Annotated in this window: 118 protein-coding genes and 1 tRNA gene; 52 read left to right on the top strand and 67 right to left on the bottom strand. The window is 68.0% G+C overall.

The genetic code is table 11. The annotated features are described in order from the left end of the window. Positions 1-732 (bottom strand): DUF222 domain-containing protein (locus tag G1H11_RS15230; RefSeq protein WP_163819455.1); only part of this gene is annotated, 732 nt, incomplete at its 3' end. 227 nt (positions 733-959) lie between these two features. Between G1H11_RS15230 and G1H11_RS15235 the strand changes: the two genes are divergently transcribed. Then, positions 960-1,370: a VOC family protein gene (locus tag G1H11_RS15235; RefSeq protein WP_163819456.1), complete on the top strand. Its 411-nt coding sequence runs from the start codon at positions 960-962 to the stop codon at positions 1,368-1,370. A gap of 29 nt (positions 1,371-1,399) precedes the next feature. Continuing rightward, complete coding sequence (locus G1H11_RS15240; protein WP_163819457.1) at positions 1,400-1,891, top strand: adenosine deaminase family protein; 492 nt, start codon at positions 1,400-1,402, stop codon at positions 1,889-1,891. A 75-nt stretch (positions 1,892-1,966) separates the two neighbouring features. On the opposite strand, the gene G1H11_RS15245 is transcribed toward G1H11_RS15240, so the two are convergent. Beyond that, positions 1,967-2,392: a hypothetical protein gene (locus tag G1H11_RS15245; protein ID WP_163819458.1), complete on the bottom strand. Its 426-nt coding sequence runs from the start codon at positions 2,390-2,392 to the stop codon at positions 1,967-1,969. A 209-nt stretch (positions 2,393-2,601) separates the two neighbouring features. On the opposite strand from G1H11_RS15245, the gene G1H11_RS15250 reads away from it, so the two are divergent. Continuing rightward, entirely contained in the window at positions 2,602-3,189 is a 588-nt protein-coding gene (locus G1H11_RS15250) for a TIGR03086 family metal-binding protein (protein ID WP_163819459.1), read from the top strand. Positions 3,190-3,274: 85 nt separating this feature from the next. On the opposite strand, the gene G1H11_RS15255 is transcribed toward G1H11_RS15250, so the two are convergent. From G1H11_RS15255 to G1H11_RS15285, 7 genes are all read right to left on the bottom strand, one after another. Continuing rightward, complete coding sequence (locus G1H11_RS15255) at positions 3,275-3,616, bottom strand: VOC family protein (RefSeq protein ID WP_163819460.1); 342 nt, start codon at positions 3,614-3,616, stop codon at positions 3,275-3,277. Continuing rightward, on the bottom strand, positions 3,613-4,158 hold the full coding sequence (locus G1H11_RS15260; RefSeq protein WP_163819461.1) for a dihydrofolate reductase family protein: 546 nt from the start codon (positions 4,156-4,158) through the stop codon (positions 3,613-3,615). Before G1H11_RS15260 ends, G1H11_RS15255 begins: the two co-directional genes overlap by 4 nt. A 131-nt stretch (positions 4,159-4,289) precedes the next feature. After that, positions 4,290-4,772 (bottom strand): hypothetical protein, encoded by a 483-nt coding sequence (locus G1H11_RS15265; protein WP_163819462.1) that lies wholly within the window; start codon positions 4,770-4,772, stop codon positions 4,290-4,292. After that, positions 4,769-7,153 carry a molybdopterin-dependent oxidoreductase gene (locus tag G1H11_RS15270; RefSeq protein WP_163819463.1) on the bottom strand — a complete coding sequence of 795 codons (2,385 nt, stop codon included), beginning with the start codon at positions 7,151-7,153 and terminating at the stop codon, positions 4,769-4,771. Before G1H11_RS15270 ends, G1H11_RS15265 begins: the two co-directional genes overlap by 4 nt. 184 nt (positions 7,154-7,337) lie before the next feature. After that, positions 7,338-8,210, bottom strand: a complete 873-nt coding sequence (locus tag G1H11_RS15275; RefSeq protein ID WP_163819464.1) for an alpha/beta fold hydrolase — start codon at positions 8,208-8,210, stop codon at positions 7,338-7,340. Between the two features lie 144 nt (positions 8,211-8,354). After that, positions 8,355-8,924 carry a hypothetical protein gene (locus G1H11_RS15280; RefSeq protein ID WP_163819465.1) on the bottom strand — a complete coding sequence of 190 codons (570 nt, stop codon included), beginning with the start codon at positions 8,922-8,924 and terminating at the stop codon, positions 8,355-8,357. A gap of 157 nt (positions 8,925-9,081) precedes the next feature. After that, a complete protein-coding gene (locus G1H11_RS15285) occupies positions 9,082-9,564 on the bottom strand; it encodes a hypothetical protein (protein WP_163819466.1) in 483 nt (160 codons plus the stop codon). A gap of 225 nt (positions 9,565-9,789) precedes the next feature. On the opposite strand from G1H11_RS15285, the gene G1H11_RS15290 reads away from it, so the two are divergent. Continuing rightward, complete coding sequence (locus G1H11_RS15290; protein ID WP_163819467.1) at positions 9,790-10,227, top strand: DUF4383 domain-containing protein; 438 nt, start codon at positions 9,790-9,792, stop codon at positions 10,225-10,227. A gap of 151 nt (positions 10,228-10,378) precedes the next feature. Here G1H11_RS15290 and G1H11_RS15295 read toward each other — a convergent pair whose 3' ends face one another. Further along, positions 10,379-11,104, bottom strand: coding sequence for an aspartate/glutamate racemase family protein (locus G1H11_RS15295; RefSeq protein ID WP_163819468.1), 726 nt, complete (start codon positions 11,102-11,104; stop codon positions 10,379-10,381). Positions 11,105-11,267: 163 nt separating this feature from the next. Here G1H11_RS15295 and G1H11_RS15300 point away from each other — a divergent pair, with 163 nt between their 5' ends. Continuing rightward, positions 11,268-11,696 (top strand): pyridoxamine 5'-phosphate oxidase family protein, encoded by a 429-nt coding sequence (locus G1H11_RS15300; RefSeq protein ID WP_163819699.1) that lies wholly within the window; start codon positions 11,268-11,270, stop codon positions 11,694-11,696. Here the strand turns inward: G1H11_RS15300 and G1H11_RS15305 are convergent. Continuing rightward, positions 11,643-12,533, bottom strand: a complete 891-nt coding sequence (locus G1H11_RS15305) for an MmyB family transcriptional regulator (protein WP_163819469.1) — start codon at positions 12,531-12,533, stop codon at positions 11,643-11,645. The genes G1H11_RS15300 and G1H11_RS15305 overlap by 54 nt on opposite strands. A gap of 76 nt (positions 12,534-12,609) precedes the next feature. On the opposite strand from G1H11_RS15305, the gene ilvD reads away from it, so the two are divergent. Together ilvD and G1H11_RS27100 are read left to right on the top strand one after the other, a co-directional pair. After that, positions 12,610-14,514, top strand: coding sequence for a dihydroxy-acid dehydratase (gene ilvD / locus G1H11_RS15310; RefSeq protein WP_163819470.1), 1,905 nt, complete (start codon positions 12,610-12,612; stop codon positions 14,512-14,514). Next, positions 14,507-15,325, top strand: a complete 819-nt coding sequence (locus tag G1H11_RS27100; protein ID WP_216843779.1) for a TrmH family RNA methyltransferase — start codon at positions 14,507-14,509, stop codon at positions 15,323-15,325. Before ilvD ends, G1H11_RS27100 begins: the two co-directional genes overlap by 8 nt. 39 nt (positions 15,326-15,364) lie before the next feature. Here G1H11_RS27100 and G1H11_RS15320 read toward each other — a convergent pair whose 3' ends face one another. Together G1H11_RS15320 and G1H11_RS15325 are read right to left on the bottom strand one after the other, a co-directional pair. Beyond that, complete coding sequence (locus G1H11_RS15320; RefSeq protein ID WP_163819471.1) at positions 15,365-15,643, bottom strand: DUF6343 family protein; 279 nt, start codon at positions 15,641-15,643, stop codon at positions 15,365-15,367. A gap of 167 nt (positions 15,644-15,810) precedes the next feature. Beyond that, positions 15,811-16,401: a hypothetical protein gene (locus tag G1H11_RS15325; RefSeq protein ID WP_163819472.1), complete on the bottom strand. Its 591-nt coding sequence runs from the start codon at positions 16,399-16,401 to the stop codon at positions 15,811-15,813. Positions 16,402-16,490: 89 nt separating this feature from the next. Here G1H11_RS15325 and G1H11_RS15330 point away from each other — a divergent pair, with 89 nt between their 5' ends. Beyond that, on the top strand, positions 16,491-17,075 hold the full coding sequence (locus G1H11_RS15330; protein WP_163819473.1) for a TetR/AcrR family transcriptional regulator: 585 nt from the start codon (positions 16,491-16,493) through the stop codon (positions 17,073-17,075). Positions 17,076-17,269: 194 nt separating this feature from the next. Here G1H11_RS15330 and G1H11_RS15335 read toward each other — a convergent pair whose 3' ends face one another. From G1H11_RS15335 to G1H11_RS15365, 7 genes are all read right to left on the bottom strand, one after another. Next, a complete protein-coding gene (locus G1H11_RS15335) occupies positions 17,270-17,635 on the bottom strand; it encodes an MmcQ/YjbR family DNA-binding protein (RefSeq protein WP_163819701.1) in 366 nt (121 codons plus the stop codon). Between the two features lie 130 nt (positions 17,636-17,765). Further along, positions 17,766-18,929, bottom strand: coding sequence for a hypothetical protein (locus tag G1H11_RS15340; RefSeq protein ID WP_163819474.1), 1,164 nt, complete (start codon positions 18,927-18,929; stop codon positions 17,766-17,768). Further along, positions 18,926-19,579, bottom strand: a complete 654-nt coding sequence (locus G1H11_RS15345) for a hypothetical protein (RefSeq protein ID WP_163819475.1) — start codon at positions 19,577-19,579, stop codon at positions 18,926-18,928. The genes G1H11_RS15340 and G1H11_RS15345 overlap by 4 nt, the downstream gene beginning before the upstream one ends. Then, positions 19,576-20,928: a hypothetical protein gene (locus G1H11_RS15350; RefSeq protein WP_163819476.1), complete on the bottom strand. Its 1,353-nt coding sequence runs from the start codon at positions 20,926-20,928 to the stop codon at positions 19,576-19,578. The genes G1H11_RS15345 and G1H11_RS15350 overlap by 4 nt, the downstream gene beginning before the upstream one ends. Before the next feature lie 252 nt (positions 20,929-21,180). Beyond that, positions 21,181-21,696 (bottom strand): metallophosphoesterase family protein, encoded by a 516-nt coding sequence (locus G1H11_RS15355; RefSeq protein ID WP_163819477.1) that lies wholly within the window; start codon positions 21,694-21,696, stop codon positions 21,181-21,183. Positions 21,697-21,737: 41 nt separating this feature from the next. After that, entirely contained in the window at positions 21,738-22,196 is a 459-nt protein-coding gene (locus G1H11_RS15360; protein WP_216843791.1) for a four-helix bundle copper-binding protein, read from the bottom strand. Between the two features lie 199 nt (positions 22,197-22,395). Further along, entirely contained in the window at positions 22,396-23,496 is a 1,101-nt protein-coding gene (locus G1H11_RS15365) for a phosphotransferase (protein WP_163819478.1), read from the bottom strand. 116 nt (positions 23,497-23,612) lie between these two features. On the opposite strand from G1H11_RS15365, the gene G1H11_RS15370 reads away from it, so the two are divergent. From G1H11_RS15370 to G1H11_RS15385, 4 genes are all read left to right on the top strand, one after another. Continuing rightward, positions 23,613-23,954, top strand: coding sequence for a DUF2200 domain-containing protein (locus tag G1H11_RS15370; protein WP_163819479.1), 342 nt, complete (start codon positions 23,613-23,615; stop codon positions 23,952-23,954). 222 nt (positions 23,955-24,176) lie between these two features. Next, positions 24,177-24,683, top strand: coding sequence for a 2Fe-2S iron-sulfur cluster-binding protein (locus tag G1H11_RS15375; RefSeq protein WP_163819480.1), 507 nt, complete (start codon positions 24,177-24,179; stop codon positions 24,681-24,683). Continuing rightward, on the top strand, positions 24,680-25,687 hold the full coding sequence (locus G1H11_RS27105; RefSeq protein ID WP_163819481.1) for an FAD binding domain-containing protein: 1,008 nt from the start codon (positions 24,680-24,682) through the stop codon (positions 25,685-25,687). Before G1H11_RS15375 ends, G1H11_RS27105 begins: the two co-directional genes overlap by 4 nt. Beyond that, positions 25,684-27,759, top strand: coding sequence for a xanthine dehydrogenase family protein molybdopterin-binding subunit (locus G1H11_RS15385; RefSeq protein WP_163819482.1), 2,076 nt, complete (start codon positions 25,684-25,686; stop codon positions 27,757-27,759). Before G1H11_RS27105 ends, G1H11_RS15385 begins: the two co-directional genes overlap by 4 nt. A 10-nt stretch (positions 27,760-27,769) precedes the next feature. Here G1H11_RS15385 and G1H11_RS15390 read toward each other — a convergent pair whose 3' ends face one another. Beyond that, on the bottom strand, positions 27,770-29,593 hold the full coding sequence (locus G1H11_RS15390; RefSeq protein ID WP_163819483.1) for an ABC transporter ATP-binding protein: 1,824 nt from the start codon (positions 29,591-29,593) through the stop codon (positions 27,770-27,772). Positions 29,594-29,720: 127 nt separating this feature from the next. On the opposite strand from G1H11_RS15390, the gene G1H11_RS15395 reads away from it, so the two are divergent. Together G1H11_RS15395 and leuE are read left to right on the top strand one after the other, a co-directional pair. After that, positions 29,721-30,302: a TetR family transcriptional regulator gene (locus tag G1H11_RS15395; protein WP_163819484.1), complete on the top strand. Its 582-nt coding sequence runs from the start codon at positions 29,721-29,723 to the stop codon at positions 30,300-30,302. A 112-nt stretch (positions 30,303-30,414) separates the two neighbouring features. After that, positions 30,415-31,095 carry a leucine efflux protein LeuE gene (gene leuE, locus G1H11_RS15400; protein ID WP_163819485.1) on the top strand — a complete coding sequence of 227 codons (681 nt, stop codon included), beginning with the start codon at positions 30,415-30,417 and terminating at the stop codon, positions 31,093-31,095. A 107-nt stretch (positions 31,096-31,202) separates the two neighbouring features. Here the strand turns inward: leuE and G1H11_RS15405 are convergent, their stop codons facing one another. Together G1H11_RS15405 and G1H11_RS15410 are read right to left on the bottom strand one after the other, a co-directional pair. Beyond that, a complete protein-coding gene (locus G1H11_RS15405; RefSeq protein WP_163819486.1) occupies positions 31,203-31,991 on the bottom strand; it encodes an MBL fold metallo-hydrolase in 789 nt (262 codons plus the stop codon). A gap of 95 nt (positions 31,992-32,086) precedes the next feature. Further along, a complete protein-coding gene (locus G1H11_RS15410) occupies positions 32,087-32,887 on the bottom strand; it encodes a DeoR/GlpR family DNA-binding transcription regulator (protein ID WP_163819487.1) in 801 nt (266 codons plus the stop codon). 118 nt (positions 32,888-33,005) lie between these two features. Between G1H11_RS15410 and otnK the strand changes: the two genes are divergently transcribed. From otnK to G1H11_RS15425, 3 genes are all read left to right on the top strand, one after another. Then, on the top strand, positions 33,006-34,256 hold the full coding sequence (gene otnK, locus G1H11_RS15415) for a 3-oxo-tetronate kinase (protein ID WP_163819488.1): 1,251 nt from the start codon (positions 33,006-33,008) through the stop codon (positions 34,254-34,256). Between the two features lie 26 nt (positions 34,257-34,282). Continuing rightward, entirely contained in the window at positions 34,283-34,927 is a 645-nt protein-coding gene (locus G1H11_RS15420) for a class II aldolase/adducin family protein (protein WP_163819703.1), read from the top strand. 69 nt (positions 34,928-34,996) lie between these two features. Continuing rightward, positions 34,997-35,599 carry a DUF998 domain-containing protein gene (locus G1H11_RS15425; RefSeq protein WP_163819489.1) on the top strand — a complete coding sequence of 201 codons (603 nt, stop codon included), beginning with the start codon at positions 34,997-34,999 and terminating at the stop codon, positions 35,597-35,599. On the opposite strand, the gene G1H11_RS15430 is transcribed toward G1H11_RS15425, so the two are convergent. Then, complete coding sequence (locus G1H11_RS15430) at positions 35,582-36,052, bottom strand: DUF3054 domain-containing protein (protein ID WP_216843796.1); 471 nt, start codon at positions 36,050-36,052, stop codon at positions 35,582-35,584. The genes G1H11_RS15425 and G1H11_RS15430 overlap by 18 nt on opposite strands. 130 nt (positions 36,053-36,182) lie before the next feature. Next, positions 36,183-36,422 (bottom strand): hypothetical protein, encoded by a 240-nt coding sequence (locus G1H11_RS15435; RefSeq protein WP_163819454.1) that lies wholly within the window; start codon positions 36,420-36,422, stop codon positions 36,183-36,185. Positions 36,423-36,687: 265 nt separating this feature from the next. On the opposite strand from G1H11_RS15435, the gene G1H11_RS15440 reads away from it, so the two are divergent. The 6 genes from G1H11_RS15440 (at position 36,688) to G1H11_RS15465 (ending at position 39,703) form a co-directional block, all read left to right on the top strand. Beyond that, positions 36,688-37,083 carry a DUF1801 domain-containing protein gene (locus G1H11_RS15440; RefSeq protein ID WP_163819490.1) on the top strand — a complete coding sequence of 132 codons (396 nt, stop codon included), beginning with the start codon at positions 36,688-36,690 and terminating at the stop codon, positions 37,081-37,083. 114 nt (positions 37,084-37,197) lie between these two features. Further along, entirely contained in the window at positions 37,198-37,668 is a 471-nt protein-coding gene (locus tag G1H11_RS15445; RefSeq protein ID WP_163819491.1) for a DUF4385 domain-containing protein, read from the top strand. 71 nt (positions 37,669-37,739) lie between these two features. Next, positions 37,740-38,177, top strand: coding sequence for a nitroreductase family deazaflavin-dependent oxidoreductase (locus G1H11_RS15450; protein WP_163819492.1), 438 nt, complete (start codon positions 37,740-37,742; stop codon positions 38,175-38,177). A gap of 72 nt (positions 38,178-38,249) precedes the next feature. Then, the gene (gene cmtR / locus G1H11_RS15455; protein WP_163819493.1) at positions 38,250-38,609 is read left to right on the top strand and encodes a Cd(II)/Pb(II)-sensing metalloregulatory transcriptional regulator CmtR; all 360 of its coding nucleotides are present in this window, start codon (positions 38,250-38,252) and stop codon (positions 38,607-38,609) included. Further along, positions 38,606-39,316 (top strand): cation diffusion facilitator family transporter, encoded by a 711-nt coding sequence (locus G1H11_RS15460; protein ID WP_343074867.1) that lies wholly within the window; start codon positions 38,606-38,608, stop codon positions 39,314-39,316. Before cmtR ends, G1H11_RS15460 begins: the two co-directional genes overlap by 4 nt. A gap of 132 nt (positions 39,317-39,448) precedes the next feature. Beyond that, positions 39,449-39,703: a helix-turn-helix domain-containing protein gene (locus G1H11_RS15465; protein ID WP_163819494.1), complete on the top strand. Its 255-nt coding sequence runs from the start codon at positions 39,449-39,451 to the stop codon at positions 39,701-39,703. Between the two features lie 18 nt (positions 39,704-39,721). Here G1H11_RS15465 and G1H11_RS15470 read toward each other — a convergent pair whose 3' ends face one another. Continuing rightward, entirely contained in the window at positions 39,722-40,990 is a 1,269-nt protein-coding gene (locus tag G1H11_RS15470; protein WP_163819495.1) for a hypothetical protein, read from the bottom strand. A 98-nt stretch (positions 40,991-41,088) separates the two neighbouring features. Next, positions 41,089-42,201: a sugar phosphate nucleotidyltransferase gene (locus G1H11_RS15475; RefSeq protein WP_163819496.1), complete on the bottom strand. Its 1,113-nt coding sequence runs from the start codon at positions 42,199-42,201 to the stop codon at positions 41,089-41,091. 181 nt (positions 42,202-42,382) lie between these two features. On the opposite strand from G1H11_RS15475, the gene G1H11_RS15480 reads away from it, so the two are divergent. Then, positions 42,383-43,798, top strand: coding sequence for an ArsR/SmtB family transcription factor (locus G1H11_RS15480; RefSeq protein ID WP_163819497.1), 1,416 nt, complete (start codon positions 42,383-42,385; stop codon positions 43,796-43,798). Positions 43,799-43,918: 120 nt separating this feature from the next. On the opposite strand, the gene G1H11_RS15485 is transcribed toward G1H11_RS15480, so the two are convergent. Beyond that, complete coding sequence (locus G1H11_RS15485) at positions 43,919-44,899, bottom strand: AraC family transcriptional regulator (RefSeq protein ID WP_163819498.1); 981 nt, start codon at positions 44,897-44,899, stop codon at positions 43,919-43,921. Positions 44,900-45,088: 189 nt separating this feature from the next. On the opposite strand from G1H11_RS15485, the gene G1H11_RS15490 reads away from it, so the two are divergent. Next, positions 45,089-46,489, top strand: a complete 1,401-nt coding sequence (locus G1H11_RS15490) for a tryptophanase (RefSeq protein ID WP_216843797.1) — start codon at positions 45,089-45,091, stop codon at positions 46,487-46,489. Here G1H11_RS15490 and G1H11_RS15495 read toward each other — a convergent pair. Continuing rightward, positions 46,461-46,772 (bottom strand): helix-turn-helix domain-containing protein, encoded by a 312-nt coding sequence (locus G1H11_RS15495; RefSeq protein ID WP_163819499.1) that lies wholly within the window; start codon positions 46,770-46,772, stop codon positions 46,461-46,463. The genes G1H11_RS15490 and G1H11_RS15495 overlap by 29 nt on opposite strands. A gap of 245 nt (positions 46,773-47,017) precedes the next feature. Between G1H11_RS15495 and tsrT the strand changes: the two genes are divergently transcribed. Continuing rightward, positions 47,018-48,688 carry a tryptophan 2-C-methyltransferase gene (gene tsrT, locus G1H11_RS15500; protein WP_163819500.1) on the top strand — a complete coding sequence of 557 codons (1,671 nt, stop codon included), beginning with the start codon at positions 47,018-47,020 and terminating at the stop codon, positions 48,686-48,688. A 63-nt stretch (positions 48,689-48,751) separates the two neighbouring features. Beyond that, positions 48,752-50,800, top strand: coding sequence for a M3 family metallopeptidase (locus tag G1H11_RS15505; RefSeq protein WP_163819501.1), 2,049 nt, complete (start codon positions 48,752-48,754; stop codon positions 50,798-50,800). Positions 50,801-50,861: 61 nt separating this feature from the next. Here G1H11_RS15505 and G1H11_RS15510 read toward each other — a convergent pair whose 3' ends face one another. Beyond that, positions 50,862-51,425, bottom strand: a complete 564-nt coding sequence (locus tag G1H11_RS15510) for a TetR/AcrR family transcriptional regulator (RefSeq protein ID WP_163819502.1) — start codon at positions 51,423-51,425, stop codon at positions 50,862-50,864. Positions 51,426-51,475: 50 nt separating this feature from the next. Here G1H11_RS15510 and G1H11_RS15515 point away from each other — a divergent pair, with 50 nt between their 5' ends. Further along, positions 51,476-51,919, top strand: a complete 444-nt coding sequence (locus G1H11_RS15515; RefSeq protein ID WP_163819503.1) for an SRPBCC family protein — start codon at positions 51,476-51,478, stop codon at positions 51,917-51,919. A gap of 12 nt (positions 51,920-51,931) precedes the next feature. On the opposite strand, the gene G1H11_RS25860 is transcribed toward G1H11_RS15515, so the two are convergent. After that, the gene (locus G1H11_RS25860; protein ID WP_216843799.1) at positions 51,932-52,390 is read right to left on the bottom strand and encodes a MarR family winged helix-turn-helix transcriptional regulator; all 459 of its coding nucleotides are present in this window, start codon (positions 52,388-52,390) and stop codon (positions 51,932-51,934) included. Positions 52,391-52,480: 90 nt separating this feature from the next. Between G1H11_RS25860 and G1H11_RS15525 the strand changes: the two genes are divergently transcribed. From G1H11_RS15525 to G1H11_RS15545, 5 genes are all read left to right on the top strand, one after another. Then, positions 52,481-53,611, top strand: coding sequence for a substrate-binding domain-containing protein (locus tag G1H11_RS15525; RefSeq protein ID WP_163819504.1), 1,131 nt, complete (start codon positions 52,481-52,483; stop codon positions 53,609-53,611). Between the two features lie 142 nt (positions 53,612-53,753). Next, complete coding sequence (locus tag G1H11_RS15530; protein ID WP_163819505.1) at positions 53,754-54,029, top strand: FmdB family zinc ribbon protein; 276 nt, start codon at positions 53,754-53,756, stop codon at positions 54,027-54,029. 4 nt (positions 54,030-54,033) lie between these two features. Then, a complete protein-coding gene (locus G1H11_RS15535) occupies positions 54,034-54,663 on the top strand; it encodes an AmiS/UreI family transporter (protein WP_163819506.1) in 630 nt (209 codons plus the stop codon). 92 nt (positions 54,664-54,755) lie between these two features. Next, positions 54,756-56,003, top strand: coding sequence for a formamidase (fmdA, locus tag G1H11_RS15540; RefSeq protein WP_163819507.1), 1,248 nt, complete (start codon positions 54,756-54,758; stop codon positions 56,001-56,003). 103 nt (positions 56,004-56,106) lie between these two features. Further along, the gene (locus G1H11_RS15545; protein ID WP_163819508.1) at positions 56,107-56,955 is read left to right on the top strand and encodes a serine hydrolase domain-containing protein; all 849 of its coding nucleotides are present in this window, start codon (positions 56,107-56,109) and stop codon (positions 56,953-56,955) included. A 16-nt stretch (positions 56,956-56,971) separates the two neighbouring features. Here the strand turns inward: G1H11_RS15545 and G1H11_RS15550 are convergent, their stop codons facing one another. After that, positions 56,972-57,715 carry a GntR family transcriptional regulator gene (locus tag G1H11_RS15550; RefSeq protein WP_163819509.1) on the bottom strand — a complete coding sequence of 248 codons (744 nt, stop codon included), beginning with the start codon at positions 57,713-57,715 and terminating at the stop codon, positions 56,972-56,974. Positions 57,716-57,953: 238 nt separating this feature from the next. Between G1H11_RS15550 and G1H11_RS15555 the strand changes: the two genes are divergently transcribed. The 8 genes from G1H11_RS15555 to G1H11_RS15590 all read left to right on the top strand — a co-directional run bounded on the left by G1H11_RS15555 (position 57,954) and on the right by G1H11_RS15590 (position 66,347). After that, positions 57,954-59,369, top strand: coding sequence for an extracellular solute-binding protein (locus tag G1H11_RS15555; protein ID WP_163819510.1), 1,416 nt, complete (start codon positions 57,954-57,956; stop codon positions 59,367-59,369). A 67-nt stretch (positions 59,370-59,436) separates the two neighbouring features. Then, on the top strand, positions 59,437-60,471 hold the full coding sequence (locus tag G1H11_RS15560) for a carbohydrate ABC transporter permease (protein WP_216843800.1): 1,035 nt from the start codon (positions 59,437-59,439) through the stop codon (positions 60,469-60,471). Beyond that, positions 60,468-61,334 carry a carbohydrate ABC transporter permease gene (locus G1H11_RS27110; RefSeq protein WP_216843801.1) on the top strand — a complete coding sequence of 289 codons (867 nt, stop codon included), beginning with the start codon at positions 60,468-60,470 and terminating at the stop codon, positions 61,332-61,334. Before G1H11_RS15560 ends, G1H11_RS27110 begins: the two co-directional genes overlap by 4 nt. Beyond that, entirely contained in the window at positions 61,331-62,440 is a 1,110-nt protein-coding gene (locus G1H11_RS15570) for an ABC transporter ATP-binding protein (protein ID WP_163819511.1), read from the top strand. Before G1H11_RS27110 ends, G1H11_RS15570 begins: the two co-directional genes overlap by 4 nt. 43 nt (positions 62,441-62,483) lie before the next feature. Continuing rightward, positions 62,484-63,245, top strand: coding sequence for an HAD family hydrolase (locus G1H11_RS15575; RefSeq protein WP_163819512.1), 762 nt, complete (start codon positions 62,484-62,486; stop codon positions 63,243-63,245). Next, complete coding sequence (locus G1H11_RS15580; RefSeq protein WP_216843802.1) at positions 63,242-64,471, top strand: CehA/McbA family metallohydrolase; 1,230 nt, start codon at positions 63,242-63,244, stop codon at positions 64,469-64,471. Before G1H11_RS15575 ends, G1H11_RS15580 begins: the two co-directional genes overlap by 4 nt. Before the next feature lie 75 nt (positions 64,472-64,546). Continuing rightward, a complete protein-coding gene (gene add, locus G1H11_RS15585) occupies positions 64,547-65,614 on the top strand; it encodes an adenosine deaminase (RefSeq protein ID WP_163819513.1) in 1,068 nt (355 codons plus the stop codon). Then, the gene (locus G1H11_RS15590) at positions 65,592-66,347 is read left to right on the top strand and encodes a GntR family transcriptional regulator (RefSeq protein WP_163819514.1); all 756 of its coding nucleotides are present in this window, start codon (positions 65,592-65,594) and stop codon (positions 66,345-66,347) included. The genes add and G1H11_RS15590 overlap by 23 nt, the downstream gene beginning before the upstream one ends. 106 nt (positions 66,348-66,453) lie before the next feature. Here G1H11_RS15590 and G1H11_RS15595 read toward each other — a convergent pair whose 3' ends face one another. Continuing rightward, entirely contained in the window at positions 66,454-66,723 is a 270-nt protein-coding gene (locus tag G1H11_RS15595) for a DUF5808 domain-containing protein (protein ID WP_163819515.1), read from the bottom strand. Positions 66,724-66,915: 192 nt separating this feature from the next. Here G1H11_RS15595 and G1H11_RS25275 point away from each other — a divergent pair, with 192 nt between their 5' ends. Further along, a complete protein-coding gene (locus G1H11_RS25275; RefSeq protein ID WP_216843803.1) occupies positions 66,916-67,134 on the top strand; it encodes a methyltransferase domain-containing protein in 219 nt (72 codons plus the stop codon). Between the two features lie 55 nt (positions 67,135-67,189). Here the strand turns inward: G1H11_RS25275 and G1H11_RS15605 are convergent, their stop codons facing one another. From G1H11_RS15605 to G1H11_RS15615, 3 genes are all read right to left on the bottom strand, one after another. Then, positions 67,190-68,212: a phosphotransferase gene (locus G1H11_RS15605; RefSeq protein ID WP_163819516.1), complete on the bottom strand. Its 1,023-nt coding sequence runs from the start codon at positions 68,210-68,212 to the stop codon at positions 67,190-67,192. Between the two features lie 150 nt (positions 68,213-68,362). Further along, entirely contained in the window at positions 68,363-69,334 is a 972-nt protein-coding gene (locus G1H11_RS15610) for a zinc-binding dehydrogenase (protein WP_163819517.1), read from the bottom strand. Between the two features lie 59 nt (positions 69,335-69,393). Beyond that, positions 69,394-69,651, bottom strand: a complete 258-nt coding sequence (locus G1H11_RS15615; protein ID WP_163819518.1) for a type B 50S ribosomal protein L31 — start codon at positions 69,649-69,651, stop codon at positions 69,394-69,396. A gap of 174 nt (positions 69,652-69,825) precedes the next feature. Between G1H11_RS15615 and G1H11_RS15620 the strand changes: the two genes are divergently transcribed. Beyond that, the gene (locus G1H11_RS15620; RefSeq protein ID WP_163819519.1) at positions 69,826-70,173 is read left to right on the top strand and encodes a PPOX class F420-dependent oxidoreductase; all 348 of its coding nucleotides are present in this window, start codon (positions 69,826-69,828) and stop codon (positions 70,171-70,173) included. A 66-nt stretch (positions 70,174-70,239) separates the two neighbouring features. Here G1H11_RS15620 and G1H11_RS15625 read toward each other — a convergent pair whose 3' ends face one another. From G1H11_RS15625 to G1H11_RS15650, 6 genes are read right to left on the bottom strand one after another with little or no spacing between them, the layout of a single operon-like run. Further along, positions 70,240-70,920: a hypothetical protein gene (locus G1H11_RS15625; protein ID WP_163819520.1), complete on the bottom strand. Its 681-nt coding sequence runs from the start codon at positions 70,918-70,920 to the stop codon at positions 70,240-70,242. Then, positions 70,917-72,224 (bottom strand): hypothetical protein, encoded by a 1,308-nt coding sequence (locus tag G1H11_RS15630; RefSeq protein ID WP_163819521.1) that lies wholly within the window; start codon positions 72,222-72,224, stop codon positions 70,917-70,919. The genes G1H11_RS15625 and G1H11_RS15630 overlap by 4 nt, the downstream gene beginning before the upstream one ends. Next, complete coding sequence (locus tag G1H11_RS15635; protein ID WP_163819522.1) at positions 72,221-73,561, bottom strand: hypothetical protein; 1,341 nt, start codon at positions 73,559-73,561, stop codon at positions 72,221-72,223. Before G1H11_RS15635 ends, G1H11_RS15630 begins: the two co-directional genes overlap by 4 nt. Before the next feature lie 8 nt (positions 73,562-73,569). After that, positions 73,570-74,340, bottom strand: coding sequence for an ABC transporter ATP-binding protein (locus G1H11_RS15640; protein ID WP_163819523.1), 771 nt, complete (start codon positions 74,338-74,340; stop codon positions 73,570-73,572). Positions 74,341-74,356: 16 nt separating this feature from the next. Beyond that, positions 74,357-75,190, bottom strand: coding sequence for a zf-HC2 domain-containing protein (locus G1H11_RS15645; RefSeq protein ID WP_163819524.1), 834 nt, complete (start codon positions 75,188-75,190; stop codon positions 74,357-74,359). Further along, positions 75,187-75,723: a sigma-70 family RNA polymerase sigma factor gene (locus tag G1H11_RS15650; RefSeq protein WP_163819525.1), complete on the bottom strand. Its 537-nt coding sequence runs from the start codon at positions 75,721-75,723 to the stop codon at positions 75,187-75,189. Before G1H11_RS15650 ends, G1H11_RS15645 begins: the two co-directional genes overlap by 4 nt. Positions 75,724-76,057: 334 nt before the next feature. Here G1H11_RS15650 and G1H11_RS15655 point away from each other — a divergent pair, with 334 nt between their 5' ends. From G1H11_RS15655 to G1H11_RS15675, 5 genes are all read left to right on the top strand, one after another. Continuing rightward, on the top strand, positions 76,058-77,041 hold the full coding sequence (locus tag G1H11_RS15655) for a sigma-70 family RNA polymerase sigma factor (protein ID WP_163819526.1): 984 nt from the start codon (positions 76,058-76,060) through the stop codon (positions 77,039-77,041). Between the two features lie 178 nt (positions 77,042-77,219). Then, complete coding sequence (locus G1H11_RS15660; RefSeq protein WP_163819527.1) at positions 77,220-78,260, top strand: LacI family DNA-binding transcriptional regulator; 1,041 nt, start codon at positions 77,220-77,222, stop codon at positions 78,258-78,260. Between the two features lie 92 nt (positions 78,261-78,352). After that, the gene (locus tag G1H11_RS15665) at positions 78,353-79,540 is read left to right on the top strand and encodes a Gfo/Idh/MocA family protein (protein WP_174257690.1); all 1,188 of its coding nucleotides are present in this window, start codon (positions 78,353-78,355) and stop codon (positions 79,538-79,540) included. 109 nt (positions 79,541-79,649) lie between these two features. After that, positions 79,650-80,804, top strand: a complete 1,155-nt coding sequence (locus tag G1H11_RS15670; RefSeq protein WP_163819528.1) for a dihydrodipicolinate synthase family protein — start codon at positions 79,650-79,652, stop codon at positions 80,802-80,804. Continuing rightward, positions 80,804-81,619, top strand: a complete 816-nt coding sequence (locus G1H11_RS15675) for a sugar phosphate isomerase/epimerase family protein (protein ID WP_163819529.1) — start codon at positions 80,804-80,806, stop codon at positions 81,617-81,619. The genes G1H11_RS15670 and G1H11_RS15675 overlap by 1 nt, the downstream gene beginning before the upstream one ends. Positions 81,620-81,874: 255 nt before the next feature. Here G1H11_RS15675 and G1H11_RS15680 read toward each other — a convergent pair whose 3' ends face one another. The 8 genes from G1H11_RS15680 to G1H11_RS15715 all read right to left on the bottom strand — a co-directional run bounded on the left by G1H11_RS15680 (position 81,875) and on the right by G1H11_RS15715 (position 91,383). Further along, complete coding sequence (locus G1H11_RS15680) at positions 81,875-82,888, bottom strand: Gfo/Idh/MocA family oxidoreductase (RefSeq protein WP_163819530.1); 1,014 nt, start codon at positions 82,886-82,888, stop codon at positions 81,875-81,877. A gap of 73 nt (positions 82,889-82,961) precedes the next feature. Continuing rightward, the gene (locus G1H11_RS15685) at positions 82,962-83,876 is read right to left on the bottom strand and encodes a sugar phosphate isomerase/epimerase family protein (RefSeq protein ID WP_163819531.1); all 915 of its coding nucleotides are present in this window, start codon (positions 83,874-83,876) and stop codon (positions 82,962-82,964) included. Between the two features lie 94 nt (positions 83,877-83,970). Beyond that, the gene (locus tag G1H11_RS15690) at positions 83,971-85,503 is read right to left on the bottom strand and encodes a CoA-acylating methylmalonate-semialdehyde dehydrogenase (protein ID WP_174257691.1); all 1,533 of its coding nucleotides are present in this window, start codon (positions 85,501-85,503) and stop codon (positions 83,971-83,973) included. A gap of 52 nt (positions 85,504-85,555) precedes the next feature. Further along, positions 85,556-87,436 (bottom strand): 3D-(3,5/4)-trihydroxycyclohexane-1,2-dione acylhydrolase (decyclizing), encoded by a 1,881-nt coding sequence (gene iolD, locus G1H11_RS15695; RefSeq protein ID WP_163819532.1) that lies wholly within the window; start codon positions 87,434-87,436, stop codon positions 85,556-85,558. A 91-nt stretch (positions 87,437-87,527) separates the two neighbouring features. Then, the gene (gene iolB / locus G1H11_RS15700; protein ID WP_163819533.1) at positions 87,528-88,451 is read right to left on the bottom strand and encodes a 5-deoxy-glucuronate isomerase; all 924 of its coding nucleotides are present in this window, start codon (positions 88,449-88,451) and stop codon (positions 87,528-87,530) included. Positions 88,452-88,533: 82 nt separating this feature from the next. Then, entirely contained in the window at positions 88,534-89,421 is an 888-nt protein-coding gene (locus tag G1H11_RS15705; RefSeq protein ID WP_163819534.1) for a Cgl0159 family (beta/alpha)8-fold protein, read from the bottom strand. Next, a complete protein-coding gene (gene iolC, locus G1H11_RS15710; protein WP_163819535.1) occupies positions 89,411-90,385 on the bottom strand; it encodes a 5-dehydro-2-deoxygluconokinase in 975 nt (324 codons plus the stop codon). The genes G1H11_RS15705 and iolC overlap by 11 nt, the downstream gene beginning before the upstream one ends. After that, on the bottom strand, positions 90,382-91,383 hold the full coding sequence (locus tag G1H11_RS15715) for a Gfo/Idh/MocA family oxidoreductase (RefSeq protein WP_163819536.1): 1,002 nt from the start codon (positions 91,381-91,383) through the stop codon (positions 90,382-90,384). Before G1H11_RS15715 ends, iolC begins: the two co-directional genes overlap by 4 nt. A gap of 287 nt (positions 91,384-91,670) precedes the next feature. Here G1H11_RS15715 and G1H11_RS15720 point away from each other — a divergent pair. Together G1H11_RS15720 and G1H11_RS15725 are read left to right on the top strand one after the other, a co-directional pair. Beyond that, positions 91,671-91,743 (top strand) — tRNA-Asn (locus tag G1H11_RS15720). Between the two features lie 260 nt (positions 91,744-92,003). Further along, positions 92,004-92,228: a hypothetical protein gene (locus tag G1H11_RS15725; protein WP_163819537.1), complete on the top strand. Its 225-nt coding sequence runs from the start codon at positions 92,004-92,006 to the stop codon at positions 92,226-92,228. A gap of 66 nt (positions 92,229-92,294) precedes the next feature. Here the strand turns inward: G1H11_RS15725 and G1H11_RS15730 are convergent, their stop codons facing one another. From G1H11_RS15730 to G1H11_RS15785, 12 genes are all read right to left on the bottom strand, one after another. Then, complete coding sequence (locus G1H11_RS15730) at positions 92,295-92,450, bottom strand: hypothetical protein (RefSeq protein WP_163819538.1); 156 nt, start codon at positions 92,448-92,450, stop codon at positions 92,295-92,297. Between the two features lie 209 nt (positions 92,451-92,659). Further along, complete coding sequence (locus G1H11_RS15735; RefSeq protein WP_163819539.1) at positions 92,660-92,992, bottom strand: DUF5615 family PIN-like protein; 333 nt, start codon at positions 92,990-92,992, stop codon at positions 92,660-92,662. Then, positions 92,989-93,462 carry a hypothetical protein gene (locus G1H11_RS15740; RefSeq protein ID WP_216843804.1) on the bottom strand — a complete coding sequence of 158 codons (474 nt, stop codon included), beginning with the start codon at positions 93,460-93,462 and terminating at the stop codon, positions 92,989-92,991. The genes G1H11_RS15735 and G1H11_RS15740 overlap by 4 nt, the downstream gene beginning before the upstream one ends. 124 nt (positions 93,463-93,586) lie before the next feature. Next, a complete protein-coding gene (locus G1H11_RS15745; protein WP_163819540.1) occupies positions 93,587-93,850 on the bottom strand; it encodes a type 2 periplasmic-binding domain-containing protein in 264 nt (87 codons plus the stop codon). 145 nt (positions 93,851-93,995) lie between these two features. Next, a complete protein-coding gene (locus G1H11_RS15750) occupies positions 93,996-95,342 on the bottom strand; it encodes a hypothetical protein (RefSeq protein WP_163819541.1) in 1,347 nt (448 codons plus the stop codon). A gap of 41 nt (positions 95,343-95,383) precedes the next feature. After that, positions 95,384-96,835, bottom strand: coding sequence for an aldehyde dehydrogenase family protein (locus tag G1H11_RS15755; RefSeq protein WP_163819542.1), 1,452 nt, complete (start codon positions 96,833-96,835; stop codon positions 95,384-95,386). Continuing rightward, positions 96,832-97,596, bottom strand: a complete 765-nt coding sequence (locus tag G1H11_RS15760) for an IclR family transcriptional regulator (protein ID WP_163819543.1) — start codon at positions 97,594-97,596, stop codon at positions 96,832-96,834. Before G1H11_RS15760 ends, G1H11_RS15755 begins: the two co-directional genes overlap by 4 nt. After that, complete coding sequence (locus G1H11_RS15765; protein ID WP_163819544.1) at positions 97,593-98,630, bottom strand: Gfo/Idh/MocA family protein; 1,038 nt, start codon at positions 98,628-98,630, stop codon at positions 97,593-97,595. Before G1H11_RS15765 ends, G1H11_RS15760 begins: the two co-directional genes overlap by 4 nt. Further along, the gene (locus tag G1H11_RS15770; protein ID WP_163819545.1) at positions 98,627-99,607 is read right to left on the bottom strand and encodes an ABC transporter ATP-binding protein; all 981 of its coding nucleotides are present in this window, start codon (positions 99,605-99,607) and stop codon (positions 98,627-98,629) included. Before G1H11_RS15770 ends, G1H11_RS15765 begins: the two co-directional genes overlap by 4 nt. Beyond that, complete coding sequence (locus G1H11_RS15775; protein ID WP_163819546.1) at positions 99,604-101,541, bottom strand: dipeptide/oligopeptide/nickel ABC transporter permease/ATP-binding protein; 1,938 nt, start codon at positions 101,539-101,541, stop codon at positions 99,604-99,606. The genes G1H11_RS15770 and G1H11_RS15775 overlap by 4 nt, the downstream gene beginning before the upstream one ends. After that, a complete protein-coding gene (locus tag G1H11_RS15780) occupies positions 101,542-102,471 on the bottom strand; it encodes an ABC transporter permease (RefSeq protein ID WP_163819547.1) in 930 nt (309 codons plus the stop codon). A gap of 2 nt (positions 102,472-102,473) precedes the next feature. Further along, entirely contained in the window at positions 102,474-104,045 is a 1,572-nt protein-coding gene (locus G1H11_RS15785; RefSeq protein ID WP_246211473.1) for an ABC transporter substrate-binding protein, read from the bottom strand. A gap of 273 nt (positions 104,046-104,318) precedes the next feature. On the opposite strand from G1H11_RS15785, the gene G1H11_RS15790 reads away from it, so the two are divergent. Continuing rightward, entirely contained in the window at positions 104,319-106,082 is a 1,764-nt protein-coding gene (locus G1H11_RS15790) for an FG-GAP-like repeat-containing protein (protein ID WP_163819549.1), read from the top strand. Between the two features lie 153 nt (positions 106,083-106,235). Beyond that, positions 106,236-107,015: a creatininase family protein gene (locus G1H11_RS15795; RefSeq protein ID WP_163819550.1), complete on the top strand. Its 780-nt coding sequence runs from the start codon at positions 106,236-106,238 to the stop codon at positions 107,013-107,015. A 44-nt stretch (positions 107,016-107,059) separates the two neighbouring features. Here G1H11_RS15795 and G1H11_RS15800 read toward each other — a convergent pair whose 3' ends face one another. The 5 genes from G1H11_RS15800 to G1H11_RS15820 form a co-directional block, all read right to left on the bottom strand. Continuing rightward, positions 107,060-108,100, bottom strand: coding sequence for an SGNH/GDSL hydrolase family protein (locus G1H11_RS15800; RefSeq protein ID WP_163819551.1), 1,041 nt, complete (start codon positions 108,098-108,100; stop codon positions 107,060-107,062). Then, complete coding sequence (locus G1H11_RS15805) at positions 108,088-109,080, bottom strand: Gfo/Idh/MocA family protein (protein ID WP_163819552.1); 993 nt, start codon at positions 109,078-109,080, stop codon at positions 108,088-108,090. The genes G1H11_RS15800 and G1H11_RS15805 overlap by 13 nt, the downstream gene beginning before the upstream one ends. After that, the gene (locus G1H11_RS15810) at positions 109,077-110,108 is read right to left on the bottom strand and encodes a Gfo/Idh/MocA family protein (protein ID WP_216843805.1); all 1,032 of its coding nucleotides are present in this window, start codon (positions 110,106-110,108) and stop codon (positions 109,077-109,079) included. The genes G1H11_RS15805 and G1H11_RS15810 overlap by 4 nt, the downstream gene beginning before the upstream one ends. Before the next feature lie 159 nt (positions 110,109-110,267). Then, positions 110,268-111,122 (bottom strand): polysaccharide lyase family protein, encoded by an 855-nt coding sequence (locus G1H11_RS15815; RefSeq protein WP_216843806.1) that lies wholly within the window; start codon positions 111,120-111,122, stop codon positions 110,268-110,270. Positions 111,123-111,132: 10 nt separating this feature from the next. After that, positions 111,133-112,686, bottom strand: coding sequence for an alkaline phosphatase D family protein (locus G1H11_RS15820; RefSeq protein ID WP_163819555.1), 1,554 nt, complete (start codon positions 112,684-112,686; stop codon positions 111,133-111,135). Between the last annotated feature and the right edge of the window lie 52 nt (positions 112,687-112,738).

Raw genomic sequence — 112,738 nt, forward strand, 5'->3', positions numbered from 1 at the left:
CAGCGGGTCCAGCGCGGTGCGCACGATCGCCGCATCTTCTGCGCCCAACAAGCCGGAGACCCGCACCGTGCCGTCGCCGAGGTCGGCGAACCGTAGCCGCCGCTTGCGCTGCGCGCGCTCCTCCCGGTCTTCCAAGCTCTCGCAGGACAGGACATGCAGCAGGTGATCGGCCAGCTTCTGCAACGTGGCTGGGTCATGCTCACGAGCGAACGCGGCCAGATCTTCCTCGGCCCGCGCGGCGTCATCGTCTCCGAGGTCGGGCGGTAGCTGACGCATCGTCTTCGAGATCACCTGGGCGTGGTCCAGCGAGATCTCTCCCTGAAGCATGCCATTTCTGGTAGCCGGCATGCTGCGTCCGCGGCCCGTGCTGCGCAGGTTGACGTTGTAGTCATCCGCCGCCTCAGGCGGGGTAAGCCGGTGTGCCAGATCCACCATGCTCTTGGCCGTTCCGGGGCGCAGATTCAGGATGTCCCGCAGCCACGCCGCCGTGGAGGAAGCCCCGAGCCGGCGGCCAAGGTCCCGGCCGTCGGCCTCCGCCAGTATCCGTACGAAGAACTCCACCTGCCGCGCAGCCAGGCCGTGCGCACGGGCCAGCACGTCAGGAAGTTCGTCATCATGAATCGAGGCAGCGTCCACATCCAGGCTCTTGTCGAACACGGATTCGGCAGCCGAGAGCACGCTGAGGACCGGGTGTACCCCGCCGCTAAGCCTGCTCTCGTCGTGTTCGAACATTCCACCACAATAGGCGCACCCACTGACAAACAGGCTTAAATAAAGGACAGTTGATCGAACATATCATCACGATTTTGTAACGTCATTAGGCCCGGGTAAGCGCTGACGCCGAGGCGGAGGAAACGCGGTGATCACCCAGGAAGTGATCCGGTCCACCCATTGCCACGCACACCCACCAGGTGTAGGCCAATACAGACCAGTGGCCACATCACCGCAGGGGGCGCGTCATGGCATCCAAACTCAACCCCTACCTCAACTTCCCAGGCAACGCGCGGGAGGCCATGGAGTACTACAGGAGCGTGTTCGGCGGTGACCTGACGTTGAACACGTACGGCGAGCTCGGGGCCCCAGACACGCCCAACGCCGACAACATCATGCATGGCTCGCTCGAGACGCCAGACGGCTTCGTTCTGATGGGCGCCGACATTCCGCCCGGCACCGAGCACACCCCCGGCAACAGCATCATCATCAGTCTGAGCGGGGACGACGACGATCTGCGCGATTACTGGGAGCGGCTCTCCAGCGAAGGCACCGTGACCGTTCCCTTCGAGAAGCAGATGTGGGGCGACGAGTTCGGCCAGTGCACCGACAAGTTCGGCATCAACTGGATGGTCGACATCGGCCAGCCCCAGACTTGATCATCGCGGAGTCACCGCCGAGCACCCTGATGGAGTCTCTGCCCTACAAGGACTGGATCCTGGGCGTAGGCCTCGACTCCGATGAACGCGGCAACCCGCCGTCGAAGTTCGCCGCCGTTTTCGCCCGGGCGCGCCATGAGGGCTTTCTTCTGACCATGCACTGCGACATCGACCAGGAGAACATCCACGAGCACATCCGGCAGGTTCGAGCTGCTCCCATCCTTGACCGCGGTCTCGGGCTCACCTCCTGCCCGGTGTCCAACGCATGGGTGACGGACAGCATGAAGGCCCAGCAGATCGTCCAGCTCCTCGACGCCGGCGTGAAAGTCTGCGTGAACTCCGACGATCCTGCCTACTTCGGCGCCTACGTCACCGAGAACCTGCAGCGTCTCGCCGATGAAGCGGAGCTGTCGCGCGAACAGGTGATCCAGCTGGCCCGGAACTCGTTCGACATCTCGTGGCTCCCGGAGAACCTGCGCGCCACCTACGTCGCCGAGATCGACGACGTCGCCACTGGTTGACCAGCCGCGATCACCAAGTGGGTGCGGACACGCGCGTACGGTGTCGGCGGCGATGAGCCTGCCCGCGTTCACCGGTTACGGGCCAGGCCGGGCGTCGCCACGAAGGCGGATCGATCTCCACACAGTCATCACCCAGACGATCAGGCCGACGACGCAGATCGCGCCGACCACGGTGATGATCAGCCAGTCGGACCCGCCATCCGCGGGGTAGATGCCGCGCTTGTTGCCCGTGTCGACGGCCAGGACCTGATCGCCTGGCTCCAGCCGGCCGCCCGTCACGAGTGCGACGTCCCGGAGCACCGGTGAACCGTCATCAGGAGCGAAGTCACCATGGGGAACCGGATGCCCACGGCCGCCGCGCACCACCTCGACGACGGTGAAGACCCCTTCCGTGCCTGACCCGAACTTCGCCTCGTAGGCCGGCCCGACCTCTCGGACCACGAGGAACAGCAAGAGGGCGGCCAACACGGGCGTGCCTAGCCACCACATCCACTTCAACATGTGGGCCGATCATAGCCATTCTTCAACGGTGGGGATTTCGTTCCCAGCGTTGGACGACGTCGCGCGCCAGAGCACACACAATCTTCCAATGCTGCTCCACAATCGTCCACTGTTGAGCGGGCAGGCATGACCTTCTGCGATGTCCGATGAATTCCTCGTGCCGAGCCAGTCAACCTCACTAAACCGCCCCGCGCTTGGAGGGAACACTCATGCTCGATCTGGAACCCGCGATTCGTGAGATGGCGAGCCTCGTGACGGAGACTCGCGACGACCAGCTGTCCGGACCGACCCCGTGCGTCGGAGTGACGCTGGGTGATCTGATCGACCACGTCGACGGCTTGGCCCTCGCCTTCACCCTCGCCGCGACCAAGACGACCCCGGTAGGCGGCAGCCAGCCGCCGTCCCCAGATGCGTCGCGCCTGGGTCCGGATTGGCGTATCCGGATCCCCGAGCGCCTCGGCGCCCTTGCCCAGGTATGGAAGGACGTCGAGTCGTGGACGGGGATGACAGTGGTCGGCGGAGTCCAGCTTCCCGGAGACGTCGCCGGCGTCGTGGCGCTGGATGAGCTCGTCGTCCACGGCTGGGACATGGCTGTCTCCAGCGGGCAGGCGTTCACCTGCGACCCGGATCTCCTCCAGGCGACGTACGAGTTCGTTCAGTCGTCAGTGGCACAGAATCCCGAGGGCAGTCCCGGACTGTTCGGGCCGCCGGTGCCGGTGCCGGACGATGCGCCGCTCCTCGATCGGCTGATCGGCCTCACCGGTCGCGACCCCGCTTGGCGGCCCGCGTCACGGTGAGGCGCGCGGCCGCCGCCGAGCCTTCAACCAGACGGCGGGAGCGTCGACCTCCGGCGGCGGGTGCCGTCGCTCTGCCGGGGGTCGCCTACTGTGGAGCCCCGCCGTACCCGATCTCGTTGCCGTCGGGGTCGCGATACGTCAACTTGCGCACACCGTTGGAGTAGGTCTCCCGCAGCGCCGGCTCGATCCCGCGGGCGGTGATCCCGGCGACGATTTCGTCGAGATCGTCGACGAAGACCGTGTGCATGGCGTGCCCGGCGTGTTCGGGTTTCACTTCGATGAACACGTAACGGTGCTCGGCGAGTTCCCAGACGGCCTCGACGTCGTTCGGGACGAACGCGGGTGGTGTTCCGAGAAGTTGCTCGTACCACTGAGCCGCTGTCGCGTAGTCACTGACTGGAATGCCAGCGAACAGATCTACAGTCATCGGATCACCCGGTACCAGATGTTCACCGCGTGCGGGACGTGCGAAACGCTTCGCCGCTCCAGCTTGACGGCGCTCCCGCCCGGATGGTCGAACAGGCGGACACCGTCGCCGAGCATGACGGGCGCGACGCACACCAGGACCTCGTCGAGCACCCCGGCCTCGTGGCACTGCCGGGCGATGCTGGCGCCGAGAATGTTGACGTACTTGTCACCGGCCGCCGCCTTGGCCGCGGAGACCGCCGAGCCGAGGTCCTCCATGAAGGTGACACCCGGAACCGGCGCGGCCGGAGGACGGTGGGTCACGACGAACTGGGGACCGCTCCAGCCGCCACCGAACGGCTCGCCCTCCTTCTCCTGGTCGCCCTGGTGCGGATCGTCGCCACCGAAGGTCCGGTTGCCGACGAGCAGTGCGCCGATGTCGCCGATCAGCTCGTCGATGGTGGGGTTGGGTCCCAGATGCTCGGTGAGCCACGACATGTCACCGCCCGGTCCCGCGATGAATCCGTCCAGGGACATCGTGGCCGAATACAGCATCGTGCCCATGAGCTACCTCCGCGTCGTCGATAAGCCTGACCCTAGAGAGACTCCGACAGGCCTGAGAACTCATCGGTCGGCTAACTGGCAGGTAACGCGACATCCTGCCGGCTCAGCCGGCGACGCACGCGGATGACGGATCAGCTGGCCATCTCTTGCGGGCTGACCACCTTGATCATGTTGTTGGCCCAGCGGGCTTGCCGCAAGACATCCGGGTGGCACTTCTGCGTCAGTGCGAGTAACTCGTCGTCCTTGGCTCCTTGCGCCGTCTGGCCGAGGATCTCCCAGTCGACCGAAAGCCCGACCAGGTCCAGATGCAACTTGCGCAGATCACGCAGGAGCAGCAGGCCGGATTCCGGCCGGTGCCCGAGAAGCTCCGCGGTCCTCTCCCGCACCACACGCAACGGCCGAGACCTGCCCGTGGTGTCCCGGAGATTGATGCCCAGCCGGTCACCCTGCTCGGCCAGCAAACGGATGTGCCGGTGCGACCACCCGGCCATGTCGCGGGTGACGTGGTACACCTCGTGGTCGCTCTTGTGCCGCTCCCCGATCACCAGCAGCTTCCTGGCGGCGATGCGTTCCGCATGGTGGAGGACGCGCAGCAACATGTGGATCTTGTTCACGACACAGCCTCCTCTTCGCGGGTACGCCCATCGACGACGGCGGCCTCCACCCGGCGGATGCGGGCTGCCGCCATCTTGAACAGCGGCTGCTTCGAGACTGGATCCCAGTCGGTAGAGGTCAGCTCGTTCGCCGCCCGACCATGGCCGTCAGGCCCGGAACCGGACTCGGTGTCCCAGTAGCCGTAGTGGAACGGCAGAAAGACGACGCCGTCGCGGATCCCGCTGATTCGCAACCGGGCGAACACGCTCATTCTTGGGGTGCCGATTTCGAGCATGTCGCCTTCCGTGAAGCCGCACGCCTGGGCGTCGCCGGCGGACATCTCCACCCACACCTCGGGAGCGGCGTTCTGCAGCTGAGGGGCCCTCGCGGTCTTGGTCCGGGTGTGGAAGTGGTAGATCGTCCGGCCGGTGGTGAGGATGAACGGGAACTCCCGGCTGGTCTGCTCGTGCGGCGGCTGATAGTGCGCGGCCCGGATCAGCGCCCGGCCCTTCGGATTCTGCGCCTGATACTCCACCTTCTCCACCGACGCGCCGGTCAGCAGATCTTTCCCGAACGATTCGCAGTAGTCCGGCGTGGCGAAGAACTCGCCGTTCTCGTAGAGCCGCTCGGTACCCTCGGGATGTTCCTCGTTGCACGGCCACTGGATGCCGCTGCCGCCACGAAGCTTCTGATAGGTCAAGCCGGTGTAGTCGCACGGCCGCCCGGCGCTGCAGCGCTTCCATGCCTCGAACGCCGACTCCGGATTCGACCACGACACCAGTGGCATGCCGTCCTTGTCGCGGAAATCCATCCGGCGGGCAAAGTCGAGAAAAATGTCGAGGTCAGCGCGGGCTTCACCGGGCGGATCCACGGCCTTCTCGGACAGGTGCACCGTGCGGTCCGCGTTGGTGAACGTCCCGGTCTTCTCTCCCCAAGTCGCCGCAGGAAGGACGACGTCGGCGAGCTGCGCGGTCTCGGTCAGGAACAGATCCTGCACGACGACGAACAACCGCCGCTGACGCAGGATCTCCCGGATGCGAGCCAGTTCGGGCAGCGACACCGCCGGGTTGGTCCCGGTGATCCAGAGGAACTGGATCGAGCCCTCCTCGGCGTAGCGCATCATCTGCATGACGTGCGTGGGCGGAGCGTAGTGCGGAATCTGCCTGGTCTCGACATTCCAGACCTCGGCGAGCTCGGCCACGTGTGAATCGTTGGCCCAGTTCCGGAAGCCCGCGAGGTCGCCGTCGGCCCCCGCCTCACGCGTGTTCTGCGCTGTCGGCTGGCCGTTCATCTGCAGGATCCCCGCGCCCGGCTTGCCGAGCATGCCCCGGATGATGTTGATGTTGTTGACCTGCACCGCCGCGGCCGTGGCCTGATTGGATTGGTATATGCCTTGGAGCACCGTGGACAGCAGACGTTCGGCATTGCCGATGATCCTCGCCGCCTCCCGGATCCGTTCGGCCGGCACGTCGCAGATCTCCGCGGCGCGCTCCGGCGGGTACTGCTTGACGGTGGTCCTCAGCTCGTCGAACGCCACCGTGTGCGCGGACACATACTCGTCGTCGTACCACCCGTGCTCGATGATCTCGTGCAGCAACACATTGAGAAGCGCGACGTTGGTTCCAGGTAGCGGCGCGAGATGGACGGTGGCCTCCTTGGCCACCGGTGTGAGCCGCGGGTCCACACACACCAACCGCGGCGGGTTCGGGCCGTGCAGTCGGTCCAGCACCCGCATCCACAACACCGACTGCGTCTCGGCCATGTTGTGGCCGAACAGGGCGATCACGTCCGCATGGTCGACGTCGGTGTAGGAGCCAGGCTGGCCGTCGCAGGCGAACGACTCCTTCAGTGCGGCCGCCGCCGTCGCCGTGCACAGCCGGGTGTTGCCGTCCAGGTGTGAAGTGCCGATGCCGGCCCTCGCGATCACACCCAGCGTGTAGTACTCCTCCAGGAACAGCTGACCCGTGGTGTAGAAGCCGATGCCGCTGGGACCGTGTTTCTCCAGCTGCTCCCTGGCCTTCTCAGTGACCAGCGACATCGCCGTGTCCCAGCTCGCCTCTTCGAACCGGCCGTCGTCCTGCCTGATCAGTGGGCGTGTCAGCCGATCCGGCGACGAGTTCGCCTGCCACCCGTACAAGTCCTTCGGGCCCAGCCGTCCCTTGTTCACGCGGTCCGACGCGCGCCCGCGGACTCCAGCGATCCGGCCGCTCTTGACGGCGATGTCCATCGCGTCGCCGCTGGAATGCAGCAGCGACGCCGTCTGGACCCAGCGATCGACGTCGCCGTCGTCCAAGCCGTCGAGGAAGGTGTCCTGGCGTTCCGGCCACTCGTCTCCGGGGCCGTACGGTGTGCGTTCTCCCCACGGATCGGCGATCCGGTCCGGTGTTGACGTTTCAGCCACGGTTGCTCCCTCCCACGGCAGCGCCAGGCCTATTCACCTGTCGGGGGTCGATCACCGCTCGTTGCGGCGGTCATCATCACCCGGTGCGCTTCTACCCACGCAGAGCAACATCATTCGACGGCACACACGGGTACGCCACCGCGGATGCCCGGCAGGCCCAGCGATGGCGTTACCGTGGACGGCCTCAGCGGACTGCGGTGAGCACCTCACGCAAGGCCGCGGCGAAGGCGTCGGGCTGACCGGTCATGCCGTACTCGCCGCCGAGGAATCCGCCGTGGTCGCTCGGGAAGGTCACACATCCGGTCCCGAGACGTTCTGCCACTCCCAGCGCACCACGGTGAGCCATCTCGCCCTCCGACTCCGCGCCGACGGCGAGAACGACACGAGTGGACGCGCCGCGGATGGCCTCGAAGTCGTGCTCGTGATGGGTGGACGTGATGATGTTCTGGCCCACGAGCGGGTCGTTGCGGGATCCGTCGTCCTCCGTGGGCAGCCCGAACACGGCCGGGTCCACGTCGAGCTGGTCGGCGAAGCCCTCCGGTAACGGCCCCTTGTGCCCGACGACGGCGATGAACTGCGCCATCGCCGGACCGAACCCGCGCTTCTGGTACGTCTCGTGGATCTTGCGGCATACGGCCAGCGCCTCCTCGCGATCCGGCAGCGTCTGGGCGGCCGGAGGCTCGTGCGCCACCAGCGTGCGCACCTGCTCCGGGTGCTGGGCCACCAGAACCAGCGCATTGACCGCTCCACCACTGCTGGCGAAGACGTCCACCGGGCCAGCGTCCAGCGCCGAGATGATGCGGTGCAGGTCATCCGCGTGCTCGTCGGGCGTGGACTGCTCCGCATCGTCCGTGCGCACGCTGCGCTCCACTCCGCGGGGATCGTAGGTCACCACGGTGCGGTCGGCGAAATGCCCGGACAGCGTACCGAATCCCGCGGCCCCCATAGGGGACCCCACGAGCAGGAGCACCGGCTCGGTGCTGGACTCGTTGCTCCGTACGTCGTAGTTGAGCACGGCGCCAGGAACGTCCAGGGTGTACGTCTTCGGTTCGGTCATGAGTGTCTCCTCCTCGGGGAGTTCGTCGAAGTCTCACCATGCAGACCCACCGGCCCGGTGAAACTCATCGCCCGAGCCAGAGCCGATCCGTGCGGCCGGCGTTCGTCCACACGGTGTGAGGGCCACGCCCCGAGGGATCACCCGTTACCGGCGGAGTGTGGATGCCTTCTCACCGAGACGTTCCATAAAACCCCGGCGCACCTCACTGGCTCGCTGCTGTTCACCGGCGAACGCGTCGACGACGAGCATCGCGCCCGTCAACGCGGGCACCGCCCACTGAAGCATCGAGAGCTGTCGCTGTGCCTTGGCGATGTCCGGCGACGTCGAGGACTCCGGATCGGCGGCACTGTCCACCGGAACGTCGTCGATCTTCGACACCTTCTTCCCAAGCATTCTGCTGTACGCGGTCGCTCCGAGCGCGGCCATCATCAGCGACGTCTTCGTCGCAGCCATCGTCGCGACGCCCCGCTGCGCACGCATGCGCGGCATGTTCCCAATCAGCAGTCCAGTGCTCCCGGCCAGATGGACGCCGATGGCCGCGGCGTTGAGCGGTGTCCAGCGGTCCCAGCCGGCGTTGATCACATCAGCCGTGTTCTTCGCGTGCCCGGCCTCATGGCCGGCCTGGTTCAGCGCGACCGTGTTCGCCAGCGTTCCGCCGAACCAGGCGGCCAAGCCGACGTCGTTCATCGCGCGCGAAAGCGTGTTTCGAGCCATGACATTTCCCCCTAAATCGGGCCTCCGAGTGAGCGGAGGGGGTACCCCTCGGGCGCGGCCCCAAACCGGTGTCGCTGACATGCCGGCAACTCACGTGAACGACGCCGCCGGCCCGGGTGCCGGCGGGGCGCTCAGGTGTGGCGCTCAGGTGTGGCCCTCAGGCGTGGCGCTCAGTGTTGGGATCGGCTGAGGAGAGCGCCCCGGGATGAGGCTCGTGACCCGGCAGGCCGGCCGTACGGCGACGGCGCTTCAGCTCCGCCTCATGGAGGTGGCGATGGCCGCGTACCAGCTCACGCGCTTGCCGCTCCAATGCGCGGAAGACGTGGTAGTAGGTGTCTTCGTAGTCCTCGATCACCTGGTACGTCCATCGGCCCGGGAGGACGTTTCGCCCCAGCAGCTCAGTCGACAGCTGTTCGGCGACGCCGACATGGCCGGCATCGCGCAGTTTGCTGACGGCTTCCTCCAAGGTGAAGTCCGCGGAGCCTGTGAGCTGGTGAAACGCATACAGGTGTCCCCGTGCCACCTCCACCGTCTCCAGCGCTTCGGTCAGCTTCCCCACCGCGTCCACGGTTGCGCTGTCCAAACCCTCCGCGGCGGTGTCCGGATCCAGATATCCCGAGGCGTCGTGCGTATCTCCCATGATGCTCCGATACCCGGGGCAGAGCGATTGATGCGCAGCGCAAACACCGGTGCGCCGCTGCGGCACAGCGCCCGTCGGGCTGGTAGCGAGCCCTGGTCATGACCACGGCGGCACGCAGGAATGCGGCTACCGCCCATGGGTATTCGTGAGGTTCACGAGCGGGACATGAAGGTCCGGCTCGAGAGGGAGAGGGGTATTCACATGGCTGCACCTGGTGGGAAGAGCATGACCGCAACGCCGATCCAGACCGCCGCCACCGTGTTCGGCGCCGTGTTCCTGCTTGTCGGAATCCTGGGCTTCATTCCAGGCGTCACCACGGACTTCGACACGATGGAGTTCGCCGGCCACGAGTCGGAGGCAATGCTTCTAGGGATATTCCAGGTCTCGGTGCTGCACAACATCGTTCACCTGTTGTTCGGCGTCGCCGGCCTGGCGCTGGCACGATCGTTCTCGGGGGCACGCGCCTTCCTGATCGGCGGCGGGATCGTCTACGCCGTGCTGTGGATCTACGGGCTGATCATCGACCACGACCACGAGGCCAACTTCGTGCCGTTGAACGACGCGGACAACTGGCTGCACTTCGTCTTGGCCGCGGCGATGATCGTTCTGGGTCTGGTGCTGGGCCGCAGGCGGGTCGGCACGCGCGGCACCGCCGCACCGTGACGGCAGACGGCCGCACATCACGTCGTCCTGACGCCTTGGAATCGTCCTGACCCGGTGTAGTCGCGCCAAACCGGGGCCGAGCTCCGTTTGGCGCGACTCCGAGGCGCCAGGACGAACAAAAGGCGTCAGGACGAACAAAGACGCCGGGGTACTACGGTCTGTCTCCGCCTCTCCATGCCGGCAGTTCGCGCCTGCCGACCGCGACCTCGAACGCCGTGTGGGCCAGCAGGCGCGTGGAGTCGAGGGTGGGCAGCGGTGAACTGGCGTCGTCGACCAGCAGCGGGATCTCGGTGCACACCAGGGCGACCGCGTCGCAGCCACGTGCGGCCAGCCCTTTGATGATCTCGACGTAGGTGTCGCGCGCCTCGTCAGTGAAGACGCCGTGCACGAGCTGGCTGAAGATGATGTCGTCGACCACGGCTCGCTCGTCGTCTTCGGGCACGGCCGAGTCGATACCTCGCCGGCGGAACGCGGCGGGATACATGTCGTTGTCCATCGTGTACTTGGTGGCCAGGATGCCGACCTTGCGGCGGCCGTCGCCAGCAGCGCGCTCGGCGACGACGTCGGCGATGTGCAGCCCGGGAAGGGCCAGCGGCTCGCCGGGAGTGCCCAGCGCGATGTGGGCGGTGTTGTCCGGGCAGACGAAGAACTCGGCACCGGCCGCTCGTAGACGCTCGGTGCTGGTGGCCAGCAGGGACCGGATCGGCGGGTAGTCGTCCGCGTCCCAGGCGGGCATGCTGTGCCCCATCGCGATGCAGTCCAAGGTCACGTCCGGATGCATGTGCGGCCCCAGCTCGCGGAATCCGTGCTGACAGAACGTCCGCAGACACAGCGCTGCGCCTTCGATGCTGTGAGCGAGAATCCCGAGATGTCTCATGATGTGTCCCCTTCCGGTGAAGTCGTGACAGCGCGTCCAGCACAGGCCACAGTGTTGCCGGAGACATGTAGTTATGGACTCGACGTTGACATGAACCACAGATGATGTTCGACGATTCTTCCACGACCTCGTACCACCCAAGCGAACGGACGATCACCCGGTGATGGAGAACGAACTGGACGTGGACGCGTTCCTTGCCCGGCCGCTCACGGCCCGCGTGGCAACCAACGGCCCCACTGTTCGGCCCACCTGGTATCTGTGGGATGAACACGCATTCTGGATCCTGACAGGGCCGTGGGCGAAGCTGTTGGCTCATGTCCAGGCTGACCGGTCGATCGCGCTGGTAGTCGACGAATGCGACCTCTCCACCGGCACGGTGGTACAGGTGATCGCGCGGGCCGAAGCCGAGATCGTCGCCTTCGACGTTCCCCGCGGACGCCGCAAGCTCGCCCGTTACCTCGGAGCCGACGAGACGCGGTGGGACGCGCGCTTCCGTGCGTATCTCCATACCGATCCTGCGGAGAATGGAACCGTCTGGTTACGGGCGAAGCCGGCATCCCTCCACGTCAAAGACCTGAGTTATGCCGTCTGATCCCGGCGCGGCGAGCAGCCGCCGCATCCTGGCCGCCGTGTCAGTGTCCCGCAGCGGCACATAGACGACCACGTGCATGTCCGGGACGTCGGACGGGGTGAGCCGGTGGTGCTCGAAGGCAAGCTCGCCCACGTCCGCGTGGTGGAAGCGTCGTTCCCGGGAAGAGAACCTCTCGACCCGGTGCTGCACCCACGCCCGGGCGAACTCCGGGCTCTCGTCGAGCAAGCGGGCGATCAGGGCGGCATGTGCGGCATGGCCGAGCAGCGGCCCGGTCTCGGCCCGGTACTCGGCGAGGAAATGCCGGCTGGTGGCATCCCAGTCGGGCAGCATGCGCCGGACGGACGGGTCGGTGAAGATCAGCAGGAGGAGGTTGCGGTCCTCGGCCGCGACCGTGGCCACGTTCGGGTACAGCGCCTGGTAGGCGAGGTTCCAGCCGGCGATTGCCCAGCCCGGCGAGACGGCGAAGGCCGGCGAGTGGCCCTGGGCGTCGAGCAGCCGCTGGATGTGTGCCGGCACCGCCGCCGGCGTCACCTCGTGCGGCTGGTGTGGCGCGTAGCCCGCGAGGGAGAGCACGTAATCGTGTTCCGCCGCGGACAGGCGCATGGTGCGGGCGACCGAGTTCAGGACCTGCCGTGACGGGTTGATCTTCCTCCCCTGCTCCAGCCACGTGTACCAGGTGACGCTGACACCCGCCCGGTAGGCGATCTCCTCGCGCCGCAGGCCGGTCAGGCGGCTTCGGCCCACCGGCGGAAGATCGAAGCCGGCCCGGACCAGTTCCTGGCGGCGCGTGCGCAGGAATCCGCCGAGCTCCCGGCGGCGTTCCTCGTCCTCACCCACGCGTCAACACTAGTACTGGCAGTACTAGAAGCGACGGCGTCTTCCCAATCTGTGCATCCCGTGACGCAATTGGCCCATGCCTCCACTTCGCTCCCGCACCGTCACGCACGGCCGGAACATGGCCGGCGCCCGCGCCCTCCTGCGCGCGGCGGGTGTCGCCTCTGAGGACCTCGGCAAACCTATCGTCGCCGTGGCGAACAGCTTCGCCGAGTTCGTGCCCGGCCACACGCACCTGCAGCCCGTGGGCCGCATCGTCTCCGCGGCGGTGTCCGCGGCCGGCGGCGTGCCCCGGGAGTTCAACACGATCGCCGTGGACGACGGCATCGCGATGGGACACGGCGGCATGCTCTACTCACTGCCCTCCCGGGACCTGATCGCCGACTCGATCGAGTACATGGTCAACGCGCACTGCGCCGACGCCCTCGTGTGCATCTCCAACTGCGACAAGATCACGCCCGGCATGCTGATGGCCGCACTGCGCCTGAACATCCCCACCGTGTTCGTGTCCGGCGGGCCGATGGAAGGCGGCACCGCCACACTCGTCGACGGGACGGTCCGCACGGGCCTCAATCTCGTCTCGGTGATGGCCGACGTCGCCTCCGACGCGGTCTCCGACGACGAGCTGTCCCGGATCGAGGAGAACGCCTGCCCCACCTGCGGCTCGTGCTCGGGCATGTTCACCGCGAACTCGATGAACTGTCTCACCGAGGCGCTGGGCTTGGCGCTTCCCGGTAACGGCACCACGCTGGCCACGCACACGGCCCGCCGCGACCTCTACGAACGCGCGGGACGCGTCGTCGTCGGACTGGCGCATCGCTACTACGAGCTGGACGACGCCGACGTCCTGCCCCGGGCCATCGCCTCCCGTGCGGCGTTCGAGAACGCGATGTGCCTGGACATCGCCATGGGCGGCTCCACCAACACTGTCCTCCACCTGCTCGCCGCGGCGCACGAAGCCGAGCTGGACTTCACGCTCGATGACATCGACGCACTCTCCCGTCGGGTGCCGTGCCTGTGCAAGGTGGCCCCCAACGGGCGCTACCTCATCGAGGACGTGCACCGTGCCGGCGGCGTTCCCGCGCTGCTGGGCGAGCTGAACCGGGCGGGGCTGCTCGACACCGGCGTGCACAGCATCCACGCCCCTACGCTCGGAGCCTGGCTGGCGGAGTGGGACGTGCGGGGCGGCTCGTGCTCCGCCGAAGCTGTGGAGCTCTTCCACGCTGCTCCCGGATGCGAGCGCTCCGCACAGGCGTTCTCTCAATCCCGGCGCTGGCACGAGCTGGACCTCGACGCCGCATCCGGCTGCATCCGCGACGCCGCGCACGCCTACTCCAGCGACGGCGGCCTCGCGGTCCTGTGCGGCAATCTCGCCGAGGACGGCTGCATCGTCAAGACGGCTGGGGTCGACGCGTCCATCCTCGCGTTCACCGGACCCGCCGTCGTCGTGGAATCCCAGGAGGAAGCGACGGAGGCGATCCTTACCGGCCAGGTCACCGCCGGCGACGTGCTGGTGGTCCGCTACGAGGGCCCCCGAGGCGGCCCGGGGATGCAGGAGATGCTGTACCCCACCGCGTTCCTCAAGGGCCGGGGCCTTGGCGCCGCATGCGCCCTGATCACCGATGGCCGGTTCTCCGGCGGGACCTCCGGGCTGTCCGTCGGTCACGTCTCCCCCGAGGCGGCCGCGGGCGGTGCCATCGCCCTCGTGGAGGACGGCGACCGGATCAGCATCGACATCCCGCGGCGCTCAGTCGAACTCCACGTGCCCGGGGAGCAGCTCCGGTCCAGGCGTGAACGCCTAGAGGCCACCCACGGCTACCGCCCGCGCAAGCGCGAGCGCGCGGTGTCGGCCACGCTCCGTGCCTACGCGGCCATGGCGACGTCCGCCGACCGCGGAGCCGTCCGCGACGTAGAGATGCACACGGATTCCCGGCAGGCGGCGCTGGCGCTTGCTGGCCGTTCGATACCGTCGTCGGGTGCGTAAGCTCACGATCACGTCGCGCAACGCGCGCTTCCAGCAGTGGCAGGCGTTGCTCGGCAATCGCTCGAAGCGGCAGCGCGCCGGCGAGTTCCTCGTCCAGGGTGTCCGGCCCATCACGCTCGCCGTCGAGCACGGCTGGACCGTTCGCGCGCTGGTCCATCCCACGACGGGAACCCGCTCGGCGTGGGCGGAACGCTTGCTGGCCACGCTGGACGCCGAGCAGGTCGCGATGGCGCCTGACCTGCTGAACGAGCTGGCCGAGAAGGCAGACGAGACACCCGAACTGCTCGCGGTGGTCGAGATGCCGCCGGACCGGCTGGACCGCATCCAGGCCGGCGACCACCTGCTCGTCGTCGTCTTCGACCGTCCCACGAGCCCGGGCAACATCGGCACCCTCGTCCGCTCCGCCGACGCCTTCAGCGCGCACGGTGTCGTCGTCACCGGGCACGCCGCCGACATCTACGACCCGAAGGCGGTGCGGGCCAGCACCGGTTCGCTGTTCGCCGTACCCACCATTCGCGCAGGCGGACCGGTCGACCTGCTCAATTGGGCCCGGACCCATGCCGTCCAGGTGATCGGGACCGACGAGGCGGGTTCGGTCGACCTCGACGCCCACGACCTGACAGTGCCCACCATGTTCGTTATCGGCAATGAGACGGTCGGCATGAGCAGGGCGTGGCACGATGCCTGCGACACGATCGTCCGGATTCCCATCGGAGGCGCCGCGAGCTCTCTCAACGCAGCCGCTGCCGCCACCACGGTGCTGTACGAAACCGCCCGTCAGCGGCGCTCCGTCCGCGGCCCGGCGCGGTGATCGGCGGGCGCCTCCCGAGCAGACCCGCCTGGCGCTAGGTCAGCGGGTGTTGCGCCACCTCAGGCCGACCACCACGGCATTCACCGCCGCGACGAGCGCGACCACGGTAAGGAAGAGCGCGCCGGCGAGTTCCGCCGAGCCACCGTCGCCGGCTGCGACGATGAACAAGACGATGACGGCCAGGCCCGCGACCACGAACCCGAAGAGTGCGAACGCCAGGCGGATCCGGTACGGAGATCGTGCGTTCCTCGGCTCGGTGCCGGCCGGCTGCTCGCGGTTGAGCCATCCGGCGCCGTGTGGCTCCTCATGGTGCGACATGACATCGCCTCCTCACGCGGGCTTCTGCCCTTGATGTCCCCGTGCGCCGGACAGTCAAACGTCCGGCGTGCTGGCGCGGGCGTCATCGTTGCCGGCTTACTACCCCTACCGGGGGTGTAACTCGGCAATGATCGCGTCCCGCTGCCCGCGTGCTCGTGACACGGCAGCTAGCCCCGGGCAGCGGCGCTGTCTTTCGAACCGGTGCGGGAGCGGCCGCCTCCGACCGCCGTACTCACCGCCTCGATCACCGCGATCACGCCGAACGCGGATGCCATGAGGTGGAACCAGTTGGTGCTCTCGATCATGGTGATGGGATCGGACCGGTCGATGCCCGGCCGGCTGAACCACCACAGGTCGCCGTCAACGGCGCTGAGCGCGACGAAGATGACGAAGGCCGAGACGTAGGTGATCTCACGCAGCACCAATCCGCGCCACTTGTCGACAGGGCGGCGATCCCACTTGCTGATCAAGAACCTGCCGATGCCGATGGGCGTTGCGAAGTACGCCACAAGGGACAGCTGTATCAGCTCGGCACCACGGAGCGCGGTGTCGACGAACGCGAGAATCAAGGAGACACAACCGAGGACGACGACGAGCCGCATCAGGCGCTCACTCGTCCCGATACGCCGGAGCCCGTAACGGGTCACCAAGGTGGAGACGACGAGGGTCCAATAGGCCACCGTGAAGGCATACAGATGCGGCGCCCGCCGCACCATGTCGATTCCGTACTCCACCAGGCCACCGGTGCTGCCGTCCATGCTCACCACTCCTAGTACACTGTGCTGAGAACTCGAATCTAGCACAGCGTGCCAGTACAGTGTGCTAAGCCGAAGCGAAGAGGCGGGACATGAGTGACCGGCGGGAACAAATCGTCGACGCGGCGGCGCACGTCGCGGCTGAGAACGGGCTCGCGTCGCTGAGTGTCCGCGTGGTCGCCGCCCGGGCGGGCCTCGGCGCCAGCACGCTGCGCCACTATTTCCCGACACAAGCGGATCTCTATCACGCCGTGGTCGGCAGGTTGCTCCACCCGCACCTAGACGACCTGCGCATTCAGGATCGTGACGCCTCGGCCACCGAACGGCTGGCCGAATGCATGGGGCAGTTCCTGCCGCGGAAGGAGGACCACGCCGCGCAGCTGGAGAGCTGGCTGGCCGCATACGCCTTGGCCGTGGGGCCGGAGCGCACGGACAACGGCGCGCACCTCCTCGCGTCCATGGCGCAGCATGCCCGCGAGCGGGTCGACGGCTGGCTGGCCGTCCTCGAATCCGAGGGGTCGCTGCGCGGCACCGACCGTGGCCGCCATGTCACCACGCTTCTCGCCGTGGTCGACGGGCTCTGCCTCGAGCTGGTCACGCCTGGCTCACTCACCACCGTGGAGCTCGCGCACAGCATTCTCGACGAGGTGATCGAGAACGTCGTGGTGGTCAGCTGAGGTCCGTCGCATCATCGGGCCGTCCTGACGCGATCGCATCGTCCTGACGCCCCACAGCCGCGCTTCCCGTGCTCCTCCGGGCCGGTGCCGCGACTCCATGGCGTCAGGACGACAGAAGCGCGCCAGGTGCCTGGCCTACGGCGCACCCGACGATCGCGCTCGGGCACTGCCGGGCTGAAGCGCCCGGGCCGGCCTCAGGCGGGTGGGTTCTCGCTGAGCCATACCTTGGCACGACGAGCGGATGCCCGGCACAACCACGCGTCCTGCACCACTTCCCTCAGCTCCGCCAGGGAGAGTTCGCCGACACGGCCTCCCCGGACGAGCACCGAGGAATGGCCGTCGAAATGCGCGGTGGTGAAGAACGGCGACGCGTCGTCCTGGACCAGGGCCTGCTTGTCCGCCTCGGATGCCACCCACAAGACGATCACATCACGGTAGCGTTCACCCGTCTCGGGATCGACCGCGTCCGGCCGTGGGTTCCGGAAGAAGACGAACGACTTTCCACCCACCTGGTAGACGGGATTCTCGCCATCCCCGTACTCAACGGTGACGTGCGGCATGGCCAGCGCCAGCTCGTGCACGTCCTCGACCCGAGCGGGCCGACTCCCAGCATCGGACACAGCCTCAACCTACGCCACATCGCCGCGCCCGGGTCAAGGCTCCGGGACGCCGGCCGGCGCGACGATACTTTCAGCGGGTGCGCAGGCGGTCGAGCAGGTCCGGGGCCAGGGACCCGTAACCGGTCGACGCCCACGGCTCGACACCGGAATCCATGTAGTGAACGACGGTGCTGCCGTGCGGCAGATCGAGGATGTCGGGTTCTCGACTCTTGCGGACATCACGCCGGCAAGCGGCGCAACAAGGAACCTCACGCGTGCCGGCCGGCGTCGTCCAGACGGCAGTCGTCGTCGCCGTTCCGTGCAGCGGGTTGAAGAAGCACGCCGCCGACGGTTTCCATGGCTTGCCGGCGACCGCAAGGCTCAGGGCGTCCTCGCCACGCCTGGTGAGAACCAGCGCACCGATCGAGTCGGCCGCATCGGTGGAACGGTCCAGGACGGCCGTGCCGGCCTGATAGTGGTCGAGCGCCGCGCGCCATGCCTCGCCGTTCGCACGCTTCCCGATCTGCAGGGTCCTGATCCGCTCCCCCAGCGCGGCGCTCTCCGTCTCGGCGCGTCGTCGCCAGTCGTTGGTCTGCGCCGACGAAATCCGCTGCAGCGCCCGGTCCTTGACCTGCACCTCGCGTCGGTGCGCGCCGCGTGCCCGCAACTTGGGCAACACGGCGGCGAGAAGCACCGCGACTACCAGGACGACACCGCCGCCGATCACCGCCGGCGGCTCCAGTCCGAAGATGCCGCCGGATCCGTCCCCGGCCGGCTCGACCTCGGAGGCCTCGGCGTTCCGCTCGGCAATGTGCTCTTCGTACACCTCGCGCGCGGTGCCACCGGTGAACAGCTCCACGGCTTCGGACAGCTGCAGCCCCAGATCACTCGGGTAGAGATCGCGCGCCACATAGGTTGCCAGCGCGTCGTCGTTGCCGGTTCCGACCCCGTAGCGGGTGACCTCCAGGTTCCACGTTTCGGCTGCACCGACCCTGGAGACGAAGTAGACGCCGTCCTGGGGCAGCTCACGGTGTACCAGGGAAACCAGCTGGTTCGCGGAGACCTCGCTGTTGTAGGTCAACGGCACCGCGAGGACGAATACGGACGGATCCGCGCCGGCGATCGCGACGTTGATCGCTTCCAGGTTCTCGTCACTGATCGCGTCGGCGACCGCAGGATCGATGTGCACGGGTCCATCCGCCAGATCGGCGGCGATCGCCTGCGGATCCGGCTGATAGGCCTCGTCGTCGCTCATCTCTTTCTCCCACCTCCCCTGACGCCCAGCCATCCGAGCGCCATCACCAGCGCCAGGCCCATGCCGGCCAGCACACCGAGAAGCGACGCCGCCGCGATCGTGCCGCCGGTGCCGCCCCAATAGTCGCTGCCGGACGTATCCGCCTCCCGGTACTCCCGCCCGTCGTTATCCGAGATCACGGACAGCAACGTCTCGGCAGGGCTGGCGGCCGGTTCGTCACCGTCACCGTCGAGGCGGGACGGGATCGACAGATAGTCGCCTTCGATCCCGACTTCACGGCTGTCGATCTCGTTCGCGTCCAGCCGCAGGTACAGGCCAGGACGACCCAGCTCAGCCCCGATCTGTGCCAGCGCCTCGCCCTCCAGGTAGTAGCCCGCCTGGGCACTCGGCCGCCACACCACGACGTAGACGCCCGGGTCCGAGGCCGCTGCGGCGGCGTCGACCTGAGCGCGTTCCTCCGCCGTGAGCAGCTCGTCGACCGCTGGCTCGATGTAGACATGCGAATCCCGCAAACCCTCCACCGCTGCCTGCACGCGATCCCCCACCGGGATCGGGTCCGGAACCCCCGGCGTGGTGAGCGCCCACGCGCCGGCCCCGCCGGCCACGGCGGCCGCCACGGTGACCAGCATCCCGGTTCGCCACGTACTCATCGGCGGTTCTCCAGGACGTGCCGCGCCAGATTGTCGACGAGCGCGCCATAACCGGTCCGGGCCCACACCGTGTTGGTCTCCACGTAGGGCCGCCTCCGCCACCGGGTCCTGACTACCATGAACGACCCCTGCTCGCGCCGGCACTGGGGGCACACCGGCGCGTCGATGGTGGATCCGGCGATGCGCACCGTCTCGCGAGCCTCTGGGTGCATCGGGTTGATGAAGCACGGCCGAAACCGCGGGACGTTGGCCTTGCCGATCCGGCGCAGTTCACGCTCGGCTTGAAGGGACAGCACATAGGCGCCCACCGCATCGAGTTCGTCGCGGGTCTCCAGCACCCGCTCAGCAGCGTCCAGCGCCTCCTCCGCAGCGCTCGCCGGCGGCAGTGCCAGCTCGCGGGCGTTGAGGTTCTCGAACCGGCGCCGGGCGCGTTCCCAACGGTTCCGGGCGACGTCCGCGATGTCCGCCGGGATATCGGCGTCGGCCTCCGGCCGCCGGGACGTCGTCTTCCCAGCGCCACCTCGCCCCGTGCCCCGGCCCGCGTGGGTCCTGCTGCCGTCTCGCCCTCCCGAGCCGCCCTGGCGCCGGGTGGTTCGCGACGTCACCGCATGCACGACACCGGTCATGATCGATCCGGCGACGAGGATCGCGATCCCCGTGCCCAAGGTCGCGACCCAGCGCCCGGCCAGCGCATCGGCCCGTTCATAGTGCTCCGTCGGGATGAACGCCCACGGCTGTTCCGCGTACTCGTCGACGACCTCCACCGGCAGTGGCTCACCGGGCTCGGCGGCGGCACGGACGGTCAGCACGGCTTCGAGAAGGGTCGATGCCCGCGGGTACTCTCCAGGACCATTGGCGACGACGTACTGCAGGGCCTCCGCCGTAACTCGCTGATCGACATTTGCCGTTGGACCCCACGCGCCGACATAACGCGGACCGTCGATGAAGTCGACGAAATACAGCCCATCACCGAGTTCGGACCGCAGCAGCGCCGCCGCCTGCTCGCTCACGCCGTCCGTGGCCGCCAGATCCTCAGGGGTGTCGGCTAGAACCACATACACCGGCCCATCGACGTCCGCCGCGAGATCCACGAGGAGATCATGTGCCGCACGTGTATCGCCCATACCCATGGCTGGCTGGATCAGAACCGGGTCGGCGCGAAGGTGCTCGACGATGTCGTCGATGGTCCGGGGGAACGCCTCCTGGGCCGCGGCCGTCGGCGCGACGAGGGCGAGCAGCGCCGATCCGGCGAACGTCACGAAGAGCGCCGTCAGGACGCGTACGCTCAGGCGGCAGCCGTCAGCGACCCGGCGCCGCGACTCGGTCCGGACCGCGATCGCCACTGGCACTGCGACATCATAACCAGGCTCCGTTGTGACTCCGCCGCCCCACGTGCCGCTTTGCCACCTGATCGTCGATGTGTCGCCTGATCGTTTTCCGGGTCAAGATCAGATGCGCATCCTGCGCCTCAATGCGCGAGTTGCGCCATCTGATCACATCTCACGATATGGAACGGTGTGGATCAGGTGGCAAAGTGCCGGGCACGACGCCACATGTGTCATCTGATCAGCCCGCGGCTCTGATCACCGTGTACCCAACCATCACGTCGAACGCGGCGGCAACCGGTGCAGGACCACGTCCTCGAGTCGTCCGTCCACGGCGACCGCCGTCAGATAGGTGCAATGCGGCTGCCGCCGCCGGTCTGTGGGTGAGCCCGGGTTCAGCAGCCGCAAACCGGTGGGAGCGATGGTGTCCCAGGGGATGTGGCTGTGCCCGAACACCAGCACGTCGTCGTCGGGAAACATCCGGGCGCAGCGGGCCTCCCGGCCCGTCGCCGCACCGGTCTCATGGATGACAGCCATCCGGATGCCGCCGACGATCGCGCGCGCGACCTCCGGGAGCCGGGCACGGAACTCAGGCCCGTCGTTGTTGCCGTACACGGCAATCAGCCGCCGGGCACGCGTCTCGATCTCGTCCAGCAGTGCGACGTCGACCCAGTCACCGGCGTGCACCACGACGTCGGCCGCCTCGACCGCCTCCCACACTTGAGCAGGCAGCTGGCGGGCGCGCTGCGGCACATGGGTGTCGGCGATGATCGCCAGGCGTTGCGCCTTCATCCTGTGACCATATGCCGCGGCGCTGCCGGCCAGGAAGCTGCTCAGGTCTGGGGTGCCGCCTGGCTCGGGCGGGACGGCGCATCGCCGGAGGGCTCAAGATCCGGCAGCAACTCGATGAGTATGCGCTCGGTCTCGCGGCAGGCCTCCTCGCACACCCGGCAATGGTCATGGGCGTCCCGATGCTCCCCGCACGAGTCGGCGCACGTCTTCGTGACCTGTGCCGCGGCCTTCACCTGGGCATGAGAGACACGAGCGTCGTACGCGGTCTGCCGGGACAGCACGGCGGCCGTGGCCGCACAGATGTCCGCGCAGTCGAGGTTGTCCCGGATGCAGCGCGTCAGCATGGGCAGCGCTTCCGCACCTTCGGAAAGGCAGGCGTCGGCGCACGCGGTACACGCCTGAGCGCACGCGCCGAGAGCGTCGATGGCCCGGGCTAGCTTGCCGCGATCCAGGTTCATCTCCGCTGGGTAGGTATCGAGCATCTGCTGCGTGTAGGTCACGGCAACCCCCTTCATAGAAGGCGATACGCCCGCGCCCTTACCCAGGTACCGACCGGCCACGCGGGCATATTCGGCTTGACCCGGTGCGCACTCCAGTTCGTAGCTTCATGCCCACGACCACTCGGCACAGCGGTGGAAGACTTCGCGTGCCCAGGGCCACAGAACCTTCCATCGCTAACACAATCATCCACCGTTGCTGTCACGGCGCTGAGCTCTCCAGCTCGTCGAGAATCCGGCACAACGCATCCCACGACCACGACGTGTCGGCCGTCTCCTCCGCCGCGTTCCGGAGCAGAGCCACGAACTCGGCGATGTCGGTCAGCACCCAGGCAAGCTGGTACCGGGCGAGCAGCTCGGCCTGCAACGGCCGGCCGGTCCTGACGGCGTAGCGACGCGAGGCCTGCCCACCTGTGCGGGCGTCAGCCAGCCAGAGGTCACGCTCCGGAGGAGCGAGCAGCGCCGTGTCCCAGTCGATCAGCGCCAGGCCACTAGAGGTGCGAATGAGGTTCCCCGGGTGGGGTTCACCGTGCGTGAGGACCATCCGGTGGGACTGTTGACCACTTGCCGCAACCAGCTCGTCGTGCCGCTGGAGGGCGCGGTGGATATCGCCGGCGTGCCGGGCAAGCAGCCGGCGCAGCGGTCCGCCGTAGGGCCCGCGCCACGGTCCGTCGCTACCCGGCTCGCCGTCGCTACCCGGCTCGCCGTTGCCAGCCTCATCGAGCGCCGCGTCGTCGAGTGCCGCGTCGTCGAGCGCCACCTCGAGCCGATCTCGATCCGGCAGGTCGAACGATTCCGTGCTGATGCGCGTGCCGGCTCCAGGAGGTACCGGCACCGCGTGCAGGGAATACAGCATGTCGGTCAGCTCGATGCCGTCGGCCGGGCTGAGCTCGTCGTGGAAATCACCGGAACCACCGGCGACGAACGGGTACAGCGCGAGCGCATAGCCGCCGGTAAGCCTCCGCACAAGTTCGCCGTCCGACGTGCGCAATGGTGCCACGACAAATCCGCGCCCGGCGTCGCGCGCCGTCACGGCCAGACGGAGTGCTGCACTGAGGCGAGCGAACGCAGCGTCAGCTCCGGCGTCAGCACCGGCCTCCACGTCGACGCCGACGCCGGCCTCGTTGCCCGGGAGCGCATCGACCGAGGCGAACCACCGGTTCCCGTCCACGTCTGCCAGAACCCAATGGTGGCTGCCATATCCCACGCTCACGTACGACGCCATGACCGCCGGGATCTTCCACCCTGCGCAGGCTGCCGCAGCGACGTCATGGTCACTGAGCTCAGGCGGACGGCTCTGCACATCCGCGACCCTACGAAGACGTCCCGTCCGGCGCATCCCGATTTCCCGGCCTCATCGACCGACCTGCATGTTGGCCAATCCGACTCTGATCGACGCGGAGCACTATGCTCGGCGGTATGAGCCGGATCTTCACCACGAGCTTCGCGTCGGTGTATCCGCACTACGTGACCAAGGTGGAAAAGAAGGGACGCACGAAGGCCGAGCTGGATCAGGTGATCGAGTGGCTGACCGGTTTCGACGAGTCGGCGTTGGCAGCGCATCTGGCCGCGGGCACCACCTTTGAGGACTTCTTCGCCGACGCACGACTCAATCCGCACGCCTCGTCGATCACTGGCGTGGTGTGCGGAGTGCGCGTCGAAGACATCGATGATCCGTTGATGCAGAAGATTCGCTACCTGGACAAGCTGGTCGACGAACTGGCCCGGGGCAAGGCAATGGTCAAAATCTTGCGGGCGTGACATGTCAGCGGCAGCGCGAAGCCAGACACTGTGATGTGCTTGTCGCCGTTCCGAAACAGACGCAGCGCGAACTGAACACGGGCACCGCCAATGGCGTGGATCAGAGGCACAACACGGAGCACGGCCGCCCGCTGCGTCGTCCAATCGTCGTGTCTAGCGCGGATTGACGAAACCGCTGAGTGGGTACGTGCGCGAGCAGAACGTCCGGAGCCGGAGGTGCCCATGGAAGTCCCGATCACGATACGCGTGGACGGTGCGGAGCGGTCGATGACCATCGATACCCGCACCACCCTGCTCGACGCGATGCGCGACCGGCTGTCCATCATGTCCCCGAAGAAGGGCTGTGACCACGGTCAGTGTGGTTCCTGCACCGTGCTGCTCGACGGCCGGCGGGTGGTCAGCTGCCTGGCACTCGCCGTGGCACACGACGGCGCGGAGATCACCACCGCGGCGGGCCTGGCCGACGGCGCGGAGCTGCACCCCGTACAGCAGGCGTTCGTCGACCGGGACGGCTTCCAGTGCGGCTACTGCACGCCCGGGCAGATCTGCTCTGCCGTCGGCATGCTCGAGGAGGCCAAGGCCGGCCACCCCAGTCACGTCACCGACGACCTCACCGGCCCGATCGATCTGGACGACGCGGAACTTCGCGAGCGGATGAGCGGCAACCTGTGCCGGTGCGGGGCCTACGTCAACATCGTGGCCGCGCTGCGGGAGGGGACGGCGTCGTGATTCCGTTCGATTACCGCCGCGCTCAGGATCCCGCTGACGCCGTCACGGCGGTCGCCGAACGGCCTGGCGCGGCGTTCCTGGCCGGAGGCACCAACCTGGTCGATCACCTCAAGCTCGGCGTCACCGCGCCCGACCTCCTGGTGGACGTCTCGCGCCTCCCGCTCGACGGGGTGGAGAGCCTTCCCGGCGGAGGACTGCGGATTGGCGCCGCCGTACGCAACAGCGACCTGGCCGCACATCCCGTCGTCCGCGAGCGCTATCCGATGCTCTCCCGGGCGCTGCTGTCCGGCGCCTCGGGTCAGCTGCGCAACGCCGCCACGACGGCTGGCAACCTCCTGCAGCGCACCCGGTGTGTGTACTTCCAGGACGTCACCACTCCCTGCAACAAGCGGGATCCGGGATCGGGCTGCTCGGCGATCGGCGGCTATACCCGGTACCACGCCATCCTCGGCGCGTCGGAGCACTGTATCGCCGTGCACCCCTCCGACATGGCCGTGGCGATGCGCGCCCTCGACGCCGACGTGATCGTCCTCTCGCAGGATGGAGAACGACGAGTCCCACTGGCCGATCTTCACCGGCTTCCGGGCGACGCGCCGCACCGGGACACCGTCCTGGACCACGCCGATCTGATCACCGCCGTGGAACTGCCCGCGCTGCCCATGGCGCGCCGGTCCACGTATCGCAAGGTCCGCGACCGCGCGTCGTACGCCTTCGCGCTCGTCTCGGTCGCGGCGGCACTTGAGCTCGACGACGGCATGGTCGGGGACGTCCGGCTGGCGCTCGGCGGCGTCGCGCACAAGCCCTGGAGGGCGAGCACCGCGGAAGAACATCTCCGGGGCGCGCCCGCCACGGTCGAGACGTTCCGCCGTGCGGCCGACGCCGAACTGGCCGCCGCCCAGCCGCAGCCGGGCAACGAGTTCAAGGTGCGCATGGCGCGCAACACGATCGTCGCGGTGCTCCGGGAACTCGCCGGAGCCCACGGTATGGGTGGTGAGCATCGATGACGCTGCAGGCCAACGCCATGGGTACGCCTACCCGGCGGCTCGACGGCGCACCGAAGGTGACCGGGACCGCCCCCTACGCCTACGAGCAGCCGGTGAAGAATCCGGTCTACGTGCACGCGGTCCAATCCGGCGTGGCCCGCGGCACGATTCGCTCGATCGAGACCGTCGCGGCGGAGGCGGTGGACGGCGTCGTCGCCGTGCTGACGCACCGGAACGCGACCCGCCTGGCGGATGTCGGCGACGACGAGCTGGCCGTCCTCCAGTCGGACTCCGTGGCTTTCCGCGGCCAGCTGATCGCCGCCGTGCTGGCCGAGACGCCGGAGGCGGCCCGGCATGCGGCGCGCCTGATCCAGGTGACGTACGACGACGAGCCGGCCGACACCGAACTGCGCGCCGACCGGGAAGATCTGCATGCGCCCGAGGGCGAGGACCCGCCGGACGACCGCTCCCGCGACGAATTCGCCGCCGCGTTCTCCAGCGCCGACGTCCGGGTCGATCAGACCTACACGACGCCGATGCTGCACAACAATCCGATGGAACCGCATACCACGGTCGCCGTCTGGGATGAGGAGTCCGAGGTCCGGCTTACCATGTTCGACTCCACGCAGGGTGTGCACGTGGTGCGCTCGACGCTCGCTCCCCTGTTCGGGCTGCGGCCGGAACAGATGCGCGTCGTCGCGCCCCACGTGGGCGGCGGGTTCGGCTCGAAGGGGATGCCACACGCGCACAACGTGCTGGCCGGTCTCGCCGCCAGGGCGGTCCCTGGCCGGCCGGTGAAGTACGCGGTGCCGCGGCAGCAGATGTACGCGCTCACCGGCCACCGCTCCCCCACCATCCAGCGGATCCGCCTGGGCGCGGAGCGGGACGGCCGGCTCGCGGCCATCTCGCACGATTCGGTGGAGCACTCGTCCACGGTCAAGGAGTTCGCCGAGGAGTGCGGCAAGCCCACCCGGTCGCTGTACGCGGGCGCGCACCGCCTGATCACCCAGCGCCTGGCGACCCTCGACGTTCCCGTCCCCTCGTGGATGCGCGCGCCGGGTGAATGCCCAGGCGCCTTCGCGCTCGAGGTGGCGATGGACGAACTCGCCGAGGCGTGCGGCGTCGACCCGATCGATCTGCGCATCGTCAACGACCCCGAGCTGGATCCGAAGACCGGGCACCCGTGGTCCAGCCGCCGTCTGGTGGAGTGCCTGCAAGAGGGTGCCGAGCGCTTCGGCTGGGCGGCTCGTGACCCCGAGCCCGGCCGGCGGCAGACGGGCGGCACGCTGGTGGGCATGGGGGTCGCCGCTTCGACCTACCCGTGCTTCCGCTCGCCGGGTTCGGTGGCCCGTATCGAGGTCACGGACGACGGCCGCTACAGCGTGCGGATCGGCGCGGTGGACATCGGCACCGGCGCGTGGACGGCTCTGACCCAGATCGCCGCCGACGCGCTCGGATGTGACATGGAGCTGGTGAAACTGGAGATCGGCGACACCGACCTGCCGCACGCCACCGTGGCCGGCGGCTCGTCCGGCCTCACGTCCTGGGGGTCTGCCATCGTGGAGGCCGCCCGCATACTCCGCCACGAGCACGGAGCGTCGCCACGTGTCGGCACCACAGTCGAGGCCGAGACACCGGACAAGCCCCGCGGTGTCGCCGTGCACTCTTTCGGGGCACAGTTCGCCGAGGTGCACGTGGACCCGGACACCGGCGAAATCCGGGTTCCGCGGATGCTCGGCGTGTTCGCGGTGGGTCGCGTCATCAACGCCGCCACCGCGCGATCACAGCTGATCGGCGGGATGACCATGGGGCTGTCGATGGCGCTGCACGAGGTGGGCGTCATGGATCACCGCACCGGACACGTCGTCAACCATGACCTGGCCGAATACCACATCGTCACCAACGCCGACGTCGGCGATGTCGAGGCCACCTGGCTCGACGACGTCGACCCCCAAGCCAACCCCATGGGGTCGAAGGGCATCGGCGAGATCGGCATCGTCGGCGCGCCGGCCGCCGTCGCCAACGCCGTCTACAACGCCACCGGCGTTCGCGTGCGCGACCTGCCGATCACCGCGGACCTCCTGTTGAGGTAGTTCCCGGCCATCAGGCGCCGGCGCGTTCCAGCGGCTGATCCCCGGCTTCCTCGGTGGCGATCCGCAGCGCTGCCACCAGCTCCCGGTAAAGGTCGTCGGTGCGCAGCAACTCGTCGTGAGTGCCGACGGCTCGAACCCGGCCGCCGTCGAGGACGACGATCTGGTCGGCGTCCATGACCGTGGAAAGCCGGTGGGCGATGGTCACGACGGCGCCGCGTTCGGCCTGCCGGCGAATGCCCTCGGCGACGGCGGCCTCCGTGCGGCCGTCGAGCTGCGCCGTGACCTCGTCGAGGAGGAGCAGTTCGGGATCGGCGACGAGCGCACGGGCGAGAGCGAGCCGTTGCCGTTCCCCGCCGGAGAGCGTGGCGCCGGTGATCTCGGTCTGCAGACCAGCAGGAAGCGCCCGCACGCGCTCGTCCATGCGGACGACGGCGAGCGCCCGCCAGAGGTCGTCGTCGGCGGCGTCGGGCGAGGCATATGTGAGGTTCTCGGCCACGGTGCCGGGCACGAGGGGCGTGTCCTGTTCCACGTAGGCGATGCGACCGCGCAGATCACCCAATGTCCACTCGTCGAGCGGGCGCCCGTCGAGGCGGATCTCGCCGTGCTCGGGACGATGAAACTTCAGCAGCAGAGAGAAGATGGTGGTCTTGCCCGCTCCGGAGGGGCCGACTATGGCCGTGTGCCCGTGCCGGGGAATGGTGACCGACACTCCGTCGAGCGCAGGTTCGGCGTCCGGCGCATATCTGAAGCGGACGTCGTCGAGCACCAGTGTCTCGGTAGCGTCTGCGCCGGTCCGGGCGTCCAGCGGACGGCTTGTGACGTCGTCGGCTTCCAGCCCCATCCCGTTGATCTCGGCGATGCGCGCCGCGGCCGCCAGCCCGGACTGAATAGCCGTCATGCTCATGGTCAGCAGCATGACCGGCATCATGAGCTGGAAGGTGTAGAGCAGGAAGGCGATGAGGGCGCTCACCTCCAGTGCGCCCGTGGACACCCGCCAGGCACCGAAACCGAGCACCAGCATGATGGCGAGGTTGATTCCGCCGCCCGTGATGGTCCACGCCACTGCCTCGATCTTCACGGCGCGGATGCCCTTCAGCGAGGACCGCCGGGCGAAGTCGCTGATCCGTTGCGTCTCGCGCTCCTCGGCGCGGCTCGCTTTCACGGTGCGCAGTGCCCGGAGGATGCCTTCCAGCCGGCCACCCATCGACCCGACCTCGGCCTGGGCCTCCTGCTGTGCCTTGGCCAGGCTCGGCATGAGAAGTGCTGCCGCCACGCCGACGATCACGATGACGACGACAGTGGCCACCAGCAGCGGCAGATCGAGCACCGCCATGAGCACCAGTGCGCCCACCAAGCCGACGACACCGTTCACCCCGTTGACGATGCTGGATGTCGTGGCCTCGCGGATCAGCAGGGTGTCCGACGTGACCCGGGCGACCATCTCCCCGCTCGGGCGGCTGGCCAGTTCCGGGATCCGCGCCCCGAGGAGGTGTCTGATCATCCCCGTGCGCGTGGCCAGGATGATCCGCTCCGCCAGCGTGCCCAGCATGATCGCCTGGATCAGCCCGACAACCGTTCCGGCCACCAGCAAGACGGCCAGCACCGTGACCGGCCCTCGAAGGGAGGCGGAGACGGCCAGGCCGTCGAGCACCGACTTCGTGACCATGGGGGTGGCCAGTTCGGCACCGGTGCCCAGGAGCCCAAGGAACACACCGAGAAAGAGCATCGAGCGGTGCGGGCGGGCGTAGGACCAGAGCAGCGCGATCTTGGATCGCATCGGCAGGTCGGGGGTCTCGCCGGCATCCGGCGTACTGGCGGGAATGGCGTAGGACATGGCTGCTCTCTTCGGACTGATGCGACGATCCACGCATGCAACGTGTGATTGGCATAGTGACGCATTGCTGTCTCATTCTCAACCTTAGACGTCTTATACTGCGTCATCCCTGGTAGACTCACGTGCCGTGACGCCGGAACCGCAGGACACTCCCGAGACAGGCGTGCGACAGCGAACCCGCCGAGCCATCGTCGACGCCGCCATTGGCGTCTGGGCCCGCGAGTTCAACGCGTCTCTGAGCGACATCGCCGAGCGCGCCAATGTCAGCAGGAGCACCCTGCACCGCTACTTTCCCGACAGAAAGACACTGGTCGACGCCGCCCTGCGGGCATCCGTGGAGATCCTGACCGAGGAGTCGGAGAAGGCGACCGCTGGCTGCGAGACGGCCGCCGAGGAACTTGAAGCCCTCATGCGCGCCATGATCGATGTCGGTGACGCGATCATCTTCCTGTTCGCGGATCCGGACCGCTTCTCCGACAGTTCACATTGGCGCGAGGATGAGGACGAGGAACTGCCCGTTCTCATACAGCGCGCGCAGGCCGACGGTGCCTTGCGAGCCGACGTCGATCCCTCGTGGATTGTCGGCATCTTCTATTCGATCATCTACGTGGCGGCAGAGTCGATCAACACCGGGCATATGGCCCGCCACCGAGCCGGCGACGTCGCGGTGCAGACGTTCCTGCACGGCCTGGCCGGCACCGGCAACTGACCACGCTCCACCGGCCGGCGCCGTGCGCCGGTGGCCGTGGCCGGCACCTCGTGGGTCGCCCGGTACGAAACTCGTTTCGCCTGGGCAGCCACGGTGTGGCACTCTGCTGATTATGCTCGGCATCACCGATCTGTCCACCTACCTGGTGGGGCTTGCGCTCGTCATCCTCATGCCCGGACCCAACTCGCTCTATGTGCTGTCCGTGGCGGCTCGCCGTGGAACCCGTCCCGGCTATCAGGCCGCGGGCGGTGTGTTCTGCGGCGACACCGTCCTGATGGTGCTCTCCGCCGCCGGTGTGGCGTCGTTGCTGCAAGCCAGCGCGGCGGCGTTCTCCGTCGTGAAGTTCCTCGGCGCCGGGTACCTGACCTGGCTGGCCATCGGGATGCTGCGTGGCGCCTGGTCGGTGTGGCGTCGCCCCTCGGTGCCCGCGCGCGGCTCGGTCGCCGAGGCCTCCGTCGTCACTGCCGGCGACGCGTCCGCTCGCCCTGCAGAGCGTCCCTACCGCCGCGCGCTGGTGGCGAGCCTCCTCAACCCGAAGGCCATCCTGTTCTTCGTGGCGTTCTTCGTGCAGTTCGTCGACCCCACGTACCCCTACCCGGCCTTGTCTTTCCTCGTCCTGGGCGCCTGGGTGCAGCTTTTCAGCCTCACGTACCTGAGCATCCTGATCTTCAGCGGCGCGCGGCTCGCCTCGGCATTCCGCCGGCGACGACGCCTCCAGGCCGGTTCCCTGGCCACCGCGGGCGGCGCGTTCCTCGGCTTCGCGATCAAACTCTCGCTGGCCACCGCATCCTGACCCGACGTAACCCATGCCATGGGTTAGGGTCGTTGAATTCGGATATTTCGGGCGCTGCAGCGACCCTAACCCATGCGAAGGGCTCAGCTGTCGCTCAGCGGTATGAATCACCCTTCGGCAGCGAGCGCAACGTTGGCGGCGTGTTCCTGAAGCAGCCAGCCCTCTGCGCCCACGAGCCGCTGGTCCTCGACAGGCTGCCCCTCCCGAACAGCTGCGATGTACCGGCGATCCGCTGCAATCCGGCGCCCCAGCTCAACCTGGTCGCCCACCGCACCATGGCCGGGGATCACGAGGTCGGCCCGCCCGGAGTCGAGGAGCTCCGCGAAGACGTCCAGTGCGGCGTCGTAATCGTCGAGCGGACGCTCGCCCATACGGTCAGGCAACGGGATCTCTGTATCGGAGAGCATGTCTCCGGCAATGAGCACGTTTGCATCAGAGACAAGCAGGGCGGCATGGCCCGGGGCATGTGCCCGATGCTCGATGACCTCCACCTTCGGCCCTGCCCACGCGATCGTGGTCGCACCCTCCTCGAGTGCCGTAACCCTCGCCATGGCGCTGACGTCCACCCCGGGGACAGAGTTCTGTGCGTGCATGACATTGCCCGCCTGATGCTCGACGGCGGTTCTGGCGCCGAGCGCCGTCGCGTAGCGGGGTGCGTCACCCAGCGAATCTCGCCACAGCATATGGTCCCAATGCGGGTGGGTGGAGAAGCCCACCGTGACGCGACGGCCCATCGTCGCGATCTCCGCCGCGACGACGTCGATCTCATCGGCCGTGACCGCAGGATCCACGATCAGGCATCCACCGTCGCTGCCGAGTACGACGGTGGTGGTCGTGGTGCAGAACGAGTGCGTCGCCACGAGAACGCCGCCGGCCACCGGAACGAGGGCTCCCATGCGACGCGATCCTACAGATCGAGTCACGCCGGCCCAGCCACGCTTCGCATGGGTTACGGTCGCTGAATTCGGATATTTCCGGCGTCCCAGCGACCCTAACCCATGCCAAGGTTTGGAGTGGGGGCGAGCACGAGGTCGACGCCGCGGTCGCGGAGGCCGTGTACGGCAGTGATCGGGAGACCGTCGTCGGTGATCACCCTGGCGAAATCCTCCAGCCAGGCGACCCGGTACAGGCTGAACGTGCCGTACTTCGAGCTCCCAGCAACGAGTACCGACGTCGAAGCGACGGACATGGCCGCTTGCTTGACCGCCACCTTGTCCTCCGAGGGAGTGGTGACACCTCGGGCCAGGTCCCAGGAGCTCGCGCTGACGAACGACACGTCGATACTCACCGCCCGCAAGGTGGCCGCGGCGAGCCGCCCGACGGCGGACCGGTTGCGGTGTTCCACCCGGCCGCCCACGTGGATCAGGTCCACGTCGGTGCCGACCAGCGCGTCGAGCGTGGTGAAGTCGTTGGTCAGCACGGTCAGGCCACGGAACGCCCGCAATAGCGGCGCCACATGGTGCAGCGTGGTGCCGGCGTCGAGGTAGATAGTCATGTCGTCGCGGATCATCTCCGCAACGCAATTGGCCATTGCGGCTTTGTGGGCGCGCTCGGTCACCGATTTGTCGGCACGGCTCGGCTCGGTGCGCACACTGGCAATGCGCGCCCCGCCCGGAACGGAGAACACCCGGCCCTCGCGTTCCAGCGCCGCGATGTCTCGTCGTACCGTCATGTGGGACACGCCGAGCAGCTCGGTCAGCTGATGCACGCTCAGGACGGTCTGCTGCCGGAGCATCGCGACCAGCTGTTCACGCCGCTGGTCGGGGATCAGCGGCGGCTGGGTGGTGGACATCGGTCACCTTCTCGCATCCAAACGCCGAGCGCCCTGGCCCGGCCTGCGCCCTGATCAGACGCTATGCTCTGCTCACACCACCGTCAAGTTTCTTCACATCGATTCACACGAGGTGTCTATGACGCTCGGCGCAGTCGCCGACGACCTGACCGGCGCGATCGATCTCGCCACCAACCTCGCGGGGCGGGGCTTTCGAACCGTCGTCGCCATCGGTGTTCCCGCCGACGAGCCCGAGCCCGGCACCGACGCCATCGTCGCCGCGCTGAAGACCCGCTCCGTCGCCGCCGACGACGCGGTGGCCGAAAGCCTGAACGCCGTCGACGCACTGGCCCGGTTGGGCTGCCGGCGCTACTACGTCAAGTATTGCTCCACGTTCGACTCCACTGCGGAGGGAAACATCGGCCCGGTGAGCGAGGCGATCTGTGACCGGCTGGGAGTGGACTCGGCCGTCGTCGTGCCGTCCTTCCCGGCCGCCGGCCGTACGGTCTACCAGGGCAGACTCTTCGTGCACGACAAATTGCTGCACGAGAGCCACATGAAAGACCACCCGCTGAATCCGATGCGGGAGTCCGACGTCGTCAGCCTGCTCCGGCCGCAGACCAGGCATCCCGTGGGCGCGGTGCGGTACGAGCAGGTGCACGCCGGGCCGGACCGGATCCGCGCGGCACTCGACGCCGAGACCGCTGGCGGCGCCCGCCTGGTGGTGGTCGACGCCGTCACCAACGAGGACCTCGTCGCCATCGCGGCGGCCACCGAGAAGGACGCCGTCGTGACCGGCGGGTCAGGACTGGCCGCGGGCTTCATCGGACCACGCGCGGATGATCCTGACAGTGTCCGCTCCGGTGGCCGGGCCGCACCCCCACGCGCCGTGATCGTGGGCAGTGTCTCCGCCGCCAGCCAGGGCCAGGTCGAGCACGCCCGCGCGCATCTGCCGTTCCGCGAGCTTGACGTCACCGCCGCCAGGGATGATCTCGGCCGGCACGTGGAAGCCCTTGGTCAATGGGCGCAGAAGCAGTGGAACGACGAGCCGGAGCGGCCCGTCCTCATCTCCTCCGGCCAGGTGCGGGGCCACGATCCTGAACTGAGCCGCGTCGTCGAGCACGCCAACGCGGCGCTCGCCGTCGAGCTGGCTCGACGCGGCGCCCGGCAGTTCGTCATCGGCGGCGGCGAGACATCCGGGGCCGTCATCAACGCTCTGGGCATCCGTCAGCTCACGATCGGCCGGGAGCTGGCGCCGGGGGTCGCGTGGGCCTCCGGTACCGCGCCTCGAGGCGGCCCGCCCGGCGAGGTCACGTACGACGTCATCCTCAAGTCCGGCAACTTCGGTGCGCCGGATCTGTTCACCGCGGCGTGGAAGGAACTCGCGTGACGCTCCCCTCCCCTGGCCACACCGAGATGGCTCACACGCCGGCGCCGGAGGCCATCGCCACCGCCGGCCGTCAGCTCGCGGAGTTGGGCCTGAGCCGTGGGTCCGCCGGCAACATCAGCGTGCGCGAGGGGGAGACGATCTACATGTCCCCCACCGGAGCTGTACTGGGAGACCTCGATCCGGGCGACCTCGCCGTGCTCGACGTCGACGGTGCTCACCGTGCCGGTCCGCGGCCGTCCAAGGAGTATCCGCTGCACCGCGCGCTGTACCGGCGTGATCCGGAGATACGCGCCGTCGTGCATCTGCATTCCCGCGACGCCGCCGCGGTCTCGTGCCTGCCGCCGTGGTCGCCCAGAAGCGCGATCCCGCCGATCACGCCGTACTTCGTCATGCGTGTCGGGCAGACTCCCCTCATTCCCTACGCTCCGCCCGGCGATGCGCGGCAGGCCGACGACATCGAAGCCCTTGACTTCCCGTTCCGGGCGGTACTGCTGCAGAACCACGGTCCCGTGACGGCGGGAACGACGATGGCCGGTGCGGTCGACGCGGCGATCGAACTGGAAGAGGCCAGCGCGATTCTGCTCAGCATCGGGGACCGCCGCCCTGTGCTGCTGCCTGCCGAGGCGGTCGACGAGCTGACTCGGGCATACGGGTCCCCCTGGTCGCGCTGAGTCGCGCTGACTCGCGTGCCAGCGGCCTGAGAGAATGCCCGGACGCCCAAATCCGAGGAGACGCCACCGGTGACTACGGTACTGCTGGCGTGCGGGGCCGCCGGTGCGGCGCTGTTCGTCGTGACCTTCCTGGTTGACGGTGCGACGCGTCCCGGCTACCGGCCTGTATACCACCCGGTCAGCGCCCTCGCGCTCGGATCCCGCGGATGGGTCCAAACGGCGAACTTCGTGGTGTCGGGCCTGCTCATCACCGCTGGGGCCGTGGGCACGTGGGACGCCACCCGCTCGTGGCTCGGCCCGCTGGCGCTCGCTGTCTTCTCCGTCTCGCTGATCGCGTCCGGGGTGTTTCGTATGGACCCGATGCGCGGCTACCCAGCCGGGACGCCAATGGGCACACCCGAGGACACCAGCCGACCACACGCACTGCACGACGCGTTCGGTGCCGCCGTCTTCACCGCCCTTCCGGCTGCGGCCCTCGTGTTCGCTTTTGCCCTACCCGGCCCGGGATGGACGATCTACTCCCTGGCCACCGGCATCGCCTGCCTTGTCCTGCTGTTCGCCTTCAGCGCCGCCTGGGAACGCGACGAGCCGCGTACGGGGCTGATCCAGCGCGCCACCATCATCGTGGGCTGGAGCTGGGTGGCGCTGCTCTGCCTACACCTGTCCGGCTGACCCGGCGGACTGCAGGTAGAAGGCGATCGCCCGCCAGCCCACGAGTAACAACGCCAAGGTGGCTGCCGCGACGACGACGAACGCCGGGTCGGTGCCCTGACCTGACACGGCGCGCAACAGCATCCCGCCGACCACCGAGGCAAGCCAGATGCCGACGCCGGAGCGCAGAGGGCGCAGCGGACTGGTCCACGCTCGCGTGATGAGCCAGCCGACGGCAGCGCCGGCCAGGAAAGGCCAGGCAGTCGTCGCCAGTCCGAGCCCGTAATCCCCCAGCACCCCTCGCTCGTGAGTGCGCCGTCCGAGCGCCGCGAAGGCACCGATCAGCGCGGCATCGGCGACGACAGCGACAATCACCGCGCGCGGGTCCCACATGCGCGTGGCGTCGGACGAAGGCTCTCGCGGCGGGCGCGATTCCGGCGTCCGGCCTCCGCGGGCCCGGTACTCGCTACTCATCTCGATCTCCTTGCGCGCTACATCGGTGACCGCTCCCGAGAGGGAACAGACATTGTCCAGGCTATTGGTCCGATGATGTCGGTTCGCCTACCCCGGAGCCGGCGTGGGCGGATCCTCGGCGCGAAGCGCCTCACGGATGCCTCTTGCCGGCATAGTCGTAGTAGACCGTCATGCCCAACCACTCGCCGTGCTCGTTCCAATCCGTGTGAAGAACGGCGTCCAGGACTATGAGCGATTTCCTTTTCGGCAACGTGTCGACGGAATCCGCGACTCGGCGCAGCAACGTGGCCAAGTCGTTCTGCCCTTTTCCGGCCGGCAGGCTCTGTGAGAAGTGGAGACACCGGTACTCTCCGACGGGCTTCTTCGGCATCTTCAGTCTCCTTGACCGTGCGCGGTACCGCTCGACGTGATGTCCAGTGTCCAGCGTGAGACGTCCTATGTCACCGTCACGCGAGACACTGGATTGGTGATCGAAAGTCTTACTATCGCGTGGCCGGGACGTTGCCGATTGAACGTGGCACAAGCACGACGACGGTGATGTGATCGGCGGCGTCCCTCAGGAACACGGCAGGCACATGGGGCCCTTGCCTCGGCACGCGCCCAAACAGCCGGGTCCGGAGTTATGGTGGGTCACCATGTCCTATGTTGCCGACCCGCGGGTCGACGCCTACATCCATGCCCTGCCGGAATGGCAGCAAGACATCTGCCGTGAAGTGCGCGAACTGGTCCACTCGGCGGACCCTGAGGTCGCCGAGACCATCAAACGGACCGTCCAGCCGTATTTCGTGCTGCAGGGCAATATCTGCGCCCTTCTGGCAGCCAAGAATCACGTCAACATCTTTCTGTATGACGGCGCCATCGTCCCCGATCCCGAGGGCATCATCACCGGTGGCCACGACAACAAGACTGCCCGCACCGTGGCCGTCAGGCGAGGCGAGACGATTAACGCACCCGCCTTGTTGGCGATGTTCCGCCAGATCATCGCCAACAACCGCGCCGGAGGCTGGCGCGCGCTGAAACGGCAGGGATAGGAATGTCTCGGCACAACGGACGAATGTCCGCCTAGTCTCCCGTCATCCAGGTCAAGGAACGTGGTTTACGGGACACTAGATCACGAACGCACAGCATGGGTACCGTTGTCGAGGATGAACGGCAGCTCGGCAGATTATCGTGCGCATCCGGAGCGCTACCGGGTGGGCCGCGGTGAACAGGGCGTGCTCACCGTAGAGCCCTACAAGAGCGAACTGTTGCCCTTGTGGCAGTTCGCCACCGTCGAGAAGGCGCGCACCAGCAGCGACGCCCTGTACGCACGGTTCGAGCAGTACCTTGCCGACGGTGACTTCGTCGGCGCCGACATGGCCCGCAAATACCTGCAGATGGGCTATACCCGCGCCCGCCGCTATGCGCGGCACCCGGGGGGACGCAAGTACGACGGCCCCGTGCCCCCGGACAAGAAGGGACACAGTGGTGCGCACGGCCGCGCGGAACTGCCCCTCGGCCCCGAGGACGAGGTGAAAGCCGAATCCGCGCGGATCTTCGAACGACGCTGGAAGCAGGCCGAGGCGAACCCAACCTACACCCGGTGGAAGGCCGAGCACCGCAGCCGCTGGGGGTGACCACTCCGACGAGCCGAGCCCCCGTCTCACGCCGCGGGAACAAGCGCGGCACTCGCGCGGGTTGGACGACTATGCCATTGAGTGGAGACTACGAGCCCAGTACCTCGGACTGGGCCCGCAAGCAGGCCGAGTTGTACGAGCGCACGGGAGGTGCGCAGGGTGGAACCCTGCAGGGGCGGCCGGTCATCGTGCTTACGTCGGTCGGGGCCAAGACCGGCAGGCTGCGCAAGACTGCCCTGATGCGGGTGGAGCACGAGGGCGAGTATGCCGTCGTCGCGTCGCTGGGCGGAGCACCCAAGCACCCCGTCTGGTATCACAATCTCGTCGCCAACCCGCACGTCGAACTCCAGGACGGCCCCAACCGCCGGGACTACATAGCCCGCGAGGTGACCGGTGACGAGCGGAACGCCTGGTGGGAGCGCGCCGTCGAGGTCTGGCCCGACTACGCCGCATACCAGGAGAAGACCAGCCGGGTGATTCCCGTCTTCTTCCTCACCCCCACGGACTGACCACCAGCGGCCGGGAGCTACGCCACTCCCGGCCGATCGAATTGATACAGCCAACGCTGTATAGTTCAGCCCATGCTGACCATTGCTTCGCGTCTCGACGCCATGAACCGGCTGGGCCGGGCGCTTGCCGACCCGACGCGGTGCCGGATTCTCCTGGCGCTGCTGGACGGCCCCGGCTATCCAGCTCAGCTGGCCGAGAACCTGCAGTTGACCAGAAGCAACGTCTCCAACCACCTGAGTTGCCTGCGTGGGTGCGGACTGATCGTCGGAACACCCCGCGGCCGGCAGATGCGCTACGAGATCGCCGACGCACACCTGACCCGGGCGATCTCCGAGTTGCTCTCTATGGTGCTGGCCATCGACGCCGGCGAACCCTGCGTCGACGACGCGGACCGCACGCTGCCGCCGAGCCGGGCGGTGGCCACGCCGTGACACCCGCCCCACCCATCGTCAGCCGGCGCACCGCCATCCTGCGCCGGCGGGTACGGCTGATCGTGGCGGCAACCATCACCTACAACGTCATCGAGGCCGTCATCGCCATCGCTGCCGGTACCGCGGCATCGTCGGCCGCTCTGGTGGGGTTTGGCCTCGACTCCACCGTCGAGGTGATCTCCGCCGCCGCGATCGCCTGGCAGTTCTCCGCACGTGACCCCGAGTCCCGGGAGCCGGTCGCCCTGCGGATCGTCGCGTGCTCGTTCTTCGCGCTGGCCGCCTACGTCACGTTCGACGCTGTACGAGCGTTCGCCGGTGTCTCCGAGCCCGAACACAGCAGCGTGGGCATCACTCTCGCCGCCGTCAGCCTCGTGGTCATGCCGGCCCTGTCCTGGATCGAGCGCCGCACCGGACGCGAGCTGGGCTCGGCGAGCGTCGTGGCCGACTCCAAGCAGACGCTGATCTGCGCCTACCTTTCCGGCGTCGTTCTTGCCGGACTCGTGGTGAACTCACTCCTCGGATGGTGGTGGGCCGATCCGATCGCCGCGCTCGCCATCGCCGGCTTCGCCATCCGGGAAGGACTGGAGGCGTGGAAGGGCGACGCATGCTCCGTTCCCGCGAGTGCGCTACTGACCTCCCCAGAAGCCGAAACGGATCGAGCATGCGGTGCCGGCTGCGCAGATGAATGCTGCGCATCGCACTCCTGACGCTGCTCGGTGTCATGTCGCCTCTCCAGGCTGCTCCCGGCACAGCCGGGCCACTCGGCACATCAGCGGTCAATAATGCACGAACGGAGGCAAACCCGCGGTCTTCCGCCCTTCTCGGAGTACGCTAAGTTCATGACGCGGAAACTGCTGACGCTCAAGGAAACCGCCGAGATTCTTAGCGCGTCACACGCTCAGGTCTACGCACTTGTGCGCAGTGGTGATCTCCCCGCCATGAAGATGGGAGGGCGCGGCCAGTGGCGTATCGACCCGGATCGGCTCTCCGAGTACATCGAACGGTCGCATCAGCTCACCGATGCCTGGGTCCGGCAGCATCCGATGTCGCGTGCCACCAGCGACGACACCGGCGCGGAACCGCAGCCACACTGAGAGCCGGGCGGGGCGGCGTCAGAGCCCGTTCAGGTGCTGCCGCCCATCGGCCGGCTCATCGTCGAGACTCGCCCTCAGCGCTGCCATCTCCACGCCCAGCCCCTGCACGGTGCCGAGGATCGAGGCCTCGAAGCGCTGATATGTCCGCACCATGGCCGCCAGCACTTCCCGCTCGTGGTGAAGCCTCGCGTTCTCCAGTCTGAGCTCCTCGGCCGACGCCGCTCGCTCGGACCAGGCGGCCGAAGCCAGGCTCAGCAGGCGCGACGACGCGAGCGTCACATCGGATGCAGGCGTCAGGCCGCCGGTGCCTACTGCCGTGAACTCACGCTGCTCAGGCACGCCCACGGATGTCCCGTCGTCATCCACCGGATGGACGAGCCGGATGCCCGGCCGCACCGGACGGCCCACCAGCTCCGCCGCGCGCGCATCGAGAAACTCGGCGATGTCGGCGACATCCTGCGTTAGCGGCAGCTCGGCGACTCGGTGCCGCTGGGCGAAGCCGAGAATCTGAGCGAGCCGCCTGACCTGACTGTCGTCGATGCGTTCCCGGCTCAGCGTCCGGTGCCGGTGGGAATCCATGGGCGCGTCGAGGTCGACGCCGGGCGAGTATGTGCGCACGGTGCCCGGCGGCACGGCGTGACGGTCGCCGAGCATCTCGGTGAACTCTCGCTCGGCGGCGGCGTCGAGCAGATATATCACCCCGAGGCCGGCGAGTTCCCAGGTGACCCGGCTGGCCCAGGTGTACAGCTCCGCCAACGGCCGCACGGTGTGGCTCGCGACGAGCACGGCGCCGCGCCTCGACTCGTCCGCGAGGTAGTCCATCAGATCAGGCAATCCACTGGGCTGGATCCAGGTGGGCTCCACGGACGCCGGTGTCCTGCCGTCGTAGCACGTCAGTTCACCCATCACGGCCCGCTGAAAGCTCGGCACCGACATGAAGCTCTGGAATCCGTACGGGTTGACGCGGCTCGCCTCGGAAAGTTCGATCTCCGTCCACAACCAGCCAGCGTGACCGGGGTACTCGGCTGCGGTCACCGTGGTGCGCCACATGGTGGTGGTGGTCTGCGGCTGCGGGTGCTCCCGCCGCCAGCGAAAGAGACGCCCGTCGCCGTGTGGTTCATGGAGCACGCTGATGACGTCGTTCTCCTTGAGCAGGTGCTTGCCCGGCTCGAGGGTCGAAGCGTCGATGCCCTTCGCCTCGGTCCAAAGGGTCAGGTGCCTCACGACGGTCTCGACGAGTGGTTCGCCTTCCGCGACGTTGAGGTACGACCGGTATCCGACGCCCATGACCCCACCTCTCGAAGTTTCGTTTACTGATACGATAACTTCATACAGCGCAAGAAGGGATCCCGTCAACCGTTGATGTATTCGGGGCCGCTAGCCGATCACCACTGTCCCCGGGCCTGAGCCAGCTCTGCCGGACGCCCGATGTCCTGCCACTGATCGCGCACCGACCACAATCCGACGGATTCGCCGCGGTCCAGGCACTCGTCGAACAGCTTGGTCACCGGGAACATCTCACCCCTCGGCACCCGGCTGACCAGATCGGGGTCGAGCACGTAGATGCCCGCGTTGACCGGCCAGGATGGCGTCGGTTTCTCTACGATCCGGCGCAAGCGCTCATCCTCGGCCTCGATCACCCCGAACGGGACCTGGTGCTGGTACCGCGTCATAGCGATGGTCGCGATCACGTTCCGATCGCGATGACACCTCAGTAAATCCTGCACGGAGAAGGCGGTCACCAGGTCGCCGTTCATCAGGAGGACTGGAGCTGTCGGACCGTCCCCGAACTCGCCGAGCAGCCCCAGCGCGCCTCCGGTTCCCAGCGGGCGATCCCGGTCCTCCCGCAGGTATTCGATGGTGCAGCCGTACGTGGAGCCATCCCCGAAGTAATCCTCGATCTGGCTGCCCAGATAATTCACCGAGAGAAATATCTGGCGTATTCCCGCGCCCACCAAATGTAAAACTATGCGTTCCAGTATCGGCCGGCCAGCAACTGGCAGCATCGGCTTGGGAATATCATCCGTCAACGGCGCCAGCCGTGTTCCACGGCCACCGGCCATCACCACGGCCCAGTTGTCCAGAGGTTCCGGACCGATTATTTCATTGTCTATGTGGACACCGACAATGCGACCGTCACGGTCCACCACCGGAATCTCAGCCAGTCGAAGGGCGCGCATGACATCCAGTACTTCCGCACGGCCTTGTCCCGGTGTCACGGTCGTCGTCGGACAGCCGGCCAGCTCACGTACCGAACCGTCGAGATCGGTCCCGCTGACCAGCGCACGGCGGATTTCGCGCTCTCCGACCAGGCCCACCAGCCTCCCGTCGCCGTCGATGACGAACACGGTACTGACCTCGTGCCTGTCTATGACCGCCAGACAATCACGGATGCTCGCGTGCAAGGTTACCAGCATGTCCGTAAGGGAAATCTCTTGCCTTGTCATCGACCACTCCCCTGAATTCTCGCCATGCGAATCCAAGCTAACCGGGCCCACTCGGCAATCCCCAGGGGACGCCTTCTATTTTGCTCGACACATAGTTTTCACCCGCCTTCGCCTAATGGACGAACAGCGTCGCGTATCACACACTTCGCCCAGACAATTTCGCCATAGCCTTTGTTCCGGAGGGTCCGCCCCCACCTACCTATTTCTCGGGCGGGCCGGAAGGGGCGGGAACGTGAACACAACCGAAGCCCAGACCATCGGGCAGATTATTCGGCGAACAAGGCTCGAACTCGGCATGAGCCAGTACGTCCTCGCGGACCGGCTCGCGGCTGTCTCGGGCAAGCCGACGATGGGGCGAGACCGGGTGGCCCGATGGGAGCGCGGGAGCCAGGTGCCCCGCAACGAATGGCGGCAGTGGCTCTCGGCGGTGCTGGACGTCCCCACCGACAGGCTCGATCGGGGCGCGGAGGTGGCGAGACGGCAGAACCGCCTCGGCCATGCCCTGGTCACGGGCAGCACCACGGCATCGACCGGGACCGCACGGCGCGCACAAGGCACGCCGGCCCTTCTGCCGGTGTTCCGGTCGCGGGTCCAGGCGGGCATACTGGCGGCCACCTTGCTGAATCCGAGCCGTGCTTTCAGCCTGTCCGAGCTGGCCGAAGAGGCCGGCGGCTCACTCGCCTCGGTGTCGAAGGAGAGCAAGATCCTGGAAGAGGCCGGGATCCTCTACACCCGCTACGAGGGCGCGATCCGGCTGATCCGCGCCGCCACCGACAAGCCGATGCTCAGTCCACTGACGGAGCTGATCCGGGTGACCTATGGCGTTCCGCAGGTGATCGGAGAGGAGTTCGGCAGGGCCGCGGGTGTCGCGCAGATCGCCCTCACGGGCACCTGGGCGGAACGATTCGCGGGCGTGGCAGGTCCCGAGCCGGAGAGCATCCAGGTCCGCCTGATTCCCGTCGCCGACGAACACCCGGACGTTCGCGAGCTTCGCGCCGCCGCGCACCGGGCCGAAGCCCGCTTGCACCGGCCGGTGGTGTTCTCCGTGGCCACGAAGCGCCCGCCCGCTGGCCAAAGGGGCCGGCGCGCGCCGCGTACCGCCACGGCCGCACGGGTACCCCGCCAGCGCAGCCACGGCCCGGTGGTGCATATCGCCCCGCAGTCGACGCCGGACGCGATGCCGCCCACGGCGGAGGCGTGGGCTACCGGAGCCGACGTCATCGCCCGGCTGAACGGAGGCGGCCACCTCGAACTGTTCAGCGGCCCCTCCGCGGACAGCCGGCCACACTTCGAGGTGGCGGCTCACCATCTCGAATCGGCCGAGAGGGTCCTCGCGTCATCGCCGGAATCGGCGTTCGTCCTGATGTACCAGGCAGCACAAGCGATCGGCACCGGCTTGCTGGCGGCGCAGGGCCTGCGCGTCGCCGCCGGAAGCCCCGGGGACGTGCTCGGCCAGGCCGCCGTCGCGCAGTTCGGCCCACAGTTCCGTCAGCTCGAGCTGCTCCGTCAGCGGCACCTGGCCATGACCGACCCGAGCTGGCGTGACAACCGGGTCGCCGACATCGACGTCGACGGAGCCCTTCCGGCGATCCGCGCACTGCTGAAATCGGCGCAGGATCTGACCATCGAACTCAACCTCTTCGCCTGATCCGTCTGAGCTCAGCCGCCTCTGGCCGACGCGTCGTCGCGCAGGCGCGTCCCGGGCGCTGTTCTCTCTCGCGTCGCTTCCGGCTCGTCTCGACACGTCGCGGCCGCGTCATCCTGGCGATCAGTTCTCCAGCGTTTCGGACGGCAACTCGCCGAAGCGCCTCTGGTACTCCGCGGCAAAGCGGCCCGGGTGACCGAGCCCCCACTTCGCTACGACCTGCCCGACCGTGATCGCGTCGCGTTGCGCCGCCCGAAGCTCTTCACGGGCGCGCTGCATCCGCACGGCAGTCAGATAGCGTCTGGGCGACATGCCCAGGTGCTTGGCGAAGCCGTGCTGCAGCGCCCGAACGCTCACGTTGGCCTCCTTGGCGAGCATGTTCACCGTGTGCCGCCACTCGGGGTGATTCTCGATCAGCTCCCGGGCGATACTCACCGCCCGGCTCGGCACCGGGCACAGCGTGGAGTCGTCCAGCAGATCCGAGTAATTGTGGCGCTGAGACAACAGAAGCCCGGTGAGGAGCCCGTTCTCGAGCTCGGTCGCCGCTAGCTGATTGTTGACCAGGCTGTCGTCGGAGCGGTCGAGTTCATGCACCATGTATCGCACACCGTTCGCCCAGCTCAACCCGAATCCTGACCCGACGTCCATCCCCAGGGAGAACCGGACCGGACGCGGAAGCGGGGCACCGAGCAGATCACGCAGGTGTGCCTCAAGCGCAGGCCGTTCTATCCGCAGGATCAGCATTGTGCAATCTCTGGACCAGCGCATGCTCAGGGGCTCGGTGGGCGACACGACCGAGGCGAACCCTGGCTTGGAGTAGATGACCTCATTGCCGCAACTGACCGTGCAATGCCCGGAGAGCGGTATCTGAACGACGAAGAACGAGCCTAACTCTCCCGGCTCGATGAGGACGTCGCCGCCGTACTCCACGTAGTTGGCGGCGACCCGCCCGATCCGGCGGGTGTGCATCCGTGCGTCCAGCGTCTTCGACTTTCCCACCAGATCGAGCCGATGCGGTACGAACACCCTGCCGACGATGTCACGTGCTTCATCGAGATCGGTCGAATGGAAGAGCTCGAAACGCTCAAGTGGCAAGCCCGTCATGACCTTTCCGATCAGAGCGGCGAAGAGAACTAGACAAGGGTAGTCTCCTCCTCACTCAGAGTCACCCCCCGTGACTTACTGTTACCAAGCGGGACCGCGCAACCTTCGCATGCCGCCGTGCCGGGGAGTCCTCCTCAGGTGAACTGGCCCCTGCCCCCGCGTGCATGATCACCAGCACACTTGGGGTTCATGGAGACAGATCGACCGCCCGCGGAGGCACAGCCGGCTCCCCCGTTCATGGAGCCGTTCCGGATCAAGTCAGTGGAACCCATCCCCTTCCCGACCCGAGACCAGCGCCAGGCCACGCTCGCCCATGCCGGATACAACCTGTTCCGAGTGCCGGCAAGGCAGGTCACGATTGACCTGCTCACCGACTCTGGCACGAGCGCAATGTCGGCGGCGCAGTGGTCCGCCCTGATGTCCGGGGATGAATCATACGCCGGAGCGGAGTCGTTCGAAAGGTTCGAGTCGGTGGTGCGTGATCTCACCGGCTACGACGAGGTCCTGCCGGTGCATCAGGGCCGCGCCGCTGAACGCATCCTGCTCGGAGCCGTCCTGCGTCCCGGAGACGTGTCCATCAGCAACACCCATTTCGACACCACCCGGGCCAGCGTGGAGGCGGCCGGTGCGCACGCCGTCGATCTTCCCGTCGACCACGCCACTCCAGTGCCGTTCGGCGGCGACATGGACCTGAACGCGCTGGCGACCCGGCTCCGCGGAGCAGACGGTCCGGACGCGCGCTGCGTGGTTCTGACCATTACCAACAACGCCGGCGGCGGGCAGCCCGTCGGGATGACCAACGTCGAAGCCGTGCGCCGCCTGTGCGACGAGCACGACGTTCTCCTTCTGCTCGATGCTTCCCGCTTCGCGGAGAATGCCTACCTGATCACGCAGCGCGACCCCGACTACGCCCACCACAGTCCGCGAGACATCGCCCGGGTGGTCTTCTCGATGGCTGACGGGTGCTGGGCGAGCCTGAAGAAGGACGGCATCGGCAACATCGGCGGGCTGATCGCACTGCGCGATCCTGATCTGGCCCGGCGCTGCCGCGAACTGCTCGTGGCCACCGAGGGCTTTCCTACCTACGGCGGGCTGGCCGGGCGAGATCTCGACGTTCTGGCGCAGGGGCTCATCGAGGTGACCGATCCCCGCTACCTGCGCTACCGAGCCGAGGCCGCGCACTGGTTCGGCAGTCAACTTGCCCAAGCCGGCCTGCCGATACTCCGGCCCACCGGGTGTCACGCCGTTTATGTCGACGCGGCCGCCCTGCTGCCGCAGCTCGAAGCACACGAGCTCCCCGCCACGTCGCTCGCGAACGAGATCTATCTCGCCGGCGCGATCCGGGTCACGGACCTGGGCACCTTGGTGTTCGGCCGTGCCGATCCCGACACCGGCCACGAGGAGCCCGCGCCTCGCGAGCTGGTGCGCTTCGCCCTCCCCCGGCGTGTCTACACGAAGAGCCACCTGGAATACGTCGTGCAGCACGCCGGCGGGGTGGCCGCCCGCGCTCAACGCCTGCCGGGGTACCGGATCAGCGAGCAGAGCCCGACCCTTCGCCACTTCACCGCCGTGCTGAAGCCGTGGGGGTGAGCCGGGTGACCCGGGCAACCCGCGCGGCCACCTCGACCTCGCGCTGTGGCACGTCGAGCACGCTGCTGAGCCACTCTCGCCAGTACGGACCCGGTATCCGTTTGCCGCGTTCCCACCTCGCGACCTCCTCCCGGGTCAGGGAACTGTTCCCCGACGCATCCGCGAGCTGTTCAGCGATCTTGTGTTGGCTATATCCCAGGCTGCTTCTGACCCGCCGGATCATGATCCCCACCGGCTCGTTCCCTTGCGCCACCTGCGTCGTCCTCCACCGTTCGGTCACCATCAACCTCTCTCCGCCCCACTGAAAGCCTAGGAGTGGAGGCAGGCATGGCTAGTCCGATTCGCGAAGGATGCTGTCCAAATCGCGATGGATCAAAGACGGTGTGCACCGACCGGTTCGTAGCACCTCTCACCTGCGCACACGGCATGTATCGGCCCCTGCCGCAGCCGACCGTGGCGATGCCAGGATCGGCCATACCCCGTGGCGTGGCCATCGGGCTCAGCAGGCGGCACTGACAAGGAGCCAACGTGCGCGGACCACTCGTCACTCTGGTCAACCCGAACCTGGTACATCCACCCATCACGCCCTACGCGCTGGACATCCTCACCACGTCGCTGGAGGCGGTCGGGTTCGACGTCGAGGTGCTCGATCTCTGCCTGATGCGGCACGCCTGGCGCCGCGGCGTGGTCGAGTACTTCACCCGACGGCAGCCCTCCCTGGTGGGCGTGACCTTCCGCAACACCGACACGATCTATCCCCAGGAACAGCGCGTCTTCCTGGATTCGCACCGGGACGTCGTCCGCGAGATACGGCGGCACTCAGCCGCACCCATCGTCGGCGGTGGCGTCGGCTTCTCCTCCATGCCGTTCGCCCTCGTCGACTACCTCGGTATCGACTACGGCGTGAAAGGGCCCGGTGAGACCACACTGGTCGCCCTGGCCGGGGCGCTGGCCGAGGACCGGCCCGTGGACACCGTCGGCGGGCTGATCGTCAACCATGGTGACGGTGTCGTCCGCCAGGTTCCGCACGCCAGCCGGCTGATCGCCCTCGGCCGGGCGTCGCTGGTGAATCGGACCACGCCGTACACCCGCAGGTCCGGCACGCCGAACCTGGTGGACAACCTCGCCTACTACCGCCGCGGCGGCCTCGGCAACATCCTCACCAAGAACGGCTGCGCATTCGCCTGCACCCACTGCGTCGAACCCGACGCGAAGGGCAACCAGTTCGCCCGCAGGGCCGAGACGGCCGTCGTCGACGAGATGGAGTCGCTCACCGCACAAGGCGTGTACCACCTGCACACCACCGACAGCGAGTTCAACCTGAACATCGCCCACAGCAAGGCGATCCTGCGGGAGATCGTCCAGCGCAAGCGGGCCGACGCGTCGTCGTCGCTGCATCGGCTGCGGCTGTGGATCTACATCCAGCCGGCACCGTTCGACGAGGAGTACGCCGCGCTGCTGGCCGAGGCCGGCTGCGCCGGCGTCAACGTGGCGCCGGACCATGTCCGCGACGAGGTCCTGGACGGCTGGAAGGTCACCGGGAAGGGATCGCGGTTCTACACCTTCGACGACGTCCGCACGGTCTGCGAGCTGTCTCACCGGTACGGCATGCTGACCATGGTCGAGGCGTTGCTCGGCATGCCAGGCGAGACGGAGTCGACGATGCGCGCATGCGTGGACGGGCTGATGTCCCTAAACGCGACCGTCGTCGGATTCACCCTGGGCATCCGCGCGTTCCCCTATTCGCCGCTGGGAATCCGCCTCGCGGAGGCGAGCCGCGGCATCCGGCCGGTACGCGGTGTCCAGTCCAACACCGCGGCCGCTGCGATCCTCCTCGCCCCACGAGCTCAATGCGCCAGCGCGGTCGAATACGAGCGGCAGTTCATGTTCGGCCCGGACGGCGGCTTCCGGCCGGTCTACTACTTCTCCCCGGCGCTTCCGGACGGGCCAGCCAGCACGGATCCCGCAGCCCGGTGGATGCGTAGCCTGGAGCTGCTGTGGGAATGGGTGCCGCCGCAGGACCGGCACCGCGTCATGCTTCCCACGGGACCGGGGCTGAGCGCCGAGGACAACAACTACGCCGACAACCCGTTCCTGATACGGCTCACCGAACTCGGGCACAAGGGCGCGTACTGGGCGTACTGGCCGCGGCGCGAGGAGATCATGTCGACGGCGGACACCTCGGCCGGCCGCCGTTGACAACGCTGCGGTAACCATCGCACCGTCACAGCCGTGACGGCCCCGGCCGGCGTCGGATAGGTTTTGCTGATGGTTGACAACCCCCTTCTCATCGCCAGCGACCTGCCGTACCAGCTACCGCGGTTCGAGCAGATCGAGCAGTCGCACTACCGGCCCGCTTTCGACCATTGCATGGCCAAGCATCGTGCGGAGATCGACGCCATCGCGGCCAACCCCGAGCCACCGACGTTCGAGAACACCATCGTCGCCCTGGAACGCAGCGGCCAGCAGCTCATGCGGGTGTTTCTCGTCTTCTTCAACCAGGCCAGCGCCAACACCAATGCCGAGATCCAGGAGCTGCATGGTGAGCTCTCGCCGCAGATAGCGGCACACCAAGACGCCATTCTGCTCAACCCGGAGCTGTTCGCCCGGGTGAGAGCGGTGCACGACGCGAGCCCCGAGCTCGACCCGGAGTCGCGCCGGCTCCTGGACCGCACCTATCTGGAGTTCACCCGAGCCGGTGCCGGTCTCACCGCAGACCAGCAGGCCAGGCTGCGCGAGATCAACGGGGAGCTGTCCGGGCTGTCCACCGCGTTCGGGAATAAGCTTCTCGACGACACCAACGCCACGGCCGTCGTGGTCGACGACGTCGCGGACCTGGATGGGCTATCCGCGGACGCCATTGCCGCCGCGGCTGAGACCGCACGTCAACGGGGGCTGGACGGCAAGTACGTCATCACCCTCGGCCTGCCTAGCAACCAGCCGGTTCTCGCGTCACTGAGCAACCGTGACCTGCGCGAGCGGATCCACCGCGCCTCGATTCAGCGGGGCGCCAACGGCAACGAGCACGACACCGCGGCCACCGTCGCCCGCATCGTCGCCTTGCGGGCCGAACGCGCAGCGCTGTTCGGACACCACAGCCATGCCGCGTACACGCTGGAGGACTCCACCGCCGGCTCACCCGCCGCCGTGCACGAGATGCTCGACAAGCTGGTGCCGGCCGCCGTCGCCAACGCCCAGGCTGAGGCGGAGGCGCTGCAGGAGGCTGTGGGTGGCGAGTTCACCCTGCAAGCGTGGGACTGGGCGTTCTACTCCGAACAGGTGCGCCGCACCAAGTACCAGGTCGACGAGGCGGAACTGCGTCCCTACTTCGAGCTGGAACGCGTGCTGCACGACGGCGTATTCTTCGCCGCCCACCGTCTCTACGGCGTGAACTTCACCGAGCGGCACGACCTCACCGCCTACCATCCGCAGGCGCGGGTCTTCGAGGTCACCGAAGAGGACGGCTCCCCCCTGGGGCTATTCGTCGGCGACTTCTTCGCCCGCGAATCCAAGCGCGGTGGCGCGTGGATGAACTCCTTCGTCGAGCAGTCGTCGCTGCTGGGCACGCAGCCCGTGGTGATCAACAATCTGAACGTCACCCAGCCGCCCGCGGGCGAGCCGGCGCTGATGACCTTCGACGAGGTCAACACCATGTTTCACGAGTTCGGCCACGCCCTGCACGGCTTGTTCTCCGACGTCCGGTACCCGAAATTCTCCGGTACCAGCGTCCGCCGGGACTTCGTCGAGTTTCCGTCCCAGGTCAACGAGATGTGGTCCACCTGGCCGGAGGTCCTGGCCAACTATGCGCGTCACTACCGCACGGGGGAGCAGCTTTCGCCGGAGGTGGTGCAGCGCCTGCTCGACTCACAGATCTGGGGCGAAGGCTTCAAGACCACCGAGTACCTGGCGGCGTCGCTACTGGATCTGGCCTGGCATGAGCTCAGCGCCGACGACGCCGGCACCATCACCGCCGACGACATCCCCGGCTTCGAGACCGCCGCGCTGGAAGCCGCAGGTATCGCCCTCGACACCATCCCGCCGAGGTACCGCACCACGTACTTCGCGCACATCTTCGGCGGCGGCTACAGCGCCGGATACTACTCCTACATCTGGAGCGAGGTCCTCGACGCCGAGACCGTCGAGTGGTTCAAGGAGAACGGCGGGCTGACCCGGGAGAACGGCGAGCACTTCCGCCGTACCCTGCTGTCCCGCGGCGGCAGCGTCCCGGAGATGGACGCGTTCCGCGAGTTCCGCGGCCGCGACCCGCAGATCGAACCCCTGCTGGAACGACGCGGCCTCAACCGCAGCTGACCGATCTCGCCCCATGATCATTGGCGTGTCCCCACACCATGAGGTAGCCGACCGCCAATGATCATGGGGAGGGGGGATCGTAGCGGCTGATGAACAGTTCCATGGCGTCGTCGGCTGCGGCACGGTCTCCGGTGGCCAGCAGGTCGAGCAGCAGGCCCCGGGCCACGGCCAGCCCCAGCCTGGCGTGGACACGGGCATCCTCGACGGTGAAGCCGGCTCGCGCCAGGGACGCGGCAAGGGGCTCTATCCACGGATCGATGAGACCGTCCAGGATGGCCGCGGCTCCAGGATCGCCCTGAACGGCACGGCCGTACATCTCGAAGAACAACCGTTCATGCGGCCACAGGTCGGGATGGGCCAGGCGCCGCCAGAACGCGCGCGCCACCTCGGCCGGTGCGGCGTCGTCGTCGGCCAGTTCGTCGAAGACCGCCCGCTGCTGCGACTCCATCGCCCGGACCACTTCGGTGAGCAGTCCTTCCTTGGAGCCGAAGTGGTAGATGAGCATCCGGTGGCTGGTGCCCAATGCCGACGCGATCTCACGCAGACTGCGCTCCCGGATGCCGTGCTGGGCCACGTATTCGATCGCCGCGACGAGCAGACGGTCACGGGCGACACCCTGCTTCATGTTCCATATGGTACATGTACCATTTGGTACAACTGTCAAGGAGGTCTTCCATGCCCAAACACCACATCGATGTCTCCGTCACCACGCCCGCGCCGGCCGGCGTTGTGTACGGCTTCCTGCGCGACGGCGCAAGCTGGCCACAATGGTCGCCGATCGAGGCGTTCGAGCTGACCAGGAAGAGCGACGACGGCGACGAGGGCGTCGGCGCCGTCCGGGTCTTCCGCACCGGACGGATCCGCAGCCAGGAACGGATCGTCGAGCTGATCCCGGACCGCAGATTTTCCTACGTCCTCGAAAAGGGCCTCGCCATCCGCGGCTACCGCGCCGACGTCGACCTCTCCGAGGGACCGGACGGCACCACTATCCGGTGGCGCTCGTCGTTCGACGCCAAGGTTCCGGGCACCGGTGGACTCTACCGGCGCACCCTGACCCGGTTCATCACGCAGTGCGCCCACGGTCTTGCCGCCCACGCCACCACACCGTCGTCACCCTGAGACAGCGGCGCGCTAGGTGAGCATCCGGCGCAAGGCGTCCGCGAGATCTGCGCGCTCCGGGCCCGGCACCGCTCCCAGCACCCTGGACTCTGCCTCCGCCACCCGCGGGCGCAGTTCGGTCACCAGCGCCCGGCCCCTCGGTGCGAGCTGCACGAGGACTCGACGACGGTCACCCGGGTCGATATTGCGGTGCGCGAGGGCAGCCGTGGTCAGCCGGTCCACCACCCGGGTCAGGGTGGGGCCGGTGACGGAAAGGACGCCGGACAGCTCCGACATGGTCGCGCCGTCATGGCCTCTCAAGTAGGTGAGCACCCGCCACTGGTCGAGCGTGAGGCCCGCTTCTACCAGGACTGAATCGACGGCAGCCGCTAGCCGAGCAGTGACTCGGGCCATCAGCTCGAAACCAGGCTCGAGCACGCCGGTGTCCGCCGGCGGGGCCGGAACAACCACCGCCTCAGTCGCATCCGTCACGTCAGCCCTTCCCATCGGCGTCGTTCTCGACCATAGTAAGTACTTTCAGATGGAACCAATCGTGCCATGGTCCTAACCTTGGGGGCAGCGATGACCACGGCCAAGCCCGAGAACCGGCGTGACCCTCCCCCGCGCCCAAGCCGTCGCCGGACGCCGGGGCATCGCTGCAGCAGCCGTCCTCCGGCGCTGCGAGTCGGGCTCGCCATACCGCTGCAGGGGCCGGCCGGCCTCTTCGGCCCATCCTGTGAGGCCGTCGCCGAACTCGCCGTCGCCACCATGAACACCGCCGGCTCCGTCAGTCCTGAGGTCCAGGTGGAGGTGATCGACGCCGGAGCACCCGGGCACGTCGTGGCCAGACAGGTGGATCGGCTGGTGTCGGCAGGCCGGATCCACGCCCTCACCGGCTGGCACATCTCCGCGGTCCGGGAACACGTCGCCCCCGTGACCGTTGGCCGCATCCCCTACGTCTACACGTCCCTGTACGAAGGCGGCGAGTCCCGCCCCGGTGTGTTCTGCTCGGGCGAGGTACCTGACGGGCAGGTCGCGCCGGCGCTGACGTGGCTACGCGATCAGCTGGGCCTGCGCCGATGGTGCGTTGTCGGCGACGACTATGTCTGGCCACGGGCCTCGGCGCGGCATACCCGAGACTTCGCCCACCAGCTCGGCCTCGACATCACCGCCGAGATCTTCGTCCGGCTCGGCACCCGCGCCTTCGAACCCGTCATCCGCGCCGTGCGCGAGAGCGCGGCCCAAGGCGTCTTGCTCTATCTCGTCGGCCAGGACGCCGTGGAGTTCAACCGGGCGTTCGCCGCGGCGGGACTCGACGACACCATGGTGCGGTTCAGTCCTCTCATGGAGGAGAACATGCTGCTGGCGTCCGGACCGCAGGCCACAGCCAACCTGTACGTCGCCGCGGCCTACTTCCGCAATCTCGCCACCGCGGGCGCCCTTGACCTGGTCGCCGACTACGTGTCGCTGCACGGCCCGGGCGCGCCGGCCCTGAACAACGCCGCGGAGTCCTGCTATGAGGGCATCATGACGCTGGCCACCCTCATGCGCCGCACCGGATGTGCCGATGTGCGGTGCCTGACCGCACATGCGGAGGGCGCCGGGTTCGACGGCCCTCGGGGACCCGTCCAGCTCGTCGGAAACCATCTTCGCCAGCGTGTGCACCTGGCCCGTGCCGACGGCCTCGACTTCGAGGTACTCGGCACGCTCTGACCGGCACCGTAGCGGTGATTCGCGGGCACTGCCCTCAGCCGTGACCCGCGCGTCCTGCGCGTTTCCCCGGCACGCATCCGCCGTCACCCCTTGACTAATATTTTCATTTGAATATATTTCATCTGGAGACAAGGAGGTGCCGATGCCCACGTACACCTACCGATGCCAGCCGTGCCAGGACTTCGACGTCATCACAGCGATGAGCCGGCGGACCGACCACTGGGAGTGCCCCCGCTGTGGTCAGCCCGCTCGCCGGATCATCACCGCGCCGCGCCTGCAGACCACCCCCACGACGGCGCGCCGGATCGCCGACGCCGCTGCGGCCAGCGCGGAAGCGCCACGGGTGATGCGCCGCGACGGCGAGCGTCACGCTCCACCACTGCGCGATCCCCGCCACGCCGCTCTGCCGAGGTGGTGACGCGATGTCCGCCGTGGGGCTCTTCTACGTCGGAGCAGTGCTGTTCATCAACGCTGTGATGCTGCTCGGGCGGATGACGCCGCGGGAGAGCGCCCCGCTGAACCTGTTCGTGGGCGCGCTGCAGGTGATCACCCCCACCATCCTGATCATCACCGCCGACGGGGACCCGGCGCTGATCTTCGCCGCATCCGGCCTCTACTTGTTCGGCTTCACCTATCTCTGGGTCGGCGTCAACGGCGCTACCGGCTGGCCGGGTCGCGGACTGGGCTGGTTCTCCCTGTTCGTCTCGGCCTCTGCCATCGGCTTCGCCGCCGAGGCGTTCCGCGCCGACGATCCGGCCTTCGGCGTCATCTGGCTGCTCTGGTCGGTGCTGTGGTTCCTCTTCTTCCTGGTGCTAGGGCTGGAGCGGGTAGAACTCGGCCCGTTCACCGGAATCGTCGCCGGCGTCGAAGCATTCCTGACGGCCGCGGTGCCGGCCTTCCTCATCCTCACCGGCCGATGGGAGAGCACCACCACGTCGGCCCTGGTCATCGCGGCTATCGGCTTGCTCATGCTGGCCAGTGCCGGACCTCTGGCCCGCCAGTTCGTCGTCGTACCGGCCCAGCCGGCCCAGCCGGCCCAGCCGTCCCCGTGAGCCCTTCACGTCCCGACCACGTCCGCCTCCCCCGACCCGCCCACCGCCTGATCCGTTCAACTCAGACCCGTCCACCGACAAAGGAGCCCACCATGCCCGACGTCGTCTTCAGCATCGACCAGTCCACCCCCATGGCCCAGCAGCGCGTGCCCGGTCACAACCGCTGGCATCCCGACGTGCCTCCGGCCGCCACGGTCAAGCCCGGCGACGTGTTCCGGGTGGAGTGCAAAGAGTGGACCGACGGCCAGATCGGCAACAACGACTCGGCCAACGACGTCCGTGACGTCGATCTGTCCCGGTGTCACATGCTCTCCGGCCCCATCGCCGTGGAAGGCGCCGAACCAGGTGACCTCCTCGTCATCGACATCCTCGACCTGGGCCCGGTGCCCCAGACCCAGGGGCCCAACTGCGGGGAGGGCTGGGGATACTCGGGCATCTTCGCGAAGGTCAACGGCGGCGGCTTCCTGACCGACTACTTCCCCGACGCGTACAAGGCAATTTGGGACTTCCAGGGTCAGCAGTGCACCTCCCGGCATGTCCCCGGAGTGCGTTACACCGGCATCACTCACCCTGGCCTCTTCGGCACCGCTCCTTCGGCCGATCTGCTGGACCGGTGGAACCGGCGGGAGCGTGCGCTGATCGCCACCGATCCGGACCGGGTGCCGCCGCTCGCCTTGCCGCCGCTGGTCGACGGGACGCTGGCCGGGACCGCGTCGGGCGACATCGCCGACGCGATCGCTCGCGACGGAGCCCGCACCGTGCCCGCCCGGGAGAACGGCGGCAACCACGACATCAAGAACTTCACCCGCGGCAGCCGGATCTTCTACCCGGTGTTCGTCGACGACGCCAGGTTCTCCGGGGGTGACCTTCATTTCAGCCAGGGCGACGGGGAGATCAACTTCTGTGGCGCCATCGAGATGGGTGGCTATATCGATTTCCACGTGGACCTCATCAAGGGCGGCATGGAGACCTACGGCATCCACAACAATCCGGTGTTCATGCCGGGGCGGGTCGCGCCGCTGTACTCGGAGTTCCTCACCTTCATCGGCGTCTCCGTCGACCACCGCGACGACACCAACCTGTACATGGACGCCACGCAGGCATACCGCAACGCCTGCCTGAACGCGATCGAGTACCTGAAGAAGTGGGGCTACACCGGCGAGCAGGCCTACCTGATCCTGGGGACGTCGCCGATCGAGGGCAGGATCGGCGGCGTGGTGGACATCCCGAACGCGTGCTGCTCAGTGTTCCTGCCTACCGAGATCTTCGACTTCGACATCCGGCCCGGTGGAGACGGCCCGGTACGCGCCGACCGAGGTCAGGTGGCGGTGACCTCCTGACCGGAAGCGCCGGCTCCCGCCCCGCTCCATGATCATCGATGATTCGTCGCGCTCGGACCCGTCGAATCATCGATGATCATGGGGAGAGCCTAGGGTGGAGCACATGGAGAGTGTGCGGCAGATCGAGCAATGGCCGGTGGAGAATGCGGCGACGGCCGTGGTGGGCAGTTCGGGAGACATCCTCGGCCAGCACGGGGACGTCAACCGAGTGTTCCCCCTCGCGTCGGTCACGAAGCTGCTGACGGCCTACGCGGCGCTGATCGCGGTCGAGGAAGGCGTCGCCGAGCTGGACCACCCGGCCGGCCCGGAAGGCTCTACCATCCGGCACCTGCTCGCGCACACATCAGGGCTCAACCTCAGCGAGCACAGCATCGTGTCACCAGCCGGCAAACGGCGGGTCTACTCGAGCGCCGGCTTCGAGCAGCTCGCCGACGAGCTGGAGAAGCGCTCCGGCATCGCGTTCGCCGCCTACGTCCGGGAGGGTTTGCTCGCGCCCCTCGGGATGGCCGCCACGGTCTTCGAGGGCTCGCCCGGCCACGGAGCGTCGTCGTCGGTGGCGGATCTCGCCACCTTCGCGGCTGAGCTCCAGCAGCCCACGCTGCTTGATCCCAGCACCGTACGGACGGCGACCCAGGTCGCCTTCCCCGGACTGGCCGGCGTGCTGCCCGGCTACGGACGCCAGGAACCCAACGACTGGGGCCTCGGATTCGAGATCCGGGACCAGAAGAAGCCGCACTGGACGGGCTCTGCCAACTCCCCCGTTACGTTCGGCCACTTCGGCCAGACCGGCACCTTCCTCTGGGTCGATCCCGAGGCTGCCTACCAGGTGGGCGAGGCGTCCGGCACCGGCCTGGCCTGCATCATCCTCACCGACCGCGACTTCGGCGACTGGGCCATCGAGGCATGGCCGGCCTACTCCGACGACATCCTCGCCGAGCTCCGCCCCCAATAGCCTGGAGTGCTGCGTCCTACTGGGTGGTCAGCGTGAGCTCGAACGTGTACCGCGACGCCCGGTAGATGTGTGACCCGTACTCGATGGCACGGCCGGCGTCGTCGTAGGCCACCCGGGTCATGGTGAGCAGCGGCGCGCCCGGCTTCTCGTCCAGCAGGCGCGCCTCCGCCGCGCGTGCGGCACGGCCACCGATCGATTGCGTGGCGATCTTCAAGTTCACTCCGGCCGCCCGGATCAGGTCATACAGTCCCTGCCTGGCCAGGGCCTCCTGACTGAGCTTCAGCACGGTGGCGGGGATGTAGTTGCGCATGATCGACAACGGCTCGTCGCCGGTGTAGCGCAGCCGCTCGATCACATAGACCTCGTCGGCCACGCCGATGCCGAGCGCCTCCGCCACCGCCTCGGCCGGATGCTGAACGTCGAAGCCGAGTACCTCGGTGCGCGGCTCACGCCCCGACGCCCGGAGGTCGTCGAACAGGCTCGACAGCTCGACCGGCCGGCGCACCTTCGGCTGCACCACCTGGGTGCCGACTCCGCGCTTGCGCACGAGCAGGCCGCGGTCGACGAGATACTCGATCGCTCTGCGCATGGTCGGCCGGGACAGCCCCAGCTGGTCGGCGAGGAGGATCTCGTTGTCCAGCCGCGTGCCGGGCGGGTAGACGCCGGATTCGATCAGATTCTCCAGGTACTGAGCCACTTGGAAGTACAGCGGCACCGGGCTGGCGCGGTCGACCACCAGTTGCGGAACGCCTTCAGCCATCCGAACCCCTCAACCGTCGCGTGCAGGCAGACATCAGCATGTTAAGACATAACAGACCAGCCTGGGGAGGTGCCGCTCCGGCGCTGCCGACGACACAGCCGCATCAATGGCCCATCACAGTTAGGCCATTGTTATGCGGAGGTCTAGCCAAAGTTAAGAGGTCGTGACATTCTGACAGCCGAACTTCAACAGCAACGCCTCACTCTGATTCGACTTCACAGTGGCCTTTGGAGGACGCATGAGGATTCATCTACGGCGTAGCCATGCTGCGGCACTACTCATCGCCCCGCTGCTCGTCCTCGCCGCATGTGGCGGCGACGACGACGGTTCCGGCGGCGACGGCGACAACGGTCAGGAGGCGCCGGAGCCCTCGGATGAGCCGGTACACCTGACGATTTCTCACAACGCCACCCGGCCGCAGATCGAGGCGGTGTGGATCGAGGACTACGTCATCCCCGAGTTCGAAGCGCTGATGGCCGAGCAGGGCCGGGAGGTGACCGTCGAGCACATCGAGGGCGGCGTCGATGACTACAAGACCCAGCTCGCGCTGGACCTTTCCGTCGGCGAAGGGCCGGACATCACCTCGTTCGACCAGTTCTGGACGGCCGAGTTCGCCGCAGCCGGGCTGATCGAGCCGCTGCGCACGCTCGTCGGCGACCAGGTCGACGAGTGGGAAGGCTGGGAGCAGATCCCGGACGCGGTGGTCGGGTCGCTGGCGGTGGACGACGAGCCCTACGGTCTCCCACTGGGAACCGACGGACGCGTGATCTTCTACCGTACCGACCTGTTCGAGGACGCCGGGCTGCCCACGGACTGGCAGCCGACGTCGTGGGACGAGATCCTCGACGCCGCCCGCACCCTGCAGTCCGAACTCCCTGACATCATCCCCATGCAGCTGAACGCCGGCATCAACATGGAGGAGGCGACCACCCTCCAGGGCTACATCCCGCTCCTGCTCGGAGCCGGGGGCGACCTTCACGTGGACGGCATGTGGCAGGGAGACACCCCCGCCGTGCGGCAGGCCCTCGAGTTCTACGACACGATCTACAGCGAGGGCCTGGCCGACACGGACATGCAGTTGCTGACCGACGGCCGCGACCGCTCCTTCGAGGCATTCTCCCAGGGCAACCTCGGCATGCTGATCGAGGGTGACTACCTCTGGCGCGGCGTGATCAACCCCGAGGGCAACTTCCCGCTCGAGGACCGCGAGGACCTCGTCGGGTGGGCGCTCATCCCGGCGCAGGAACCGGGCGCCGGCATCCGCGGACAGGACTTCGTCTCCGCGTCCGGTGGCACCGGACGGGTGATCAACCCGAACACCGAGCACCCGCACGAAGCGTGGGAGCTGCTGACCTTCATGTCCAGCTACGAGTCCCAGCTCGACTACGTCGAGCGCGAGCCTCGTATCACCGCACGTGAGGACGTCAACGAGGACGGCATCGCCCACGACCCGATGCTGACCTTCGTCGCCGAAGAGGTGCTTCCCCTGACCTGGTACCGACCCGGCTTCGAGGAGTACCCGCAGGTCTCCGAAGCGATCCAGTTCATGGTCGAGAACGTCGTGTCCGGGCGCTCCGACGTCGAATCCGCCGCCCAGGAGTTCCACTCCACCCTGGAAGGCATCGTCGGCCCGGACAACGTCGCGGGCGGGTGAGCCGGCACAATCCGACGATCATGAATCTGCATGTCAGTGATCCGGCCTTCTGCATGAGGTCTCCCTTATGACCAACGACGACGGGCGCCACCGCGACGAGGCGGTGGCGCCCGACAACACCACCGATGATCAACGTCAGGTAGCGCCCACCGGTGAAGGCGCCGTCCAGGCAGCCCCGGCCGATCAAGGCACCGTGACACCTGAACCGGTCAGGGACGACGCCGCTGAGGTAGCGGTGATCAGTAAGCCCGCCGCAATCGGGTTTGTGGCGCCGGCGATCGGCCTGATCGGCCTCTTCATGATGTTCCCGGCTGTCTGGGCGCTGTATCTCGGATTCACCAATTACCGGCTCACCGGCACGGCGGCACGGGAACCAGAGTTCGTCGGCACGGACAACTTCACCCGGGCCTTGGACGATCCGCTGTTCACCAGCTCGCTGTGGGTCACGCTGATCTTCGTCGCGGCATCCGGTGTCCTCGGCCAGATGGGGCTCGGCTTCACCCTCGCGTGGCTGTTCCGGCGCTGGCGCGGGTGGACCCGCCGCACCATCGAAGTGTTGGTGATCATCTCCTGGATCATCCCCGGCTCGGTGGTCGCCTTCCTCTGGCGAGCCTTCCTGGACGGCAGCGACGGCACCCTCAACGCGATGATCCCCGGTGACGTCACCACCGAATGGCTGCTGCGGCAACCCTTGTTGGCGATCATCATCTTCAACATCTGGCGCGGCACAGCGTTCTCCATGCTGCTGTTCGACGCGGCGCTGAACACGATCCCGCCATCTCATCTGGAGACGGCGAAGGTTTCCGGCGCATCCGCGTGGCAGACCCTGCGTGACATCGTTCTGCCGTCCGTGCGCGGGCACATTCTCACCACCGTGCTCCTGGTGAGCATGTGGACGTTCAACCTGTTCACCCCGTTCCTTCTCACCGGAGGTGGCCCGAACTTCCAGACCGAGGTGATGGCCATATACGTCTACCGGGTCGCGTTCGGGCAGGGTCAGCTCGGCTTCGGCTCCGCGGTCTCGGCGATCATGCTGCTGATCAACCTGATCATCGCGCTCGTCTACTTCCGCATGCTGCGCGAGAGGAGGAAGAAGGCGTGAAGGTCACATCTGCGGTCCGGGTCGAGGACAACGATCCCGCGGGCACCATCAAGGCGGTGCTGTCCCGCGTCGGCCTGTACGTCTTCACGGTGTTCATCGGCCTGTTCTTCGCCGTGCCGATGCTCTGGCTGCTCTCCGCCCCGTTTGACGCGTCCCCCGGCCTGGGCGTGTCGTGGCCGTCGTTCACCCTGGACAACTTCCGTGGCGTGTTCGAGAATCCCCGCGCCGTGACGTCGCTGTGGAACTCGCTTTTCCTCTCTGTTGTCTCCACCGTTCTGGTCGTCATCGCGTGCGCGTTCGCCGGCTATGCGCTCTCCCGGGTACGTATACCGGGGCGGAACCTCATCCTCTACAGCCTGATGCTGTTCTCCGCCGTGGTGAGCGGCACAGCGACCATGGTGCCGACATTCCTCCTCATCTACGAGCTCGGTCTCATCAACACGCACACCGGCGTGATTCTGATCCTCACCGGCGGGATGCTGCCGACGGCGCTGTTCATCCTCAAGGACTTCATGGATTCGGTGCCGCGCAGTTATGAGGAGTCCGCGCAGGTGGCCGGCGCGTCGTCGTTCCAGATCCTCAAAGACATCGTGGTGCCCGTGGTCCGGCCAGGTCTGGCGGTGATCGCCGTGTGGGCGCTGGTCAACATCTGGGGTGACTTCCTGACCCCGTTCATCCTGCTGCGCAGTGCGGAGCTCTACCCTGCGGCAGTGGTGATCTACAACTTCTACAACGAGGCCGGCGATCCCAACCTCAGCCTGGTGTCGGCCTTCGCCTTCCTGTACTCGATCCCGGTGGTGCTGATGTACCTGTTCGTGAATGCCCGCTACGGCTTCCGCTTCCACGGAGGAATCAAACGATGACGGCGAGTGTCAAGCTCAACTCCCTCGTCAAGGAGTTCCCCGGCGGGGTTCGCGCCCTCGACGAGATCAACCTGTCCATCGAGGCCGGCGAGTTCTTCGCTTTGCTCGGTCCCTCGGGCTGCGGGAAGACCACCATGCTGCGAACCATTGCGGGCTTGGAGAATGCAACCTCGGGGCAGATACTCATCGACGACCGCGACGTCACCAAGTTGCCATCCGGCAAGCGCAACGTGGCCATGGTGTTCCAGGACTATGCGCTCTACCCGCACATGACCGTGGTGGATAACGTCGCGTACCCGCTCAAGGTCCGCAAGATCGGCAAGGAGGAGCGCCGTAAGACCGCCTCCGAGGCCGCCGGCAATCTGCAGCTCGACAAGCTGCTGGAGCGTCGCCCGGGACAGCTCTCCGGAGGTCAGCAGCAGCGAGTGGCGCTGGCACGAGCGGTCGCGTACCACGCGAGCCTGTTCCTGTTCGACGAGCCGCTGTCCAACCTCGACGCCCGGTTGCGGTTGGAGGCGCGAACCTTCCTCAAACGGCTGCAGAAGGAACTCGGGATCACCACCATTTATGTCACGCACGACCAGTCCGAGGCGCTGGCGCTGGCGGACCGGATCGCGGTGATGGAGGCCGGGCACATCCGTCAGCTGGACACTCCGTCGGTCGTCTACGAGCGCCCGGCGTCGCTGTTCGTGGCGTCGTTCATCGGGTCCACGCCGATGAACCTGGTCTCCGGCGTGATCCGGGATGCTCAAGTGCAGATCGGCGATACCGCGTTCCCGGTGCCGGCGTCAGCGGTCGAGCATGTCAGCGACGGCGAGGACGTTGTCCTGGGTTTCCGCCCAGAGCACACCATCGTCGGTGGTGACGCGGCCGGACCGTCGATCGAGGGCGAGGTCGCCGTGGTGGAGCTGCTCGGCATCGACCACCTGGTGACTGTCGAGCGTGATGCCCTCTCCATCCAGGCGACCACCCGGAACCCGCCGAAGGTGGGCGACCGAGTGCGGTTGGCTCCCGAGGCCGACCACACGCTCCTGTACCGCGCCGGGGACGGCGGGCTGGTCGGCTCTCCCCGGCTGGAAGTCGCGTCGTCGGCCGTCACCTCATGAGCATCAGGGCTGCGGCGGCAGATCGTCGTCGATACCACCCGCGATGATCTTGGGAGCAGGCACGACGCGAGCGGTGTTCTTCGACTCCGGAGGCACCCTGGCCACGCCCACCCACGCGAGCTGGTGGCCGAAGCCCCGCTTCGCGGAGCTGGTGACCGCAGCCGGGCTTTCCACGCCGGCGGACGACGACGCCTCTCGCGCGGCGCTTGCGGCTGGCACCGCGTATCTGGCCGAACGCTGGAGGGTGACGACTCTGGAGGAGGAGCACGGCGTCTATGTCGGGTTCTATGACGTCGTGCTCCGCCGCCTCTACGGCGTTGCCCCGGCCGAACTCCTTCGAGCGCTGGCCGACGCGGCTGTCTACGAGCTGGACCAGGAGCCGTACGCCGACACGATGCTGGTACTCGACGGGCTGGCCGAGGCCGGTGTACGGCTCGGCGTGATCACCAATGCGGGTCCATCGATCGAGCTGCGGCACCGCGACATGGGACTGCGGGACTATTTCGAGCCGTTCGTGATCTCCGCCGTCGTGGGCCACGAGAAGCCTGGTGCCCGGATCTACCAGATCGCCCTCGAACAAGCGTCACTCGCTCCGTCTGATGTGGCCTTCGTCGACGACGTCGCCGAGAACGTGCGGACCGCGCTGGACCTCGGAATGCAGGCGTTCCTCATCGACCGTACCGGCCACGCCGCGGGAGATCAGCCCGGCGGTGGACATTCCCTGCCCACCATGACCGCCCTCGACGAACTCCTCTCCATGATCATTGGAGATCCCGCACAGCCCCGGGTGGCGGATTTTCAATGACCATGGGGAGGCGCGTCACCCGCACTCTGACGCCCGAGGACCGGGCGGTGTCCCCGTACCTGGAGATACCGTTCGAGGTGGCTCCTGGCACACCGTCGATCGAGGTCCGGCTGACGTTCGACCGGGACCGCGGCGTCGTAGACCTCGGTTGCGCAGGCGCGGGGGCGTTCCGAGGCTGGTCCGGAGGGGCTCGGTCACGCTTCGTGATCGGCGCCGACGCCGCCACGCCCGGATACCTGCCCGGCGAGCTGGAGCCGGGCCGCTGGGCCGTGGTGCTGGGCCTGCACCGGATCCCGGCCGACGGCCTGGACGTCGTCGTCGAGATCGACACGCCCGCATCCGGACCAGCGGAGATCGAGCCTCCTCCCCCGCCGCGCCCGCAGCGCCGGCCCCGCCGCCGGCTACCGTCGGATGCCGGCTTCACCTGGGTGGCAGGCGACTTCCACGCGCACACCGTACACTCCGACGGCACGCTGGGCCGGGCACAGCTTGCCGCCCTGGCGGTCGAGGAAGGTCTCGACGTCCTGGCCGTCACGGACCACAACACGGTCAGCCACCACGCCGGGCTGGGCGCGATCGGTGACCAGTACGGCGTCACACTGGTGCCCGGGCAGGAGGTGACCACCGATCGCGGCCACGCGAACGCGTTCGGCGCCGTCCGCTGGGTGGACTTCCGCCAGCACCCTGACGCATGGGTGTCTCAGGTGGCCGACGACGGTGGCCTGCTGTCGGTCAACCACCCCCTGGCCGCCGACTGCGCCTGGCACCATCAGCTGGAGGCGCCGCCACCGCTGGCCGAGATCTGGCACTGGAGCTGGCTCGACCGGCGCTGGTCCGGGCCGCTGGCCTGGTGGAACGCCTGGGGGTGGGAGACCATCCCGGTGGGCGGCAGCGACTTCCACAGCCCGGAGCAGGGCCGCTCGCTGGCGGAACCCCTGACTTGGGTGGCGATCGAGCGTCACTCCCCCGACGACGGCCCGGTGCCGTTCGAGGCGGTGATCGACGCCCTGCGCCTTGGACGCACGGCGGTGGCCGCGGGTTACGACGCCCCTGTTCTGCTTCGGGTGGACGACGAGTTCGTGGCGGTCGGGGCCGACGGAACCGCCCTCATCGACGCCGAGGGCCGCCGCCGCCCGGTCCACGGCGACCTGGTGCGATTCCCCGCCGCGCCGGGACCACACCGGCTCGAGGCACCGGACGCGGCCGTCGTCGCAATCAGCCCGTAGCGACCCGACCCCCATCCCGGCGGCACAAGGCGAGCGCGGTGGCCCGAACGTGAAGTTGTATGGTAGACAATACATGTGACCGGACCTGAGAACGCCGCCATCGTTCCCTGGCTGAAAGACCTGCCGAAGGTGGAGCTGCACGTCCACCTCGAAGGCTCGCTACGTCCCACCACCCTGTTCAGGCTCGCCGAACGCAACGGCGTGGACGTCGGCGCGTCGACCCCGGACGAACTGAACGGCCTCTACCAGTTCAACGACTTCGAGGACTTCGCCAAGCTGTTCTTCACCGGCCTCGCCGTGCTGCGGTCCGCGGAGGACTTCGCCGACGCGACGGTGTCACTCGCCGCCGAGCTGGCCGCGCAGAACGTCCCCTACGCCGAGGTGACCTCCACGCCGCTCACGCATCAGCGCCGCGGCGTGGCACTCGAGGAGTACCGGGACGGCCTCAACGAGGGCCGGCGGCGTGCCCGGGCCGACTACGGCGTCGATCTCGCGTGGGTCTGCGACATCGCCCGTGAAACCGAGGACCCGGAGTCCGAGGCAACCATCGGTTACCTGCTGGATTCCACCGCGCCGGACGGCGTCGTCGGTCTCGGGCTGGGCGGTATCGAGGCCGGCTTCCCGCCCGAGCTGTTCGCCTCGTCGTTCGCCCGGGCGAAAGCCAGCGGACTTGCCTCGCTCCCCCATGCCGGGGAGACGGTCGGACCTGAGAGCATCTGGGGCGCGCTGGGGTCGCTGAACGCGGACCGGATCGGCCACGGCGTTCATTCGCTGGCAGACCCTGACCTCATCGCACATCTCGCGGCCGAGCGGATCCCCCTCGAAGTGGCGCCCTCGTCCAACGTCGCGTTGAAGATCAGCGACAGCCTGGAGGCGCATCCGCTCGGCGAGCTCGCCGCGGCGGGCGTCGTCGTCACCATCAACACCGACGACCCCGCCTACTTCCAGACCACGCTGACCGACGAGCTCCTGGCCGCGCACCGCTTCCACGGGTTCACCAGGACGAAGCTGGTCGCCGCCCAACTCGCGGCGCTGAACGCGTCCTACGCCGCAACGGCCACCAAGCTGCGGGTCCGGGCGGAACTGCAACGGCTTCTTCCGGGAGGGGCGGAGGACCAGCGTGGCCAGACCACCCGGACCTGACCGGCCGCTGTACACGCGGATCGCGGCGTCGCTGAAGAGCCGGATCCTGGCCGGATCGCTCGCCCCCGGTCAGCGTCTGCCCGGGGAGGAACATCTCGCCCGCACCATGGGCGTCAGCCGCAGCACTGTCCGCCAGGCCATCGCGGTACTGCGCGAGACCGGATACGTGACCAGTCAGCGCGGGTCCGGCACGTATGTCGCCGCACAGCCGCCCATCGAGCCGCTGTCGCCGCGGTCCGGTCCCGTCTACACCGGGTTCCTCGACGATCTCGACGACGAGGCCACCGAGGTCGACGAGCGCGGGCGCACCCAGGACAGGATTCCCGCCGACCTCGCCATCGCCTCTGACCTGCGCATACCGGTAGGCACGGAGGTGGTGCGCTACCGAGCCGTCCGCGCCCGCGCGGGCATCGTCTACGGTTACGCCACGGACATCGTCCCACTGACGGTGGCCGCGATGATCACGCCGGACATCCTGGAGGGCAGCCCGACCATCGTGGACGCGCTCGCCAACGCCGGCCACCAGGTGGCGGAGAGCCTCCAGCGGGTCGAACCGACCCTCGTGGACGAGGCGACCGCGAGACTCTGCGGTGTGCGGCCCGGCTCCGCTGCGCTGGCCCTCACCGGTGTGGCGTACGACGACGACCGTCGCCCGATCGATAGCTACACGCTGACCATCGTCCAGGGCTACCCGATCGGCCTGCACCTGACCCGGGCCAACCAGCCCGATTGAGCCGCGAAGATACCCGCACCATCCGGCGTACCGACATCGTCCGGGTGATCACCCCGACAATGTCGGTACTCTCCCTGCGGTCCGGCGTCAGCCAGCCCGGCGACGTTCAGGCGACGCCCGCCTTGCGGGCAAGCCGTCCGACGTTCACCGTCCAGCCGACGCCGAACACGTGCGGCTTGACGATGGCGTCGTCGTCAGGCGCCCACATCCGCTCCCGGAGCCGGTCCGTAGTGGGAGGGCGGAAATCGTAGGGCACCACTCCGCCGAGCTTGCCCTGCCAGGTGCGCTCCTCCGCGGGTTTACGCAGTTCCGAGGCCACGGCTGCGCCGACCGCGGCCACCGCTCCGAGCCCGATGATTGTGCTGCTCTTCTTCATGCCCGCACTGTAGGTCGCGGCCCCGCACCGCTGCCAGCACAATCGGTGAACCGGCCGTGCGCTCTTGCGGCTCGGCTCTCCGCGGCTGCCTGGTGGTACCGACATTGTCGGAGTGATCACCCGGACGATGTCGGTACGCTCATGCCTGTCCGGCCGACGCCGAGCGCGCCGTCTCCGCAGGACGACCTTCCCATGCTGCCACCCACGCTGCAGGGCAAAGACGTGATCGAGCTTGGCTGCGGCACCGCCTACGTGTCCGCATGGATGGCACGTCGAGGCGCCCGGCCGGTGGGTCTGGACAACTCGGCCGAGCAGCTGGCCACCACTGCGCAAGACCTGATCGATGGAGGATTTCACCGTCATCACTGGAGAATCGTGCGTGCCCAGACCCACAGAACCATCCATCGCTGAGAACACGATCTTCCACCGTTGCACGGCACGCTGCGCAGCAGCCTTGTGACCGCGCTCAGCCAGCCAATTTCTCCGGCCACCGCAGTGCGACGGCCAGCTGTCGCGGCACGTCCCTGATCAGCTCTGGAACGAGCCTTCGGCTCAATGCCACCTCATCGACGGCCGCCGAACGAGTGCCGATGGCCCGCTCGACGTTGAACGCCAGCCAGTCAAGCCTAGTGGACATCGCCGGGCCGAGATCCGCCGGATGAATCTCCTCGGCCGCTCCCCCGGCACATCGATACGCGCGCACCACCTCACGAGCCACGTCGAGGTGCCGCCAACCAGCAAGCGAGAGCGCCACGTCGGCCAGTTCCCGCCGTGGAACCAGTGGCATCGCCACGTCCCAGTCACAGAGCACCGGGCCGTCGGGCGCGAGCACGATGTTCTTCTGGTCGATGTCGCCGTGACACATGACCTCGGGCTCGTCCGTGCTGCCCGCTTCCTGGGCCAGCTCGGCGATTCGGCCGGCGTGTGGCCGGAGCTCCCAGAGATCTGCCGCCCACGCTGCGTGGGCGGCGCGCGCTTTTGAGACGAGTTCCGGCCACTGGTCAGCGGTGTCCGTGTTGAATATCGGAAAGATCGTCCGGTCGCTCGTCGTGACCTGCAGGCCGTGTACCGTGGCCAGCGTCGCACCTGCCCATGCCGCTACCTCGGATCCCACCGGCTCAGGCGGCAGTGCCGACCCGTCCATCCACCGGTGCACCCGCACCGGGATGGGATCCGTACCGGCTACCGACTCCACCCAGGCGACGCATCCGCCGTCTGCCGGGTTGGGCACCGGTTCCGGCATCCGTATCCCGGCCAGGTGAGCACGGGCCTCAAGCGTCCAGGCAGCGTCGAGCCATTCCAGCCACCGCGCCACGTTCCATGGGTTTCGCAGGTGCTTCACCGCGTACACACCAACGCTCGTGGTCAGCCGGTACACCCGGTTGGACCAGGCGCCTGCCACGGGCGTCATCGCCACGACTCGCCCTGGAACTCCGAACGCAGCCAAGACCGCGTCTGGATCCGGCTTGTCCTCGGTAGTGCCAACCACGCGCGCACTCTACCGAGGCCGACGCCAATCCTGCGTCCTGACGCGATTCCTGCGTCCTGACGCCCTCCAGCCGCGCCAAAAGCCGCTTCGAGGCCGGGAAGCGCGACTGAAACGCGCCAGGACGACACAAAGGCGTCAGGTTGGCTCCGGTCACGGCCGCAGGATCACCTTGCCCGTCGTCTTCCGGCTCTCCAGCGCCGCGTGCGCTTCCGCGGCCGCCGCCAGTGGGAACGCCTGGATCGTCGGCACGAGCTCACCCTTGGCCGCGCCCTCGAGTGCTCGTCGTTCCACCTCGGCGAAGCGGTCGGCGTGACTCAGGAGGTGCCCGAGCGCGTCGACGACCGTGAGACCACGGGACTTCTGCAGCTCCGAGTCGAGGTCGGGCTCTTCCCGGGAGGACTGACCGATGCTGACGAAGCGCCCGCCATCGGCGAGCAGAGAGAACGCCGCATCCGCCTTGTCACCGCCAACTCCATCGAGCACGACGGTGACCCGGCGCCCGCCGAGGGCGTCGAGGACAGTGTCGACCCAGTCCGATCGGTTGTAATCGACAGCGACGTCGGCCCCCAAGCCGCGGACGGCGGCGACCTTGTCCGGACCCCCGGCTGCGCCGACCACCGTCGCCCCGACGCTCAGCACGTGCCGGACCACCAGCTGGCCGACTCCTCCAGCGGCGGACGTCACGAGGACCACATCGTCGGCACCGACGTCAGCGAGGTCCAGTAAGCCGAGCGTGGTGGCCCCGGTGCGGACCATAGCCACCGCAACGTCGAACTCCACGCCCTCCGGAATCGGCTGCACTGCGGCGACGTCGGCGACCGCCAGCTCCACGTAGCCACCTGGCTGTCCGAGCGCGGTCACGACGCGACGCCCGATCCATGACTCGGCGGCCCCGGCGCCTACACCGTCCACGACCCCGGCCACCTCCGATCCGAACACTGATGGCAGCTGCGGAAGAGGCGGGCCGATCGGCAGGCCGGCTCGCATCGCGGTCTCGATGTAGTGCACGCCGGACACCTTCACCGCGATGCGCAGCTGGCCGTCGGCAGGTTGGGGATCGGGTACGGTCTCGTAGCTGAGATTGCCGGCCGGTCCGAACTCGCGCAGGACTACTGCTCGCATGGAATTCTCCTCGATTGGGGAAGGACGGCTCCAGTCAAGTACCTCAACCTTTATTCAGGTCAAGCGACGCTCTCTCCCCCGGCGAACCGGCGGCGGAACTTCTCCACCTGCCCGGCGGAGTCCAGGATCCGCGACGTCCTCGTGTAGAACGGGTGACTCGCCGATGAGATCTCGACGTCGACCACGGGATAGGTCTGACCGTCGTCCCACACGACCGTCTCGTCCGACGTCGCGGTCGAGCGGGTCAGGAATGCCATGTCGGCGCCACGGTCCCGGAAGACCACAGGACGGTAGTCGGGATGGATGATGTTCTTCATAGAACGCTCCTCGTCATGGTCGAACGTCACCCTACTTATAACGAGTATCGTTCGCGTCTATTCCCATAGCCCGCCACCCGCGTATGAACACGAGCACCCTGCGATCAGCATGCGGGCCTCGTGTCGGGTAACCTCCCACGCCACACGCGTTACCCCCGGCCGAGGAGGAACCCGATGAGCGCATTCAGTGACGCCGAGCTGAGCTACCTGCGATCCGAACGACGCCTCGCCCGCCTGGCGACGGTGGGCCCGGACGGCACTCCGCATGTCACTCCAGTCGGGTGGTCCTACAACGCCGACCTGGACACGATCGACGTCGGGGGACGCGACTTCGCCAACACGAAGAAGTTCCGGGACGTGAGCCGCACGGGGCGCGCCGCCATCGTGATCGACGACGTCCTGCCGCCCTGGCAGCCCCGCGCGGTGTCCGTCCGGGGCCGCGCCGAGGCCATTGCCGAGCCGGGGCCGCTGATCCGCCTCTACCCCGACGAGGTCCGCTCCTGGGGCCTGGAGACCGGCTGAGCACGTCGGTGCCGGCCACTCGCCGGCGGCACGCGTGCGACGGCACCGGTCACCCGCCAGGCTTCGTCACTCGTCGGCGTCCCGGGCCGGCCGGGCGCCCTTCATCACGTAGAGCGCGGTTCCGCCAACGAAGAGCGCCACCACCACAAGCACAGCGAGATCAGCGCCCCATTGCTGCAATGGCCACGTCCACCAGGCCGCCTCCGTAAGGATCGGCTTGGGTGCCGCGAGGTAGACGACCGCCGCGTAGGCGAACGACGGAACCCAGGCCAGCCGCGACCCGAGAACCGGAGCGGACGCGGCGACCAGCCCAACGAAGCCGAGCGTGTTCCGCGCCAGCTCGAACGCTCCGTACTCACGCGGCTCCCATAGCCCGATGAGAACCAAGGCACAGCCGATAAGAAGGGTCATGCCGAGGATGTGGCCCAGCCGGCGGACTCTCCACCGCACCGCGGTCGATCGCTCCAGCTCCTCGTCCTGCCCGCCGAGGCCCGCCGACGCCAGCACCACGGCCAGCAATGGCGCGCCCGCGACGACGGGGACCCGGGAGTCGGCGCCCGTCGACCACTCGCGATGCACCAGCCAGTCGGCGCACCACCACGCCGCGAGCGCCACAGCGACGATGCCCAGCACGGCGAGCGGAATCCCGCGAGCCCGGGCGTGCAGCCACGCCGGCGCGACGCGATGGGCGAACGACCGGGCACGTTGGTCGCGTCGCGGATCAAGGGGTGTCACGACGGACGTCATCGCAGCTCCTCGGCAAGTGTCGCCAGCACGGACTCGTCACAGGTCTCCGCGGCGGCGAGGAACCGGCCCATCCAGTTCTTCTGATCTTTCGCGGGCATAGCCATCAGGGCGTCGAGATACCGCTGCGAGTCGGGCTCCAGCCAGGCGTCTGCCTGGATGCCCCACGCTGTGGCCACCTCGAACAGGCTCCAATGCTGTTCGGTCACCGCACCGGCACACGTCGTCGCCGGCCACCAGTCGATCACCTCCCACCCGTGCGGTGAACGCGCGCCGGAGCCCGCGTATCCGCCGCTCAGCGTCGCGCCACTGGTCAGGGTCAGCCGCACGCTCGCCTCGTCCTCCGCATCCCAGTGGTCAATCTGCGCAGTTTCGTCCACAGCCCGGTCCGGTGCGCCCGGTATCCCCTCCCAGTGAGCCAGTGCACCGCGTGCGAGTGGAGCGACGTCGTCGAGAAGAAACGAGTTCAGCCGCGTCAGGCAGACTTCCGGCGACCCGTCTTCGGTGCACACCAGCTCCACCGCGGCCCGGTCAACCTCCCACTGGGGTGAACTCGACGCCAGCCACGCCGCCGCGCCCACCGCGATGCCGGCGGGCACCACGATCAGCCACCGCTGGGCCGTCACGATCAGCATGATCGCTGTCCCGGCCACCGCCGAGAACCAGACGAACTGCGCCAGACTGACCGCCGCGTCGATGGTGTAACCGGGAGCGTCGTAGGGAGACAGAACCGGGGCCAGCCATCTGGTCACTCCCGGCCCAGCACCGTCGACCACACCGACCATCGGCAGATACACGGCGACCGCCACCACCGGGGCGACCAAGCGTGACGGAATCAACCTGCCGAGAAGGGCGCCCAGCGCGGACAACGCAGCCAAACCCGGAAAGGCGACCACGATCATCCACACCCATCCGCCGCCACCGTAGGAGGCCACCGGAGCGACCAATGCGGCGCAGGCGCCCACGACCACCAGCATGGCGACCGACGAACCCAGCGTCACCGAGGCCCAGCCGACCACGAACGGCTGCCATCCCGGTCGCGACGTGGAGCCGATCTGGTCAGATGTCCGGCGTCGGCGCTCACGTCCCGCCTGCCACGCCGCCGCGGCAGCGACCAGCGCGCCCAGCGCCATCAGGCTCAGCCGCACGGACGCGGCCAGTGGCGTCCACCGTCCGGACCAGCCGGCCCAGTCGCCGGCGAACGCGCCCATGATCAGGAATCCGGCCAGCAGAACGCCTGCGGCGGCGACCGGTGCGGCGCCTCGCAGCAGCTCCGTCCGGAGCACCCGCCGTGTCGTCCGGTTCACCGCAGCTCCTCCATCAATGCGTCGAAGGCAGCCGGCTCGCAGGTGTGTGCCGCCGCGAGGTATCGCCCCAGCCAGTCCTTCTGCTCCGCTTCCGGCCGCGACAGCAGCACCTGAAACGGTGCTGTCTCCCCGTCCTCGACGACGACTCCGAGCGGAGTCGTCTCCCCGATGGTCCAATAGTGGGCGGCCTCCGCGGCCCAGATCATCGACGTGTGCGCGGGCTCTGCGGTGACGTCCCCCGCGTAGGGACGACAGTTCCGGTACACGAGGTCTGCGGCGGCTTGAGCGAAGACGGTCTCGATCCGTTCACCGTGCTCGGACTCCTCGGACCATTCGCCGTTCCAGCTCATCAGATGCGCGACCTCGAGCACCGCGGTCCGCTCCGGCGCCAGGGCCGCGTCGTCGATCGAGACCCGGTCCACGGCCCGGACGAAGCCGCCGTCGACGCCGTCCCACCGGGCAAGCTGTTCGCGCACGGGTTCTTCCGCCGCGTCGAGCAGGAAGGCGTTGACCCGTGCCAGGCACACTTCGAGACCGCCTTCGTCGGTGCAGACCGGCGCCATTGCGGTGTGATCCACCCGCCAGCGGCCCTCGTCGTCGGTGGCGACCAGCGGCACCGCGGCCGTCACCGCCACCAGAGCCGGTATCGCGGCGAGCCAGCGGTGACGCGCCGCGGCGAGAAGAACGAGCGCGGCCGCTAGGCCCGCGAGCCAGAGCGCCTGCGACACGTGAACCCACCCCGGCAGATAACGAGTGCCGTCCGTGGCGCCGCTGAAGGAAGGGGTCAGCCACGTGAGGCGGTCGCTGTAGGTACCGATTCCGAGAAGAACGTAGGCGCCGATACCCGCCAGCGGCGCGACCAGGCGACCGGGAACCAGCCGGCCCACCGCGGTGCCGAGCGCGCTCGCAGCCGCCAGTGCCAGTGCGCCGACCGCGAGCCCCCACCACCAGCCACGGCCCGAGTAGGTAGCGATCGGTGCCACCAGCGCCACGCCGGCCAGCCAGGCGAGCACGAGCCCCAGCACGGCGGCCAGGGTCACGCCGGCCCAGCCGAGGGCCACATGCTGCCAGGACGGCCGGGGTGTGGTGCCCAGCAGCTCATCCGTCCGCCGGCGCCGATCCCGCCCGGCCTGCCAGGCTGCGGCCGCTACGGCCAACGGCACCAGGACGATCATGATCACCCGCGCGTATTCCATGAGCGGGCCCCACCGCCCGGCCCATCGCTCCGAGTCGTTGAACAGGGTGGCGATGCCCGCGCCGGTGATCGCCAGGATCGCCACCGGAGCCACGCCGCGCACCAGGTCGGTGCGGAACGCTCGCCTGGTGGTGCGATCCATCGGTGCGCTCACCCTTGTCTGGCCGCACGCAGGACTGTCGTGTAGCCACGCTCGATCGGGGAGTCGCCACCCACCGAGTCGTCGGCGGCGGCCGCCAGCTCTTCCGGTGTGCCGCGGAACACCGACCGACCGCCATTGACGAGGGTGACATCCGTGCAGGCCGCTGTTACGTCCTCCACCAGGTGGGTGGCGACCAGCACGCACGCGTCGACGCCGATGGCTCGCAACAGCTCCCGGAACTCGACCCGCTGCTCCGGGTCCAGGCCCGCCGTCGGCTCGTCGAACAGGAGGATGTCCGGATCGTTGACGATGGCCTGCGCGATCCCCGCCCGCCGCAGCATGCCGCCGGACAGCTTCTTCAGCTTGTCGTCGGCGCGGTCGAGCAGCCCCACCCGTTCGATGGCGCGGTCGACGGCCGTCGGCACCCGGTCCGCGGGCACCTCCTTGAGCCAGGCGAAGTACTCCACGAACTCGCGAACGGTGAACCGCGGGTAATAGCCGAAGTGCTGCGGCAGGTAGCCGAGCCGGCGGCGAACCCGCCGGAGCTGCCGGTGGTCCCGTAGGTCGTGATCGAGCAGGGACACCGTGCCCGAGGTCGGCTTCGCCACGGTGGCCAGCAGACGCATCAGGGTGGTCTTGCCGGCTCCGTTCGGACCGAGCAGGCCGTGTACACCGGTGTCGAGGGTGAGGTCCAGACCGTCCAGGGCGGTCCGTTTGCCGAACCGGACGACGAGATCCCTGACCTCGACGTGGGTGCCGATCACGGTGGGCGTGCTCATCGTGGTTGTGCTCCTATCAGTGGCGAGTGGTCAAGATGATGTGGTCGAACGCGTCGCGTCGTACGGTGACGACGAGGGCCGCGACGACGGCCAGGACAAGCCAGACGGGCGCGAACTCGACGGTGAGCAGGCTCGGAATGGCGTCAGCCGGGGCGTCGAGGGTGGCGACCGTCACGGCCACCGCCCACCCGCCGCCGACCGCCGCCGCCGCACGCCCGACCCCGAGCAGGGAGCCGAATGCCAGTGTCAGCATCACCAGCGCCAGGCTGGCGAGCAGCCACGGCACGGGCGAGCCGTAGCCGCTGAACAAGCCGGCCGCGACAGCGATCACGCTGCTGGCTGCGAGCACCGTCACGGAACGCATCAGTAGCAGGCGCAGCCCGCCGCCCGGGGTCGACGCGATCACCTCGTGTGCGTCGTCCAGCCCGGAGCCGTAGGAGGCGGCGACGCCGAGGATCGGAACGAGCGGGGCCACCATGCCCAGCAGCGGCAGCTCGCCCCCGCCGGTCATCGGGGTGATCGCGCCGACCCCCGCGGCAAGGGCGAGGACGGCGAGGCTGGCGGTCAGCCAGGCCCACCGTGCCGCCGGGCCGGCGGTGACGAGCACCACCAGCTCCCGCCACACGGTGCCCCGGCGCACCCGTCCTTGCGCTGGGAGATCGGCGGCGACGGCCGACCAGCGACTGTCCACGTCGGCCATCAGCGCGGGGACGTGACTGGCCTCGGCCGCGAGTTCGGCTCGGCACTGCTCGCAGGAGGAGAGGTGTGCCTCGACCGACCAGGCGTCGGCGTCGGCGATCCGGCCGTGCACGTAGGCACGGACCGTGTCCGCGGGGACGTGCCAGGTCATGCCAGCGCCTCCTTCAGCGCGAGCCGCGCACGGCGGGAGCGAGACTTCACGGTTCCTTCCGGGATATGGAGCAGGACGGCCGCTTCGCGGACGGACAGCCCGTCCAGGACAGTGGCCTGCAGGACGGCCCGGAGTTCCGGCGAGAGCCGGTCCAGAGCGACGGCGAGTTCGGCGCCGAACGACGACGCCAGCGCCTCGTCCTCTGCCGACGGCGCGCGGACCAGCTCCTCGTAGGGCTCCCCCGCGGCCTCCACCCGGACGGCCCGCCGGCGGTGCGCGTCGATCAGCCGGCGGGTGGCGATGGACCACAGCCAGCCGCCAGCCTGCTCCGATCCCGCGTACGACCCGGCAGCACGCCACACCGCGAGGAACGTCTCCTGCAGGACGTCGGCCGCCAGTTCAGCATCGCCACAGCGTCGTCGTAGCCGGATGAGCAGCCACGGCGCATTGCGCCGGTAGTACTCCTCGTAGGCCGCGCGATCGCCGCGTCCGGCAGCCCGGAGCAGCTCGTCGTCGGAATCTCCGTCTTTCACGTCAGATAGAGACGCAGGGTTGGGCGCTACGGTTCACCGAAATACAAGCGCGTGTGGAATAGCCATCGCAGTTGCGATGTTGTAACCTTCGCTGTCTCATACTCACTGACGGTATGGGTACCGTGGCCGCTGCGCCGCGGTTTTCAAGCAGCGACCGCGGTGTGATTCGCGGGACCCAGATCACGCCAAACGGTTCAACCGGACGCTACCAAACCTTTTCTCAGGGACTTCTCAGCTAGTGCGGAATCTCTGGGGGCCTTCGCACGTTGTGAACGTATGTTCGTCGGGCCAACTGGGTACCGTCCCGAAATACGACGACAGGAAGGGAGGAGCCATGACAGTGAACACCGAAACCGACGTCACCCGTCGTGGTCCACGCGCCGGCTCCGAGGGGGAACCTGACCTGGTCGGGCGATACCTCGCCCAGATCGGCAAAACGCCTCTGCTGAGCGCAGAGGAAGAGGTGGATCTAGCAAAGCGCATCGAGGCTGGAGTGTACGCCGCGGAACTGCTGCGCGCCGACGAGGCCGGAGAAGGCACTCGCAAGCTCACCGCACGGAACCGGCGAGAGCTGCGCGCCATCGCCAACGACGGTGAACTCGCCAAAGACCATATGATCCGAGCCAACCTCCGGTTGGTTGTGTCGGTGGCCCGAAAGCTGTCCAATCGGGGGCTGCCCTTTCTCGACGTCATCCAGGAAGGCAATCTGGGTCTGATGCGCGCGGTCGAGAAGTTCGACTACGCCAAGGGCTTCAAGTTCTCCACGTACGCCACCTGGTGGATCCGCCAGTCCATCCAGCGCGGCCTCGCCGAGCAGACGCGTACCGTGCGTCTCCCGGTCCACGTGGCCGAGACCGTGGCCAAGATGCACCGTATCGGCCGCGACCTGCAGCGGCTGCTCGGCCGCGACGCCACGGTCGAAGAGATCGCCGAAGAGGCCGGGCTGCCGGTCGAGCGCATCATCGAGCTGCGCCGGGTCTCCCGGGATCCGCTGAGCCTCGACACCCCCATCGGTGAGGACGGCGACACGTCGGTCGGCGAGATCATCGAGGACGACGACGTCGTCCGTGCCGAAGACATCGCCGAGCACCACGCGCTCGTCGAATCGCTGCGCAACGTTCTGGATTCGCTGCCTCCCCGCGAGGCGCGGATCATCGAGCTGCGCTACGGACTCGCCGACGGCAAGGAACACACCCTGCAGGACGTCGCCGAAGAGGTAGGCGTCTCGAGGGAGCGTGTCCGGCAACTGGAGAAGCACGCCCTGGCGGCGCTCCGCGAACCGCAGCGCCGGCATTCGCTGCTGGCCTGGGCAAGCTAAACGCCCTCTCCCTTCCTTCGTCCTCGACGCCCGCTCGGCTGCCATGCCGGGCGGGCGTCGGCATGCCAGGCGCCCGCAGCCGTACCCGCCACACGCAGCGCAGAAGGTCCCCAGCGACGCTTTCGGGGGCAGTAGAGTGGAAACCGCTTCCATATGGATGGGGAGAACGGAGTTCCGCATGCCTGAGCAGCGAACCGGCGCTGTCACTCTCACCGATGTCGCCCGCGAGGCCGGCGTCTCCCTCGCCACCGCGTCGCGGGCCATCAACGGCAGTACCCGGCAAGTGGGCGAAGAACTGCGTGAACGCGTACTCGCCGCTGCCCACAAGCTGAACTACGCCGCCAATACGCAGGCGCAGGCCGTGGCGAAGGGCAGGACCAATATCGTCGGTTTGCTCGTTCACGACATCGCCGATCCGTACTTCTCCTCCATCGCCACCGGCGTGATCCGGGTGGCGGAGGCCAGTCAGATGCTGGTCACGCTCGCGAACACCGAACGGAACCCGGCTCGGGAGGTCGAGCACCTCGGCGCCCTGCGCGGCCAGCACAGCAGGGTCGCGATCCTGGTCGGCAGCCGCGTCTCCGAAAGCGCCGAGGCAGACGCCCTACGGCGGGAGATCGCTGCCTTCGAGCGCACCGGCGGCCGCGTGGTGATGGTCAGCCAGGACCTGCATCCCGCGGACACGGTCGCACTGGAGAACCGGGCCGGCGCCCGCGAGCTCGCGACGGAACTCGTCGGGCTCGGCTACCGTCACTTCGGCATCCTCGCCGGCCCCGGCACATTGCTCACCGCGCACGACCGCACCGAAGGGTTCGCCGACGGGCTGGCCGCCAGCGGAGTGGATCTCGATCAGTCCAACGTGATTCACGGCGACTTCACCCGGGACGGCGGGTATACCGCGATGGTGCAACTGCTCGAGCGCGAAGCGGAGGTGGATTGCGTCTTCGCCGCGAACGACGTGATGGCGGTAGGGGCGATGACCGCCTGCCGGGATCACGACGTCGATCTTCCCCGGACGCTCGGCATGGCCGGGTTCGACGACATCACCACGCTGCGGGACATCAGCCCGTCGCTGACCACGGTGCGGATGCCCCTGGAGCGTGCCGGGGCCCTGGCGTTGCAGCTCGCTCTGGATGCCGATCCCGGCGATCCGCCGCGGGTGCGCACCCTGGCCGGCGAGGTCGTCATCCGGCAGAGCACGCCACCTCGCTCCCCATGATCATTGGCTCCTGCGTGCCTCGTCATGTCGGTGATCGACAATGATCATGGGAGGGTTGCGGAGGTGGGATGACGCGAATGCGGCAATCGTGTATGCTCAAATTGGTAAGCGCTTTCCTGGAGGAGACATTGGCACGCACCCCGATCGGCGTCATCATGAACGGCGTTACCGGCCGGATGGGTTACCGGCAGCATCTCGTCCGTTCCATCCTGGCCATTCGCGAGCAGGGCGGTGTTGAGCTGGCCGACGGCACGCGCGTCCAGCTCGAGCCGCTGCTGGTCGGCCGCAACGAGACCAAGCTCCGCGAGATCGCGGACCGGCACGGCCTGAGCCGCTGGACCACCGATGTGGACGGTGCGCTCGCGGACCCGGAGATGCAGATCTACTTCGACGCCCAGCTCACCTCGGTGCGGGAGGCGTCAATCATCAAGGCCATCGAGGCGGGCAAGCACATCTACACGGAGAAACCAATCTCGGAAAGCGTCGACGCCGCGCTCGAGCTCGCCCGCAGGGCCCGCGAGGCCGGAGTGAAGAACGGCGTCGTCCATGACAAGCTGTTCCTCCCCGGCCTGGTCAAACTGCGCCGGCTGATCGACAGCGGGTTCTTCGGCCGCATCCTCTCGGTCCGCGGCGAGTTCGGCTACTGGGTGTTCGAGGGCGATTGGCAGTCCGCCCAGCGGCCCAGCTGGAACTACCGCAAGGAAGACGGCGGCGGCATCGTCAGCGACATGTTCTGCCACTGGGACTATGTGCTGAGCAACCTGTTCGGCCCGATCAAGGCGGTGACCGCTCGCGCCGTCACCCATATTCCGCAGCGCTGGGACGAGCAGGGCAAGCCCTACGACGCCACCGCTGACGACGCCGCCTACGCCATCTTCGAACTCGACGGCGGCGTCATCGCCCAGCTCAACTCGTCGTGGTGTGTCCGCGTCCACCGCGACGAGCTGGTCGAGTTCCAGGTCGACGGCACCGAGGGCAGTGCGGTCGCCGGCCTGCACGGCTGCGTCGCGCAACACCGTGGCGCCACGCCCAAGCCGGTGTGGAATCCGGACTTGGTGGAGACCGAGCCGTTCCGCTCCCAGTGGCAGGACGTGCCGGCCAACGCCGATATCGACAACGGCTTCAAGGCGCAGTGGGAGCTGTTCATCCGGCACGTCGTCGAGGATGCGCCGCATCCGTACGACTTCCTGGCCGGAGCGCGGGGAGTACGCCTGGCGGAGGCGGGGCTGGCGTCGTCGGCGGAGGGCCGGCGGATCGAGCTGATGGAGCTGACGCTGTGACTTCGCCAGCACGGCCCGCCGCCGTGCCCGCCGCCCGGCCCGCCGCCCTGCGTCCTGCAGACCGGGGCCCCCAGCGCTCGACCTGCAGGACGCAACGGAAGGAGACGGCATGACGACGATCCAGCTCCCGGCCGACGGTGGCGGCACCGCCACGTACACTCTGCACGAACCCGGCGTGTGGACGAAGCCCGCGGCGCCGTTCGAGTCCCGGGTCGCGTTCGCCGCCGCCCACGTCGTCGCCGACCCGCTGGGCGACAACACCCCCGGCGCCCCCGCCGTCGTCGACTGGGACTCCACCCTGGCCTTCCGTCACCACCTGTGGTCCTACGGCCTCGGCGTCGCGGAAGCCATGGACACCGCGCAGCGTGGCATGGGCCTGGACTGGCCCGCCACCCATGAGCTGATCCGGCGCAGCGCCGCCGAGGCAGCATCGGTGGGTGGGCGGATCGCCGCGGGCGCGGGCACCGACCACCTGACCGGGGCGACGTCGCTCGACGACGTGGTCTCCGCCTACGAGATGCAACTCGCCGCCGTGCAGGACGCCGGTGCGCAAGCGATCATCATGGCGAGCCGCCAGCTCGCGGCGCTGGCAACAGGCCCCGACGACTACCGCGCCGTCTACGACCGTGTCCTTCCTCAGGCCGGGTCTCCCGTCATCCTGCACTGGCTGGGCCCGATGTTCGATCCCGCGCTGAGCGGATACTGGGGCACCGACGACGTCGACGTCGCTATCGAGCATGTCCTGAGGCTGATCCGGGACCATGCCGATCAGATCGACGGCGTGAAAGTCTCCCTGCTCGACGATGCCTACGAGAAGACGGTGCGTGCCCATCTGCCGTCGGGCGTCCGGCTCTACACGGGCGACGATTTCAACTATCCGGAGCTGATCCGCGGAGACGGCGCTCACCACAGCGACGCGCTGCTGGGCATCTTCGCCGCGATCGCCCCGGCGGCGTCGGCGGCTCTGCAAGCGCTGGACGCGAAGGACGACGACGCCTACGACGCGGCGTTCACGCCCACACTGGCGCTGGCCCGGCACGTGTTCAGCGCGCCGACCTACTACTACAAGGCCGGGATCGCCTTCCTGTCCTGGCTCTCCGGCTTCCAGCCCGGATTCACCATGGTGGGCGGGCTGCAGAGCGCACGGAGCCTCCCGCACCTGGTGGAGGCGTTCCGGCTGGCGGACTCCGCGCGTCTGCTTCCCGACCCGGAGCTGGCCGCCTCCCGGATGACGATGCTGCTGAAAACCTACGGGGTGCTGTGATGCGGCGGCTGTCGCTGAACCAGAAGACGACCAACTCGTGGTCCGTGGCGCAGGCGGTCGACGGCTGTGTGCGCGCCGGCATCGAGTCGATCGGGCTATGGAGAGAGCCGGTGCACGACGCCGGCGTGGCGAAGTCCGCGGCATTGGTGCGCGACGCGGGGCTACGGGTGTCCTCACTCTGCCGGGGTGGATTCATCACGGCGATAGGCGGCGAGGAGCGTCGTCGTGCCCTGGACGACAACCGCCGCGCCATCGACGAGGCGGCCGAGCTCGGCGCGTCGTGCCTGGTGATGGTGGTGGGCGGCCTGCCCGAGGGTGACCGCGACCTGCCCGGCGCACGAGCGCGCGTGGCCGGCGGTATCGCCGAACTGGTCCCGCATGCGTTGGAGCGCGGCATTCAGCTCGCGCTGGAGCCGATGCATCCTCTCTACTGCGCCGATCGCGGCGTGCTGTCCACGCTCGGACAAGCTTTGGACATCGCCGAACAGCACCCGGCATCGGCGGTCGGCGTCGTCGTCGACACGTTCCACGTGTGGTGGGATCCGGACGTGGAACGGCAGATCGCGCGGGCAGCCGGCCGGATCTCCAGCTTCCAGGTGTGCGACTGGATCACGCCGTTCCCCGGCGACGCGCTGCTCTCCCGCGGAATGATGGGCGACGGGCACATCGACTTCCGCCGTCTCCGCCGCCTGGTCGAGGACGCCGGATACGACGGCGACATCGAGGTTGAGATCTTCAATGCCGACGTGTGGGCCGCCGACCCAGACGGCGTCGTCGCCCTGATGAAGCAGCGCTACGCCGACCACGTCCTCTGACCCAGGTTGGTCACCTGATCGTCGAAATGTCGTCTGATCGTGTCCCGTGTCACAGCATGTGGACACTTCATGATCAGGTGACCAACGCGGCCGGAATCACCGTGTTCGGTCATCTGATCAAGAAGCGTCCGCATACTGGGATGAGATCAGATGGCACACCTGCGTCCTGAGCCCGCGTTTCGTCCCCTGATCGTTTCCCGTGGCGCGATCGGACGACATTTCGACGATCAGGTGACCAAGCCGCAGGAAGGATGGTCAGCGGTCCTTGAGGTACAGGCCGGGCTTGTCGCGCAGCGCGACGGGAACACGCCCGCCTCTGTGCAGCGACGTCAGGCCGGCGTCGGAGACGACCGCTGCGGCGTAACCGTCCCAGGTGCTGGGCCCGACGGCCGTCCCGGCCACCACGGAGTCGATCCAGTGCTGCAGCTCCACGTCGTAGGCCTTCTCGAAGCGTTCCTGCCAGTCCGCCGCTATCGGCGAGCCCTGTATACCCTCCCGGCGGACTACCACGGGAGCCACCGGCCCCAGTTCCACGGTGCCGTCCTCCCCCACCACCTCGGTACGGATGTCGTATCCGTAGCGGATGTTGACCGACGTCTCCAGATCCACGAATGCGCCGCTCTCGGTCTCCAGGAGCAGCAGCAGCGGGTCCTGGACGTCGCCACCGTGCCGGTTCGGCCGCGGCCGGTGCACGGTCACGGCGGTGATCTCCTCGTCCAGGAGCCATCGCACGACGTCGAACTCGTGGACAGCGGTGTCGGTGATCGCCATGTCGGCGACATAGTGCGGCTGGACCGTGGGGTTGCGGTGCGCGCAGTGGACCAGCAGCGCCGCGCCGATCGACCCGCCGGCGACGACCTCTCGCAGCGCCAGGTAGCCGGGGTCGTAGCGGCGCATGAAGCCGAGCTGCACCAGGCGGCGCCCCGCCGCCACCTCGGCGTCGACGATCCGTCCCGCGGCCTCGCCCGACGGCGCCAGCGGCTTCTCGCAGAACACCGGCTTGCCGGCCTGGATACAGGCCACGACGTACTCCTCGTGCGTGGCCCCCCAGGATGCCACCAGGACGGCGTCCACGTCGTCGTCGGCGATCACGTCCAGCCCGGTGGCGTGCACGGTGACGCCGATCGCCTGCCCGGCCACTTGCCGTGCCCGTTCCGGATCCACGTCCGCGACCGCCACGACGCGGGCGCCGGCAAGCACGCCGGTAAGCCGGCGGATATGGTCCTGCCCGATCATCCCGACGCCGATCACACCGACGCGCACAGTCATGCTCATCTCCTCCTCCCATGATCATCGATGATCTGCCGGCCTGGCATCCGCCGAATCGTCGATGATCATGGGATCAATCAAGCGGAACCCACGACCGCAGCATCTCCCGGTTGGCCCGCTGGTCGCCGGCGGCACGCCCGGGCGGGTCCGACGGCGAGGGGACGACGTCCTGCTCAACGACGAGCCAGCCTCCGAACCCGTCGGCCACCACCGCATCCATGAAGGCCACCAGGTCGAGGTCGCCCGCTCCCAGCGCGACGAAGGCCTGCCGTTCCCACACCGCCCGCATTCCGGCGCGTTCGCGCACCACGTCGGCTAGTACGTCCTTGCGCACGTCCTTGACGTGCAGATGGTTGATCCGCTCGCTCCAGCGCCGCCATCCCTCGACCGGGTCGCCCCCGCCGATGATGAGGTGTCCGCTGTCCAGCGTCAGTCCCACGTCGGTCCGGTCGAGGAAGATGTCGATCTCCTCGGGCGTCTCGACGTGCGTGCAGGCGTGGTGGTGGAACGTCGGCTCCAGGCCCACGGCCCGGATCCGTGCGGCCACCCTCGCCACATTCGACGCCAGCCGCGCCCAGCCGGCGTCGTCCAGCATCACGTGCCGGCCGCCTCCCGGGTTGGCCCGGCGAGCGTCCGAACCTGAGTCGGCCAGCGTCGGCAACGGGAGGCGCGACGGGTCGGCCTCGGCGGCGGCGACGAAGATCTCCAGCGCGTCGTCGAGCGCAGCCAGCGACGAGGCGAACTCTGCTTCATCGGCAGTGAACGGCAGGTCCACCCAGCCTCCCGCTAAAGCCATCCCGTGGTCCCGCAACCGCTGACGCAACACGTCGCCCCGACCCAGCCACCCCGGAGGGCCGAGATCAATGCCGTCGTACCCGGCGTCGCGCAGCGGACCCAGAACGGTCTCCGGCTCGGGGAAATCCGCGCCCGCGGTCAGCTCGAAGATGCCGAAGCTCACTGGAGCGTTCGCGATTCCCGTGAATGTCATGTCCAACCTTTCAAGCCTTGATGCGACGGGACGGCCAGATCGAGAACAACCTGGCCCGGGAAACCCGACCCGGAAACAGTCGGTGCCGGTGTCATCATTGATGCGTCGGGAAGTGATAGCTGGCGCCCACCGGGTTGTCCACGTGCGGCCAGCGGGACGTGACGACCTTGGCGCGAGTGTAGAAGGAGACGCCTTCAGGCCCGTGCACGTGCTTGTCTCCGAAGAGGGAGTCTTTCCACCCGCCGAACGAGTAGTAGGCCATGGGCACCGGGATAGGCACGTTGATGCCGATCATGCCCACCTGCACACCGCGCTGGAAGCGGCGGGCCGCCTCGCCACTGGAGGTGAAGATCGCCGTCCCGTTGCCATAGGGGTTCGCATTCACCAGCGCGATCGCGTCGTCCACGGTCTCCACCCGGACCACGGAAAGCACCGGGCCGAAGATCTCCTCCCGGTACACGTCCATCTCCGGCGTCACTCGGTCGATGACGGTTGGCCCCACCCAGAAGCCGTTCTCATGGCCGTCCACGACGTAGTCACGCCCGTCGACGGCCAGCGACGCGCCCTGCTCCGCGCCGGACCCGATCAGCCCGACGATCCGGTCCCGCGCGGCGGCCGTCACCACCGGGCCCATCTCGCTGGCGGCGTCGCGTCCGGGGCCGACGCGCACCTTGGCGGCCTTGGCAGCGACCGCGTCCACCAACCCGTCGCCGGCATCACCGACGGTCACCGCCGCCGAGATCGCCATGCACCTCTCCCCCGCCGAACCGAACGCGGCGGCCACCATGTGCTCGGAGGCGAAGTCGACGTCCGCGTCCGGCATGACGATGGCGTGGTTCTTGGCACCGCCCAGCGCCTGCACCCGCTTGCCGCTGACACTGGCGCGCTCGTGGATGTAACGGGCGATAGGAGTGGACCCCACGAACGAGACCGCCGAGATGCCCGGATGGTCGAGGATCGCGTCGACGGACGTCTTGTCCCCGTGCACCACGCTGAACACGCCGTCCGGTAGGCCGGCCTCCGCCCACAGCTCCGCCACCAGCATCGACGCCGACGGGTCGCGCTCGCTCGGCTTCAGCACGAAGGTGTTGCCGCAGGCGATCGCCACCGGGTGCATCCACATCGGCACCATCACCGGGAAGTTGAACGGCGTGATGCCCGCGACGACGCCCAGCGGCTCGCGGAAGCTGAACACGTCGACACCGGTGGAGACCTGGTCGGAGTAGTCACCCTTGAGCAGGTGCGGGATGCCGCAGGCGAACTCCACCACCTCCAGGCCGCGCTGCACCTCGCCCAGTGCGTCCGAGACGACCTTGCCGTGCTCGTCGGCGATGATCTCCGCCAGATCCTGGGCCCTGGCGTCCACAAGCTGGCGGAAGGCGAAGAGGATCTTGGCCCGCTTGCTCAGCGACGTCTGCGACCAGGACTGGAATGCCTCCGAGGCAGCGGCCACGGCCGCGTCGACGTCGGCCGGGTCGGCAAGCAGGACGTCGGCCTGGTGCTCGCCGGTGGCCGGGTTCCAGACGGTTCCGGTCCGGGTCGACGTGCCCGCCGCCTGGCGGCCGCCGATCCAATGCTGGATGGTTCTCACTTCTTCCACAGCCCCTTCCGGGTGTGCTGGTCGCATGCTCTCCGGCGCCTTCGGCTGTCCCGTTCACACGCGCCGGCGGTTCTCGCGTTCATAGGTAATGGCGCTGATCGGTCTTGTGGGACTCGTACGCCTTGCGGGCGTCCCGAGTCGTGTCGAGGGCCGCCACGGCAGACACCGGGACGTCCCACCAGGCTTCGCCGTCAGGCGCCGGAACCAGTGGGTCGGTGTCGATGTGCACCAGTACCGGACCGGTGTCGTCCCTGGCCTCGCGCAGAGCGGACTTCAGCTCGTCAATGCTCCCGGCACGAAAGACCCGCACGCCGAGGCTCGCCGCGTTGGCCGCGAGATCCACGGGCAGCGTCGTTCCGTCCAGGCGGCCGGTGTCCGCGTCCCGGTAGCGGTACTTGGTGCCGAACCGGTCGACGCCGACCTGTTCGGACAGCGCTCCGATGGACTGGAAACCGTGGTTCTGCACGAGGACCACGACGATCTTCACGCCTTCCTGCACTGCTGTGACCAGCTCCTGCGCCATCATCAGGTAGGAACCGTCGCCCACCATGACGTAGACGTCACGGTCCGGGCTGGCCAGCTTGGCCCCTACTCCTCCGGCGATCTCGTAGCCCATGCAGGAGTAGCCGTACTCGACGTGGTATCCCTTCGGGTCCCGGGTGCGCCAGAGTTTGTGCAGGTCACCGGGCATAGAACCAGCGGCACAGATCACCACGTCCCGCGGGCCGGAGATCTCGTTGACCGCACCGATCACCTCGGACTGGGCGGGGAGCGGGCGCCTGCCCAGCTGGTAGGCGGCCTCGACGGTGCGGTCCCACTCGGCCGCGAGCAGCCGGGCCCGGTCCCGGTAGTCGGCTCCTGTGTCATAGCCGGCAAGCTCGCGGGTGAGGGCGACGAGCGCTTCCCGGGCATCGGCCACCAGCGGCACACCGGCGTGCTTGGCGCCGTCGAACCCGGTGATGTTGACGTTGACGAAGCGCACACCGGGATGCTGGAAGGCGGTCCGCGACGCGGTGGTGAAGTCGCTGTACCGGGTGCCGACGCCGATCACGACGTCGGCCTCCCGGGCGATCCGGTTGGCCGCCGTCGTCCCGGTGCTGCCGACCGCGCCGAGCGCGAGCGGATGGTCGTAAGGCAGCGAGCCTTTGCCGGCCTGGCTCTCCCCCACCGGAATGCCGGTAGCCTCGCAGAACTCGCGCAGAGCGTCGGTGGCCTCGCTGTAGATGACGCCGCCACCGGCGACGATCATCGGCCGCTTCGCGGTGCGGATCAGCTCGACCGTGCGGGCCAGGGCCGCGGGCTCGGGAACAGGCCGGGGGACGTGCCATACCCGGCGCTCGAAGAGCTCCACCGGCCAGTCGTGCGCCTCGGCCTGCACGTCCTGCGGAAGCGCGATGGTGGCGGCGCCGGTCTCGGCCGGGTCGGTGAGCACGCGCATGGCGCCGAGCAGCGCTGACGGCAGCTGCTCCGGACGCCACACCCGGTCGAAGAACCGGGAGACCGGCCGGAACGTGTCATTCACCGACACGTCGTACCCGCCGGGGCTCTCCAGTTCCTGCAGCACCGGATTGGCCACCCGGGTGGCGAACACGTCACCCGGCAGCAGCAGCACGGGCAGGCGGTTGATGGTGGCCAGCGCCGCGCCGGTCACCATGTTGGTGGCGCCGGGACCGATGGAGGCCGTGCACGCCATCGTGGACAGCCGGTTGCGCATGCGGGCGAAAGCGCTGGCGGCGTGCACCATGCCCTGCTCGTTGCGGGCCTGCCGGTATGTGAGCGAACCGGGGTCGGCGACCTCGGCCTCCAGGAGCGCTTGACCCAGACCGGCGAGGTTCCCGTGGCCGAAGATACCGAAGCATCCCTCGAAGAACTTGTGCTCCACGCCGTCACGCTCGGTGTACTGCTGGGCGAGGAAACGCACCGCCGCCTGAGCCACCGTCAGCCGCACCGTCTCAGTCATCACTCACTCCTTCGTAGCCGCCTGCCGCTCCTCCTCTTTCCCCATGATCATTGGCGATCGCCTCCCTCATGAGGTAGGCGATCGCCAATGATCATGGGGAGTGGGAGGACAGCGGCAGCCGGGCGTCGGACTCCTGCTCGGCCCACTCGTCGCGGACCCAGGCGTGGGCCGGGTCGTCACAGATCAGCCATTCCCGCTTCTCACCCGGACCGGACATCACGTTGAGGTAGTACATGTGATAGCCGGGCGCCGCGACCGACGGCCCGTGCCAGCCGTGCGGGATCAGCACGACGTCGCCGGTGCGCACCTCTTCGAGCAGCTCGATCGGACGGTCGGCGGTTCCGTATACCCGGTGAAAGCCGAAACCCTGCCGTCCGGTGGTTCCCCGGCTCGGCGCACCCCCGTCGCCCGGGCCGTCGGAGATCTCGAAGTAGTAGATCTCCTCCAGGACCGACTCCTCGCCGGGCCGGTCCTCGTCGTGCTTGTGAGCAGGAAACGAGGACCAGTTGCCCGCGGGGGTGATCACCTCCACGGCGATCAGCCGGTCGGCCTCGAACGTATGCGCCGAGCCGAAGTTGTTGACCTGCCGGGTCGCGTTGCCCGCGCCGCGGATCTCCACCGGCACGTCCGCCGCCGCCCGGTATCGGGCCGGCAGGCGACGCGAGCAGCGAGCCGCCGGCAACGCATACCGGCCGACACCGTGGCCGACGGTGGAGGTGATGACCACGTCGGCTTCCCGCGGCACGTAAACCGAGTCGGTGACCTGGTTGAACACATTGTCGCGGCCGGTGACGCCGAACTCCTCGCCGTCACAAATTACGGTGCACGAGCCGCTCAGCGGCAGGACGAACATCTCCTCGTCACCGGTGCTGAACTCGTGCTTCTCCCCCGGTCCGAGCTCGACGATCCGCAACGACGAGTACCCGAGCGGCTCATCGCTGCCCGGATTCACGTCAAGCGCGTAGGGCTCGTTCTGAGTCCCGCCCGCCGGGAAGTAGTACTGGTTCCTGGTCATCTCACTCCTCACGCGACTCACGCGATAAGGTCGCGCTCTTCATCTTTTCCGGCTGCGCTCGGCTCACAAACTCTGGTCGCGCTCACAGCAAGCTCACCGCCGTGTCCACCGCGCCGGCGACGTCGCCGTCCGGCGGGTACAGCAGTGTCCGCCCAACGACGAGGCCCATCGCCGTAGGCAGGCGCAGCACCTTCTCCCAGCGGCGGAACGCTGCGTCGGGATCGTCGGGGACCTCTCCTCCGAGCAGCACGGCCGGCAGCGTCGACGCACCGAGCACGCGCTCCATGCCATCGGGGTCGTCGTCGACCACAGGCAGCTTCAGCCACGTGTAGGCCGACGTGGAGCCGAGCCCGGCGGCCACGGTCACTGACCGGACCACCGCGTCGGTGGAGAGGTCGTTGACGACCCTGCCGTCCACCCTGCGCGAGATGAACGGCTCCACCATGGCGATCCGCTCGCGGGCAGCGAGCTGCGTGACGGCGTTGGCGCACGCCTGCATGGTGACCGGTGTCGCGGCGTCGTCGGGATCGATGCGCATGAGCATCTTGCCCATCTCGAACCCCATCGCGTCGATCGACGACGCGTCGTAGCCGGTGAACCGGTCGTCGATCTCGAACGACGTGCCGGCCAGCCCGCCGCGGTTCATCGACCCGACGACGACCTTGCCGTCGAGCGCGCCGAGCAGCAACAGATCCTCGAGAATGTCGGCGGTGCCGAGGACTCCGTTCACGCCTGGCCGGGACAGTGCCACCAGCAGCCGCTCCAGGAGCCCGGCGCGGTCGGCCATCGCCATCGGGTCGCTGCCCGCACGCAGCGATCCACGAGCCGGGTGATCGGCGGCGATGACCATCAGCTTGCCGGAGGGACCGACAAGGCTCACCGGGCGCACTCGCCGCCGAGCCGCTTCGGCGATCGCCTCGGGACTGGCTGTCCGAGCGCGGACGATCGACCCGATCCGGTCACTGATCATCGCCGTCTCCTGTCTCAGCTCGTCGCGCACCGATCAGTGCGTCGACCTCGTCGGTCGTGGGCATCGCGGAGGAGCAGGCCAGTCGGGAGGCGACGATGGCGCCTGCCGCGTTGGCGAAGCGCACGGCACGGGCCAGGTCCCAGCCGGCGAGGATGCCGTGGCACAGCGCTCCCCCGAAGGCGTCTCCGGCGCCGAGGCCGTTGACGACGTCCACCGGGGTGGGCGGTATCTCGTGGATGCCGGCCGGATCCGATCCGAGCACGCCCTTCGGCCCCTGCTTGACGACGGCGGTGGTCACACCGGCGTCGTGCAGAGCGGCCGCCGCGGCCCGGGGGTCGTCGGTCCCGACGGCGGTCAGGCACTCGTCGAGATTTCCCACCGCCACCGTGACGTGCTGAAGCGCCTTCTGGACCTGCTCCCGGGCGGCTTCGCGGGATTCCCAGAACATCGGGCGGTAGTCGAGATCCAGCACCGTGACGCCACGCTTGCCGCGAGCCTCCAGCGCCGCCAGCGTGGCGCTCCGGCTGGGTTCCTCGGACAGTCCCGTGCCGGTGACCCAGAAGACACCGGCGGCGCGGATGGCGTCGTAGTCGAGCTCGTCCGGGCTGATCCGCATGTCCGGCGCCGGCTCACGGCCGTAGAAGTAGAGGGGAAAGTCGTCCGGCGGGAAGATCTCGCAGAACGTCACCGGCGTCTTGAGCCCGGGCACCGACGAGACCATGGTGTCGTCGACGCCGAAGCCGCGCAGCGCCTGATGCAGGAAGCGGCCGAACGGGTCGTCGCCGGTGCGGGTGATGGTGGCCACCCGGCGACCGTGCCGGGCAGCGGCGACGGCGACGTTGGTGGAGCTGCCGCCCAGGTACTTGCCGAAGCTCTCGACGTCCTCGATCCCGACGCCGATCTGCAGCGGATAGACGTCCACGCTGATCCGGCCCATGGTGAGGACCTCGTACGGGGCGCTCATGCGCGGCGGACCTCCTCGACCCGGACCGGCCGGTGTTCCTGGCGGGACAGGGTGGCGGCCTCGGCGACGTAGAAGCTCTCCAAGGCGTCGGCCACCGTGCACGGGCTGTCCTGCTTGCCCGCCGCGACATCGATGAACACATTGATCTCGGCCTGGTATGCGGGCAGGAAGCGGGACCAGAACTCTCGGTACGGGGTGCCGGACGGGAACGCGACGCCGGGCTCGGCGGAGACGAGCGCCGTGTGGTCGTCCAGTCCGACCGCGTACGTGGAGACGGTGCCGGCAAGCTCCATCCGGACGTCGTAGCCGCCGCCGTTGTAGCGGGAGCCCTGCGCGGTGGCGATGGTGCCGTCGTCGAGTGTCAGCACAGCGGCCGACTGGTCGACGTCCCCCGCGTCCGCGAAGTACGACGCTCCTCTGTTCGCGCCGATCGCGTACACCTCGGCGACCTCCCGGCCGGTGACCCAGCGCAGGATGTCGAAGTCGTGCACGTGGCAGTCGCGGAAGATGCCGCCCGAGTTCGGGATGTAGCCCGCCGGCGGTGGCTCGGCGTCCGCCGTGACCATGTGCACCCGCTGGAGTTCACCCAGGGTGCCGGCGCGCAGCGCGTCCCGGGCCACGACGTAGCCGGCGTCGAACCTGCGCATGAACCCGATCTGGTTCGGCACGCCCGCCCGGTCGACCTCGTCGCGCACCTCGACCGTGCCGGCGATGTCCGGTGCCACCGGCTTCTCGCAGAAGACCGGAAGCCCGGCCCGGGCTGCGGCGATCATCAACTCGGCATGCGCGGACGTGGCCGCGGCGATGACCACGGCGTCGACGTCTCGCATCGCGTCCTGCGGATTCTCGACAGCGCGGACGCCGAGGTCAGCGGCCACCTTCTCCGCCCGTGCGGCGTCCGCGTCGGCGAGGACGACCTCACCCACCGCGGGATGATCACGGACCACTTCGGCATGCGACGCTCCGATGCGCCCGACACCGATCAACCCGATCCGCATCTCGTGCTCCCGTCTCGGCTCATACCAACCCTAGGACTGGCATCGCGCCTGCGTTGCTGTTTCGGACACCAACCGGCCGCCGCGCGAGTCCGCGCGGCGTGCGCTTCAGAGTCTTGTCCGCCCAGAGGGCGTCGTCAAGGCTTTGTCCTGACATTCTTACGTCACGTCTTTCACACCGTGACGCGGCTCACGCTCGACGAGGCCGGACCGGGGCCGATACCGATTGGGTAGGAGGCGGCAGTTCCTGGTAATCTTCTGCGTCGGCGGGTACATCTCGCCGATGCCGATCCCGCATAGCTCAATTGGCAGAGCATCTGACTGTTAATCAGAGGGTTCCTGGTTCGAGTCCAGGTGCGGGAGCTTCGTAAGTTCCGAGGTCAAGTGGAACATTTCGGCGTGACCCCATCCGGGCGTGCCACCATCGTGCCATAGGTTCTCGAAGGTCGGTGGGATCATCGGGCGGATCTGGATGCCGCCGTAGGACAGGTAGGCATAGCAGGCTGCCAGGACGGACCGGATCATGGCAGCTTGTACGAGTACGGCTTGGGCAGACCCGCCAAGGCGGCGTCGAGCTTGGTCAGTGCCGTCTGGTCGACCGCGGGTAGGATCAAGCGCAGCTGGTGGTGTTCGCCGAGGTCGGGCTCGCGTTCGAGGCGCTGGATGAGGAGCCCAGACAGGAACGGCTTCAGCGTCTCCAACACTTCCAGGTAGGCATCCTCGTCGTCGTAGCGACGGATGCTGACGCCGTACGCCTTCCCGACGAACTGCTCACCAGCATGGGCGTCGTCGAGATCAGGAGTCGGGGCTCGGGCAGCTTCGGGCTGCTGTCGAAGACAGCGCTGTAGGTCGTGATCACGATCGCCTCACCACCCTCGACGGACGCCTCATCCGCCGGATCGCAATGCTTGGCGCTACCGGTCAGGAGCGCAGCCGGAACTCGCGCTCGGCCGTCCCGCGACCTGGCGGGCGAGCTGCTTGGTCGGCGTCGCGTAAATGACTGGTCCTGCGGCCTTCCGCCGCACCCACTCCCCGATGAGCAGGCCGGGCAGCGTATGGGTCTGCTGCACGGATAGGTGACATCTGATTTGGCTTGCCCGTGAGGGCGGTCTGGAAGGATGTCGTTGTGCCCAAAGCCCTATCCGAGCGAGTTCCCCTCCTCATTAGCGGCCGCCGCTAAGGTAGGTCTCGCGGGTGGCCACTGACGTCTGCACTTTGCGAACGACGCGGGCTGGCGGTAGTTGGTGGCAGTGTGGAATCGTTCGACCCTGACCCCCGATCAGTCAGTGGGCGGCCAGTGGGGACCGAGGTAGGGCTGCGGGTTGGCATGTGCCCAGCGGTCGAGGACCTTCGCGAGACCGGCGGCCTGGGCGCCGCCGGCCGGGAGGTTTCGTTTCAAGACGAACACCAGCACGACGTCACGCTCGACTGAGAAATCGACGACATTCTCGGTCACGACCGCTCGCCCATAAGCGCGGGCCGCTGCGGCGACCTGGGCATCATCGGCTGCCTGCAGGCCGACGTCGAAGACATGCACGGCATCATGACCGTCCTCGCGCAACAGCTCGGCCGTGGCAGGTGGGAACATCTCATCGATCAGAAACGCAGTCACGCAAGCAGCACCTCGCGCTGCTGGGCGGCCTGTCGGCTGTGTTCGGCCATGGCGGCGTTGCGGTCGATACGCTCGCGGATACCATCAGGATTCTCGGCGGCGTAGTCGATGGCGATACGGATCAACCTTGGATGCAGATCAGACTCCGCGCTCAGCGTGGCGATACGGTGCTCTTGACTGCCGTCCAGCTCACGCAGGCGCGCGATGATCTCCCACACGTCCGGCCCGGCAGCCAACGCGGCCCGCCGATCATGCGCCGGACCCCTGAAGACGATCCCGGGATAGTCCAGCTGATCCACACCCTCGGTGATGAGCCGCTCCAACAGCGACGTTGCACTCACGCCGTCGCGAGCAGCCCTGGCCGCCAGCTTCTGCTTAGCGACATCATCGATGCGAAATGACGTACTCCTGGCCATCACCAACGCCTCCCTGGCTTCATCAGCACCAAGTGTAGCGCGCCTGTAGCGCACATGCCCTACGCCTCAATTGTCGGGCATGGGTCAGTCGCCGGGTCTCGCCACGAACTTGCCGCTCTCCACTGCTGGATGAGGCGGTAGTCGGCCAGGTCGTCCACATCGACCAGATCCTGCGAGGCTAGGGGTGACCGGCGTGCACCAGGAGTATGCGGTTCTCGATTCTCAGGGTCGCACCTACGGTGAGATCTGGCTCATCCATGGGATGTCGTTGACACATGACGTCGAAGGCCCCTTGGCGCAGTCGCTCGAAAGTTGCCTGGGAATTCTTCGTCACGCGTAGATGGCACGCGGGATAGCGACGCTGGAACTCGCGCACGATCGTGGTGGAGTCCAGTCCGGCCATGGAGTACGGCGGCAGCCGGCCGCCAATCCGCTCCTCCATGGCTCGAACGGTCTGGCTGACCCGGGCTCTGTGTGATAAAGAGCCGCTGGGCGGTGCGAGCGCCGGACTCACCGCCAAGGTCGGTCTCGTCCACCGACTGGACAATGCAGCAGATCGCCGAACGTCGCAAAGCGCCCCGCGCTCGTCAGTCGTACGGGCGATCGTCCGGGGAGGGCGGGGGAAGCTCGTAGCCGATTCCCGTTCCCGACGGCTCCAGGGTGCCCTCGGGATTCTCGACCGGGCGATAGCTGATATCGAGCTCCGGGGTTTCGAGGAGCGCCCCGCCCTGGTGATCGGAGTGCATCGCGGCGTCGAGGATTCCGGTCGTGAGAAGGGTGCGCTCGACCGGGTAGGGAGCGGTCCCGGTGAGCGCCATGTACTCGATCTGCCGGTCGAGGAACGTGAAGTGCCCGTAAGGCCACCCCTTCTCCAGAAGGAACTCGGACGCTTCCACCTCGCCGCTGCGGCGGCCGGCGTACGTCAGAGTCGTCAATGCCCCGTTGAGCAGCAACGCAGTCCCGCGGAAGCCGTCGTTGTAATCGATCAGGAACGCGATCGGCTCGGGAGTGTTGTCCTTGACGTCCCCGTCGGTGACGTGGCCACCCTTTTCTCGCGCGGCCTCGATCGCCGCGTCCATGAGCGACTCATCCCACCGGCCCTCTACCGCTGCGTCCCACACGGCTTCGCCGCGCAGGGTTTGCACCGAGCGAACTCCAGTCTCACCGCCGTCGCGGCGTTCGGCCATGCACTGAAGCGTCTCCAAGACATGGAAGCCGTAGGTTTCGATGTGAGAGTAGCCGACGGCCACGGCCTCGGTGAGATCCGCGTCCAGCCGATACGTGAGAGCGGGGAATCGCCAGGCCAACGGCAGCGTGGACCCGGCGAAGAACGGAACGCCGTAGCGCACAGCCGTGTCGTACATGTGCCGGGCGTCGTGGAACGCCTGCGAAAGATGCTTGTCGTTGAAGATCGGAACGAACTTGTTCGAGGCGATCATCGCCGAGACCACGGTGTCGAAGAGGCGCCGGCGCGGGTACGTCTTCTGCCCGAACTCGTTCCACGGGTAATTGCCGTGCTCACCCACGATGATCACGGCGTCAACGGCTACCTTGCCGGTCTCGCCGAGCGCGAGTGCTTCCGGGATGGTGTCGAAGATGGGGACGCCGTGCTTGTCCGCCATGAAATGGCCGACGTCGTTGTCCGGCACCTGATCGAGGTAGATGGACGCGACCTCCACCCGCGGCTCGGTGTCCACACCGTGCAGCTCATACCCCTCGAGCAGCTTCGTCGTGATGACGTCGCCATGCGAGTTGCGGCGATACTCGGTGATGATGACGGCGACCTTCGGCTTTCGCCCGGGTGGAATCCTCTCCCCCGGGTTCGGACGGGATCGAACGTTCGAGCCGTGCGCGATTCCAGCGGGCAGCATCATCGCGCCCGCTGTGGCGGCACCGGTGGTCAGGATCTGTCGCCGAGATGGGTGGGATGGCATGTGGATCCTCCTTCGTGGATGAGGTGACACGCTGCTGTGGACTACGGCATCGCGTCGGCAGGCAGAACGAACGTCTGCAGCTGGCTGAGCGCCTCGACGGTGTAGCGGCCGCCGAGCCTTCCGACACCGCTGGCCCGCCCGGAATACCCGCCGAACGGTGTATGCGGCTGCCACGCGGTGGCGACGTCGCCGATGTTGACGACGCCCGCGTCAATCCGGCGGCCAATCGCCAGGGCTCTCGTGACGTCCTCGCCGAGAATGCCCGCGATCAGGCCGAGCCCATGACCGTTGACGAGACCAACGGCTTCGTCATCGGACTCGAACGTCATCAGCGCCGCCACCGGGCCGAACGTCTCCTCCGTGAACGCGAGCATCTCCGGGGTGAGGCCGGTCATGACGGTGGGCTCGTAATACAACGGGGTCGGCCACCCCCCGGCTCGCTTGCCGCCGGTGGTGACCCGCGCTCCTTTCGCGACGGCATCCTCGATGTGGCCGTTCACCTTGGTGACGGTCGGTTCGTTGTTCAGCGGCCCGATCGTGGTCGAAGGGTCGAGCGAAAGCCCGAGCCGCAGAGCTTTGGCCCGCTCGGTCAATGCGTCGGCGAGCTGATCGTGAATGCGCCGGTGGATGACGATCCGCTCGGTCGAGCTGCATATCTGGCCGGCGTTGGCGAACGCGGCTGAGCTCAGCCGGTCCGCCGCCGCGGCCACGTCGACATCGTCGAGCACCACGGTCGCGTTGTTCCCGCCGAGTTCCAGCAGCATCGGCTTGGCGCCGGCGGCGCGGGCGATGGCGTCGCCGGTGCGCGGGCTTCCGGTGAAGCCGATCGCGGAGATCCGCGGGTGTGAGACGAGAGCCGCGCCCGTATCGTGCCCGAGACCGGGGACGAGATTCACCGAACCCGGCGGGAATCCCGCGTCACGAATACAGTCCATCAGGTGAACCGCCGTGAGCGGGGTGAGCTCGGACGGCTTCCACACGATCGCGTTGCCCGCGGCGAGACCTGCGCTCAGGTACTCGGTGGGGATCGTCGCGGGAAAGTTCCAAGGCGTGATCACTGCGAGAACCCCGTGCGGGCGCCGCACCACCACCACCCGGCGCGCGGCGTCGTCGCTGGGCAGGATCTCGTCGGTACTGTGCCGCACGATCTCGGCGGCCTCGTGCCACATGATGACCGCCGTGGCCACTTCGCCCTCCGCCTCGCGCAGCGGCTTTCCCTGTTCACCCGCGAGATCGTGAGCGATCGTCCCGGCCCGCTCGGCGATCAGTTCACCGACGCGGCGCACCAGGCCGGCACGTGCCCGAGGCGTCATCGAGACCAGAACGGCGGCCGCGTGTCCAGCCGCCCGCACGGCCCGATCGACGTCTTCTGGGGTGCCGCGGACCATCGTGGCGAGCTGTTCTCCGGTGGACGGGCTGCGCACCGGCACCGTCTCGCGACCACCGCGGGGACACGCATCACCGTCGATCACCACCGGAACCTCGCGGGTCACAGTGTCTCTCCCATCGCGCCGAAGGCCTCGTCGAACTCGCGGAAGGCGGTGACCACCTGGTGGATCCTCGACATGGGCATGCGATCGGCCGGCGCGCTGAGCGAGACGGCCAGCGGTATCGCCGTGCTGGTGAGGGCGAACGCGACACACCGTGCCCCTACTTCGTTCTCGCCGTTGTTGACCGCGTACCCGGCCCGTCGCACCCGCGCGAGCTCCTGGACATACCGGTCCGGATCGGTGATGGTGCGGCTGGTGAAGCGGGGCATGCCCTGCATCGCGAGGATCTCCCGTACCCGTTCCTCGGGGATCCTCGCGGCCAGCGCCTTGCCGAAAGCGGTGCAATGGATCATCGCGCGTGCTCCGGAGTGGACGTCGACCCGCACGGAGCGATGTGGCCGCACGGTCGCGACGTAGAACGCACGGTGCATGTCCAGCGCACCCATGCTCGCCGTCTCCGTGAACTGGTCGCGGAGCTCTGCGAGCATCGGCTGCGCGCGATGCACCAGCTCGTCCAGGTCACTGGACCAGGGATGACCGAACGATCGTGTCGGAAGGTACGAGCCGCTCGCCGTCCGTGCCACGTAGCCTCGCCGCTCCAGGGTGGCCAGGTACCGGAACACGGACGTCTTGGGCAGGCCGGTCTTCGCCACGAACTCGTTCAGCGTCACCGGCCGTGCCGGGTCGTCGAGGAGCTCAAGGATGTCCAGTGTCCGGTTGACGGCTCGGACACCATAGGGTTCGAGCGTGGTGTCGTCGGTCATCGCGATACCTCGCGCTCTTGCAGCACCGAATTCACGTCCACGAAGGCGTCGTCACCCGCCGCACGCTCGACGGCGTCACAGAGCCTGACCGCCTCGACACCGTCGTCCACGGTGCACAAGGGCTGTGCCTCGGACGTGACCACGTGCACGAAATGATCTACCTGGTTCGCCAGCGCACCTCTGATCTGGCCATGAACGCTCGGCGCGTACCAGGTGTCGAGGGCTGCGAGCCCGGATGGGCCCACCACCGACAGGCCGGTGGGGCCTTGTTCGACACGTGCGTACCCGTGCTCACCGATCACCGTGAAACTTGAGGTGTTGAACGGCGCCGACGTGGCCGGCAGCGACCAGCCGAGCGTGGACGTGCCGTGCGCGCCTCCGGCGAACTCGAGAACGACGGAGTACAGGTCGTCCACGTCGTATCCCGCCGACTTCAGCACGCCGCTGCTGCGCCGGGCGGCCACCCGGGTGACATCCCCCGCGTACCAGCGGGCCAGGTCGAACTCGTGGGACCCGTAGTACAGGGGAAGCGACGTGCGTCCCTGCAGGATCCGCTGGTCGGCGGCGACCCCGATGCGTTCGCTGCGCACCATCTGCACCGCGCCGATCGTGCCGTCGTCGATCGCTGATTTGATCGCCGCGTAGCGCGGCTCGAAGCGCAGGATGTGCGCGGCGAGCACCGGGACACCGGCGCCGGCGGACGCCTCGCGGATGCGTTCGGCCGCCGCGAGTTCATGCGCCAAGGGCTTCTCGATCGCGACCGGCGTGCCCGATTCCAGCGCGGCGACCGCGGCGTCGACGTGCAGGTCCTCGGGGGTACACACCACAATGCCGTCAAGCGTGGGGTCACCCGCCGCTTCACCGGGGTCGGCGGACCACGTCGTTTGAAGATCGTCGGCGGTCTCCTTCGCGTGGCTCTCCCGGACGTCGCACACGACGGCCAACTCCACCCGCGGATGCTCGGTGAGCGCTTGCGCCCACTTGCCGCCCATGAAACCTAGTCCGATCACACCGATCCGGACCTGTGCACTCATTCGGTGCTCCTTCCATAAGACTCCCCACCGAGCGCGAAATGACAAGCCACATGCCTTCCCGGAAGCCACTCAAGCACCGGCGGCGATTCCGCACGGCACAGGTCTTGCGCCATCGGGCAGCGCGGATGGAACGCGCATCCGGGCGGCGGATGCTTGGGATCGGGTGGATCGCCTCGCACCACGATCCGTTCCCGGCCCCGGCGTTCCAGACTTGGCACGGCCGCCATCAACGCACGCGTGTACGGATGCATCGGCTGTCCGTAGACATCGGCGGCGGGCCCCATCTCGACGATCTTGCCGAGGTACATGACCGCGATCCGTTGGCTCACGTAGGTCACGACGCCGATGTCGTGGGAGACGAACAACAGCGTCAGGCCGTGCCGTTCACGCAGGCCGTTGAGCAGATTCAAAATCTGCGCCTGCACCGATACGTCCAGCGCGGAGACCGACTCGTCGGCGATCAGCAGCGACGGCTCGAGCGCGAGCGCACGCGCGATGCTGACTCGCTGACGCTGCCCGCCGCTGAGCTGCCCCGGAAGCTTGTCCGCCACGGCCGCGGGCAGGCCGACGTCGGCGATCAGCCCGTCCACCCGGGCACGAAGCTCGGCGCCGGAGGCGATGCGGTGGATCATCAACGGCTCGGCGATGATGCGGCGTACCTTCATGTGCGGAGGAAGCGACGTGTAGGGATCCTGGAACACGATCTGCACACCACGACGCAGCGTCGCCGCGTCGGTGACGGAGACCGGCCGGCCGTCGAACCGGACCTCCCCGCTGTCGGGCTTCTCCAGCAACACGAGCGTGCGTGCCAGCGTGGACTTGCCGCACCCGCTCTCCCCCACCAGCCCCAGCGTCTCACCGCGTTCCAGCCGCAGGGACACCCCGTCCACGGCGCGCACACTGGCGCCGCGGCGGGCGAACCCGCCGCCGACCGAGTAGTGCTTGCGGACGTCGTCGAGCTCCAGGATCGGTGTCATCGCCGCGTCGCCTCCGTCCTCTCCTCGGTGTACAGGTGGCACGCCGCGGTCCACGCGGGGCTCACGGTCAACGGTTGCGGGCGGTGCGTCCGGCAGACGTCCATGGCGCTGGTGCATCGCGGCGCGAACGGGCAGCCGGTGGACTCCTGCGCCGGGTCGGGCAGCTCGCCGGGAATGGACCGCAGCAAGCTGGTGACACCCGTCTCCGGCCGGGGCACGGACTCCAGCAGCGCCTGGGTGTACGGATGCCGTGGCTCACGCAGCACCTGTTCGGTCGGCCCCGACTCGCACACCTCTCCGGCGTACATCACCACCACGTCGTCGGAGATCTCCCCGATGAGGCCGATGTCATGGCTGATGATCACGATGCTGGTGCCGTGTTCGTCGCGGACCCGCCGCAGCTGATCCAGCACCTGAGCCTGGGTGGTGACGTCCAGTGCGGTGGTCGGCTCGTCGGCGAGCAGCAGCTCCGGTTCGATCGCCATGGTCATGGCGATCATGACTCGCTGATTCTGCCCGCCGCTGAGCCGGAACGGATACTGCTTCATGACGTGGGCCGGATCCGCGAACCCGACGTCGCGGAAGACACGGTCCGAGATCTCCACGGCCGTGCGCCGGTCGATGTCCCGGTGCGTCCTGATCGCCTCCACCATCTGGTAGCCGACGGTCAGGACCGGGTTCAGGGATCCGACCGGGTTCTGGAAGATCATGCCGATGCGCCTGCCACGGATCCGCCGCATCGACCGTTCCGGCACACCGAGCAGGTCGACACCGTCGAACACGGCAGATCCGGCGCTCACCCGCCCGGGCGCGGACAACAATCGCAACAGGGCATACGAGGTGACCGACTTCCCGGAGCCGCTCTCGCCGACGATACCCAGGATCTTGCCTCGTCCGACCGTGAAGCTCACCCCGCGCACCGCCTGCACGACCCGGCCGTCGGCCGCCGGGAACTCCACGCAGAGACCCCGCACGTCGAGCAGCACGTCGCCCGGGACGCTCACCGCGGACGGCGTGCTCGCCGTAGCTGGGCCCGCGGAGGTTGCGCTCAAGGCGGACGCGCCCGGCTGAGTCTCTCGTGGACCGAGGCGGCGCCAACGCGTCGACCACCATCGGCGGCGCGGCTCGACCTGTGCCCGCATCCCCTCCACAGCCAGGTTGATGCACAGGACCGTGAGCATGATGGCGACACCGGGCAGCACCGGAAGCCACGGTGAGACCACCATGTTCTGCCGGCCGTCGGCCAGGATCTGCCCCCACGACACGTGCGGTGACGTCAGCCCGAACCCGAGGAAGCTCAGGGTGGACTCCATCACCACCAGGTGGCTCAGGTCGATCAGGGCAATGGCGGGCATGACGCTGCGAACCTGGGGAAGCACGTAGCGCAGCATCCGCCGCAACGGGCGGGCGCCGATGGTCTCGGCGGCGCGGACGTAGTCCTGCTCTCGTTCGGCGAGCGTCCGTGCCCGCACGACGCGGGCGTACACGATCCACGCCGGAATGCCGAGAACGACGATCAGGTGAACCGGTGACCGCTCGGTCATCATGCCGAGGATCACGATCGCGATGAGGATGAACGGCAATGCGAGCTGGACGTCGCCGAGGCGCATGATGAGGGTATCGGCGAGCCCGCCGAAGAAGCCGGCGATCAGGCCGGTCACCAGTCCCAGGGTCGCTCCGATGAGCATGGCGCATGCGCTGATCAGGACCGACGAACGTGCACCGTAGATCATGCGCGACAGCACGTCGCGGCCCAAGGCGTCCGTGCCCAGGGGGTACGCCCAGTCGCCGCCGTCCCACACCGGGGGCGCCAGGACGTTCGCCAGGTCCTGCGCCGCCGGCTCGTACGGTGCGATCCATGGCGCGGTGACGGCGACGAAGACCAGCAGGCCGATACCGCCGAGCCCGACAATGGCCGCCTTCCGGCGCAGCATCTACGACGCCCTCCTTAGCCTGATACGCGGATCCAACGTCGTGTAGAGCAGATCGACGACGAAGTTGACCAGCACGAAAGCCACCGCGGCGACCAGCACCGCGCCCTGCACCATCGGGAAGTTCCGGCTGGTGAGCGCATCCACGGCGAGCTTGCCGATGCCGGGCCAGTTGAAGATGTTCTCTACGACGTAGGACCCGGCCAGGATCATCCCGGACTGCAGACCGATCAGCGTTACCAGGGGCAGCGAGGCCACCTTGAGGGTGTGGACCAGCAAGACCTTGCGCTGGGCGATGCCGCGGGCGCGCGCCGCGCGGATGTAGTCCTGTTCCAGCGTCTCGATGAAGGACTGCCGGATCGTCCTGATCAGGATCGGCGTGAGCGCCACCGCCATCGTCGTCACCGGGAGCACGAAGCTGGTAGGCCCGGTAAAGTCGACGGCCGGAAGCCATCCGAGCTGCACCGCGAAGATGAGCACCAGCACCACGGCCAGCCAGAAGCTCGGAATGGACTGCGCAAACGCCACATAAACCTGCACCGCGCGGTCGAGCCAGGATCCTCGCGTCAGGGCGGCGCCGATGCCCAGGGCCAGCGCCACCAGGGTCGACACCAGCACCGTGACCGCGGCCAGCATGGCGGTGTTCGGCAAGGCGGCGAACACCACCTGCGCCACCGAATACCCTCCCTGGAAGGACTGGCCCAGGTCGCCGCCGAACAGGTCCCGGAGGAAGTACAGGTACTGGACGTAGATCGGCTCGTCCAGACCCAGCCGCACGCGGGTGGCTTCGACGACGTCGTCCGGCGCGTCCGGCGCGTTCATCAGCCGGGCCGGATCACCCGCGGCGAGCCGCAGCAACAGGAACACCAGCGTCACCACGCAGAGCACGACCACGAGCATCTGCGCGGTGCGCCGGACGATGTACAGAAGCATGCCTACTCGCCGATACTCGCCGGGTAGAAGTTGGTCTCGTAGTTGGGCAGCACCCGCAGCTCGCGGACCCGGTCGGAGTAGGCCACCGTGAAGTCGCTGTTGTACAGCGGTATATGGGGCAGTTCCTCCCACAGATACGCCTGCAGCTCGGCGTAGACGGCTGCACGCTCGTCCGGGTCGACGGTCGTCTTGCCGTCCGCGACCAGCTGATCTATGGTGTCGTCACCGGCTGTCCACCGGTTCGGCGTGGCGTAGATTCCCAACGCGGCGTCCGGGTCACCGCCGCTCGACCAGCTCAGGTGGTAGAGCAGCCCGCTCCCCGACTCACTGTTCGAATCGTCGACCAATCCCGCGACATCGCTCGGCACCACGCGCACGTTCAGCCCGATCTCGTTGAGATTGGCAGCGATGGCTTCTCCCACCTGCTCGGCACGCGGGAGGAATCCGCTGGCCACCCAGAGCTCGAACTCCAGGCCTTCCGCGCCGGCCTCCTGAACCAGCCGCCGCGCCTCGTCCAGGTCCTGGTCGTACGCCGGCGAGCCGCTGGTGTGGTGCAGCGTCGCCTGCGGGGCGAAACTGTCGGCGACGACGCTCTCCCCCATGACGAGGCTGTCCACCAGAGCTTGCCGGTCGATCGCCAGCATGACGGCCCGACGCAATTCCGGACTGTCGTCCCATTCCGGCACCCGGCCGGGTATGGACCACAGGTTCACCTGCTCGCTGGCGGTGGCCGAGATCAGCGAGTAGCCGTCCGCCTCCTCGATGGTGGCGTGCTGCTCGGCCGGCACCCGGTCGATGACGTCGGCCTGCCCGGCCAGCAGAGCGCTGACCCGAGTCTGCGGATCCCCGACGAATTCCCATTCCAACCGCTCGATCTCGGGCGGACCGGCCCAGTAGTCCTGGTTCGCCTCCATGCTCTTCTTCGTCTCGGACTCGTCGACGAGCCGGAACGGGCCGGTGCCGTTCGGATTCTGCGCCAGGGCGTCCGACCCTTCCTCGATGTCCTCGGAGGAGACGATCGGTGTCTGCCGCACGGCGTTCAGCAGCGACGCGAAAGGCCTCTCGGTCACCAGCCGGATCGTGTGGTCGTCGACGACCTCGCCGGTGGTGGGTACCCATCGCGTCTGCAGGACGGTATCCGTGTCCGTCGCGCCGGAGGCGAGCTCGACCGAGGCCTTGACGTCGTCGGCGGTGAACGGTGAACCGTCGTGGAACGTCACGTCGTCGCGTAGCGTGAACTCCCACGTCGTGGCATCGACCTGCTCCCACTCCGTCGCCAATGCCGGCTCCGGCTGGTCGAGTTCTCCACTCGGGAACTGCAGCAACGTGTCGTAGATGTGCGTCTCCAGGCGGGCCTGGCTCTGGGCGGTGCTCTGATACGGGACCCAGTCGGCCCAGAAGTTCTCGGCGATCAGGAACCGCACCGAGTCGTCGCCGCCCGCGTCACCCGGGCTGTCCGCGTCGCCGTCGCCTGCCGCGGCGTTGTTCTCGCCCGGCACCTCGTTGGCCGAGCACGCCGCAATCAACACCGCAGCGGTCGCAGCCCCTATGCACCATCTGAGCTTGCCTCGCATGGTCACCTCGCGTTCCATTCGCCGGAAACGGCTACTGGCTTATTGGGAACCTTTGGGAGACGTTCAACCTGCCACCTTGCTATCACCAGCGTCAACATCACCAGCCACGAAAACGCAGGCCATTCCATCAAATGGAACGGCCCGTGGAAGGCCGTTGACTTCGAACCGACGGCGCTGCAAGCCTTCATGTCATTCGCCAGCACCAGTGTTCCGCCACGCGGTTTCGGACCGGTTAACGCCGCCGCCGCGGTATCCAACTCAACCGGAGGTGTTGTGTTCAGCAGACGACGATTCGCCATCGCGGTCCTCGCGCCCTGCGTCGTCATGACGGGCGTGCCAGCCGTGGCATCCGGCGACGACGACATGCCCGCGCGTGACAGCGGCGACCATGGATCCCGCCCTGGCACCGGCTACTCGATCTCGGTCGAGGAACAGACGACGGAGAAGGGGCTGTGGGACCCACTGCTGGGGATGTTCGCCCACGCGGCGTCCGCCGGAGATGTCAACGACGACGGCTGGGTCGATCTGTACGTCGGGACCTTCTACAAGGAGCTCCCGTGGGAACGATTCTTCCGGGGAGAGATCGACGATCGCGGCGCCACGGAGATATCGCCGGACCGGCTGCTCCTCGGCGGGCCTGACGGCTTCGAACCCGACCCGACGTTCCCCGAGATGCGCGACGGCAGCTCAAGCGGGTCGGTCTTCGCCGACCTCGACAACGACGGAGATCTCGACCTGCTCGTCTCGCACTACTACCCGTACGAGTTCGCCAGCCAGGATCCCACGAACGGCCAGCAGGTCGTGGCTCTGCGCAACGACGACGGCCAGTTCACCCGAGTCGGCCAGGTAGCCGGTGAGATCGCCGCGCGCTCGATCGCCGTGGCCGACTTCGACGGTGACGGCAATCAGGACTTCTTCGTCATCGAAGACGTCTACTACGAAGACGCGCTCGGCCCGGCGTCGGGCCGCCTCTACCTGGGCAATGGAGACTTCCAGTTCGACGAGGCCACCGCGGCCACGGGTCTGCCTGACGACCTCAGCGGACTTGGCGTCGTCGCCGCCGACCTCAACGCCGACGGCTGGCCGGACCTCTTCATCTCGGGCTCCCTGCGAGACAAGGACGTGCCCGAGGGCGAAGGGATTCACCAGCGTGCCCGCATCTTCGTCAACGACGGGGACGGTGGCTTCATCGAGGCGGACGCGAGCGAGTTCACGATGGTCAGCCAGCTGTGGCGGGATGAGTCGGCCGGTGTGACGGTCGGTGACCTCAACCGCGACGGGCGGCACGACCTCGTCGTCGGGTCGCATCCCTATCCGGCGCTGGCCACCCTCTGGCCGCAACCCGTGCACATCTACCTCAATCAGGGCAACGACGAGAACGGCATGCCGATGTTCACCGACGTTACCGCCGAGACCGGGATCGGCCCCGTCGACGGCAAACCGGCGCACGTCACGCTGGCCGACATGGACAACGACGGCTGGCTGGACATCGTGACCGGCGTCTCCGTCGGCGACGGCACCGAGCCGGCGATCTTCAGGCATGCCGGTCTCGACGACGGGATTCCGCAGTTCGACACCCCATGGGGGCTCAACGACGAACGGCAGCCCACCCCCGAGGTGGCCGAGTGGGAGCGCATCGGCATCCCGCGGTACTGGCCGACCGGAGTCAACGCCGATTTCAACAACGACGGCCGGGTCGACCTGTTCGGCGTCGAGTGGTTCCCGGACCTGCCGTCGCGCTACTGGGAGAACACCTCCGCCGCCGGCAACTGGCTCAAGGTCAAGGTCTCGTCCGGCTCCCCGCTGGGCTCCACGGTCAACGTCTATCGCCCCGGAGACCGGCAACGCGGCAAGCCGCCGATCTTCAGCCGGCAGATCGTGTCCACCGAGGGCTACGGTGGCGGGGCGTTGCAGACACAGCACGTCGGACTCGGCCGGCTCCGCGCCGCCGAGATCGAGGTGATCGGTCCGGCGCCGGAACGAGACAGCGCGCGGCGCTACGCCAGGGCCGGCGAGACAGTCCAGATCGACCTCTGACGAGCCGGTCCTTCGGATCCGTCTGCCGCTTGGGTGACCCAGCGTCGCTCGAGCGGCAGACTGGTACGGTCCCGGCCGGGAGGCACGCACTCGGCGATACTCGCCGCCGCTGTGACGCGAGAGTCGCAGCTCGCAAGAAGGAAGGAGACCGACATGGCTGCCAACGACACTGCGGTCCGGCTGGCCGATCTCACCACCGAGGATGCTCAAGCCGCTCAGCGAGCCGCGAAGGTCGCCGTCCTTCCCGTCGGGGCCGTGGAGCAGCACGGCCCGCACCTCACCGTCCTCACCGACGCGCGCATCGCCGAGGCCTTCGCCGACCGGCTGGGCGCCTCGCTCGGCGGCGATGCCGTCGTCTGCCCCCTCCTCCCCTACGGACTCTCCGAACATCACGAGCGATTCGCCGGCACCCTCACACTCACGCCGACGACGTTCATCGCCGTCATGCTGGACCTGGTCGCCACCCTCAAAGCGCAAGGGTTCACCAGGGTCGTGATCGTCAACGGCCATGGCGGCAACATGGAGGCGCTCACCCTTGTGGCGCGGCGCGCACGCAGCGAGCTCGACGTGCTCGTCGCGTCGATGATGTGGGCCAAGCTCGCCCGCGATGTCTGCGCGGAAGAAGCCGCGGGATCGGCGTACGGGCACGCGTGCGAGCTGGAGACCTCACTGGCGATGGTACTCGCGCCCGAACTCGTCAAGGCCGGCCGTGTGCGGCCCGCGGGAGTCCGCTCGGACCCACACCCCCTGTCCGCGCCGCACGGCTACGTCGACATCGCCGTCCGGTTCGACGAACTCACCACCGACGGCGTCTACGGCGATCCCACGAAAGCCAGCCGGGAGGTCGGCGAACGCATCCTGGCCGCGGCTCTGGAACGAGCCGTGACCTTCACCCGCCATTTCATCGGCAGTGGAGAGTCGCGCCTCCCATGATCATTGACGATCGCGTACAGCCGCGTGTAGGCAATCGCCAATGATCATGGGGACATGACCGTGCGGATCGCCGGCGCGATAGACGCGGCCATGTGCGCGTAGCCCGCGGAGCCCGGGTGCACATGGTCGATGAGCAGGTGCGCCTGCTCCGCACCGAAGACGTCACGTCCGTCCAGGATATGGAGGTCGTCGTCGCCGTGCTCGCGCAAGAGCCTGGCCGCCTCCGCCACGTAGTCGCGCACCTGCGCCAGCGTCATGCCCGTCTTGCCTACGAGGTCCTCCCGCGAAGGGGCGGCGATGGGCGAGATCACCAGGATGGGCACCCCTGGGTGACCGTCGCGGATGGTGCTGAGCAGGCCGAGCACCGCTGGCAGGAAGGAGCGCTCGTTGAACGAGCCGTTGCCGTAGACGTTGATACCCAGGCACGTGACGATCACGTCGGCCGGCATGTCGCGGATCATCCTGGCGATCATCGGGTCCAGGTGACACTGGTTGCCGTAGCCCAGGCAGGTCAGGTCCATGTCCAGGTCACGCGCCACCAGTGCCGGCCAGGTGCGCGTCGGCGACGCCGCCGTCCGGCATTGTGTGATGGAGCTGCCGTAGGTGATCAGCTTGGGCCGTCGCGGCCGAGGGTCCACTCGCCACAGCCGCGCGTCGCCGGCGATCTCAAGGGAGGACAACCGGAAGTCGCCGAACTGCGGCAGCCACAGCTCCACCGTCTTCTGCCCCGCCGGCAGGTCGAAGCCGAAGTCACCGTCCGGCGTGACCGGCGACGACGAGAAGTAACGCCCGTCCACGACCAGGTCCACCGGGGACGCCTCGTCCGCCGTCGCGTCGCCCAGATCGGCGACGACCGCCCGTCCACGCAGCGCCGCCGCGTCCGTTCCGAGGACGATCCGGACGCCGGCCTGCATCAGCGCCCGCTGACGCAGGCCTTCACCAGGGAACAGTGCGAGCCTGCTGAGCGGCAGCCGCCACGCCCGCGACCACTCCCCCGTATGCTCCAGGTCGACGGCGCCTTCCCACGTCAGGACGTCGTCGTCGGCCCGAAGCACTCGGCCGGGCCGACAGCTCAGATCCGCCATCGCTCGACCGCGCCACCCTGGTCAGCGCTGCGCTGTGCGAGCAGGGCGACCCTCGTGGCGTCGAAGGATTCGGCGTTGCCGATCTCCGGGCGCTCGCCGGCCAGCAATGCGTCGAAGAAGTCCTCAGCCGGCCGGCGCTTCGGGGGCAACGGCTCCAGCCAGGTATCGCGGTCATGTGTGGCGACTTCCAGCTCACCCTCCGTCCAGCGCATCTCCGCCGTGCCGCGGGTGCCGACCAGCCGCATCTGGTAGCGGCCATTGCTGGAGTCCGCCTCCGGCGCGAGCCAGTGCGCGTCGATGGTGGCGGTCACCGGCCCGGCCCGAAGCAGCATGGCCGCGTGGTCGTGGAACTCGGGGTATTGCGGATATCCGCGCTTGCCGCTGATGCCGACGACGTCGCCTTCCCGAGCTCCGGTCAGAGCCAGCACCATGTCGACGTCGTGGACGGCGAGATCGGCCAGCACGCCACCGTAGGCAGGCGTGAAGAACCACGGCGGCCGGGACCGGTGCCGCAGTGCGTGCGGCCCGGTGCTGGCGATCAGGGACAGCTCCCCCAGCGTTCCGGCTTCGACAAGGCGGCGGGCGGCCAGCGTGACCGGATGATTGCGCTTCTCGAACAACACCGAGACCATGCCTCGTGCCCCGGCCACGGCATCCTCGATGGCGGTGAGCTGTTCGAGCGACGTACACAGGGGCTTGTCCGCGAGGACGTGCGCCCCGGCTCGCAGCGCGTCCACGACCACCTCGGCCCGGTCGCCGAAGACGCCGTTTGCTGCCACGACGTCGACGTCGTGCTTCTCCAGCAGTTGCCTGTGGTCGGCGTAGGCAGGCACGTCGCCGATGCTCTCGGCATAGGTCGCGAGGTTGGCCGGATCTGGGTCGGATACGGCGACCAGCTCCACCTCCGGCCGGTGTGGCAGCTCTGAGAAGATGTAGGTGACGTGCGGGTGGGCCATACCGGCCACGGCCAGGCGAATCATGAGATCTCCTCCAAAGTCACGGCGCGTCCGGTCTCGGCCGCCTCGTAGATGCCGCACAGCAGCTGGACGGTTCGCAGGCCGTCCCGTGCGCCGATCTCCGGCGCGCGTCCGGTCCTGTAGGCGTCGACGATGTCCCGCCACTGTGCCAGGTGGCCGGCCAGGCCGATGGCCGACGGGTCGGACGCGCCGCTGCCCGGCCCGTGGTCCGGTTCCGGCGGTGCCGGGACGCCGTCGAAGTCCCAGGCGGCGACGTCGCTGTTGGCGAACTCCGCCGCGCCCCGGCCGGTGAACAGCTTCATGGTGGCAGGCCTGCCCGGAGGGGTCGCCGTCGATGTCACCACGGCTCCCAGAGCGCCGGAAGCGAACTGCAGGGTGGCGACGGTGGTGTCCTCGGCGTCGAACCGGTGCCCCAGGGTGGCGTACTGCGCGGTGACCCGAGTCACCGGGCCCATGAGCCACGCGAGCAGGTCCACGCTGTGCAGACCCTGGTTCATCAGCGATCCGCCACCCTGGTCCTGCTGGGCGCGCCAGGACGCATGAGCGTAGTAGGCGTCGTCGCGAAGCCAGTGCACGAACGCCTCGCCCAGGACGGGCCGCCCGAGCGTGCCGTCGTCGAGCAGCCGCTTGAGGTACTGGCTCTGCGGCTCGAGACGGCGCTGGGAGATCACACTGACGAAACGGCGCCGCTGCTCGGACACCCGGACGATCTCCTCGGCGGAGGCGACGTCGACGCTCAGCGGTTTCTCCACCACCACGTGTTTGCCGGCCCGCAAGGCATCGAGGGTCTGCTCGCCGTGCAGGCCGCTGGGAGTGCACAGAACGACGAGATCGACCTCGGGATGAGCGATGACCTCCTCGGGGCTCAGATGGGCGGCGTCCGCGTGCCCCAGATCGCGCAGTGTCGCCGGCGCACCTCCGCTGGCGGCGACCAGCCGAGCCAATCCCCCGAGATGCCCCAGGACTTCGACGTGCCGGACGCCGATGGTTCCCAGCCCGACAACGCCTACACCGATCGGTTCGCCGCTCACCGCGCTCCTTTCGCTCATGTGCCGCGCAGCCCGATGGCGCTCAGCCGCAGCACACTTTCGTCGGCTCCGCTGGGCACAGGGTACTGGCGACGCCACCGCGACTGCAACCGCTTGCATGACGATCGCGGCCACGCCCCGCGGTGAACACGGACCTGATTGCTAATGCCCTGCGCGGGCGAACACTCCGATCGCGTCGTAGGCGATCCAGGAACCGTCGTCCTTGAACAGCTCGAGCGTGTTCTCCCCGGCGACGAAGAGGCCAGCCGCCAGGGGACGCTCGAGGTACGAGGGCTTGAGCGGAGAGCCGGGCACGGTGCTGTCGCCTTGGGTCGAGCCTTTGGTGGCACCGCCTTCGAACGTCAGCCGGTCGACGCTTGTGCCATTGACGGTGAGAACGGCCGAGCCGGGTATCGACGCGTGACTGTCGATCAGCCACAGGGCAAGATCGACGTCGTGGGCGGGCACCTCGTCGAGCTCGAAGCGCAGCCGGAACAGATGATTGCGTCGCCCGGCCCACGAGTCGGCGGGGCCGGGCTGCAGATAGCTCCACCCGGTGCCCACGACGTCCGTGCCGTAGGAGAAGTCCACACCGTTCGGGAAGGTCGCGTTGTACTGGGAGGAGCCGGCCGGTGACAACGCGAACTCCAGGCCTTTGCCGTCGAACTCGCCGACGACGGCCAGGGGCGAGCCGGAGACACTGACGGACTCGCGGCTGGTGACGGCGACGAGAGTCGACGGGCGACTGCGCGAGCCGGCTGCGTCGACGGTGACCACGCGGTAGACCCATCGCTCCGACGCACCGCCGAGGCCGCGATGCACGAAGTGTGGATAGACGGTCTTGGTCAGCAGCGTTCCCGGCTCCACCTCGACGTCATCGGCGTCGCGGGTTCCGTACACGGCATAGTGATCGACGACGGTCTCCCACGGCTCCGGCGTCCAGTCGAGGACGATCCGCGCCAGCTTGCCTTCCCCCTGGAGCCCGGTGATGGGACGTACCTTCGAGGCGGTGGTCACACTCATCTCCTCATCCCTGCTTTTCCAACCCGGGACTCCCGGCGGGGGTCACGAACCTGGCGACGGTCTCCAGCGGCGCGTCGGCGTCTGCCCGGATCCACGAGACGATCTTGAACTCTGAAGTCAGCTCGTCCGGTGTCATCCGGCAGTGCACGTATCCGCGCCGGCCGTCGTAGAGCTTCACGTACGGGTGCTGAATCCAGTCGGGCGTGTACCCGTCCGTCGGTGCGCCGTCCCCGTCCGAGGCGATAGACGTGCAGATCAGCTCCACCCCCACGGTCTCGGATGACGGGTCGGCGAAGTCCGCCTTCAGCTCAGCAGCGACATGCCGGTGAATGTCGCCGGTCAGCACCACAGGGTTGCCGGTCTGCTGCATGGCCCCGATCAACCGCTGCCGCGCCGCAGGGTACCCGTCCCACTGGTCGGTGCGGTCCTCGGTGATCGCCGACACGGTGACACCGTTCACGAGCACGTTCCACGTCGCGGGCGAGCCGATCATCCCGTCGTACAGCCACTGCTCCTGCTCGTGTCCGAGGATCGTGCGCTGCTCGTCGTACTGGTCGCCGGCGTCGGCGGGCGGCGCATCACGGTACTGGCGGGTGTCGAGGATATTGAACCGAGCCAGCGATCCCACATCGAAGCGCCGATACAGCGCGGTGTCAGGGCCGTCGGGCATCGTGGACAGCGACAACGGCAGGTTCTCGTAGAACGCGCGGTAGCCGACGGCACGCAGATGGACGAAATGTTCAGGGCTGACGCCGTATCGGGAGCCGTCCGCGCCGTAGTTGTTCTGCACCTCGTGGTCGTCCCACGTCACCACCCATGGAGCGAGGGCGTGCGCTGCCTGCAAGTGTGGGTCGGACTTGAACAGCGAGTAGCGCAGCCGGAACTGCTCCAGCGTCTCGATGTCAACAGCATGCTCCGGTGTCACCGAGGCACCCGCACGCCAGAGGTTGGCGCTGGTGATGCCGTATTCGTAGATGTAGTCGCCGACAAAGAAGACCGCATCGAGTTCCTCGGCGGCCATATGCCGGTATGCGCTGAAATGGCCGTGGTACCACGCCTGGCAGGATGCGGTGGCGAAGCTGAACGACGAGGCGAGCTCGCCGCGCGCCGGCAGCGTCTTGGTCCGCCCGACGGGGCTGGTCTCCCGCCCCGCCTTGAAACGGTAGAAGTACTCCCGGCCGGGCTGCAGGCCGTCGACCTGAGGGTGCACCGCATGCGACAGCTCGGGCGACGCCACCGCCGTGCCGCGCCGGACGACGCGGCGGAAACTCTCGTCCGTTGACATCTCCCACTGCACAGGCACCGGTCGACGCGGCATCCCACCGTGACCGTCGGGCGCCAGCGGTTCCGGTGCGAGTCTCGTCCACAGCACCACGCTGCGCGGTCCGGGCTCGCCTGAGGCGACGCCCAGACCGAACGCCCCCTCGGGCACCGGAGTGCGTTCGTCCGCGAACGCTTCGGGCGCAGAGATGCCCAGCGCGACGGCGGCCGAGCTGACCCCGCTGAGCTGAAGAAATGTTCGCCGGTCGAGCATCGGTCGTTCACGTCGCTGCGCCATGGGCCTCCGATCGCCGGGCTTGGGATGCCTACGTTGCCCGGCTGACATGGAC

Source organism: Phytoactinopolyspora alkaliphila, assembly GCF_010550695.1.
Taxonomy (GTDB): domain Bacteria; phylum Actinomycetota; class Actinomycetes; order Jiangellales; family Jiangellaceae; genus Phytoactinopolyspora; species Phytoactinopolyspora alkaliphila.

Bases quoted from the DNA above. Each gene is read 5' to 3' on its own strand.
- G1H11_RS15820 (WP_163819555.1), bottom strand. From the start codon at position 112,686: ATGGCGCAGCGACGTGAACGACCGATGCTCGACCGGCGAACATTTCTT.
- G1H11_RS15340 (WP_163819474.1), bottom strand. From the start codon at position 18,929: ATGAGCGACGACGAGGCCTATCAGCCGGATCCGCAGGCGATCGCCGCC.
- G1H11_RS15345 (WP_163819475.1), bottom strand. From the start codon at position 19,579: ATGAGTACGTGGCGAACCGGGATGCTGGTCACCGTGGCGGCCGCCGTG.
- G1H11_RS15530 (WP_163819505.1), top strand. From the start codon at position 53,754: ATGCCCACGTACACCTACCGATGCCAGCCGTGCCAGGACTTCGACGTC.
- G1H11_RS15320 (WP_163819471.1), bottom strand. From the start codon at position 15,643: ATGTCGCACCATGAGGAGCCACACGGCGCCGGATGGCTCAACCGCGAG.
- G1H11_RS15250 (WP_163819459.1), top strand. From the start codon at position 2,602: ATGCTCGATCTGGAACCCGCGATTCGTGAGATGGCGAGCCTCGTGACG.
- G1H11_RS15645 (WP_163819524.1), bottom strand. From the start codon at position 75,190: ATGACCTGGCACGTCCCCGCGGACACGGTCCGTGCCTACGTGCACGGC.
- leuE (WP_163819485.1), top strand. From the start codon at position 30,415: ATGCTCGGCATCACCGATCTGTCCACCTACCTGGTGGGGCTTGCGCTC.
- G1H11_RS15410 (WP_163819487.1), bottom strand. From the start codon at position 32,887: ATGTCCACCACCCAGCCGCCGCTGATCCCCGACCAGCGGCGTGAACAG.
- G1H11_RS15775 (WP_163819546.1), bottom strand. From the start codon at position 101,541: ATGCTGCGCCGGAAGGCGGCCATTGTCGGGCTCGGCGGTATCGGCCTG.
- iolD (WP_163819532.1), bottom strand. From the start codon at position 87,436: ATGACTGAGACGGTGCGGCTGACGGTGGCTCAGGCGGCGGTGCGTTTC.
- G1H11_RS15560 (WP_216843800.1), top strand. From the start codon at position 59,437: ATGACCAACGACGACGGGCGCCACCGCGACGAGGCGGTGGCGCCCGAC.
- G1H11_RS15260 (WP_163819461.1), bottom strand. From the start codon at position 4,158: ATGGGCACGATGCTGTATTCGGCCACGATGTCCCTGGACGGATTCATC.
- G1H11_RS15670 (WP_163819528.1), top strand. From the start codon at position 79,650: ATGACGACGATCCAGCTCCCGGCCGACGGTGGCGGCACCGCCACGTAC.
- G1H11_RS15625 (WP_163819520.1), bottom strand. From the start codon at position 70,920: ATGACGTCCGTCGTGACACCCCTTGATCCGCGACGCGACCAACGTGCC.
- G1H11_RS15330 (WP_163819473.1), top strand. From the start codon at position 16,491: ATGAGTGACCGGCGGGAACAAATCGTCGACGCGGCGGCGCACGTCGCG.
- G1H11_RS15435 (WP_163819454.1), bottom strand. From the start codon at position 36,422: ATGCCGAAGAAGCCCGTCGGAGAGTACCGGTGTCTCCACTTCTCACAG.
- ilvD (WP_163819470.1), top strand. From the start codon at position 12,610: ATGCCTCCACTTCGCTCCCGCACCGTCACGCACGGCCGGAACATGGCC.
- G1H11_RS15470 (WP_163819495.1), bottom strand. From the start codon at position 40,990: ATGGGCGTCGGATACCGGTCGTACCTCAACGTCGCGGAAGGCGAACCA.
- G1H11_RS15760 (WP_163819543.1), bottom strand. From the start codon at position 97,596: ATGACCGACGACACCACGCTCGAACCCTATGGTGTCCGAGCCGTCAAC.
- G1H11_RS15610 (WP_163819517.1), bottom strand. From the start codon at position 69,334: ATGCGAGCAGTAGTCCTGCGCGAGTTCGGACCGGCCGGCAATCTCAGC.
- G1H11_RS15450 (WP_163819492.1), top strand. From the start codon at position 37,740: ATGCCATTGAGTGGAGACTACGAGCCCAGTACCTCGGACTGGGCCCGC.
- G1H11_RS15275 (WP_163819464.1), bottom strand. From the start codon at position 8,210: ATGACCGAACCGAAGACGTACACCCTGGACGTTCCTGGCGCCGTGCTC.
- otnK (WP_163819488.1), top strand. From the start codon at position 33,006: ATGACGCTCGGCGCAGTCGCCGACGACCTGACCGGCGCGATCGATCTC.
- G1H11_RS15295 (WP_163819468.1), bottom strand. From the start codon at position 11,104: ATGAGACATCTCGGGATTCTCGCTCACAGCATCGAAGGCGCAGCGCTG.
- G1H11_RS15490 (WP_216843797.1), top strand. From the start codon at position 45,089: ATGGAGACAGATCGACCGCCCGCGGAGGCACAGCCGGCTCCCCCGTTC.
- G1H11_RS15640 (WP_163819523.1), bottom strand. From the start codon at position 74,340: ATGAGCACGCCCACCGTGATCGGCACCCACGTCGAGGTCAGGGATCTC.
- G1H11_RS15675 (WP_163819529.1), top strand. From the start codon at position 80,804: ATGCGGCGGCTGTCGCTGAACCAGAAGACGACCAACTCGTGGTCCGTG.
- G1H11_RS15535 (WP_163819506.1), top strand. From the start codon at position 54,034: ATGTCCGCCGTGGGGCTCTTCTACGTCGGAGCAGTGCTGTTCATCAAC.
- G1H11_RS15765 (WP_163819544.1), bottom strand. From the start codon at position 98,630: ATGAGTGCACAGGTCCGGATCGGTGTGATCGGACTAGGTTTCATGGGC.
- G1H11_RS15355 (WP_163819477.1), bottom strand. From the start codon at position 21,696: ATGAAGGCGCAACGCCTGGCGATCATCGCCGACACCCATGTGCCGCAG.
- G1H11_RS15635 (WP_163819522.1), bottom strand. From the start codon at position 73,561: ATGGATCGCACCACCAGGCGAGCGTTCCGCACCGACCTGGTGCGCGGC.
- iolB (WP_163819533.1), bottom strand. From the start codon at position 88,451: ATGACCAGGAACCAGTACTACTTCCCGGCGGGCGGGACTCAGAACGAG.
- G1H11_RS15235 (WP_163819456.1), top strand. From the start codon at position 960: ATGGCATCCAAACTCAACCCCTACCTCAACTTCCCAGGCAACGCGCGG.
- G1H11_RS15485 (WP_163819498.1), bottom strand. From the start codon at position 44,899: ATGACGGGCTTGCCACTTGAGCGTTTCGAGCTCTTCCATTCGACCGAT.
- G1H11_RS15550 (WP_163819509.1), bottom strand. From the start codon at position 57,715: ATGGCTGAAGGCGTTCCGCAACTGGTGGTCGACCGCGCCAGCCCGGTG.
- G1H11_RS15300 (WP_163819699.1), top strand. From the start codon at position 11,268: ATGGAGAACGAACTGGACGTGGACGCGTTCCTTGCCCGGCCGCTCACG.
- G1H11_RS15385 (WP_163819482.1), top strand. From the start codon at position 25,684: ATGACGCTGCAGGCCAACGCCATGGGTACGCCTACCCGGCGGCTCGAC.
- G1H11_RS15570 (WP_163819511.1), top strand. From the start codon at position 61,331: ATGACGGCGAGTGTCAAGCTCAACTCCCTCGTCAAGGAGTTCCCCGGC.
- G1H11_RS15390 (WP_163819483.1), bottom strand. From the start codon at position 29,593: ATGTCCTACGCCATTCCCGCCAGTACGCCGGATGCCGGCGAGACCCCC.
- G1H11_RS15680 (WP_163819530.1), bottom strand. From the start codon at position 82,888: ATGACTGTGCGCGTCGGTGTGATCGGCGTCGGGATGATCGGGCAGGAC.
- G1H11_RS15545 (WP_163819508.1), top strand. From the start codon at position 56,107: ATGGAGAGTGTGCGGCAGATCGAGCAATGGCCGGTGGAGAATGCGGCG.
- G1H11_RS15430 (WP_216843796.1), bottom strand. From the start codon at position 36,052: ATGAGTAGCGAGTACCGGGCCCGCGGAGGCCGGACGCCGGAATCGCGC.
- G1H11_RS15285 (WP_163819466.1), bottom strand. From the start codon at position 9,564: ATGGGAGATACGCACGACGCCTCGGGATATCTGGATCCGGACACCGCC.
- G1H11_RS15595 (WP_163819515.1), bottom strand. From the start codon at position 66,723: ATGAAGAAGAGCAGCACAATCATCGGGCTCGGAGCGGTGGCCGCGGTC.
- G1H11_RS15240 (WP_163819457.1), top strand. From the start codon at position 1,400: ATGGAGTCTCTGCCCTACAAGGACTGGATCCTGGGCGTAGGCCTCGAC.
- G1H11_RS15705 (WP_163819534.1), bottom strand. From the start codon at position 89,421: ATGATCAGTGACCGGATCGGGTCGATCGTCCGCGCTCGGACAGCCAGT.
- G1H11_RS15370 (WP_163819479.1), top strand. From the start codon at position 23,613: ATGAGCCGGATCTTCACCACGAGCTTCGCGTCGGTGTATCCGCACTAC.
- G1H11_RS15655 (WP_163819526.1), top strand. From the start codon at position 76,058: ATGACAGTGAACACCGAAACCGACGTCACCCGTCGTGGTCCACGCGCC.
- G1H11_RS15745 (WP_163819540.1), bottom strand. From the start codon at position 93,850: ATGGAGGAGCGGATTGGCGGCCGGCTGCCGCCGTACTCCATGGCCGGA.
- G1H11_RS15405 (WP_163819486.1), bottom strand. From the start codon at position 31,991: ATGGGAGCCCTCGTTCCGGTGGCCGGCGGCGTTCTCGTGGCGACGCAC.
- G1H11_RS15620 (WP_163819519.1), top strand. From the start codon at position 69,826: ATGAGCGCATTCAGTGACGCCGAGCTGAGCTACCTGCGATCCGAACGA.
- G1H11_RS15685 (WP_163819531.1), bottom strand. From the start codon at position 83,876: ATGACATTCACGGGAATCGCGAACGCTCCAGTGAGCTTCGGCATCTTC.
- cmtR (WP_163819493.1), top strand. From the start codon at position 38,250: ATGCTGACCATTGCTTCGCGTCTCGACGCCATGAACCGGCTGGGCCGG.
- G1H11_RS15795 (WP_163819550.1), top strand. From the start codon at position 106,236: ATGGCTGCCAACGACACTGCGGTCCGGCTGGCCGATCTCACCACCGAG.
- G1H11_RS15290 (WP_163819467.1), top strand. From the start codon at position 9,790: ATGACCGCAACGCCGATCCAGACCGCCGCCACCGTGTTCGGCGCCGTG.
- G1H11_RS15465 (WP_163819494.1), top strand. From the start codon at position 39,449: ATGACGCGGAAACTGCTGACGCTCAAGGAAACCGCCGAGATTCTTAGC.
- G1H11_RS15805 (WP_163819552.1), bottom strand. From the start codon at position 109,080: ATGATTCGCCTGGCCGTGGCCGGTATGGCCCACCCGCACGTCACCTAC.
- G1H11_RS15515 (WP_163819503.1), top strand. From the start codon at position 51,476: ATGCCCAAACACCACATCGATGTCTCCGTCACCACGCCCGCGCCGGCC.
- G1H11_RS15445 (WP_163819491.1), top strand. From the start codon at position 37,198: ATGAACGGCAGCTCGGCAGATTATCGTGCGCATCCGGAGCGCTACCGG.
- G1H11_RS15280 (WP_163819465.1), bottom strand. From the start codon at position 8,924: ATGGCTCGAAACACGCTTTCGCGCGCGATGAACGACGTCGGCTTGGCC.
- fmdA (WP_163819507.1), top strand. From the start codon at position 54,756: ATGCCCGACGTCGTCTTCAGCATCGACCAGTCCACCCCCATGGCCCAG.
- G1H11_RS15495 (WP_163819499.1), bottom strand. From the start codon at position 46,772: ATGGTGACCGAACGGTGGAGGACGACGCAGGTGGCGCAAGGGAACGAG.
- G1H11_RS15555 (WP_163819510.1), top strand. From the start codon at position 57,954: ATGAGGATTCATCTACGGCGTAGCCATGCTGCGGCACTACTCATCGCC.
- G1H11_RS15575 (WP_163819512.1), top strand. From the start codon at position 62,484: ATGATCTTGGGAGCAGGCACGACGCGAGCGGTGTTCTTCGACTCCGGA.
- G1H11_RS15785 (WP_246211473.1), bottom strand. From the start codon at position 104,045: ATGCGAGGCAAGCTCAGATGGTGCATAGGGGCTGCGACCGCTGCGGTG.
- G1H11_RS15770 (WP_163819545.1), bottom strand. From the start codon at position 99,607: ATGACACCGATCCTGGAGCTCGACGACGTCCGCAAGCACTACTCGGTC.
- G1H11_RS15510 (WP_163819502.1), bottom strand. From the start codon at position 51,425: ATGAAGCAGGGTGTCGCCCGTGACCGTCTGCTCGTCGCGGCGATCGAA.
- G1H11_RS15690 (WP_174257691.1), bottom strand. From the start codon at position 85,503: ATGCGACCAGCACACCCGGAAGGGGCTGTGGAAGAAGTGAGAACCATC.
- G1H11_RS15335 (WP_163819701.1), bottom strand. From the start codon at position 17,635: ATGCCGCACGTCACCGTTGAGTACGGGGATGGCGAGAATCCCGTCTAC.
- iolC (WP_163819535.1), bottom strand. From the start codon at position 90,385: ATGAGCGCCCCGTACGAGGTCCTCACCATGGGCCGGATCAGCGTGGAC.
- G1H11_RS15525 (WP_163819504.1), top strand. From the start codon at position 52,481: ATGACCACGGCCAAGCCCGAGAACCGGCGTGACCCTCCCCCGCGCCCA.
- G1H11_RS15750 (WP_163819541.1), bottom strand. From the start codon at position 95,342: ATGCCATCCCACCCATCTCGGCGACAGATCCTGACCACCGGTGCCGCC.
- G1H11_RS15440 (WP_163819490.1), top strand. From the start codon at position 36,688: ATGTCCTATGTTGCCGACCCGCGGGTCGACGCCTACATCCATGCCCTG.
- G1H11_RS15800 (WP_163819551.1), bottom strand. From the start codon at position 108,100: ATGGCGGATCTGAGCTGTCGGCCCGGCCGAGTGCTTCGGGCCGACGAC.
- G1H11_RS15660 (WP_163819527.1), top strand. From the start codon at position 77,220: ATGCCTGAGCAGCGAACCGGCGCTGTCACTCTCACCGATGTCGCCCGC.
- G1H11_RS15255 (WP_163819460.1), bottom strand. From the start codon at position 3,616: ATGACTGTAGATCTGTTCGCTGGCATTCCAGTCAGTGACTACGCGACA.
- G1H11_RS15665 (WP_174257690.1), top strand. From the start codon at position 78,353: ATGCTCAAATTGGTAAGCGCTTTCCTGGAGGAGACATTGGCACGCACC.
- G1H11_RS15245 (WP_163819458.1), bottom strand. From the start codon at position 2,392: ATGTTGAAGTGGATGTGGTGGCTAGGCACGCCCGTGTTGGCCGCCCTC.
- G1H11_RS15375 (WP_163819480.1), top strand. From the start codon at position 24,177: ATGGAAGTCCCGATCACGATACGCGTGGACGGTGCGGAGCGGTCGATG.
- G1H11_RS15420 (WP_163819703.1), top strand. From the start codon at position 34,283: ATGGCTCACACGCCGGCGCCGGAGGCCATCGCCACCGCCGGCCGTCAG.
- G1H11_RS15780 (WP_163819547.1), bottom strand. From the start codon at position 102,471: ATGCTTCTGTACATCGTCCGGCGCACCGCGCAGATGCTCGTGGTCGTG.
- G1H11_RS15580 (WP_216843802.1), top strand. From the start codon at position 63,242: ATGACCATGGGGAGGCGCGTCACCCGCACTCTGACGCCCGAGGACCGG.
- G1H11_RS15615 (WP_163819518.1), bottom strand. From the start codon at position 69,651: ATGAAGAACATCATCCATCCCGACTACCGTCCTGTGGTCTTCCGGGAC.
- G1H11_RS25275 (WP_216843803.1), top strand. From the start codon at position 66,916: ATGCTGCCACCCACGCTGCAGGGCAAAGACGTGATCGAGCTTGGCTGC.
- G1H11_RS15325 (WP_163819472.1), bottom strand. From the start codon at position 16,401: ATGGACGGCAGCACCGGTGGCCTGGTGGAGTACGGAATCGACATGGTG.
- G1H11_RS15715 (WP_163819536.1), bottom strand. From the start codon at position 91,383: ATGCGGATCGGGTTGATCGGTGTCGGGCGCATCGGAGCGTCGCATGCC.